Here is a 115,343-nt window from a genome sequence, read left to right as displayed (position 1 = left end):
TGACCACTGGTCAGCCTCTTAGATTGTAGACAAAGTCGATTTCTGACTTTGTCTACATTTTTTTTAGGACTTATTAATAATAGATGAATCTCACAGACTGTCTTGAAAACGCTTGTCAGACTAGGCGTGCAGTCAAGTGAAGACCCGAATAGAACATTTGGTTCATGAGGGGACGAACGAGACAAACAACGACGTATGCATGCGTTTGTCAACAGTCTGAGAGCTGACCATAGGTCAGCCTCTTAGATTATAACAAGCATTTTCTAAACGTTGTCGATCGTTCAACTTAGGTAGACGAATCATTATTTCCTTGATGTTCTTCTTGTTGGGGGAGTGGATCAATTTCAATCGAATCCTTTGCTGGAAGTGCAATTCTTAAAACATATACGAAAATTAGGCCGGCTAATAATAAAGTACCAATAAACCCTATTGTGATTATCCAAAGCGATGCCATGAAAACTCCTCCTTTAAAAATAGTAAGTACCCTTCTTTCATCGTATGAAGAGAACGCTCAAAGTTTGTCTATTATCGAAATTTAAAGGAAGTTTTTTAATCATGACGAAATAGTAAAATAACAAAAATACTTGATGAAGATAGAAAGGGATGACAGGAATGGATTGGAAGACTGTAGACTTATGTGATGAGTTTAGTGAGCAACTTCAAGTAAATGAGTTGGAATGGAATTCTTATGGAGCATTAGGAAAATTTCATGGACAGATACATACAGTTAAAGTTTTAGAAGACAATGTCCTTGTGTTGAAATTATTAGAAGAAATCCCTGAGCATACTGTACTAGTTGTCGATGGGGAAGGGTCTAGAAGATGTGCGTTATTAGGGGATCGACTCGCAAAGATTGCAGAAACAAGAAGGTTAGCTGGAATCATCATCAACGGTTGTGTTCGTGATTCAGCAGAGCTTGCATCAGTCAATATTGGAATTTTCGCACAAGGTACAAACCCTTTAAAAAGTAAAAAAGAGGGCAATGGCGAGATAGGTGCTACTCTGCAGTTCGGTGGAGTTACTTGGGAACAAGGTGATTACATCTATGCAGATGAAGATGGAATCATAATTAGTAAAACAAAAATACACTCAAAATAAAGAAGAAAAAGGTTCAGGTCTAAATGTCCTGAACCTTACAGACTGTTGACAAACGCTCGCATACGTCGTTGTTTGCCTCACTCGTCCCCTCATGAACCGTGTGTTCTATTCGGGTCTTCATTCGACCGCACGTCTAGTCTGACAAGCGTTTTCAAGACATTCTGAGGGTTTCTCTTATTATCAAAAAGTACTACGAAAAAAATGTAGACAAAGTCTAAATCGACTTTGTCTACAATCTCAAAGGTTCAGGTCTAAATGTCCTGAAGCTTATATACTGATCAAAATCGCTATTCGTCGTTGATTTTCTCTTGTGAACAAGCTGTTCTATTTGGGGTTGCACTAAAATGTACTGCTTCGTGTAAAAAGAGTAAGTCAATTTCAGTTTTAATTCTTTAAGCTTAATGAGTATGAACTTCTTCATACTGCTCTTTCGAGGCTCTTGGAACTGCTTTTGGTTCATAGTCTACTTCCTCAGAGGAGAAGACACGAATGACTAATTGACCTGGGAGCACATGGGAGCGGATGAGAATTGGATGGCCGTAATGATTGAAAAATGTAAAATCAGGACCATACCAACTAACCGTAGCATCTCTTCCTGGTGGAACATAGGGTACTTGCTTGCTATGAGAATAACGCTCCAGAATTTTTACTCCTGCACGATCCACCGCATTATACAATGTTGATGAAACTTGACAGATCCCTCCACCGATATCTACAGAAAGTTCACCTCGGACGATAACCGGTGCTTTTAAGTACCCTTTTTCTTTTGTCCGCTTTCCAACAGTTTGATTAAAGGAAAATGTTTCTCCAGGAAAAACTACGGTATTATTAACTGCATCAGAGGCAAGGGTTATATTTTTCGTACGAGATTGGTTTCTATGATTGAAGTAAGTAATATAATAGCCAATTTGTTTTTCTTTTATTTGGTAAATCAATTGTTCATCAACTCTTGGGTGAGTAGTGAGCATCGGTAATTCTGTTTGTAAAGGAGATTTAGAAAATAAGTATTCCAAAAATAGACGGGAAAAGGCCTCTTTATGGAGCTTCTTTCCTGTCTTTTCTTTTATAATCTTCCCGTATCGATCAATGTAAGCGTTTTGTGGTTGCTCTGTTGTCATTTCTTCCATTGTGCTTAGTAATTCGTTGTATTTCAGTTGATTTAAATAGGGGGACCCTAAAGGTTCAATGAAATATTCATCACGGTGTACCTCTTTAAGCACTTTAGTATTATACATAAGCGTCAAGTTCTCACTCTCATTAGAAGTAGGGGAACTCAATAATAAAAGCGCTATTAAATATCGCATCATTCCTTCTATCACCTCAACCTTAGTATGAGCGGACAAGACTATTTTCATTACTGTATTAAGCATTCATTTAGTGCACTACATATTGGGAAGGATGGATTCGTACATCTTAGGTCTTAGAAGAAAATCAAGCTTGAGCTCGTTATGAGAAGAAAGAGAAAAAGGTAAGATGATATCAAGAAAGGAGGAAGGTACGATATGAATAAATTTTGGTTGATTTTAGCGGGTGGTTTAGCTGCTCTCATTTTACTAGCGAATATTGGACCACTTATTGGTTTAGCAATTAGCATAGCGATTTTATATTTGGTGTTTAAGCAATTTATGAAATCGACTTCCACAGGAGAAAAGGTTGCTTGGGGAATCCTAGGAGCAATTGTTCTAATGATGTCCATTGCAAACTTACCAGCGATTATCGGTATCGTTGCTGCATACGTATTATATTTAGTCTATAAAAAGTGGAATGACAAAGAATCTGTGATTATCGAGAAAAAAGAGAGCGACCCTTTTAAAAATTTTGAAAAACAATGGTCAGAATTAAATAAATAAATTATTCAAGGAGGACGTATGACAATGACAAATGTATTTACACGGATGAAGAACACAATTGTAGCAGACTTGAATGAGGTTTTAGATCGCAAGGAAAAGAAGAATCCAATTGCTATGTTAAATCAATATTTGCGTGAGTGTGAGAATGAGGTTGAAAAGGTAAAGAAATTGTTAGAAAGACAACATCAGCTTGTTGAGGAATTTTCGAAGGAGCTTGCAAATGCTAGTGATATGTCATCGAAGAGAAAGAGACAGGCAGATATTGCAAAAGAAGCAGGGGAAGAGGAACTGTATCGATTTGCATTAATGGAATACACGCAATATGAGGATCGTGCTACACGAATCAGCGGTTTAAAAGAAGAAGCCTATACACAGTTAAAGCAGTTAGAAAGAAAGCATGAAGAAATGAAACATAAACTGAAGGATATGTACATCAAACGTATGGAATTAATGGGGAAAGAAAATGTCTCACGAGCACAATTTGAGATGGAAAAAGTACTAAATGAAAAGGATACTTCTTACTCAAACAATCGTTTCGCAGAGGTTGAGTCGTATATCAACCATATTGAACACGAAGTAGAAACAGCATATATGCGCAATACGATTGATTTTAAGATTGCACAATTAGAAAAAGAGATGAAAAAAAACGAACCTAACGGCTAACGGTGGAAAAATATGATATTCTATAGAGGTTCCGGTAATTTAGCCGGAGCCCAATTTTACGAATAAACGACCAATGACTGTATGAAGAGAAAGGAGGGCTATTCGATATGGAACAAGTTAAAAAAGACTATTTAAGCTGGATGATCATCATTGGGATTCTTGTTCTATTTTTAGAATTTACATTTTTTAATCGAGGGCTAATTTTTTCTCTTTTAGTACAGGGTGGTATGATCTATTTTGGTCGAAAAAAATATGATCGCACATATGGAAAAGTGTTGTTTTGGGCAGGGATTGCTTTTATCATTATAAGCATTTTAAGTATGCTAACATTCCGCTTTCTCTTGTTGGCGATGGTCGTCCATTTTTTAATTCAATTTGCACAAACGAAGAAAAGCCCCAAAATTATTAAGCCTGAAATTATTGAGCCAGTTGAAAAGCCGAAAGAAGAAACGATCTGTAGAACACCTTTATTAAAAAACCTATTTTTTGGTGAACAAAGAACAAAAGAAGCCGTTTATGAATGGGATGATATCAACATTCAATCGGGCTTTGGAGATTCGAATATTGATTTTAGCTACACAGTATTACCTAAAGGTGAAACGATTGTTTATATTAGGCACTTAATCGGGAATATTCAAATTCATGTTCCTTACGATATTGAAGTGAAATTGAACCATTCGTCTTGGGCTGGTTCTGTAGATTTCTTAGAGCAAAACTATAGTAAAGTAATCAATCAAAATGTAATTACCCAAACGGAACAATATGACGATGCAACTCAAAAGGTTAAGATCATCTCTTCAGTAGTAGCTGGAAATATTGAGGTGAAACGAGTATGAGTATGGTCGCTCGTCAAGTGCTATGGGGCATGCTTTTGTCTTTAATTGTTTTTTTAATCCTATTTGCTTCTTTCTTTACCCTGTATCCTACAAGTTTACGGGATTTATGGGATACAGAAATTCTTGATATTCCATTCATTCTGTTTGGTCCTACAGTAAGTATGGCAATTGGCATTCTATTTGGAATCATTGCAGGATATAGTTGGAAAAAACAAACTAGTCAATTAGATAATCTTCTTCGAGAAATGGAGGAAGGTCGTTATATCGAACTACAGAATGAACATGCTATCCCTGAAATACAATCAAGTATCGAGCGTATAGGACGAATTCAACATAAAATTACTGAACAAGCAAAGCTTTCGCAAAAGCTTGCAACTGAGAAGGCTGAAGATACAGAGTCAAGAATCCAGAAAATTGTCTCAGAAGAACGAAATCGCCTAGCAAGGGAACTGCATGACTCTGTGAGTCAACAGCTTTTCGCTGCATCGATGATGATGTCTGCAATTACTGAAACGAAAGAAGAAAATCATGAAATGCAGCAGTTGCGCTTGGTGGAATCGATGATCCATCAATCACAATTGGAAATGAGAGCTTTGCTTTTACATCTTCGCCCAGTGGCACTAAAAGGGAAGTCGTTAAAAGAAGGTATCGATGAGTTATTAGTTGAATTAATGCAAAAAGTATCAATGGATATTAAATGGAAGGTAGAAGAATTCACGTTAGATAAAGGAATAGAGGATCACCTCTTTAGAATTCTTCAAGAATCTGTTTCAAATACATTAAGACATTCAAAGGCAAATACACTGGATGTGCTCCTCATCCAGCGCGATGATTATGCGATTTTAAGAGTCGTTGATGATGGTGTCGGATTTGATATAGAAAATGCCAAAGCCGGCTCTTATGGAATGCAAAACATGTATGAAAGAGCGATTGAAATTGGTGGCAACCTTAAGGTGGTCAGTTTAAAAAATAAAGGGACTCGTTTAGAAGTGAAGGTCCCTGTTCGAAGTGAATGAAAGCAAATGAGGTGATTTGATGATTAAGGTATTGTTTGTAGATGATCATGAAATGGTGAGAATTGGTGTATCTTCTTATCTAACTGCTCAGCCCGATATTGAAGTGATAGGTGAAGCAGACAATGGCAAAGTAGGTGTGGAAAAAGCCCTGCAGCTCCGTCCTGATATCATTTTGATGGATCTTGTAATGGATGAAATGGATGGGATTGAAGCTACTCAAAAGATCATTGAACAATGGCCGGAAGCAAAAATCATCATTGTCACTAGCTTTCTAGATGATGAAAAGGTATATCCTGCATTAGAGGCAGGTGCTACAAGTTATATGCTGAAAACATCCAAAGCAAGTGAAATTGCTGAAGCTGTTCGCCAAACTTTTAAAGGGCAGTCTGTTTTAGAGCCTGAAGTCACTGGAAAAATGATGGTGAAGATGCGTCAGAAGAAAGAACTGCTTCCACATGAAGAATTGACAGGGAGAGAAATGGAAATTTTATTGCTAATGACTGAAGGAAAGAGCAATCAAGAAATCGCGGACCAGTTATTTATTGCATTAAAAACTGTTAAAACACATGTAAGCAATATCTTAAGCAAGCTACAAGTACAGGATCGGACCCAGGCTGTTATATATGCATTTAAGCATCATTTGGCGAAATAGATAACGAGTTTCACTGCTGATCCTTTTCAAAAATAAATTTTAATAGATATTCTTATGACTTGTCTCATACCTTTATAAAAGAGCAAAGAGAGCAAAGCTTTTATAAAGGATGAGGAGCGACAGGATGAAAACATTTTTAAAAGGTACGCTTTTATTAGCGATTGCAGCTTTTTTAGGTGAATGTATTGAATTTATCGTCAATATTTTACTAGCAAGAGAATTAGGAGAACATGGTTTAGGATTATACATGTCGATCCTTCCAACGATCTTTTTAATTGTGTTATTAGCAAGCTTTGAATTACCTGTTTCGATTTCTAAGTTTATTGCTGAGCATAATCGGCAGCATCACCAGGGAATGTTGAATTACGTATTAAAGTGGACAGCAATTTTCACGATGATCATGCTGCCGCTAGTCATCGTCATCGTACCTTTTATTTCTGCTTTTGATGCATATCATCCATTACTAAGATGGGTCATCCTAGCATTTATTCCACTGGTCTCATTCACATCGATTGCACGTGGCTTCTTCATGGGCAGCCAACAGATGGGTAAGATCGCTACTGCTAATTTTCTACGTAAATTTGTTCAGCTCATTTTATTAGCAAGTCTCTATTCATTCTTTCAATTTCAAATAGAAATGGCTGTATTTATTGCCTTTTGTACGTTAATTGGGAGTGAAGCAATTGTTTTTTTCTATTTGTTTTATTCCTTTATGATGCAGTATCAGCAAATGAAACGAGGCGACAATCAAGCGCTCGCTAAACCGTATGTTCGGAATCAACTTCTGTCGGTTTCGCTTCCAACTACAGGGCTGAGAGTTTTTCATGCATTGTCACATGCGATACAGCCCTTTTTAATCCAAGCGGCATTGATTTATGCTGGGGTATCAACAGAGGTAGCGACAGAGCATTTTGGTATGGTTGCGGGTATTGCAATGGCGATTGGTTTCTTCCCTGCCTTTATTGCTCATTCTTTTATGATCATGCTTATTCCTACAGTATCCAAGGCATATGCAGAGGAGAAATACGCTCGGTTGATTGAGCTGTTGCAAAAAGTATTTTTGATTACATTCATATATGGAACCCCAGCCATTCTCTTCTTTTATATATTTGCGGAAAAATTGACAACATCATTTTTTCATTCACAGGATGCCTCGATTTATTTGCAAATGTTATGGCCATTCTTTTTGCTTCATTTGTTCATTATTCCAATGCAAGCGTTTCTTATTGGGCTTGGTTTAATGAAGGACGCATTCTATCATTCAATTTGGTCAACGATCGTATCATTTACTGCGATGTTTGTTTTTGGATCGATGGAGTCGTTGCAGATGGGTGGAATCATGATTGGAATGAATGTAGGTGCAGTTTTGCTTATGATGATGCATTATTTAACAATTTGTAAAAAGATTGGGGTTAGCTTAACACTTTCAAGGTCAAATAGAGTTCATTATTAAATTTAAGAAAGTAATGTAGGGGTGAGGATCCCCGTTTACGTTTATATAGTAGGTAGTTTTTGAGAGGAGAAATACAATCAAATGGAAACAATGATAAACAATAAAGTTGATGGATCATTGTTTGAAAATGCTATAATGGAACATGGCAACAATCTTTTCAGATATATTCTTTCACTTGTTAAACAGAAGGAAGTGGCAGAAGATATTTATCAGGAAACACTTCTGTCAGCATTTCTTGCTTTTCCAAAAGTGGACTTCGATAAAGTAAAGAGCTGGCTATATACGATTGCGGTAAATAAGTGTCGTGATTTTTGGAGGAAAGAGAAATGTCGGAGAAGGTATTGGGAGGAAAATTCACATTTATATATGGAAGATTACTCTACAATCAATCCAGAAGAGGAGACGCTACAAAGATATGAGGAAGATGAAATGCTGGTCTCATTAGAAGAGCTTCCTGAAATTTATCGTGAACCACTATATCAGTTTTATTTTAATGATCAAAGTCTAGTTCAAATCAGTAAGCGTGAACAGCTTCCGTTGTCTACAGTGAAAACAAGAATTCGTAGAGGAAAAGATCGTTTAAGGCCGAAAATTGAACAAAAGTTGGAGAAACTAAGTTCATAAACCTAAAACTTACAAACATTGGAGCATTAATCACATGAATTGGAAGAATATCTTAAAGGGAACAGCGATGGGGACGGTTGAGACTGTACCTGGCGTGAGTAGTAGTACAATTGCGATGCTTCTTGGAATTTATGAGAAGCTCATTGAATCCATCAGCGCACTAACAACTAAAAATTGGAAAAAAGGCATTCTGTTTCTTATTCCAGTTGTCATTGGAATCGGAATAGGCTTCCTTCTTTCAATAAGAATAGTTGATTACTTTTTGACCGTTTATACGCAACAAACACATTTCTTTTTTATGGGATTAATCATCGGAATGATTCCTTTCATATGGAAAGAAGGGTTAGCGGGATTATCCACTAAAACGTATCAACCAAGACATATAATTATCATGACATTCTCGTTTATACTCGTGGCAAGCTTAAACTTTCTCCCTTCAAATGAAGGGATTATGACAAACTTAACGATGTTCGATTATGGATTTTTGTTCATTTCAGGGTGGATTGCAAGCACTGCACTAGTATTGCCAGGCATAAGTGGGGCAATGATTTTAATGATATTGGGTGCATACCAAACGGCTACGAATGCCATTATTACGCTTAATATTCCAGTCGTTCTAGTTATAGGGTTTGGTGTATTATTTGGGATTTTATTTACAGGTAAGCTTGTCCGTTATATGCTGCATGCTCATCATGAAACAACGTATTCAATTATGATTGGTCTCATATCGGGATCGTTAATTGTGTTGTATCCTGGATTCCCAATGAACTTTATGAACATCACTGTTTGTTTACTTTTACTATTTGTTGGGGTGTTATTATCTACCTTTGTGAGTAAAAGATGATAAGTGTTACAAGATCTAACTTGCATGTAAAGTCGAAGAACCTGACTTTGCTTGCAAGTTTTTTTATGCAATAGTATAACTCAATGATTACTCTTCAAGGCGAATGCTTTTAAGAGGTTCGGAATCTCTAATGGCATATAGCTTACACTCTAATTCGTTCACTTATACACCGTGCAAAAAATGTAAAAAGCGTGAGCATAAAATGCTCACGCTCTATCAAGTTATTTTCCTTTTTGTTGTTCATTTTCATTGAAGTACTGGATTGAATAAAGAGAACCTTCACTAACCATTGTGTTGTCACCTATATCAGTTGGTTCAGGATTAGAAATTGAGTTTTTTTCTTTTCGGTTGAAAAAGGATTGATTTAATTTGTTTTTACATTTTAATGTGAGCGCTTGTAGCCTACTTCTGTTTTCCTTTTTTAATAATAGGATGCTTGTGATACCAGCACCTGCGAGAATAGCACCTTTTACGGGACGGGTATTCATTTGTAACGCCTCCTAAATTTGTTTGCTTAATGTATTCCCCATTGATAAATTCTTAAACATTTTCAACCTTGGATACAATATATATAATAAGACCGAAGACAATAGCGAAGGAGGGAATAACGATGACAGAGAAAAAACGATGTAAAGATTCGTTTGTTGTAAAGACGAGCATTGTTCAACCGCCTGATACAAATAGTTACGGCACTTTATTTGGTGGGAAATTAATGGCTTATATCGATGATATTGCTGGCATCGCAGCTATGAGACATGCGAGAAAACAAGTGGTAACTGCGTCAACAGACTCAGTTGATTTTTTATTTCCAATTCAACAAGGGAATTCTGTTTGTCTAGAAGCATTTGTTACATATACAGGACGATCCTCAATGGAGATCTTTGTAAAAGTGGTAGCGGAAAATTTAATTACTGGGGAGAGAAATGTGTGCGCAATCTCCTTTTTAACGATGGTAGCAATTGATGAGAATGGGAGACCAACAGAGGTCCCAGAGGTTATCCCCGAATCTGAAGAGGAAAAGAGCCTATTCGAAACTGCTAAATCACGAGCAGAAGTTCGAAAAGTAAGAAGAAAAGATAGTGCACTAAGAGCTCAAAAGTATGGAGCGAATATTCCGTGGGTGTAATATTTATATGAGTGCATTTTCTTATTAATTGTGAAAGCTGGCTCACAAATCACTAATGTTGCAGGAATTTGTCGAAAAAGGTTGAATCATATATATAAGCGAAATAGAGTATTGGTTTCGCAGGTAAGATAGAGGAGGAACAATATGTCTGTATTAAATGAATTAAATGTATTAGTTGAAAAAATGAATGCAAACCCTGAGCATATTCAAGGTGAAAAAGATCGAGTATTTCAAGTTGAATTAAAGGAAAGTGGCAATTGGCAGCTGATTCTAAAGGATGGAAAAGTTTCAGTTGAAGAAGGAGTTGCTTCAGACCCAGCAGTGACATTAAAACTGAGCGATGAAAACTTCTCTAAACTTCTAAAAGACGACCTCAACACAACGATGGCATTTATGACTGGCGGATTAAAAGTAGAAGGCAGTATTGGCTTAGCCTTAAAGCTTCAAGAAATTGTAAAGAAATATCAATAATTTAAAGATAGCTCAGGACTATTGTAGTTTGTGAATGTAGACAAAGTCGATTTCCGACTTTGTCTACATGTTTTTTAGGAGTTTTTGTGGCCGCTCAAATTCTCATAAAAACAAAACCATATGATCTTCGTTATAGTAGGTATCCTGAATTTTTAACGCGTGTTTTTCATGACCATAAACGTTAAATCCGAAAGAAGTATAAAGCATTTTGGCTTGACTGTTTTCAGACATAACTGTTAATAAAAGTTGTTCTACACCTTCCATCATTTCTGCCGTTTCAATCGCTTGCTGTAGTAATTTTTTTGCAATACCTAATCCACGCATATCTTTTGTAATATACATTGCGACAATGAGCGCTTTATGTCTCATCTTTTGCTTTGTCTCTTGAACAACCGTGACGCTTCCAATGAGTTGTTCTTTATGAAGCACACCAATCGTTTGGCTCTGCTTAGAAGATAGCCGTTGTTCAAATTGTGTAATGCTAAGTTGATTTTCCTCTTCATAGCTAGAGGCAAATACCTCAGGGTGTTCTTTTAATGCCTCTAACCGTAGTTCTCTATATGCTGCTGCATCTTGTGAGAGCAGTCTGCGATACGAAATATTCTCTTTCAAGATTTTAAGCCTCCAAGATCGTTTTACGTTATTTTACCTAAAAAAAATGAAACTTCAAAGCTTATATCGGTCTCTAGGAGGACAAAAACTCCAACTATATGAGTTGGCTCAGATGTAGATTGTAGATTATACTTGTTATTAGTAAATTATAAATTTTCAAAAAAGGAAGGTGTAAAAATGTTAGCTCCTGCACTGATAGAAGAAATAATAAATACTGCCCTAGAAACAGGTGGTGACTTCGCAGAAGTTTTTGTCGAGGATCGATACGCTAATACGATGACCTTGCAGCAAAATAAAGTCGACAGTATCTTGTCGGGGAGAGATTTTGGAATTGGGATTCGTGTTTTTCATGGATTTAAAAGTACATATGCTTATACGACAAACCACACGAAGGAAGGTTTACTAAAAGCCGCAAAAAACGCTGCATTAGGAATTTCTGGTGATGCAACCATCATGCCAGCTACACTGCAGAAAAAGGTGATTACTCCTAACCATCTGATTGCTTTAAATCCATTAGATATTGAGAAACAGCGCAAAGTAGATGTAATGAAAAAAGCCTATCAAATCGCTAAAAGCTATCATTCTAGTATTCAACAAGTATTAGTACGATATTTGGATGAGGTTCAACATGTATTAATTGCAAATTCCGAAGGGACCTTTGTTGAAGATGAGCGTGTCCGCAGCAGAATGGTCATTCAATCAATTGCATCAGATGGAAAAAAATATGAACCAGGCTATTATGGGCCAGGAGCGTATCAAGGCTTTGAGTTTATGGAGAACCTTGATCTCGAACATTACGCAAATGAAGCGTCACGTATTGCCGTTACAATGCTAGATGCAGACCTATGTCCAAGCGGTAAATTCCCAGTGGTCATTGACAACGAGTTTGGTGGCGTCATTTTTCATGAAGCGTGTGGACACGGATTAGAGGCAACAGCAGTTGCAAAAGGGAAATCAGTATTTGCAGATAGAATAGGAGAACAAGTTGCCTCAGAGCTTGTAACTTACATTGATGATGCCACGTTAAAGAATGAATGGGGTTCAATCAATATTGATGATGAAGGTGAGAAAGGTAGAAGGAATGTTTTAATTGAAAAAGGGGTTTTAAAAGGTTACTTGATTGATAAATTAAACAGTAGAAGAATGGGGATGGAAGCGACTGGGTCAGGTAGACGTCAATCTTATCGTTTTGCTCCGACATCAAGAATGACAAATACTTTTATCGCGAATGGACAATCCTCTCCAGAAGATATTATTTCCAATACCGAGAGTGGAATTTATGCTAAATACATGGGGGGAGGACAAGTAAACCCTGCAACTGGAGATTATAATTTTGCTGTCCTTGAAGCTTATAAAATTGAAAACGGGCAACTTACTAGGCCACTTAAAGGTGCAACATTAGTTGGAAATGGTGCAGAGACTTTAATGAAAGTCGACATGGTAGGCAATAACTTAGCGCACGGAGCTGGAATGTGTGGATCATTAAGTGGAAGTATCCCAGTGAATGTTGGGCAGCCGATGGTAAGAGTGAGTGAAATGACTGTTGGTGGTAGAAAGGAGGAAGCGTAAGATGAACATTGATGCATTTAAAGAAATATTGTTTAAATACGGGGAAGAGCAAGGCTTTTCCGAAATGGAAATCTATTATGAAAGAAATGAGAATGTCACAATAACGATTGATCAAGATGAGATTGACTCTACTACAACATCCGAGGTTGCTGGCATTTCATTTCGTGGGACATACAACGAAAAAGTTGGTTACAGCTTTACGGAAAAAGTCGATGAGGATTCGGTTCGGTTTTTAGTAGAGAATGCAAAAGAAAGTGCGGATTTGAACGAAGAGGAGGAGCAGGAAGCAATTTTTGCTGGGAGCCCTTTTTATGATCAACAAAATTTCTACTCGGAGGAGTTAGCGGATGTAAATAAAGAAGAATACGTGAAGAAGCTTTTAAATATTTCTTCTCTAATCTCTGGCTATGATGAAAGAGTGGCTGGAACAAGTTATTTTATTTTTAAATATGCTGAGTCTGAAAGAATATTAAGTAATTCTAAAGGACTCTCATTAAAGGACGCGGACAATTATGCAGGGTTGTATGTATCTGTCATTGTAAAAGAAAACAATGAGATTAAAACTGGAACATATAAGCATTTCTCACAAGATTTCTTATTATTATCGGATGAGGCAATTGCTAAAGCGGCTGTTGAGGAGGCATTACAGCATTTAGGTGGCAAGGAGATTGAAAGTAGGAACTACCAAGTGCTTTTAAGAAACAATGCAGCTGCAGATTTCCTAAGTGCTTTTGCTGATCTTTTTTCTGCAGAAACGGTTCAAAAAGTAATGCCAACTTTGAAAGAGAAGCTAGGAACAAAAATGGCGTCAGAGAACATCACTATCATCGATCATCCTTATCATAAGGATGGATATGTAAAGCAAACATTTGATGCAGAGGGCGTTGCAACAAAATCAACAGAAGTGATTAAAAATGGAATTCTGAACACCTTCTTACACAATGAAAAAACGGCAAAAATAGATGGAGTTGAATCGACAGGCAATGCATCAAAAAGTTCATATAAAAGTGTAATATCTGTTGCTCCTACAAATCTATACATTCATCCGCAGAATAATAAAGTCGAAGAAATTGTAAGTAAGATCCATGAAGGTGTGCTAATTACAGGGCTATCAGGCTTGCATTCTGGTGTAAATGAAGTGTCTGGAGACTTTTCAGTTGAAGCAACTGGGCTTTACATTGAAAATGGGAAGGTCAAACAGGCAGTTAAACAGATGACGATAGCAGGGAACTTCTACGAGCTTATGCAATCTGTTACCGATGTAGGCGATGATTTGTATTTTTCGCTTCCAGGCATGATAAGCGGTGCAGTAGGTTCACCTTCCTTACACATTCAAAGCCTAGCTGTTACTGTCTAATGCTTATTGTCCAAGAGTGTTTTGTTATGAACATTCTTGGGCTTTTTGCTTGGCAAATATATATGTTGATCTTAACTTGCACGATTGTGATCTCAAATGTAATTTTATAAACTCATACGAGTTGAATGTGATCTCAAATGTGATTTAAATGTGTCACGGAGAATAAAGATGAACAACAATGATAATCGAATGATTAGAATTCTAGCTAGTATGTCATGTATAATGAGGGCACAATGAACTAGAGGTGACATATGACTGTAGCGATTCTTTTGGTTGTCATTATTTTAATTGCTTCCATTGTATTTACGCTGGCACTTGCAGGGAAAAGTGATGACAATTACCGTGGCAAAACGAAGAAAAATACATTAAATTTATCGATCATTTATGCGGTTGTCATATTTCTTTCGATCGCAGCTGTCGTATATTATATTTATTTTCTAGCATAAGTGGGTGAATCGATGAAAACGAAGCAAAATATTAGAGAGGAAGTTTGGGCACGACTAGAGGATGAGAAGCTTGGTGGATTTCCATTTCCCCTTAAAAATCGAATTCCTAATTTCAAAGGGGCAGAAAAAGCTGCTAAGCTTATTACAACATTGCAATGCTACCAAGAAGCTAAAGTGGTAAAAGTAAATCCTGATGCGCCACAGCTTCCAATTCGTGCTCAAGTTATCCGTGATGGAAAAACGCTCCTTATTCCCACACCTCGCCTCAAGGCAGGGTTTTTAATGATCAAGCCTGAATGGGTTGAAAAAGGCAAGGAAAGAAGAGCCGTAAGTATCTCTCATATGAAGGAGTATGGCAAGGAAGTATCACTTCTTGAAATCCCACAAATTGATGTATTCTTTGCTGGTTCAGTTGCTCTCCACCGGGATGGAAGAAGAGTTGGTAAAGGGGAAGGTTATGCAGATCGTGAATATGCGATTTTAAGAGAGCTTGGACATCCAGAGATGCCTGTAATCGGAACAATTCATAGTAGACAGCTTGTAGAAGAAGAGGTTCCGCGTGATCGTTTTGATTTAACTGTAGATTGGATTGCAACAGAATCGAATCTGTTTAAAACAAATTCACCATATAATAAGCCAGAAGGCATTGCATGGGAGCTTGTGACTGAGAAGGAAATGGAAGAAATGCCGGTCATTAAAGAGATTTGGAAAATTAAAAGAATGAAAAAATAAGGAGGCTGTTTGAAACATTGCCATACCGTCAACGATACTATGTAATGAATCGAATTGTATCTTGGAATTGTCAAACGACAACAGAAGAAGAAAAACTATTAATCATTGATGAAGAGAAGATTATTTCTGAATGTAATGTATTTCGAATCGAAGACGTCTGGGATGTCTCCTGTAAAACAATGAAGATGGGTTCTGGATGTACCCTCTATTTACACACAAATAAAGGGGTTTTTCCTTATCAATTAAAGGAATATCCAGAGACATTCATCAATGAATATGAACTAATAAAAAACAAACAAATCTAGGGAGCCTAACGCTGTTTCAGCTTGTTGAAAAAGCTAGCACATTTGTTATTAGGGACTTTAGTCCCCAAAAAACAACGATATTCAATGCCGCACGACCTCAAGACATTTACATGTAGACAAAGTCTGATAACTGACTTTGTCTACATTCACTAGCTTTATTTGTTTTCTTTTTGAAGTAAATCGCGAATTTCCTTAAGTAGTTCTTCCTTTTGGTCAACTTTAGGCTCTTCTTTTTTAGGCTCCTCTTTCTTACGGAACTGATTATTAATGATGCGAATAAAAAGGAAAATCGAAAAGGCGATAATAAAAAAGTCTAAGATGTTTTGCAAGAAAACCCCATACTGTAATTGTACCTCACCAATCGTTACCGTCTGAGACGTTAAATCGATCCCTCCGAGCAGAATTCCAATTAGCGGCATAATGATGTCATCTACGAGTGATGAAACGATCTTACCAAATGCTGCTCCAATGATTACTCCAACTGCTAGATCTAATACATTCCCTTTTAGTGCAAATTCTTTAAATTCCTTAATCAATGCGATCGCCACCTCTTATCTGGAAAATTATCGTTATTATACTAGAGTCTTTAAGAAATTGCGAATGTTGCAGAGTGATATCCAAATGATGGGTTTGTGAAATTGTAATGTATTTGTTACACTTAGACTTGGAAATTTTATTAATATTTATTTTAAAAATTTCATAAACGACCCATACTTATTTAGTAAATTATTTTGGGAGAATGCGTACGTTTATGGATATTCTAGATTAATAGAGAAGCAAGTGAATTTAGTATGAATTCGATTCAACTAAGGAGATACTAATGAAATATTTATATATAATTACTGCATTCCTATTTTTAAGCGGATGTACGTATGAAACAACAGCCTCTATTTTTTCTGAGGTGTACAGTGAAAAAGAAAAACAGAACGATGATATGATCCTAGATATTGGAATTGAAATAGCGCAATTAAAGAATGAGGCTATTTATCAGTTTGAGGTAGAAGAAGAAGAGGAAGATTTTTATGTATTTGTATACTCTGATCGTACTGTAAAGGAGCAATCGTCCTTTTCAGGGACCTATGATTTTTATATCGCAAAGCAAGAAGATGAGATTGCCTTTAAACAGAACGTCTTAAGTGGAGCTGTGACAACTTTCTCAAGTGGACAAGAGCAAATTTATCCGATTCTTCTTAATGGTAAAATCTTCTTTGTTGTAACGCAAAACGATAATAGCGATCATTATAAAAAGCGATTGTATACAATTAAGGACGGGAAAATCGTACAAGTTCAAGGAGAGCAGGGAAGGTTTTTCACGACAATTGCTAAAATGAAGCTAAAAAGTATTCATAATCGCTTTTTGCAATCAGCACAAGTCGATCAAGGGACTAACGAAGTAATGTATTCGACGTGGAAGTTTAATGAAGGCGAATTCAAGATGGAGTTAGTCGATCAGACAATCGTTCCAAATACAGAAGAGAATGAAATCAGGTATGAGCATTGGATTGAAAATGAATCCTTTTATTTCCCATACAAAAATTTAGAGCTAGATGATGATTTTTTACAAAGGGCTAAGCAAGGAATCTCACTAGGAAGCACTTATCCGATTGGTACAAATATTGCAGAAGTAAAGAAGGGCACTACCCATTATATTGAAGAAAGCCTTGATCTTGTTTCTCCTTATTTGATGTATCCAGAAATGACTTATATTTATCATGAAGTGACAGAAAACATTACAAATATTTTAATTCCCGGAACACGGTTTAAAACGACTGTAACAGACCTGAAAAACTCTGAAACTACACCTGATAAGGTGGAAGAAAACTTATTTGATGGACTAACTTTATCCTATGTTTCAGGAAACTATATTGTTGAAGCGATTGGAAACGAGGCTGGAGACATTATAGCGGTTCTATTAAAAGGACGAGAGTAGAAAAGATATTAAAAAGAATCGAGCATCATTGCTCGATTCTTTTTTTGACCTCTGCCAAATGTGCGTATATGCTGTTGTTAATTAAAATGCCCAGTCGCCTTTACGGAAGATAGGTTCTATTGTGCCATCCTCTTTAATGCCGTCAATGTCCATTTCACCTGATCCAATCATGAAGTCAACATGGGTAATACTTTCGTTTAATCCATGCTCAGCAAGCTCTTCGCTAGACATTTTCTTTCCACCTTCTAAGCAGAATGCGTAAGCACTACCGATTGCAAGGTGATTCGAAGCATTCTCATCAAACAATGTGTTGTAGAAGAGAATATTTGATTGTGAAATTGGTGATTGATGTGGCACAAGTGCAACCTCACCTAAGTAATGAGAGCCTTCATCCATCTCTACTAATTTCTTTAAGATTTCTTCGCCTTCTGCAGCTTTCACATCAACAATACGGCCATTTTCAAATGTGATTGTAAAATTGTCGATAATGTTCCCACCGTAGCTAAGTGGCTTTGTGCTTGATACCGTACCATTTACACCATCTTTATGTGGGACTGTGAATACTTCCTCAGTCGGCATATTTGCCATAAAAGCATCACCATTCTCGTTAATGCTTCCTGCGCCACACCATAAATGCTTATTAGGTAGTTCAATTGTTAAATCAGTTCCCGGTGCTCTGTAGTGTAGTTTTTTGTATTTCTTGTCGTTTAAGTAATCGACTTTGTTATGAAGAGTGTTATCATGTTGTTTCCACTCTTCCACAGGGTTATCTGTTGTTGTTCTTGTAGCTTTAAAGATTGCATCCCATAATAATGATACACGCTCTTCTTCAGCTGCATCAGCAAATACCATGTCTGCCCAAGCTTGAGAAGGTACAGCAACGACAGTCCAACTCACTTTGTCAGATTGAATTGCTTTTCTAAAAGTTGATAATGCTTGGCCAGCTGCTTTTTGGAATGAGCTAATCTTCTCAGATTTCACACCTTTTAATAGGCCAGGGCTAGAAGAAACAACTGACATGAAAGCTGCGCCTTCTTCAGCTAGTGACTCCATTTCTTTTGCACGCCATTTTGGATAATGCTCGAATGTTTCATCAGGAGCTAAGTCGTACTTTGTTCTAGAAATTATATCGTCGCTCCAGTTAACGATTACATCTTTAGCGCCAGCCTCGAATGCAAGTTTTGCAACAGCTCGAACAAATTCAGCTGCATCTAAAGTAGCAGTGACTACAAGCTTTTGCCCTTCTTGAATATTCACGCCGACTTTAACAGCAAGCTCCGCGTATTTTTGTAAATTCTCTTGAAAATTTGTCATTTATGTAAGTCTCCTTTATCAGAATCTTATCTTTTATTGTAGCGTTTCTATACAAAAAAGGAAACAAAATAAGCATGAAGTTTGAGTTCCTTCATGCTTATCTTTCTACTCTTTTTCTTTCATTGCAGCCTTTAATAAATCGCCGAGGCTATTTCCAAAGCTTTCTTCTGTTTGTGTGTATTTCTGTATTAGTTTTCTTTCTTCTCTTTTGTTTACCTTTTTCTTTTGTTCTTCTGCTTTTTCTACAACATTACAAGGACGGCATTGGAAGTAAGTTCCTGCTTTTCCGTTGTGAATTTCCATCTTTTTGCGACATTGTGGACAGCGCTTATTCGATAGCTTTGGATCCTTTCGTTTTCGATAAGAACAATCAAGACCTGAACAAACAAGGATTTTTCCATCTTTTGTGTTACGTTCCTTTAAGAAGGAGCCACATTCAGGACATTTGGACCCTGTTAAATTATGGGCACGATAGGATTGATTACTTTTCTTAATTTCACTAACAAGGCTTTCTGTTTGTTTACGGATGTTCTGGAGGAATGCTTTTGCATCTGCCTTCCCGTGTGCAATTAATTCTAGTTCTTTTTCCCATTTTGCAGTTAGCTCAGGTGATTTTAATTCAGGATTTACTAGTTCAATCAATTGCTTTCCTTTTTTGGTCGCAATCAACTTCCCGTTTTGTCGATCTATGACTTCTGTTGATAATAAGCGCTCAATGATTTCAGCTCTTGTAGCTGGTGTACCTAATCCGAACTTCTCCATCTGTGATAATAAATCAGCTTCCGTATAGCGAGAAGGTGGTTCTGTTTGCTTTTCCTCTGATTTTATTTCGCCTAAGAGAGTGGATGCACCTTCCTTTAAGCTGGACATGGAAGGAAGTACATCATCATCCTGTCCTGTGATTTGTTTGAAACCAACATCTTTTACAACTTTTTCACTTGCAGTAAAGGACTCACCATTCACTTGCCAAACTGCATGCACGGATTCAAACTTATGAGCAGGATAGAAGAGTGTTAAAAATCTCTTCGCAATCAAATCAAATAGCTTCCGTTCATCGGTATCTAAATCTTGTAGAAAAACGGTTTGTTCGGTTGGAATAATTGCATGGTGATCTGTTACCTTTTGATTATTAAATACTTTCTTAGCATAGATTTTACCTTTTTGTTGCATGATTGGCTTGATCTCATCTTTATATGCATTTGCAATCGCCTCAACACGTTCAATCATTGTCGCTTCCATATCAGATGTTAAGTAACGTGAATCTGTACGAGGATATGTTACAATTTTATGTTGTTCATAGAGCTTCTGTAAGACATTCGATGTCTTTTTAGCGGAAAAGCCAAAACGTTTATTGGCATCACGTTGCAATTCGGTTAAATCATAAGGGAGCGGTTGAGCTTCGACTTTTTCCTTTCGAGAAATTGAAGTTAGCTTCGCTTGTTTTCCAGTTGTTTTTTCAACGAGTGAGGAAGCTTTTTCTCTATTAAATATTCGCTTCTCTCCGTTATGCTCCCACTTTGCATGAAACGTTCCAATCTGCGCAGAAATCGTCCAGTACGGCTGCGGTTTAAACGATTGGATTTTCTGGTCGCGCTCTAATATGATCGACAGTGTAGGTGTTTGGACCCTGCCGGCCGATAATGGATCTTGGTACTTTGTTGTCAATGCTCTTGTCACATTTAATCCAATCAACCAATCAGCTTCAGCACGACAAACAGCAGATGCATAAAGGTTTTCAAACTGCTTCCCAGGCTTTAATTGTTTGAATCCATCACGGATGGCTTTGTCTGTTACAGATGAAATCCATAATCTTTGCACTGGCTTGTTCCAACGTAGTCGCTCAAGAATCCACCTTGCGACTAGTTCCCCTTCGCGGCCTGCATCTGTAGCGATGATGAACTCTTTAATATCCTTTCGTTTGGAAATCTGCTCAATTGCACGGAATTGATGAGAGGTTTGTTTAATTGGTTTAAGTCCCATCTGTTTAGGAATGATTGGTAAATCCTCTAATGTCCAATTTTTATATTTTGTATCGTAGTGCTCTGGCATTTTTAGTTCAATTAAATGACCTAAAGCCCAAGTAACGATGTATTTATCACCTTCTATTGCATGCTTTGATGTCTTTTTTAAACCAAGAACACGTGCAATTTCTCTAGCGACACTTGGTTTTTCTGCTAATACTAATGATTTCATAATAACTCCTTTCAAACTGTAACCTGACTTTAAGTATAACGAAAAACTGGTGGAAATGTAATGGAGCTGCTTTACTGTGATAATGTAATAACTTGTTAAAATTAGGATATATTTTATTGACTTCCTGTCTAGGGAAGATAAAATGAAAGAAAAGGAGAAGCGAGTGATTGCTTATGGACCGTATCAATCATTTTTATATTAGACGATTAAAAAGGATGTGAACCAACTATAGTTGAGTCGCAGCCTTTTTTCTTTATTCTGCTAATGTGATAAGGGGGAAAAGAGTATATGGTGATTTTGAGTGGGGCACATTTAACTTTAGAGGATGTTAAGAAGGTAGTATGGGAGAAGGAAGAAGTAATAATTGATTCTAATAGTGTAATGGCAGTGCAGAAGAGCTATGATGCTGTTCGGAAAATTGTCGCCGATGAGAAAGTAATCTATGGGATTAATACGGGATTTGGCAAGTTTAGTGATGTGCTGATTGATGCTTGTAATGTGAAGGAATTGCAATTGAACTTAATTCGCTCGCATGCCTGTGGTGTAGGGGAGCCATTTAGCGAAGACATATCAAGAACAATGCTTCTCTTGCGTGCAAATGCACTGTTAAAGGGAGTATCTGGAGTGCGTACTGCTTTGATTGAATCATTAATTGGAATGATTAATCATCATATACACCCAGTTATTCCTCAGCAAGGTTCGCTCGGTGCAAGTGGTGATTTAGCACCTCTTTCTCATCTTGCGTTAGCGGTAATCGGAGAAGGGGAGGTTTATTATCAGGGAAAGGTAGTTGAGTCTAGTGTTGCTTTAGCGGATGCTGGCTTACTTCCATTACAGCTGGAGGCTAAGGAGGGGTTAGCTCTCATTAATGGCACTCAAGCGATGACAGCTGTTGGTGCGCTTGCCTATCTAGAGGCAGAGCAACTTGCATTTTTAGCTGAGGTCATTGCTTCGATGACGTTGGAGGGATTAAACGGTGTGATTGATGCGTTTGACGAATCGATTCATCTTGCTAGAGGTTACAAGCAACAAATTGATACAGCATCACGCATTCGTACTTTTTTGTCAGATAGCCAGCTTACAACGAAGCAAGGAGAAATACGTGTTCAAGATGCATATTCGATTCGATGTATTCCACAGGTACATGGAGCATCTTGGCAGGCACTTGATTATGTAAAAGAGAAATTAGAAATTGAAATGAATGCGGCAACGGATAATCCGTTGATCTTTGATGAAGGTAATAAAGTTATTTCGGGTGGGAACTTTCACGGTCAACCTATTGCTTTTGCAATGGATTTTATGAAAATTGCTGTCGCAGAGTTAGCGAATATATCCGAGAGAAGAATCGAACGTCTAGTTAATCCACAGTTAAATGATCTACCTCCATTTTTAAGCGCGGAGCCAGGTTTGCAATCTGGTGCTATGATCTTGCAGTATAGCGCGGCTTCACTAGTATCAGAGAATAAGACGTTGGCTCATCCAGCAAGCGTAGATTCAATCCCTTCATCAGCAAATCAGGAGGATCATGTGAGCATGGGAACAATTGGGGCGAGACATGCTTATCAGATCGTGAAAAACGTGAATCGTGTATTAGCGATAGAATGTATTTGTGCAATGCAGGCTGTTGAATATCGAGGGATAGATAAAATGAGTAGCGTAACACGACGCTTCTATAATGAAGGACGAGAAATTGTGCCATCAATCACTAAAGACAGAGTTTTTTCAATAGATGTTGAAAAATGTGCGGAATGGATAAAAACAGTACATCTTGAATCAATAAAAGCTGTTTAACCCGCTTTTAGAATGTAGACAAAGTCAATTTTCAACTTTGTCTACAGGTTTTCCAATGGCATTTTTCCTACGGGGAAAATGCCTTTTGAGTATCTTAGCTTCTTTAAACTTTGTCAGTTTCTACTCGGTTTTTGAAAGCTTCTTGAACAACTAAAAACTCCTCATCCTCCTGTGCTTCCGTTGCTTTTGGTTTGACACCATTATCTTCAGGAAACTTTCCAGGATGCTGCTTGTTTTTATGATTAAAATGTTCACCTCTTGCCACGAAAACATCCTCCTTTTTAGAATTACTTCCTTTTTAGATTTTCCTAGAGGACAGACAATATGTATTCGAAATGTCTTCAAACTGTGAATACCTTTTCTAAACTAAATATTTCTCAAATGATAAAACCAGGTCTTTTTACTTATTTTATTTAAATAGTAATGTGGTATGAAATAGCTAATAAAAAGTGCATAGAGTACTGATATTATCATGTTTTCCTCATTTGTTTGTTACTTCCCCCTTTTGACTCTTTAGTCAACCTTTCACTACTGTGATTCTGACATAAATAAAGATATCAATCAAATAGCCTAAAACATGGGCTTTATCGGTCGAAATAAGAAATATATAGGCTACCTTAGCCAGTTGGTAGTAGACGTAGAGAAAATATAGGAATAGGTGTGGCGCAGATGGATAAAACAACAATTATAGGTTTAATACTTGGTTTTATAGCTATAGGGGTGGGAATGGTCTTAAAAGGTGTTGGATTAGGTGCATTAGTCAATCCTCCTGCTATATTAATCATTCTTCTGGGTACAGTTGCGGCCGTTGTCATAGCATTCCCAACGAGCGAAGTTAAACGTGTACCAAAGTTGTTTGGAGTTCTTTTCAAGGAAGAAAAACAGTTTGATCATACTGAGCTAATTCGAATGTTTTCTGAATGGGCTCAATTGGCAAGGAAAGAAGGCTTGCTTGCATTAGAATCAAAAACAAATGAGGTTGAAGATCCGTTTTTGAAAAATGGCCTTTCGTTAGCTGTTGATGGACAGAGTGCAGATTATATTCGCGACGTACTGAGCGAAGAAATCGAAGCAATGGAGGAAAGACATCAGGCTGGATCACTAATTTTTTCACAAGCTGGAACTTATGCACCAACTTTAGGTGTTCTTGGTGCAGTAATTGGGTTAATTGCTGCTCTGGCAGATATGAGCAATCAGGATTCTTTAGGTGCTGCGATTAGTGCTGCCTTTGTTGCCACACTGCTAGGAATTTTTACTGGTTATGTATTATGGCATCCGTTTGCTAATAAATTAAAGAGAAAATCAAGTCAAGAAGCGAAACAAAAATACATGATGATTGAAGGTATTTTATCAATTCTTGAAGGAGAAGCACCACGAGTGATCGAGCAAAAGCTTGCTTCTTATCTCCCGGCAGGTGAAAGAAAGGTGTTTCTTGAAGAAAGTAGTGTGAGAACAGATGCCTAAGAGAAGGAAAAGAAAAAAGCATCATGACGAACATATTGATGAATCTTGGCTGCTTCCTTACGCTGATTTATTAACATTATTGGTTGCTTTATTCATTGTTCTTTTTGCAATGAGTTCTGTTGATGCAGGGAAGTTCGAAAAGTTATCACAAGCCTTTAATGCGGCATTTTCGGGTGGCTTCGGGATACTAGATTTCCCAAGTTCAGCTCCTGATGGTGATGCAGAAAAAACAGATGGAAGTGAAACGAGAAATCCTGCTACAATTGATGCGGCTTCTGCTATTAAACGAATCGAAAATCATGAGCTACAAATGATCTTAGATCAAGAGGAATTAAAAGGGATACAAGAGAAGGTGGATTCTTACATAACTGAAAATGACCTTGATGATCAGCTTGAAACATTCCTTACAACCGAAGGGCTGTTAGTATCCATTCGAGATAGCGTATTATTCGCTTCAGGAAGTGCATCTGTTCGCTCAAGCGATCATCAATTGGCAAATGAAATTGCTGAATTGCTTGTGATGGATCCACCAAGAAACATCATCATTAGTGGTCATACAGACAATGTGCCGATCCGAAATGCCCAGTTTGAATCCAATTGGGAACTAAGTGTTATGCGTGCGGTTAACTTTATGAAGTTAGTAATACAGCACGATGGGCTTGAGCATGAATGGTTTAGTGCAAAAGGATTCGGTGAATTCCAACCTGTTGCTACGAACGATACCGAAGAAGGAAGAGAACAAAATAGGCGAGTAGAAATCTTAATCCTTCCTAAACAAGGGAATGAATTATAAATAGAAATCTAAGGTTTTACTTAAATATAAAAACTCTTTTAGAACATGTAGACAAAGTCGATTTTGACTTTGTCTGCATGTTTTTTAGATGAATTTTCCCCACAGCTTTTATAATAATTATTAATTGTTTTCCATCTCATCTGTTTGGGTTTTCTTCGGCTTACACATATGATCTACAACAAACCCAATAACGATCATTGAAACAATCGGAATGGCAAAATTAATAATACTAGCAATGATCAACATTTTCACCCCAAATATCGATGTAATCTTATACATAGTATATTTTAATATTCACAGTTTAGACAATATTTTTCCACATAAAGGATATGGAAGCTTGCTTCTATAATTGAAGCAAGCTCAGACTGTTGACAAACGCTCGCATACGTCGTTGTTTGTCTCACTCGTCCCCTCATGAACCGCGTGTTCTATTCGGGTCTTCATTCGACCGCACGCCTAGTCTGACAAGCGTTTTCAAGACATTCTGGGGGTTTCTCTTATTATCAAAAAGTACTACGGAAAAAATGTAGACAAAGTCGATTTCGACTTTGTCTACAATCTCGAAGCAAGCTTTCATATTAACTAGATTCAACTTGTCTTGTACCGTTCGAATGGCGACCATGTAAGAAATAGTAAAGAACAAAAGCTACGATGATTATCCCTGTTAATAAGAAAAACATCGAGCTGAATCCAGTATAGATCGCAATGATTCCTAACGCATATGAGCCAAACCCGATACCAGAATCGAAAAAAGTGAAATAGGTGGATGTAGCAAGTCCTCGTTTCTTGGGCCCCCCTTTTTGAATAGCAATTGTTTGTAGGGATGGAGACAATGTACCAAACCCTAATCCTATTAATCCAGCAGAGAGAAGAAATGTAAAGGTCGTTGTAGCTTGACTTAAGACAAGCATCCCGATGATGTATAGAGTAAGTGCTGGATAGATGACGGTATTTTCACCATAAAGGTCGAAGAAACGGCCTGTAAATGGGCGAGAAACAATCGTAAAGATGGCATACACAACAAAGAAATAGCTAGCCGCTGTTAGTAAGCCAAGCTCACTTGCATAAACAGAAATGAAAGATAAAATGCCTGCATAGGTGAACGCCAATGTACCGCCTACAATTGCAACTGGGATGGAGTTTTTCTCGAAAAAACTAGCAATAGAAAAGTGTTGATTCTTTTGAACAGATGGATTTGATATTTCTGATACAGGAATGATGATTGATAAAATCATCGCAATAGTGGCAAATACTATAGACACAATAAATAGTGTGTAGAAATTGAAATGCTGCGCAATCATTAATCCTGTAAATGGGCCGATGACCATGGCGATGTTCATGAACAATGCATAGTAGCCAAGCCCTTCTCCTTTTCGTTCATTAGGGATAATTTCTGCAGCAATTGCCCCAGCAGCCGTTGTTGCCATCCCAAAGCTAATGCCGTGCAGAAATCGAAGAACTAAAAGTAAGTTTAGGGATGTTGTCCATAAATACAGAACAGTTGATAGAAAAAAAACAAGAACTGAGCCAATCAATACTCGCTTTCTTCCTAATACATCAAGCCATTTTCCTGTAAATGGGCGACATAATACAGCTGCTAATAGGAAGACACCCGTAATCAATCCGACCTGTGATTCAGTTCCATTTAAATCATTTAACACATAAAGCGGCAGAGCCGTTAACAATATATAAAATACGGTAAAAACAAAAAGACTCGTAAACGAAATCATTATAAAGTTTTTTGTCCAGACAGGTTGCTTCACATTTACTCCTTCTTTCTAGTTGCTCTTATTAATTAATTTTCTCTATATTTTTTAGCATTTTTTCAATGGTATTGAGAGTAATCTTTCGATCTGCTCCATTTATTCCTTCTAAAAGCTTGTTTTCTGTTTGCCTAACGGCATGAATCCAAGTAGGATATTGTTCAATTGCTTTTTGAGTAAGACTGATTTTTTTTTCGCGTTTATCTGAGCCAACTTCACGTTGAATCCAACCGGATTTCTCCATTCGAGAAAGTGTTCGGGTCATTGTAGGTGCTTCAACACCAAAATACGTAGAGATTTCTTTTTGAGTAGAGGAACCGAATTCTTGTAAATAATAGATTATGCTCCATTGTGCAGCGTATAGGCCGTGTGGTACAAGCTGTTCATTTAAGCTTTTGGCAAAATGGCGAGAGAATTGGTTTATTGAATGAAAAAAATGTGATTGTTCCATATAGTAAAAACTCCTTCGGAAAATAATTACCTAGCTAACTATAAATAAAAATTCATTATTTGTCCACAATTTAAATACAAATATGTCGATCTTAACACTTGTTTTATCTGTTAACAAAAGTTTATAATATAGACAAAAGTTTTATGAGGAGGTGTTTTTCATTGAATGAAAAAGAGTTGCTTATCTTAAAGCTAGTAAAAGAAGACCCCTTTGTAAGTCAAAATGAATTAGCTGATAAGACAGGCCTATCGCGTTCGGCAGTAGCAGGATACATTTCTACGTTAACGAAAGAAGGAAAGATCCTAGGAAGAGCTTATGTCTTACCAGAAAACCGCAAAGTGATTTGCATTGGAGGGTCAAATATTGACCGGAAAATGCAGGTTATCGAGGACATTCAGTATGGTACTTCGAATCCTGCAGCTACAACACAATCATGTGGAGGAGTTGCTCGAAATATAGCTGAGAATCTAGGTAGGTTGTCTGTAGATGTTTCTCTACTAACTGTCGTAGGAGATGATCATGAAGGAGAGTGGCTCTTCGAGAGTACAAGCCCTTATGTTGAAATTGCCCCTTCCCAATCTTTACCTGATTATTCTACAGGAACTTATACAGCTGTTCTCGATCAAGATGGCGAAATGGCACTTGCGCTTGCAGACATGTCAATTTATGACCAAGTAGACCTTGAATTTATCGATAAAAGATGGGGCTATATTAGCAATGCAGAAATGGTCGTTTTAGATACGAACTTTCCTGCAGACATTTTGAAGTTTCTAGTGGAGCGCTGTCATGAAGATAAAATCCCGCTTTGTATTACGCCGGTTTCCTCACCAAAGATTAAGAAGTTACCAAGTAATCTTCAAGGGGTAACATGGATGATTTGCAATCAAGATGAAGCAGAGGCATTGTCCCAAAGGAAGATTAATGATGAAGGTGATTTCTTTAAAGCAGCAGAAATGATTATGAATAAGGGTGTGGAGAGAGTCGTAATCTCTAGAGGCGATAAAGGCTTAATCTTTTATACGAATAAAGGTGAAGCTGGTGTGATTCTACCTCCAAAAACGAAGGTTATGGATGTAACAGGAGCTGGAGATTCACTTGTTGCGGGGATTATGTATGGACATCTTAAAGGGTTGAGCACAGAGAATGCATGTAAAATAGGCATTTCGTGTTCTACGATTACGTTAGAGTCACATGAAACGGTAAGTCCGAATTTGAATACGACAAAATTACAAAAGACATTCCAAACAAATTTTAACTAAGGAGACGATAATATGTTAGCATCTTATTTAGAGTATTCAGTAGAGGTAGAAGAAGCTATAAAAATGAACAAACCCGTTGTTGCACTTGAATCAACGATTATTTCACACGGGATGCCATATCCACAAAATGTTGAAACTGCAAAAGAAGTTGAAAACATTATTCGCAAAAATGGAGCTGTACCCGCAACAATTGCTATTTTAAATGGGAAAATTAAAATTGGTTTATCTGACGAAGAGTTAGAGTTCCTTGGAACAAATAAAGAAATCGTCAAAGCGAGCCGACGTGATCTCCCATACTTAATTTCTCAAAAAAAGCACGGTGCTACAACCGTTGCATCTACGATGATTTGTGCAGAGCTTGCAGGCATTGAAGTATTCGTAACAGGTGGAATTGGTGGCGTTCACCGAGGTGCAGAGACAACTATGGATATTTCTGCAGATCTTCAAGAATTAGCACAAACGAAAGTAGCTGTCATCTGTGCGGGAGCAAAATCGATCCTAGATCTTGGTTTAACATTAGAATACCTAGAAACAAATGGTGTACCAGTTGTAGGGTTTGGAACAGACGCACTGCCTGCATTCTTTACACGTACAAGCCCATTTGGCGTTGATTTTCGCATCGATGATGAAGAAAGCACAGCTGACTTAATCCGAACAAAATGGGAACTTGGCTTAAAGGGTGGCGTAGTGATCGCAAACCCAATTCCAGAAGAGCATGCAATGGAAGAAAGCTTCATCACAAACATCATTGAAACAGCTTTAAATGAGGCGAAGGAAAATAATATTTCCGGTAAGAAAGTAACACCATTCCTTCTTGGGAAAGTTAAAGAACTTACAGAAGGCAAAAGCCTTGAAGCTAATATTGAATTAGTGAAAAACAACGCTGAAGTTGGTTCGAAAATTGCAGTAAAGCTTCATAAATAAGATACGTATTAGTAGAGGCACTCAATATGAGTGCCTCTCAGTCGTTGTTTGGCATCTAAGTCCCCTCATGAACCGTCGTCTGTTCAATTCAGTCTTTATTCAACTGCACGCCTAGTCTGACAAGCGTTTTCAAGACAGTCTGATGGTTTATCTAATTTTAAAAATCACCTTGTCTACATTCTCAGAGGCACTCAATATGAGTGCCTCTTTTTTACGAGTTTAAAATTGTACAAAACACTTCATTCTTCAATTAGTGTATCAGGAGACGAACCAAATGGGGAAAACGATGATTAATAGTTTCTAGTAAAAATAACACTATTCATTATAACGAACGCATTAATCGCTATAAAATTCAAAAAATTAGAAAATAAGAGATAATCAAAGATATTTGAAGAAATCTGTTCGTTATAACGTAGAGATGATGAATTTACTAGTTTTGCTTTCCTAGAACATTCGCATATACTGAGAGTATTAATTCTTTATAAAGAACAATTTAGTTCTTTTCATAAACCTGAGCTTAATGGGAGGAATTATGATTCGTAAGAAAAGTACAAGAACACATTGTTCACATACTAGAGCAGTCATAGTCGCAACCAACTTACTTCTAGGCTGCTATTTAGCCTTTGGTATAGTCCCTGCTATGTTTGGAAACACAAACGCATCCTACAATGATGTAAAAATGGTTACAGGAACATTGAAAGCTACGGAATATTTTCATAGTGAATTTACATTGAATGTAGATGTTGACGCTCAATCGGTATCTGTAGAGGTAATGAACAAGGGACAAGCCATGGAACAGGGTGGCGTAGTTGAATTGAGTCAAGTTAGTGATGAGTATCAGCCATTAATGACAGCATTTGAACCGTTGAATCATGGAAACTCTTCTTGGATTCACTTCACTCTAGAGAATTCGGGTATTTATACAGTACTAGTTTATGAAGTTGGAAAAGAAGAGTTAGCAAAGGGAATACAAGTAACGGTTGAAATGGATCATTCTAATAAGGAAATTGAGCTACCTGAAGAAGAAGGTACTACAGAGGAAGACAAAGTAGAACAAGAAGAAACCTTTAGAGAAGATGATGATTCATCTGAAAACACGCAAGGTGAAGGCGTGGACGATTCTACTGAACGCGAGGCAGAATCTACTATAAATGAAGAAGGGAGAGACGAATGAAAAAAGCCTATAAGATGCTAAGTGGGATGATTACATTTGTTTTGTTTATCAATGTTGTTGTGCTTGCCTTCCTTGTCATTTCAACAAAAGCTTCTGGTGGTGAGCCTCAGTTATTTGGCTATCAATTGAAAACCGTTTTATCTGGATCAATGGAGCCAACATTTAAAACTGGTTCAATTATTGGGGTATTACCGGTAGAGAGTGTCTCTGTCATTGAAGTCAATGACATTATTTCTTTCCTTCTACCTGATGGATCATTGGCAACACATAGAGTTATTGATACAGCTGGAAGTGGAGAGAGTAAGATGTTCTATACAAAAGGGGATAACAACGAGCATCCTGATCAGCAACCGGTCATTGCTGATAATGTTGTAGCGAAATTCACAGGATTCACATTGCCATTAGCAGGTTATTTCATTGACTTTGCTAAATCAAGTAAAGGTACATCTTTGCTACTTATCACCCCTGGTGTTTTATTAATGATTTATTCAACAATTACAATTTATCAAGCAATCCAGCAAATTGATCGTAAAATAAAGCAGCCAGAATCAACACTGGTACAAGAATCACAGGAGAACCATTAAACACTTTAGCACAAAGGAATCAATAGATAAAGGGTTGAAGAGGAGGAGCAATAAGTGAGCATTAAGAAGAAACTTGGCTTGGGGATTTCCTCAGGAATACTCGGCATCTCATTATTAGGTGGAGGAACATGGGCAGCCTTTAATGATGTTCAAATTGAACAAGGTACATACCAGTCCGGAGTCTTAAAGTTGGAAACAGGACATGCAGCAGGGGTGCCATTAAATCTATCTAATTTAAAACCTGGTGAATCATTTAGCCATACGATTTCATTGGAGAACATCGGCTCATTAGCTATCGAGAATGTGCGATTCGATTTAGTCGGTGAGGATAATAGAGACGGAGAGTTTTTAAAACAATTTAAAGTGACAATAAAGGATAGTCAAGGAAGCACACTCTATGGTGAGGATGGGTCAACGATTAGTGACTTAATTGCATTGACTGCCGATAAGACTAGGAGAATTGATGTCATTCCTGAAAGTGGATTAAATGGTTCTAGAAGCCATGCTGGTGGGGATTCCATTACCGTTACTTTCAATTTCGAATTCATTAATAACAATACTGAGTATAAAGATGATGGAAGGACATTTGCTCAGAATGTATTTCAAAATGCATCAGCATGGCTAACCTTGTACTTCGAGGCGACTCAATATGAAAGTGGAGAAGTTATTAATACGGATGAAGACGGCCATATCTCAGATAATGAAGCGTCTCGCCATAAAGGTCCAGGTGGTAGTGAAGAACCAGAGCAACAAGTGGATCCAGAACCTGATTTAGAAGTAAGCAACTTCACATTAGTGGGGAAAGTTAATCGAAGTTACGATATTAGTAAGCTAGCTTGGATCATTACAGCAGAAGGTGAATTTGAATTTAATGACAGAACAACAAAAACAGTAAAAGGGTCAAAAGAAGTGAAGCAATTTTTAGCACCAAAAAGCGCAAACATTACTTTTACTGTTCAGAAAGATGGAAAGTCCTTTAGTGAAACTCGTACGGTACAGGTCAATTAATCTACATGTACCAAAAGTTCAAGGTATGGATGAAAATGGAATAAAGAGGTGCCAATATGTACCAAAAACATTGCGTTCGCTGTTTGCGACCATCTTTCAGTAGCAGTGAGGTCGGGGAGTGGCTATGTCCGATCTGTGGAAATGATTTAACGAATTATCCGCTTTTTGATGCAATGACATTAGAACGAATTCAAACGAAATTTAAATTAAGAACAGTAGAAAAAAGCAAGGAAGAAGTTTGTCATAACATGTATAAAAAAGGCGATTGGTTTACGTAAATTTGTCCAAATTTTGACAGACTTTATAAATTTTTTTTAGTAGGATAGGGTTATTACAATTAAAGAACAGAGGACATATTTTGAATTGATTTATGATGGGGGAAGGGATTAAATGGGGAAGGTTGTTGAATTAGACAAAGAATGGATTCAGCTAATTAAAGAAGCTAAAGAACTAGGACTGAACTATGAAGAGGTACGTGCGTTTTTGATAGAGAAAGAGCACAAAGAACTCGTATAAGAAGACGGTGTATTTCTTAAAAGTTCACTTTTGAGAAATACTTTTATTTTTTTAGGAAAAATAAGCAGCGCCTGTCCCTTTACAAGCGCTTAATGATGCTTTCATTTTCCACCTTGGTCGATCTTCCAGCGATTGAATTCGAGATATTCTCGAAATTGATCTTTTGATACACCTGACTCCATGGCTTCTTGAACGATTTTAAGCCATTCTGAATCGAGGTCTTCTTTATTCGGCTGTTCAAGAATCAGTTGATCTACTGGCACATTTAGAACATTAGCAATCTTTTCAATAAATTGAATCGATGGGTTTGTCTGTAAATTGCGTTCAAGAGAGCTTAAATAGGATTTTGCAACCCCTGCTAACTCCGCAAGCTCAGACAAAGACATTTTTTTTTCTTTTCGCAGTTCTTTTACGCGACTCCCGATCATTTAAGCTCACACACCTTAAAAAATTGTTGTTATCATCATTTTACTTGAAAGAGTATGAAAAGTTCCATATGTAGAACGGAAATGTTCATTAAATTTAATCATATTCTATCATATTTGTTCCAATCGACAAATACGATAATATTCACAATTTATTTAATACAAAACGAAAGGTTTTTTCTAATATCAATGACATTTAGTAAAGATATCCTGGGATTATTTCCGTCTATTTGTAGTAACTATAATTCCCAAAATTATTGATTACAAACGAAAATAATAACATAATAGCAACCTCTCTTAATTGAAATTTTTACTGGAGACATCTGTTTTTTATGATCGAAAGAGAAGATGTGGACAGGTTTCATTTTCCAATGATGTGGGAATACACACACTACAGCTATTTCACTTTTATGTATCGGTTAGAATGAAACTCTTTATAGAAAAAACAGCCATCTACAATGGCTGTTTGTAAAATTATTTATTTTTGCGTAATGATCCAAGCTCTTCTGCAATAGCTTGCATTTCATTTGGGCTGAACGAGTTTTTTTTCATTACAAGGGAATAAATATCATGAAGTTCTTCATACATTTCTTCATCGAAATGAGAAGGCTTAATTGCACCTATGTTTAATACCTTCAGTTTTTCTTTGATTTTTTCAATCATATATTCTACGTTTTCAGTAGATTTTTCTGATAAATTCATCCTGACATCCTTTCAAAAAAAGCGATTGTATTTTCATCTTTCCATTGTTATGCGAAAATGTCAATATACAATCAGCTAACACTTGCATGTTTAGGGAAGAATAGCTGAAAATGGTACAGTAGAAAAAATCAATGTATGTATAAAGGAGTCGTGATGAATAATGGGAAAATCATTGTTTTGGAAAGGTGTTTTATATGGAGCAATTGCAGGTGGTGCCTTAAGTATGCTCGATAGATCTACAAGAGAAGCAACAACTGAATGTTGTAAAAAAGCTGCAAGTAAAGTTACGTATTATGTAAAGCACCCTAGTGAAGCAGTACATACTGTTCAAGAATATTCTCAGCGAGTAAAAATAGCCATCGACCAAGTAAGCGAAGATGTTGCTTTCATTCAAAATACAGTTGAGGATTTAAAGGATTCTACTCCACAAGTTGCCCATTTAGTACAAAATACGAAGAAAGCTTTTAATTTTGAGGATCAGGAGAAAAGCGGGGTGAATGAATGGGACGAGCCAGTCGTTCGTTCGTAATAAATTTATGGAAAAAAATCCAAGAAGATGATGTGTTTGCAATAGCAGCTCAATTAGCCTATTTTTTTCTTCTTTCTATTTTTCCATTATTGCTAGTGCTCGTAACGCTCATCCCTTATTTACCAATTACTCAAAATGATATTTGGGCTGTCATTGAGGATTATGCACCTGGTGAAACGATGAATTTAATTCAGACAACCTTAAATGAAATTTCGACAGGCAATACAACGCTCTTATCTTTTGGGATTCTTGCCACCTTATGGTCAGCATCCAACGGGATTAACGCCATTGTAAAATCTTTTAATAAAGCGTATGAAGTAGAAGAAACAAGATCATTTATCTTTATAAGAGGAACAGCTATTTTATTAACGATCGCAATGATCTTCCTGTTTGTATTAGCCTTGATCTTGCCAGTCTTTGGACAGCAAATTGGCTTGGTTTTATTTAATATATTTGGTTTATCTGATGAGTTTTTACAGCTTTGGAATATGGTGAGATGGCTGATTAGTCCAATGGTTATTTTCATCGTACTTTATGCATTATTCCGATTTGCACCTAGTAAGAAGTTAAGCTGGAAGGATGTAATCCCAGGAGCTTTATTTGCAGCAATTGGCTGGATTTTAGCTTCGTTAGCATTTTCCTACTATGTCAGCAACTTTGCTAATTACTCAGCAGCTTACGGTAGCATTGGAGCAATTATAATACTGATGCTTTGGTTCTACATGTCAGGTGTCATCATTATGATTGGTGGGGAACTAAATGCAGTTCTTAAGCTAAGGAAACAAGCAACCTAATTTTACCATGATAATAAACCTTTGAGCGTAGAACAATAAGTTCAAGGGGGATTGATGAATATGTCAAAGAAAGCTAAAAAAGATGGCGGTACTAAACAGAATAGCAAACATAAACCGAAACATAAAACATCCGGTTCTGCAAACGGACAGAACGGATATCATTAAATTAAGAAGACCTGTACAAAAAATGTACAGGTCTTCTTATTGGCATTTATCCATTCGCAAGTTGTTCTTGTTTTTTTCCAAACATCGTAATAACAAAGAATAAGGCGAACATCATAAATGCGATAATATGAAAGAAGCTAAGTTGAGGAAAGTATTGTATAAACATTCCACCTGCATATGGACCAATCAAACTTCCCATACTAAAGGCCACACCACATAGAAGATTACCAGTTGGAAGCAGTTGCCGAGGCATTAAGTCTGTCATATAACTGATACCTAATGAGAAGGTGGACCCGACAGCCATTCCTGCTATAAACAAGCACGTAATTAATCCAACTGTTGTTGACTCTAAAAGGCTAGCTACTCCGAAGGATAGAAAACCGACAAAGAGGATACCCATTAAAATATTCCTTCTACCGAAACGATCAGATAGAATCCCTAGTGGCAATTGAAACACAATCGCACCAATGGCAAATGAGGTCAACATGTATGAAATGTTTTGAACCTCAAGACCGATTCTTAGACCATAAACTGGGAAGCTTCCATTTAAAGAGGCCTCTAAGAACCCGTATCCAAGTGGTGGTAAAAAGGCGATCCACCCATATTTTGTAGCTTTGCCAAAGCGCATAAATGTTTGTCGTAAAGAATGAACCTCGATTCCCATCTCAGGGAAATCATTTTTCAATAAAAAGACAAATACCCATGCAATGAAGCAAAGAATCGATGAAACAATAAATGGCAGTGCTTCGTTAATATTAACAAGTGGTGTCATTAATGGTCCTACTGCAAACCCAATTCCGAAGAACAAGCCGTATAAGGAGATATTCCTTCCTCTACGGTGTTCTGGCGAAGTGGATGTAATCCATGTTTGCGTTGAAAAGTGCAAAGCATGATCACCAATCCCTATTGCTAAACGTAAAAAGAACCAAAACCAAAACGATTTCCATAATGGAAATAGCATAAGTGATACAATGACGAGCAATCCGCCAATAATTATGACGGGTTTGTATCCATACTTTCTTAAAGGGTATTCCATAAATGGTGAAATAAGAAGAATACCAATATATAATCCCATTGCGTTCAAGCCGTTAAGACTTGCAGAAATGCCTTCATTTTCAAAAATAACTGCGATTAGAGGCAAGAGCATTCCTTGACTAAATCCAGATATTGCTACAATGCTTACTAAAATCCAAAACCTCTTTTGTTCCTTTGCCATTGCTGTACCTCATATGTAGTAGAGTTCACTTCCTAAATGATGGTAAAGGAAAGTTTGTAGAATGGCAAGAGTAATTTCATAAATAAATAAAAGCGGCTCAATATTGAGCCACTATAAGTAATCATATGACTATTATGTGAATTAGGATTGCAAATCTACTCGCTTTTAGGCATTGATCACCAACTTTCGTTAGGATGAAAAACCTGACTACTCATGAATTCATTCATTTGCTTGCGAATGGATCGGCCCTCCTTTTTTAAAAGTAAATTTATTATAAAATATAATTATATAATTGTAAATATTCTGATAAAAATACTTCTTTACATTTTGATTACATAAAGAAGAAAAGGTATGTAAAAAATAATAGTATTGAATTATGGATGAGGTGGAAAGGAGCACACATCATGAAAAAAATTGTAGCATTAAGCTTCATCTTAAGTGTCCTTGCATTTAGTACAGTTATTCCATCGGCTTTTTCAGAAAAGAAGGAGTCTGATAAGAAAGTAGAAGAAAAGCAAGGGGTACAAATACCAAACTCGGTATTGAAAATTTCAAAAGAAAATACTTATCCAAACGCTGAACAAGATACACCTAAGCTTCAGCCAAGTGAGCAAACACAAAGCTTACTAGATAGTTCAAAAATCAAAATTGAGAACCCAGATCTTATTCGCATGTTAAATGAAACGACTATTAATAGTACACCTTTTGCAATTGGTTATCGAGCAATTGTGTATCTAGGTCAATGGCCATTAAATTATGAATCAACAGAAACTTCCCCGAATTGGGAGTACCAAAAGGTGAATACTAATTACTTTGATAACCGTGGTGGGACGGCTGCGCATCAAATGCACTATGTTCAAGAGATGCAAAAAGTTGTTAATGGTGGATTAACTGCAAAGATACCGAATGCGGAAGATGTGAAGCAAATGATGCTTGTAAAGGCGACAGAAAAATCAGGGCTTCCATTGGCATTTGAAACTGTCATAGGTGCTGGAACAAAAAAAGACCATATTTATCATATTCCGGCTAGAAGGCTTGGCTATTTGTATGGATACGCACCTGCCATTAATGAAAAAGGGAAAGTTACTTATGGAGAAGTTTATTTAATGCTAAAAGGCAGCAAGAAAATGATTGTAGTGAAAAACGTTACATCACAAGGAATTGGTGCTTGGATTCCGATTCAAGACCATATGTCATATGGTTTTATTGTTTCGGAAAGACCAAGATAAGAGGAGAAAGGGACTACCCATTAGCTGGATAGTCCCTTCTGTATTATTTGAATACAAAATTCGATGTTCGATCAGTGAAGTCTTCATCTTGGTAATAGCTATTCTTTACTAATACATTTGGACCTAAGCAACGAACTGCAGAACAATGGCAGTTTAACGATTTTGCTAACTTTGTGTCCATCCATTGGGTATAGATTGACGGCAGATCATCTCGTGTTACATTTCCTAATGGAGGGGTATCGCCAAAATCAGTGACGATGACATCGCCAGTGAATATATTTACGTTTAGTCGAGAGCGCCCATCAGGATCATTACGGACAGTAACATTTTTAGCTTCGTATAAACGTTTTAGAACATCTAAATCTTCTTTACTTGTACTACAAGCATAGAATGGCAATGTACCAAAAAGCATCCAAGTATCTTCATTACGTATATCCAAAAGATGATGAACAGCAGTGCGCATTTCTGATAAAGATAATGTTTCCATCGTAGAAGCAAAGTCTGAAGGGTACATAGGGTGCACTTCATGACGTTGACACTTCATTTCCGCTGTAATCTGCTTATGAATATTTGCAAGATGAGGAAGCGTACGTTTGTTCAGCATCGTTTCCGCTGATACCATTACACCAGCTTTTACAAGCTCACGACTATTCTCAATCATTCTGTAAAAAAGTGCTTGACGCTGTGGAATGGATGGTTTTCGTTCCATCATCGCAAATCCACCTTCGATGAAATCTTCTTCTGTACCCCAGTTATGTGAGATATGTAATACATCTAGATAAGGAATGATTGCATCATATTTTCCGCGATCAAGAGTTAAATTTGAATTGATTTGAGTGCGTACTCCACGCTCATGAGCGTATTTCAACAGTGGCACTACATAGTTTTCGACAGACTTCTTAGACAGCATCGGTTCTCCACCAGTAATCGATATTGTACGTAAGTGAGGGATTTCCTCTAATCGACTTAGTAGTAATTCGATTGGTAATCCGTCTGGATCCTTAGGCTGCAAAGTATAACCAACAGCGCAATGCTCACAACGCATATTACAGAGCACAGTCGTTGTAAATTCGACATTTGAGAGAAGCATCTTTCCATGCTCATCAACATCCATATAGGCTTCCCACGGATCATACAGTGGGGTAATCGGTTTAAGACTCATAAAAAAACTCCTTCATTAATACTGTAGTCATTATTCTCCTTTCAAGCCTATTTGTCAATGAGCATTCCTATGAAATGTTTATAAATTTTTTAGTAAAATTCCCCGTCCCTAATGGATAAATGATATAAGTTTTCTAAGATGGTAGCGCGTAGTTCAACTAAGTCTTCATATTGATAGAAGAAACTGAGTTTTTTGTATTTCATTTCATCATTTTCTTCAATAGATGAACTTTTTAGAAAGACAAAGTTCGTAAACGTATCTGCGATGTCTTCCATAGGGTTTGTTCCTTGATAAGAGCGGAAAAAGTAATCCTCATATGTAAAGAAGAATTCTTTGTAACCTGTCTCATCTTCCCAGTTGATTGTGTAGTAGTCAGATTCAAGCTCTTTCCAATATTGCTCATAATACGGAATGACGTAGCTATCTTTATGAAAGCATTGGTTATGAAACAAGTATGTAGGGCACACTTGTTCATTTTTGCTCCAGCCGGTTGTTTCATAATTCTCTATTTTTACATACTGATCACTTGTTAAAGTTAAATAGTGGGCAAACTCATGAATAATCGTATTTTTATGCATTTTAAAATAAACGGGACTAACATGAGAAACCAATAAGTAAAAATCGTCAGTCTCACCTTCCTCTCTTCCTATTCCAAAAACATACGTTTCATCAGTATCAGTCCAATAAATGCGGTTGATCATTGGACGTGCTTCTGCAGGGATTAGATTTGAGAAAACATACCAAAAGTCATACAATCTTCTTTCCCCTCGTTCGTAATGGGAAGTGATACCAGCTTCATATTCCATCCATGGGTCTTGATATTGTTCGTAATGTTCAGTTGGAACCATTTCTTCAATCTTGTCATCGTCGTTAAATGTAAAGCTAAAGATATTTTTCCAAGAATTTTGTGTGTCATAAAATGGATAGTAGAATTGCTCTTTTTCAGTACGAATGTCAAGCATTAAATAATAATCATGAAGCACTTGAAAACAATCCCCTCGTTCTACAGCCTCCTGAATTTCTTTGCATAATGCGCCTTCTTCTTCATACTGTGGAATTCGATTCAGTCGATCAGTGTCAGAAAGAACGGCATAATCATCTGGTAAAGTATTCGGAAGAGTGGCAATTGTTACTTCTTCAATTTTCTCATTTAGTAGGGATTCTTTGGAGTTTAATTCTTCGATATCTGGTCTTAAGAATAAAATAGCAGTAGCAATTACGATCATCGTTAGAATTGCCAGCAAGGTTATTTTAGATTTCATGATGATTAGCTCCTTTCTAAATTATTTGAATATTAGTATAATTTTATCCTGAAAGAAATGCATATGGAATAAAATTCTATATTTCTTTTTATATTAAAGGTTACATTAAAAGAAATGAACGTTGCATGAAGTCGTCATTTCATGTAGGATGGTATCGAAACTGAAAGGGGAGTCATCGATTGGGAAATCAGATTCAAGAAAAGGGCAAGCAAGTAGAATTTTTAAAACAACGATTAAATATGTTTATGGATGTTCTTGAAGCTATTGAGCCAGAGCATGCTGAACTTGAAGATATTGATCGTTTAATCGAGATGATTGACGATTTAGAATCAAAATGCCGAGAATTTAATCATCGTGAAGACTAAGAACCGTTTTGGTTTTTTTAGAATGTAGTCAAAGTCCCTTTTAGACTTTGTCTACACATTTTTATGGGAGTTTTTATATACCTCATATTTTCTTGAAAACGCTTGGCAGACTAGGCATGCATTTGAGTGGAATAAATGGTTTATGAGGAACAAGTGAGACAAAATACGACGTATGCATAGAGTCAACAGTATGTAAGAACCGTTCTGGTTCTTTTTTTAATGCCCTTTTCCAAGATTGTAGGGGTGACTAAAAATGTAGTTAGGCGTATAATAGTAGTCGATTATTATGTAAATTTTCATAAAATAGAACGAAGGTTTTGGGGAGCAATTGGAGAGGGGATTTGTTTAGAGATGAATATTGAAAAGTTTCAAGAAAGCATGTATGAATTGATTGTTGAAACGTCTACAAACTTACCAAAAGATGTGCGCCGTGCGATTAAGCTTGCAAAAGAAAATGAAAGCGCAGGCACGCGCTCTGCAATGAGCTTAGCTACTATAACGAATAATATTAAAATGGCGGATGATAATGTTTCACCTATCTGTCAGGATACAGGACTTCCTACATTTAAAATTAAAACACCAATTGGTGCAAATCAATTAGTAATGAAGGAAGCAATTAAAAACGCGATTGCACTGGCAACGAAAAATGGCAAGCTTCGTCCAAACTCGGTTGATTCATTGACTGGAGATAATAGTGGGGATAATTTAGGCGGAGGTACGCCTGTTATTAAGTTTGAGCAATGGGAAAAAGATCACATTGATGCTCGCTTGATTTTAAAAGGTGGCGGCTGTGAAAACAAAAACATTCAGTACAGCTTGCCATGCGAATTAGATGGACTAGGCCGTGCTGGTCGTGACCTTGATGGTATTCGCAAATGTATCATGCACTCAGTTTATCAAGCGCAAGGACAAGGATGTAGTGCAGGATTTATTGGTGTAGGAATCGGTGGAGACCGCTCTGCTGGCTATGATTTAGCAAAGGAGCAGCTGTTCCGTTCCGTAGACGATGTAAATGAAAACGAGGATTTACGTAAATTAGAAGAGTATGTTATGGGAAATGCAAATGAACTTGGTATCGGTACAATGGGCTTCGGTGGAGAAACAACGTTACTTGGATGCAAAGTAGGCGTGATGAACCGTATCCCAGCAAGCTTCTTTGTTTCTGTTGCATACAACTGCTGGGCTTTTCGGCGATTAGGTGTGGCGATTGATTCTGAAACTGGTGCAATCAATGAATGGATGTATCAAGAAGGGGAAAAAATCAATTTTGCTCAAGATGAAGCGGCTGCTACGGAAGAAGAAGGTAGCGTAAACATTGTAAAGCTTCAAGCACCTATTTCTGAAGAGAAAATTCGTTCACTAAAAGTAGGCGACGTCGTTCAAATCGACGGGATGATGTACACAGGGCGTGATGCCATTCACCATTATTTGATGGAGAACGATTCACCAGTTGATTTAAATGGACAAGTCATTTATCATTGCGGACCAGTAATGTTAAAGGATGAAGAAGGCAAATGGCATGTAAAAGCAGCAGGACCAACAACAAGTATTCGTGAGGAGCCTTACCAAGGAGATATCATGAAGAAGTTTGGTATTCGAGCTGTTATTGGAAAAGGCGGAATGGGCCCGAAAACGTTAGCTGCTTTAGAAGAGCATGGTGGTGTATACTTAAACGCAATTGGTGGAGCGGCTCAGTATTATGCAGATTGTATTAAGTCAGTTGAAGGTGTTGACCTCATGAATTTCGGTATTCCAGAAGCGATGTGGCATCTAAAGGTTGAAGGCTTCACAGCTGTTGTAACAATGGATTCACATGGAAACAGCCTGCACAAAGATGTAGACAAGTCCTCTTTAGAAAAACTTGCTCTTTTTAAAGAACGTGTCTTTTGATGAAAACCTGGCCAAAGTGCCAGGTTTTTCTTTTGTATGAGTTGTTGAAAAAGTAGGAAAAGTTGTTGATAACGCATCATAATTGTTGAAAAAGTAGGAAAGTTGTTGATAACGCATCATAGTTGTTGAAAAAGTAGGGAAAGTTGTAGATAACGCATCATCGTTGTTGAAAAAGTAGGAAAGTTGTTGATAACGCATCATAGTTGTTGAAAAAGTAGGAAAGTTTGTTGATATCTCATTATAGTTGTTAAAAAAGTAAGAAAAGTTGTTGATATCGCTAGAGTTGTTGAAAAAAAGCAAGCCCTTTTTCAAAATAATGATTAACTCGTGACTTTGCTAGATATATTCGAAATTCTGCTAGATAAAACGGCGTTCTTGCTAGATAAATCCGAATTCTCGCTAGATAAACCAAGATTCTTGCTAGATAAAACCCATTTTCATCAACAATGCCCCTTCAATCATGTCGCAAATTTTTCCTCGAATGTTTTTATTATGTGCACAAACACTAAAAGAAAAACAAAAGGAGAATAGCGATGAAAAAGCTGTTGTGTATCGTGACAATTTTTCTTACGTTCACATCTGTTCAAGATGTTTCTGCTGAACATGCCAATTCACCGCTTCATTGGGGCTTTATGAAGGGGAAAAATGAAGAGCAAGCACAGGCAGGCAAATCTTTGGACGATTTATTAATAAAGCATGGTGCTTATTATAAAGGAAACGCTGTCGTAAAGGACATCTATCTAACTTTTGATAATGGGTATGAGAATGGCTATACAGCAAAGGTTCTTGATGTATTAAAGAAAGAAAAAGTACCCGGTGCTTTTTTTGTGACTGGTCATTATTTAAACACTGCACCAGATTTAGTAAAACGTATGGTAAAAGAAGGTCATATTGTTGGCAATCATTCATGGCATCACCCTGACATGACACAGATAAGTAATCAACGCTTTAAGGAAGAGTTAGAAAAAGTGAAGGTTGAAACAGAAAAATTAACTGGCGTTCAAACGATGAGCTATTTGCGCCCGCCACGGGGAATATTTAGTGAAAGAACTTTAGCACTTGCAAATGAACAAGGTTATACTCATGTTTTCTGGTCTCTAGCTTATAAAGATTGGAATACCGATCAGCAAAAAGGTTGGAAGTATGCATATGACAACATCATGAAACAAATCCATCCAGGATGTATCTTACTTATTCACACTGTTTCTAAAGACAATGCTGATGCACTCGAAAAAACGATTAAGGATTTAAAGGCTAGAGGCTATACGTTTAAAAGCTTAGATGATTTTATGTGGGATCAAACAATCGACAATCGTATGTTATACTAGAGAAGGGTCCGAAGTATTTCGGACTTTTTCTTTTTACTGTTATGCTATAATCGTGAAAAGCATGTAAAGGATGGGGAAGAATGTGGGCATGATACATATAAAGCCACCTTATAACTTTGACCTCGTGTTAAATCGATTAAGAAACGATCCTCTCAATGTCGTACATATTGAGGAGCGTTGGGTTAAGGTACCACTGACAATAAATGGAGGGCGCTATGTTGCAAAAGTGAAAGCACTAGGGACAACAATGAAGCCCGTGTTTGAAGTGACAGGTGTGGATTCAGAAGGAATCGACATCATCACACATCTATTTCAATGGAATGTTCCACTTGATCCTATAACTGATCATTTTCAACAGTCAAAGCTCTCGGGTATTTTCAAAGATCATTACGGAACTCCTCTTATTCTTGAATTTGATCGCTTTGCGTGCATCATGAAAACAATTATTCACCAGCAATTAAATGTGGCGTTTGCACATACTTTGACAAAGCGATTTGTCGAGAAGTATGGGACAAAGGTAGAGGATGTTTACTTTTATCCAGACGCAGTAACAGTATCCGGATTGACAGTTGAAGAACTACGAGAATTGCAATTTAGTGGTCGAAAGGCTGAATATGTAATCGGTGTTGCAAAAGCAGTAGTAGCTGGAAAGGTGGACTTTTCTACAATCGATCAACTGACCAACGACGAAATTTATGACAGATTGATTTCATTAAAAGGTGTAGGCCCTTGGACTGTCCAAAACTTCCTTTTATTTGGATTAGGTCGACAAGATTTATTCCCAACTGCTGACATTGGTATTCAAAAGGCGATTCAAAAGATATATGGATTAGAAAAGAAACCAACTATAGATGAAATGATGGAATATGCTAAGGGCTGGAGTCCTTACTTAAGCTATGCAACTCTCTATTTGTGGAGGAGCATTGAATAAATTTGGAGTGAAGGTAAATGAGTCAAGAAGTAAAAATTAAATTAAAACAGACTTTTCCATTAACTATTAAACGACTCGGAATCAATGGAGAAGGAGTAGGTTACTTTAAAAGACAAGTGGTCTTTGTACCAGGTGCGTTGCCTGGGGAAGAAGTTGTTGTGGAAGCGACGAATGTACAACCGAAGTTTTCTGAAGCGAGAATTAAAAAAATTAGAAAGAGTTCAGAACATCGTGTGAAGCCACCGTGTCCATTATTCGGCGATTGTGGTGGATGTCAGCTACAACATCTAAGCTATTCTCAACAACTAGTAGAAAAACGTGATATCGTCATTCAATCGATGGAACGTCATACAAAGCTAAAACCAGATCAATTAAATATTAAAGAAACGATTGGAATGGAGGACCCTTGGGCTTATCGCAATAAAAGCCAATTTCAAGTTGGTCTTCGAGAGGGAAGGGTGATCGCAGGCCTTTACGGATTGAATTCTCATCGCTTAATCAATATTGATCATTGTATGGTACAGCATCCAGCAACGAATAAAGCTGTTCAAGAAATTAAATCAATCTTACAAGATTTGAAAGTTCCCATTTATAATGAGAAAACTCGTAAAGGTATTGTTCGTACAATCGTTGTTCGTATTGGAGTAGAAACGGGGGAACTGCAGGTTGTATTGATTACATCTAAAAAGGATCTTCCGAAAAAAGAATTGATTGTTGCAGAGATTAATAAGCGCTTGCCGCAAACAAAATCAATTATGCAAAATATCAATGGGCTAAAAACTTCGCTTATTTTTGGCGAGGATACAATCAATTTACATGGAGAACAGTTTATTCAAGAAATGTTAGGGGATTTAGAATTTGAACTTTCTGCTCGAACATTTTTTCAATTAAATCCAACTCAAACCGTAAAGCTTTATCATGAAGTAAAAAAAGCAGCGGCATTAACAGGTAAGGAAAAAATCGCAGATGCCTATTGTGGTGTAGGTACAATTGGCTTATGGTTAGCAGATGGAGCAGCAGAAGTGCGCGGTATGGACATCATTCCTGAATCAATCGCAGATGCAAAAAAGAACGCAAAACGCCATGGTGTGAAACATGCGAAATACGTAACAGGTAAAGCGGAGGAATGGTTGCCTAAATGGGTCAAAGAAGGCTGGCGACCAGATATCATTGTTGTCGATCCGCCAAGAACTGGCTTAGATCAAAAGCTGCTTGATGCGATACTAAAAGTAAAACCTAAAAAAGTCATTTACGTATCATGCAATCCATCTACACTTGCAAAAGACATCAGCGTTCTAAGTAAAAATTACAACGTAGAGATGATGCAACCAGTTGACATGTTCCCGCAAACGGCACATGTGGAAGTTGTAGTTAAGCTTATCTTAAAAAGTAATTAACCAATCGTTTTACAAATCATATTACTACAACTAGTGACATGGTAAGAGAAGCTTTTCTTTTTTTGGAAAGGCTTTTCTTTTTTTATAAGAACTCTTTTTTTAAATTGCGAGAATCGTTAAGTCTCGTTTTTAAATATTTAAAAGGGTAAACCTATACAATAAAAGTTCTTAATCAAGAACAAAATTTGATATTATTATTTTATTTTTCAGAATTTTCATGTATAATTTGATAGAAATGAAATGAATTTACAGTCATTTCATTATTATTTGGCCTATCCATTCTTTATTAAGAACGAAGTGGTTAGGTAGAAGTAGAATAGCCAAAATACTACCAAAGGAGGGCGCAGCATTTTTATTCGGATTATCTATTCACTGAATTAAAAGGCCAGCAATGGAAAACGCTAAACTGCATACTAACTTGAGAGGATATATACATCTTAGTACTTTTGATAGGTGTGTAGATTCATTAAATCATAGTGAGTAGGGGAGGAAAGTAAATTGAGAAAAAGAAAGTTTACAAGACTTTTTAGTAGTTTTCTAGCTTTTTTAATGGTAGTTTCAATTGTCTTGCCAGTATCAGCAACATCTCAAAGCACAGTACTTAATGAATTAAAACAACAGCAGCAAAGTGAAAAAAATCTGCAGTTAAAAGCCGCAGTTGCTGAGCAGCTTGAGGCTAGAGAAGGTTTAGCGAAGCTTCACAAAGATTTACAAGATGTATCTGGCAATAAAGAAGTGCCAGTAATCATCCACTTATCCGAAAATCCAGTAGCTTTAGAGCAAGGGATTGGTAAATTAACAGGCAAACCTCTTTCAAATGCTAAAATCTCAGAAATTCGCTCGAAGGTGAATAGACAACAAGCAACAGTAGATCGAGAAATGAGAATTAAAGGCATTAGTTTTGAAAAGGGCTTTTCATACAATACCGTACTCAACGGTTTTGCGGCAAAAGTAAAGGCTTCAGATTTGAAGAAGCTCCTTGATATTACAGGCGTGACATTAGTTGAACCAGATGCAATTGTTCATGCGTTAAATGATCAAAAGCCAGTTGATGCCTCTTCAGATTTAGAAAAAATAGTTGATTATGATGCGGCAATGAACACAAGTATCCCTTTCTTAGGAATTGAGCAGATTTGGGAAGAGGGTTACAAAGGTCAAGGAATTAAAGTAGCTGTCCTTGATACTGGAATTGATCCAGATCACCCAGAATTTGAAGGAATCTATAAAGGTGGGAAGAACTTTATTCCACATAGCTCAACGTATGCACGTGAACGTGCTGCTGATGATGCTAGAGAAACATCACCGAAAGACCGTCCAGCGAACCAACCAGAATTTAATGCTAACGGAAGAGCATTTTATACGGATCACGGTACACATGTTGCAGGAACAATTGCAGCAATTGGTGCAAATGAATACGGAGTGAAAGGAATTGCACCGGAAATTGACCTATACGCATACCGTGTACTTGGTGCATATGGAAGCGGTTCTACTTCCGGAATTGTTTCTGCAATTGAGCATGCAGTAAACGAGGAAATGGATGTAATAAACCTTTCACTTGGTGGTGGTTCAAACACTGAGACAGATGCAGGCTCATATGCGATTAACAATGCAACGATGGCAGGTGTCATTTCTGTACTTGCTACAGGGAACTCAGGACCGAATCGAGGTACAATGGGAACACCGGCTACAGCTCGCCTTGGAATTGCAGTTGGAAATACGACAAATCCTGAAATTATTCACAGCGGTGAAGTAACGGTTCGTGTTGGTGAAGACTACCATTATTCGAATGTATTAAAGTTTATGGGTACAACATTTGGACAAGATTTAGACAATCAATTAGCCGGCGAATTTGAAATTATTGCCGTTCCGGGTGTTGGAAACTTAGCCGACTATAATGGAATTAATGTTGAAGGAAAGGTAGCTCTTATCGCTCGTGGAGAAATTGCGTTCGTTGATAAAATTGCCAATGCAAAGGCAAATGGTGCAGTTGCAGCGATCATTCATAACTTCTCAGGTGGTTCGAATGCCCCTGGGGTATCTGATGTATTTTTAAGTGATTCATTCTCTTTTATCCCTACAATTGATATGTCCGTAACAGATGGAACGGCTATTCGTAATGCACTAAGAACTGGAACTGGTACAGTTACATTCCAAAGCTTTACTTCAACTACAACTGAAGGTGATGAGGTTAATAGTTCAAGTTCGCGCGGGCCTTCAACTCCAAACTTTGACATTAAACCAGATGTAACAGCACCAGGAACGAATATTATGTCTTCAATTCCTGCATATAAATGGGATTTCCCAGATGCTAGTTTTGAAGAATCATATGATCGTGCTACTGGAACATCAATGGCAACACCACATATCGCAGGAATTGCTGCACTTGTCAAACAAGCAAATCCAGAATGGGATGCATTTGATGTAAAAGTCGCGCTTTCTAATACGGCAAAAATTCTTGATACAACTAAGTATGATGTGTTTTCACAAGGTGCTGGACGTGTAGATGCATATGCAGCAGTATTTCCAAACGTACTTGCATATGCCCTCGATGAAGCCGTACTTGATGAAAGCGGTGAGGTTGTACCGAACTTGAAAGGTACCGTTACTTTTGGTCCGCAAAAGCTCGATCAAAATATATCTGTCTCTAAGCAAATCCTGGTCAAGGATTTGAAAGGAGCAGGTGGCAATTTCAATGTGAGTGTAAATGCTACAAAGACATTTGCAGATGCACAACTAACCGTAGACAAGTCTTCCTTTACATTAGCACCAAATGGTGAAGAACTCGTAACAGTAACTTTAACAGCATCAAGAAACACTGGGACAAAAGCTGGCGATGAATTTTTAGGCTATATCAATATAAACGGTGGTCAGAATCATGTTTCCTTGCCATTTGCAGCAGACTTCAGTAATGTAGTTGGAACACAAATTAGAGATATGAGGATTACTGAAACAGATCTATCGTTTAATGGTGACGGTGTGAAGGATGAAGCGATGCTTTACTTTACATTAACAGGGAATGTCTTAACAAATTACCTTGAAATTTGGGATATTGAAAATCCAGATGGTGGAGAGTATGGAGATGGCTATATCGGTTATTTACATGCAGGAGCTTCTCTTGGTGCAGGATCCTATCAATTAAGAATTGCTGGTCAGTATACACCATGGGGAGGTAGCGGCCTTGCCCAAATTCCTGATGGACTATACACGATTGACTATACTGCACAGACAACCACTGGCGTGATCGGTGATTATGTTGGTCCTATTGTTGTTAAATCAACTAGTCCTGCAATTGCAGGTGATGTTACAGCAGGTAAACTGACAGGTCAGGTAACAGATAAATATATTGATTATAATGATGTCCTAGCGGGCTATGGACTAGATTATGAACTAAACTCAAAGCTTAGCGCATCTTATGTGATCACTAGCAATGGAAACGCGGGTAGTCCAGTACCATTCACATTAGATCAAGATGGCTCATTTGAGATTGATTTGACACAAGAGGCAGATTCAGTGAAAGTTATCGTAAATGATGCTGCTGGAAACAAAGGTGAGACTGTATTTGAAGTGGAAAGAGAAGTAGAAGTTAGTTTATCTGTAGACCAATCAGAATTAACAATTGAAGAAGGTCAATCTGCAACTGTAGTAGTCACGCAAACAACGAAGAATGGTGATCAAATTATTGAAGAGGATGTAACGGAAGATGCAACATATACAGTAGCTGATGAAGCAATTGCATCTGCGCAAGCTGGTGTAATCACAGCTAAATCTGTAGGTGAGACGACTGTTACGATTTCTTACGGTGATCATTCTGTAACAGTAGCGGTGAATGTAGTAGAAGGAGAAGATCAGGATAAAGTTGTTAGCTTAAAGGCTGATAATGAGCAACTCCTTATTAGAGAGGGTGCTACTGAGAGTGTGAAAATTTTAGAAGTAACAACAATTGGTGGAAATACAACAGTAGAAGATGTGACGGCTAATGCAACTTATCATGTAGCCAATGAAGAGATTGCATCAGTAACAGAGGGAGTAATCTTAGGGAAGAAAGCCGGAATTACAGTAGTGACTGCTACTTACGGTGAAAACTCTGTACAAATCACGATTGCAATTTCTAAAAATGATGATACTAGACCACCTAGAGGTGTACCTACTCGTTAAATAAACAGGATGAAGAAGAGTTCGCATGAAGTTGCTAACTCTTCTTCATGTTTCAAAATAATAAGCATGTAAGATCTATAATTGTTCTTGATAGAGAATTGTTGTTTTTTTTCTGTTATACATAATTAATAATTTATTTAAAGATACGTAATTTGAAGAAAAATAGAGATATTACTAGTAAACATTCTATTATATCTAGTTTTTATAATATTTTGATACTTCCTAATCTAGTAAATATGAATTATAATTGAATTAATTAGTTCGTTAAAAAGAACGGAATGTGTTGTGAATATGTGGAGGAGGATTCGAAAATTGAAAAAATTAGGTAGAATGATCAGTCATTTTATTACCGCTGTTTTATTTATGATTTTAATTCTCTCGGCAGCTTTAGTGATCTCCTCAAAAGCTGCTGGTGGTGAACCTCAAGTTTTGGGATATAAATTAATGAGTGTTTTGTCAGGTTCAATGGAACCAACGTTTCTTACAGGATCGATGATCATGGTCAAGCCTGTTGATGAGGTGGGCACAAAAAATTTGAAAGTAGGAGATGTGATCACTTTTGTCGACAGCCAACAAAAAATCATTACCCACAGAATTGTCGAAACAAAAATGAGTGGGGAACATGTGATGTACGAAACAAAAGGTGACAACAATAATAGTCCGGACAAGGATCTTGTTTTTTCAGAGAATGTTAGAGCAGTTTACTCAGGCTTTACAGTCCCATACATAGGGTATTTTATCACCTTTGCTCAATCAAAAGAAGGAAGCGCACTACTTCTCATCGTACCTGGTGTACTCCTACTTATATATGGAAGTGTTATGGCTATGCAGGTACTAAGAGAAATTGACCAAAAAACAAAAGATGAAAATGTTAAAGAAAAGATAGTTTAATTTATTTATAGGCATCCTCCAATTCTTCAATGAGGACATACACTGTTATTCAAAAAGGTAGCTAATCTTGTTTGGTCTCCTTGTTATACAAGGATCAAAATAAAATAATTACATACCCAAAAAGGGTAAGGGAGGGAAAAGAAATGAGTCTTAAGAAGAAAGCAGGAATGGGAATTGCGTCAGTAGCTTTAGGGTTGGCGTTAGTAGGTGGAGGAACTTATGCATATTTTAGTGACACAGAAGTAGCAAATGCAACATTTGCAGCAGGAACATTGGATTTGGCTATTAATCCATCCGTTATTTTGGATGTAGCTAATATCAAGCCAGGGGATAGAATGTTTAATGAATTCACATTGGCGAACAATGGTACTTTAGATATTTCTAAAATCGATTTAACGACAGAATACAGCGTAATTGATGTCAAAGGAGATAATACAGAAGATTTTGGTAAGCATATTAAAGTATTATTCCTTGAGAATGTCGATAAGACAGGCGATGGTTGGTTAATTGATGATTACAATGATATTATTGCTGAAACAACTTTATACGATCTTCAGCATATGACTCCTGATGCTGTTGAGAATGTACAGCATTGGATTACATGGTTCTTTGATATGAATGGAGAGGAAAGTGGCTTAAAAGCAGGTACTAGTGATGAAATGTATGTTGCTTTTGAGTTTGTTGATAACGGTGAGGATCAAAATGAATTTCAAGGAGATACTCTTGAACTGAAATGGACATTTACTGCATATCAAACAGATGGTGAAGATTTGTAATAATGATTGATTTATAAAAAAACTGCCTCAAAAGGACATGAAAGTAGCTCCTTTTGAGGCTATTTTTTGTTCACACATACACGCTATCACATGTTCCAGGTTGAGGCTCGTAGAAACAGTGATTTTTGAATTGACCAGTAAAAGGTTGACCATACCATGTTGGAGGGCATGGGGCATATGGATTGAAATACCAAAGAGCATATTTGCTTGGATGTTCTCGCCAATATTTAAGATTCTTTTCTGCTAGTGTCTTTTCAGCAGTTCTTGCACGGTTATAAAATAAGTTTCCTTTTTGGACGGCTTCAAAGGAATAATTTCCTCCTTGAACTTGATAAAGTACTTGTGGAATTGTCCTTACATCATTGAAGTCTAGGCAATCTGCTATAGCTCGATTTACAATGACATTGCCAACAAATAGCATGCCCATTTTACCTTCTCCCTCAGCTTCAGCTCGCATCATCCGCGCCATTAGGTCAACGTCTGAACTTCGATAATTGATCCTTGCCATCATAACCACCTCTTTATCATTGTATGAATGTGAATGGCATTCATGTTTACTATTCCATTTCACAAGAGCTTTAAATGAAATTCGTTTTAGAAATCTTCTGCAAAATTAAGGAAACAAATGATAAAATAAAGAAAATAACTACATAAAGAAGTGGAAAAAGTGGGGAGTTCGTATGATTCTAGAAAAAGTTAAGCCGGTTGCACTGGTGGCCGTGAGAGAAAAAGGAATCGTGCCAATTATCGATTGGTTTGATCTACATAAGAATGTCTTTTATACGCTTGGTCGTGTTTATATTTCAAGTGAGAGCCAATTAGAAGAGGCATTCTATGAAACGATTTTAAAAGTGTATAATGAGTTACCAAGATTTAAACACGATCAACCGTTTCATACATGGGTAACGTCTCTATATTTAAAAAATTGTAAAGAATTAATGGTGAACCATGCGGAACAGCCTATTCATTCGTCTAATCCAATCATAGAAACGATTCATACTTTGCCTCTACAGTTAAAAGAAGCTATTGTTTTTACATATGTAATGGAGTTCTCACGTAAAGAGATTTCAGAACTTCTAAACGTTCCGAACATTGAAGTAAAGGAGCGTATCTTTAAAGGGATAGAGTCCCTTAGAAAAGAATTAAGCGGTGGATCAAATTTTAGTGGCTGCAAAGAATATCATCAGCATTATGTAGATTACCTACATAAGAAGATGAATCGCGCGGACAAAATTGAATTCGAAAAGCATCTTTATCATTGCCGTTCCTGTCAGGAGGATCTAGAAACATTTCAGCAGGTTATGCTTCAGTTAACGCGCCTATCGAAGGAACTAGAAGAACACTCTAATTTGAAAAGTATTTTTGCTTCCATTAGAGATAAGCTTATTACTATCGAAAAACAAAAGCAGCAGAGAAATAAAAAAAGACTTCGAATAGGAGCTGGAATTGCGAGTGTTCTAACACTGTTTATAGGAATTGGACTCGTAACAGGGGTGTTTTCTAATCTCTTTTATACATGGATTGAGGAAGATCCAGAGCTAGCAGCTTATTATAAGCATCAGTTTGCAGAACAATTAAATCTAGTAGCAGAAGATGATGGAGTGAAAGTAACAATAAAAAGTGTCGTAGCCGATGAAACTCAAACGCTAGTATTTTACGAAATTGAAGATATAAGTGGAGACAATCAATATATGTTAAATGGTGATGGGAATGGGATATGGATTGAGAATTCATCAGAATTCATGAATCCTTATTATTATCGACATACATATCCACAATATGAATCAGCTTCTACTAAAGACGAATCAAATATATTTCATGGGAAAATTAGTCTTGAGCCGATAGTAAAGGATCAAACAACTTTAGATCTAAGGATTAATCAAGTAGATAAAATTTCAGGTGGGATAAATAGTGTGGGCACTTTTGTAAATTATAATCAATTAGAGGTAAAGCGTGGAAGTTGGAATTTTGAAATCCCTGTATATAAACATCCAAGAAACGAATTTGTGCTAGATACAGAATTTGAAATGGACAATACTGCAATCCACTTTGAGAAGCTGATCACAACTCCTACAGCAACATTTTTGACTTATACAATTGATACTGGAACTGAAATGAATCGAATGGATACGCTTTTGTTTAGTAAAATGGAAGTGAATAATGAAACATTGAAGGCAGACTGGTATGGTGGAGCTTATTTGGGTAATATCGGTAATAGTCATCAAGCAGCCTTTACTCCCATATTAGGACAGGTATCGAAGAATATAGAAGTGCAGTTAGCGTTTGCAAATTATTTCATTGAGGATACATTTATCATAGACTTAAAGAGTATTGATCAGTATCCAACTGTGTTTGAGTATGCTGACAGTCATTTGACATTAGACAAAGTAATAGATGGGGAATCTTTACATCTCAAACTTAGTAATGATGGTACAACTAATCGTGCTTTTGATTCGCTCGCCATCGATTATAACCGTCTAGATATTGGCTATACTGGATTATCAAGTTCAGAAGAAGGAATATTCATCGATCGAGATGGGAATGAAGATGTGAATTTTGCATATACACCAAATATGGAAGTGATGGATTTTCCGAGATACGTATTTACAGAAATGGACCTGTGGATTGAAGGGGACGGAGAGGTCGAAACTGAACTAGGTGAACTTATTATTAGAGGCTACTCTTCAACAATATTCCTAGATGATGTTATAAAGTTAAAGGTTTTGAACGATTAGCCTTAAGATAGAGAAGCTTGTATAAATTTAATCGTATTCATAATTCTAGGGCAGATAATGATTCACTGCCTTTTTTTGTTGAGTTTAACAAAGACTATAAGTGTAAATAACTGAATTCATTGAAACAATGTTTTAAACCGACGAAGTTGAGCAGGAAAAGTAGGGAAAAAGTCGTTTTATCCTGATACTCTAATGTGAGAAAGGAGTGGTTGGATATGATCAATGGGATGAATGATGCTTTAAACTATATTGAAGAAAATTTAAGTGGTTCAATTGATTTTAAAGAGGTTGCAAGGCGAGCTTATTGTTCTGAGTTTCATTTTAAGAGGCTTTTTACCATTTTAGCGGGAATGCCTATTTCAGATTATATTCGTAGGAGGCGTTTAAGCTTGGCTGCTACGGAACTGTTGAATCCAAGTGCAAAGGTAATTGATGTAGCGCTAAAATTCGGATATCATTCCCCTGATTCTTTTTCAAGAGCTTTTCAAAACTATCATGGTGTTATGCCTTCGCATGTAAGGAAAAGCGATCAGAGTTTGAAATCATATCCGAGATTATCCTTTCAACTCACAATTAAAGGAGGAACAGAGATGAAATATCGCATGATTAAAAAAGGTGAATTCAAAGTGATCGGAGTAAGGTATCATGTAGAAATGGTCGATGAAATTCTTTTTCCCACATATGAAGATATGATCGAGAATATAAGTGAAACAATGATGAAGGATTTAGAATTACTTTCGAACGAAGAGCCTTCTGGTATCATCCATGCTTCAACTAATTATGTGGAGAATAAGGATGGAAAAGCAACGTTTGATCAATATATTGGAGCTATTACAACAAAGGAAGAAATAAAGGGCACTTCTACTCTACAAGTCCCACCTTTAACTTGGGCGATTTTCGAAGTAATAGGGGATTGGGAAAAGGTCGAAGAACAGTGGCAGAGAATTTATACGGAATGGTTGCCATCCTCTTCGTATGAACTTGAAGAAGGTCCAGAAATCTTGGCAAGTGCTAGTCAAATTAGTGAGATATGGATACCGATTAAGATAATAAAGGATTAAATTAGAGTATAGACAAAGTTGAATATCGACTTTGTTTACATGTTTTTTAGATGCTTTTAATCACATCACATCCCCCTCATAATGGATTGAAAACGTTTATCTGACTTGATATGCAGCCTTAGTGAAGCTCTGAGTAAAACTTTTAGATCATGAGAGAACTTCTGCGCGGAACAACGACGTAATGCGAGCATGTGTCAACATTCTGAGCTAAATATTTGTATATTTAATTTTTTTCACAACGTAAATGATAAAATAGAATATATTTCAAATTTTTTAAGAAAGTTTCGCAAAAAGTGGGGATTTTTATATGTTTCAAGAGAGAATTGAGCCGTTTTCACTCATTGCAGTGGGGCAGAATGAGATTAGGCAAATTATCGATTGGTTCGAAGTGCATAAGCAATCATTATATGTAATTGGGCGTGTTTATCTACAAGATGATGAGCAGCTTGAAGAAGTTTTTTATAAGGCGATCCTAAATGTACACAAGGAGCGGAGACTGTATAAGAGTGAGGAATCGTTTATAGTTTGGATAGTAGCCGCTTTTATTAAGACTTGCAAGGAAGTGTTAGCACAAGGTGAGATAAAGAGAAAGATAGAAACTACTGGCCCATCTTTCGGTTTAGAGGCAGCGATGAACAACTTGCCGTTGCTAGAGAAGGAAGTTTTGGTCTTAACCTATGCATTAAAGCTTTCAGATGAGGAAGTTGCACAGATTCTAAATCTTACAGTAGAGAAGGTAAAAGAAGGATTGTTTACTGGGATTCAATCTCTTCGTAATGATGAATCATTTTCTGGTTGTATAGAGTTTCATCCTCTTTATATCGATTTTCTAAATCGTACAATGTTTCGCTCAGAGAAAATAGCGTTTGAAACGCATGTATATCATTGTCTTGCCTGTCAAGCTGATTTGAGTTCTTTTCAGGAGGCTGTCTCATCATTCCTTACACTTACTGATTTAACGAATGATGATAACAGCTCAGTTCGAGTCATGGAAAATGTAAGAGATCGATTAGATGAATTAGAGCGGCACAAGTTACGTAAGAAAAAGAAGCGAATAAAAATCGCTGGAAGCATAACGGCGGGATTCGTTGCCTTACTTACGATTGGTTTTGTAACTGGTTTCTTTCACGATCTTTATTATTCTCTAACTGAGCCGGATGAAGAACTTGTTGTTTATCAAAAGCAAGGAGTAGCAGAGCGACTAAACTTAGTTGCGGAGAGTGAAGGAATAAAAATCACGATTAAGAGTGTTATTGCCGATGACCTGCAAACACTTCTCTTTTATGAAATTGAAGACACAAATGAAGACAACCAATATCACCTTGATGAAGTGAATGTCCGTAATTACTATGATGTCATGTTTGATTATTATCAGCATATTTACAGTCCTCCTAACTATGAATTAGCTGCTAATCAAGAAAATGATAACGTTTTTCACGGACAAATTAGGCTTCTTCCAATAAAAGTAGAAGAAGGTGTGATTGAACTATCGATTACAAAGTTGGAGCAATGGGACAATTATCTTTTGGATAACGGAGAATTGAATCCAAACTTCGAAGTAAACTATAAACTCGGAGAGTGGAATTTTGAAATTCCTGTTATAAAAGAACCTTCTCTAGAATATGCAGTAGATCAGTCCATTCAGATTGAAGGAGTTAGCCTTCAATTTGAACAGCTAATAGCTGCACCGACAGGGACTGTTTTAGCTTATCGAGTAACGGATAACGAAATAAATAAAGGATTAACTTCTGTTTTATTTGACTCCGTAAAGGTGAACGGTTTAACTTATGAAATTGATCGATACAATGATTATTATGGAGACAGGTTTTCATTTGGGGATGCTAATCGCTTTAGTATAATATTTGCGCCATTATTTGATGAAGTGCCAGAACAGGTTGATGCACATTTAACACATGCTCACTTTACAGTTATGGAAGATATGAGCTATATCATTGATGATTCAATGGGTTTTCCACAAACGTTCGAATATGCTGGAAGTGAACAAAAGATTGATAAAATAAAAAGGAATGGGAGCATTGAATACATTTTTAGCAATGAAGATTATCTGAATCGTGGGTACGATTCATTTTATCTCAGTCTATTAAATGAAGATGGTTCGCATCCGAATCACCAAGGGTATTCTATTGAAGATGTAATCGTTGACAGCGATGGAAACATTTTCGAACGAGAACAATTTGATTTTGATCAAAATATGAATAAATATTTTAAGACTATGATGAAATCAATCACACTTTTTCTTGTAGAAGGCGATGATACCTTAAAACAAATTAGCGCTTCAAACTACGAATATTCAATATTCTTAGATGAACTAATAAGATTGGATATAAAACAACAATAGAGAATGTAATAGTACGCTCACATATCTTAAGGTTCTATACAATTGTTTGATAAGCGTTTCCAGACATTTTTAAGGATTTTGGTATAATTAAAAACTGGAAGACAAAGTCATCAACTTTGTCTTCTTTCTTTATTCCGTTGCAGGAATGTTTAATAATTCTGGTACGGTTACGAATTGATAGCCTTGTTGTTGGAGTGCCGGGATAAGTAATTTTAGTGCTTCTACTGTGTTTGTACGGTCTCCACCTTGATTCCAGTCTGTCCCATCATGCATAAGGATTATCGAGCCAGGTTCAGTTGCGTTGATGACTCTAGACGAAATGACAGTAGGTGCTTCCTCCTGCCAATCCATAGAATCGACTGACCAACCAATAATGTCATAGTTCATGTTGATAATTTTTTCAGTTACTTCTTCATTTAAAAATCCATATGGCGGTCGGAATAGTCGTGGCTGAATGCCAATGATATTTTGTATGGCTTGCTCTGTAACCGTAATTTCATTCTCAACTGCTTGCATGTCAGATTGAACAAGGTTTGGGTGCGTATATGTATGATTTCCGATTACATGACCTTCAGTATACATACGTTGTACAACATCAGGGTATGTATTTGCCCTTGAACCTAGTAAAAAGAACGTTGCTCGTATGTTGTAATCACTAAGTACATCTAAAATTTGATTCGAGTAGATTGGATCTGGTCCATCATCAAATGTTAACGCAATTCTTCGCTCATTTGTTGTTCCTTCGTTAAAGAATGAATTAGGGAACATTTGTTGCAATGTATTTAAATCGACAGGCTGCTGTCTCGTATCATGATTTTCTTTCTTCTTCCAAAAATTACTCCATGACCAAGTTATTTCACCTTCTGCATACACTGAAAGTTCTCCGATTTGATGAAAGGAGAACAGTAAAACGAAAAAGCAGGCTATACTAAACAGTAATTTATTCATACATTTCACTCCTTAATTTAATGCATTCCTTTTAGTGTTCTTAAAATCTTCCAGTTTATACGAATGAAAGAGGGAGAAAAGCTTTTATTGAGCATATTTAACTTCCTATATTCGACCATTTTTTTGATTTGTGTTTAGGTCGATTCAACTTAGGGTATAAGCATTGATTAGGTGAGAGATGATTTGGAAAAAGGGGTTTTTACAATGGAAGCAGCAAAACAATGGATGGCACTGCCAGAGGATTTACGAAAACGTATTGTGCAGCATGTTTTTTGTGCAGTATGTGTTGGCGAAGTTAAGATGAAGCAGTATACAATTACGCCTGGGGAATCTGGGGTGGTCTTGGAAGGTTTTTGCAAGGAGTGCAATTCAAAAGTAGCAAGAGTTGTAGATTGATTCATTACATAATGTAAGAGAATATGCTAAATGGGAAGAACGGTAGCCCCTCTGTGTAGGGGTTTTTCCTGTTGTATAAATGAACCTATCAACTCGTAGAGCAGACCACTTCTTATACCGAATTATAGGAATATATTCCAATATAATGAAAGTGGAGTTACAATTAGATGGAATGAATTAATAGAATAGGAGATAAAAATGAATACATTTAATCTAGTACCTATACTAGAAAGCACCATTGGTTGGGCAATCATTCTTTTCTTAGCAAGAGGAATTTATTTAAAAGATGGTGTGAAGATAAAGATATGGAAAGTCTTAATCGTATTATTTATAGGATTATTTTCTTTTTCAATCAATTGGCAAATCGCCGATGGACTTTTTCAATTAGCTATATTACCTCTTGGAGTATGGTTGTTGGCTCTCATTTTGAAACGAAAGAATAGACGTTGGGAGAGGTTTCGAAAGTATGCATGGTTAGGTTTTGTAGGCAATTATATCTTTTTAGTAGTTAAGATACTACTATTCGTAATCTTTTACTTTATTTATCCAACGGATGAAGCTGGAACATTTGTAGCTGATGTAGAAGGTGCATACATAATTAAGCTAATACAAAATGTAGAAGATATTGATTTTGATAAGCAATTACTTATGCAGCAAATAAATGATGCGAAAAAAGAAGAGATTATAAACGATCATTGGCATAGAGAAGCTTTTTCGTATCAAGATTCTGATGAGAGTAGAGAACGCTTTCCATATTTATTAGCGAATACTCAGCCTAAATGGGGAAGCGGAATTAACCAGAACATTTATATAGAGAGAGACGGAAAGGGACTCTTAATCAATACAGAAAAAAGGTCGTATTACTTTAAGGTTGAAGAATCTATATTGAACGAGGTACGGACGATTGAATAAAAAAATGATAGCATACACTGGAATTGTTTTAATGATCATTAGTGCCGTTATTCTTTTCTTGAAAAATCCGGAGCCATCTGAATTTCCTTCTGAGGAAAAACGAATAGAACTCATTTATGAAATATTTCCGGAAGTATCGGTAGATAAAATACTAGATGCTATTTATATAGATGAGCGGAATGTGTTTGTACCTTTTATCTCAGAGTCAGATCATTATGGATTAAGTTATTGGATATGGAAAGATTCGGAATGGAAAGTAGGTGCAATTGATACTTCAGTCTATCCAAAACTGTGGATGGTAGATCCGAAAGATCCTACATCTTATCATTTCGTTTGGAACTTTCACCCGAAAGATAGCATTTCAACATTTGATTTATATATGATTATTGAAAGAAATTATCGTGTAACAGGAAATGATGAATATTATCAGCCTGCCGCGCAACAATTCATACATCAAACCTTGAAGCAAAGCACATATGGTGTAGCAGTTTTGCCGAGCTCCTGGACTGCTATTATGAATAGTGTAGAGAATATTGCTTCTAAGTCTTGGATGGAGCCATTTTCATTTAGTCATAGCATTATATTTTTTGGTGAAAGAATGGACGATGGCAAAGGAAATCGTCCAATTTTAGAAAACTCGATCAATAATCGCTTTTCATCCAATCGAGAAAATCTAAAATTCGATTACATCAGTACAGTTACGGATGATACATTAGATAGAACAAAATAATGGTTGTGCAACAGCCCCTTTGTAAAGGGGTTTTTTAGACTGCCCGACAAACAGAGGCATACGTAGATGGCATCAAAGTCAGCTCATGAACAGTGTGTTCTATTCGGGTCTTCAATTGACTGTACGCCTAGTCTGACGAGCGTTTTCATGGCAGTCTGTGGGTTTCTCGTCCTCTTAAAAACATGTAGAAAAAGTTAGAAATTGACTTTATCTAAAGTCTCAAAGCCCCACAGTCCCAAAGTCCCTTTGTGAAGTAGTTTTTCTGTGCTAAGCATTAGAGATTAATGCTCTTTTTCTTGTAATTGATAGGTAGAATCTTAATCACGGTCAGACTATATCGTAGAATTATTTCTTCATGTTTATGTCGAGCTTCTCGAGGTCGTAGTTTAAGATTCAATCATTAAAATTTTCATAGCATGACAAGAGTTGTTCTTTATTGCTAGCGATGATGTCACACACATGATCATTGCATAAATGGATTTTCTTCATTGTTTTAAGTGAAGAGAAGTGTTTAGAAAAGGGTGAGAGGGTATAGTGATACTAACATACAACTGAATGTGGAGCATTGCAATTTATCCTGAAGGGAGAATAAATCGATGAATATTATAAAAGAAGATAGACGACATGTGATTTATGATGATAATAAAGAAATGATTGCTGAGGTTACATTTGTTCCGACAGAAGAAAATCGTGTCGTGATCGATCACACATATGTTCATGAATCATTGAGAGAGAAGAATATTGCCAGTACGCTTGTAAGATCTGTAGTCGAAGATATGAGAAAGCAAGGGAAAAAAATAGTCCCACTCTGTCCATTCGTCAAAGCAGAATTTGAACGCAATAATGATTATAAAGACATGCTCTAAAGCTTTTTACCGAAGGTAGAAAATGAGGAACTTCTGAATAAAGTACAAACTAATTTGATTGGTGCAAGTGACAAGAACTCCTTAAAAATGCTCTGTATTTTCTGCGTGCGATACATTGTAACAGAGGTATTCCTTGTCCTCCCGGGAAAGCGTGGCAGGTGAGACTGAAGCATCGCGATAGTGACGATACGGCTCATGCCATGCCCGGGGAAAAGCTTCACCTTAGGAGAGATAATCAGTTTCATTCATTTAAACAAAAATGACCGTAGGCAAACAAGTTTTAATTGTTTCTCTACAGCGTAAGCTGTTCATCATTGAACAGCTTTTTATGTGCGATTTACTTGGATAATAGCAATTAATTGTTTGGCCATATAGTCGCTACTATACTTATAATCGCCATGTACCCACTCAATAATTAACCCGTATATTGCATAGGCGTGATAACTAGCTATCAGCTCAGGGTCGATATGGTCTAGTGGGAAATAGCCAGTTAAGTCTTGTAATACAAGCTTTTTCACAATCGAGCAGAATTTTTGTTGAAATCCAATTAATACATTTGTTGAAACAATAAGCGAATAAAAGATTGAAAACTTTTCTACATGATTGAAAATCAAGACAGCTTGGGATGTAAGCTGTTCAATTTTAAATGGCTGTTTATTTATATAAGGTTCACGATATGAGCTAATTAAATCAACAATTACATCATCTATGATTTCTTCGAGAATGTCTTCTTTGTATTGATAATGCTTATAAAATGTGCCCCGATTTAAATCTGCTGCTTCAACGAGCTCTTTAACCGTAATTGCTTTAAACTCCCTTTCCTGCATTAACAAGAGTAAGGATTCTTTTAATGCCCGTTTAGACTTTGAGACTCTACGATCGTTCGTTAGATTTTTAGTCAACATAAATCCCCTCATTTGTATAATTTCTATTTGAAATTCAATGAAGCATTGATGGATGTACGTTATTGAACATCTACCAAAAAAATGTCGATTGAATGCCTGCTTAATAATCCTTATTATACTGTATAGAGAGTAAGATAATAAACATTTGTTCATTAAAAATGTATCTAGGGGGATAAATAGTGGAGATACGCGATAAAGTTATAGTCGTCACTGGTGCAGGTGGAGGTATTGGTCGTGAGCTTGTATTAACCCTTTTAAACAAAGGTGCAAGGGGAGTTGCTGCAGTTGATATCAATCAGGCAGCATTAGAAGCGACTGTACAGGCTGCTGGAGAAAACAAAGATAAAATCTCCATTCACGCAGTTAATTTAACCGATCGTGAAGCTGTTGAAGCACTTCCAGAGGACGTCATTGAATTCCATGGTGCTGTTGATGGAATCATTAATAACGCTGGAATTATTCAACCGTTCGTTAAAGTTAACGAGCTAGATTATGAGAAGATAAAATTAGTGATGGACATTAACTTCTATGGAACGTTATTTATGGTTAAATCATTCTTGCCGCATTTATTGTTAAGACCAATTGGACATATCACGAATATTTCAAGCATGGGTGGATTCTTACCAGTTCCTGGACAGTCGATCTATGGAGCCTCAAAAGCCGCAGTAAAATTATTAACAGAGGGATTACATTCTGAGTTGAAAGATACAAATGTGAAAGTGACCGTTGTTTTTCCTGGTGGAGTTGGCACAGATATTACGAAAAATTCTGGTGCTGAAAGAGGAGCAAAGAAAGAAGCAAGTGCTGAAGATATGAAGAAGCTATTAACACCAAAAGCCGCAGCAGAAATCATTATCGATGGCATGGAAAATGATGAATACCGCGTATTGGCTGGTAAAGATTCAAAGCTACTTGATAAGCTGTATCGTCTAAATCCTAAGAAGGCAGCAAGCATTATTGCCGATAAAATGAAAAACTAAAGAAGGAGGCAGGGGAGATTTTTATCCTGCCTTCTTTTATTACAATGTTAAGAGTAGAAGATTGTTTTAAATTCTTAGACTTTTAAGTAAAATCCGATTCATCTCTTCAATAGACTGTTTGTATTGTTGATCGTTCCATTCGATTATGATACCTAATATGGCATTTGCTTGATACGCTACTTCAAAATCTGTTGTTTCATAAGGGGGATCAATTTTCATCATAGAATCTTGAACAATTGTCTTAATTCTAGAATAGAACATATCATAATATGCAAAAACAGAGGCTTTATTAAATATGAAACGATAAAACTCCTTGTGATTGTGGACATGTGTGAATAAACGAATTAATGTTGGTTCCAAAGCTTCCACTGAATGTAATCGAAAACGTTTTGACTCCTTTAATGACGTTTCTAAATCAAGTAGTAATTCTTCTATAAATGTTTCAAAAAAATCAGCTATGCTTTCATAGTGTAAATAAAACGTTCTCCTTGTAATCTCGGACGTTCGGCACAGTTCTGATATTGAGATTTTCTCCAATGGTTTATCCCCAAGTAAGGTTAATAAGGCATTGTGCAAGCTTTGCTTAGTCCGTATGACTCGCAAGTCTTGTTCATTCATAGGCCGCTCCTCCATCATTGTTTAATGAAATATAATGACATTTTTATTATACAACTGTATAATAAAAATACCTTATTTATTCTGAATATTCAATTTACTAGTTAAACACATACATTATCATAACACGAAAAAATGAATGCTCCCATCATGATGAACGCTTTGTGTATGTGTGCTTTGGTACTGAGATAAATAAGGAGAGATTATACATGATGATGGAGGGGTTATGATGAGTTGGAAAGAAGAATATGATGTGGTCGTTGTCGGGAGCGGTGCAGGTGGTCTAGTGGCCGCAATAACTGCTGCAAATCAAGGTTTAAACACCTTGATTATCGAAAAGGGTGAGAGTTGGGGTGGTTCTTCTGCACTTTCAGGTGGTGGGCTATGGATCCCGAATAATCATATCTCAAAAGAAGCTGGCTTAGAAGATAGTGAAGAAGAAGCACTGACATATATGAGAGATGTTATAGAAGATAAAGGTCCTTCTTCAACAGATGAAAGAAAAGTTGCATATGTCAAAAATGGACATAAAATGGTGAAATACTTATCTGATTTAGGAATGGAATGGGTCGCTGGTATAAAATATCCAGATTATTATCCTGAACGACCAGGAGGAAAGGTTGGCCGTTCCATCGAAGGAGAAATCTTTGATGCGCGTTTATTAGGGGAATTAGAAAAGTCACTTCGTGTTGGAGAAATTGAGGCGCCAATTCCATTATATTCAGGGAAAGTAGCATCATTGCCTAAAGCATTTACAAATGCTAAGGATTTTAACACAGTTGTGGGGATGTTTTTAAACGGCTTTAAATATAAGATGAAAGGTGCTCACGCGATTTCAATCGGAGCTGGCCTAGTTGGACGATTATTGAAGATCGCAGTGGATGAAGGTGCAAAATTGAAGTTATCGACTTCATTAACGGATCTCGTGTTTGAAGAGGAACGTGTTGTAGGCATTGAAGTTGAGAGTAATGGATCAACCTATTCCATTAAAAGCAAGGCTGTCATCCTTGCAATGGGGGGGTTTGAGAGAAATGAAGAATTAAGATTGAAATACCACAATGTCGGTACTTCATGGACAGCAGGAAATCCTGATAACACAGGCGATTTAATGCCAATTGCAGAGAAGTATAGTCTTGATACTGCATTGCTAGATGATGCATGGTGGGGGCCGACAGCAATTGATTGGAATGGGGCAAGAAAGTTCCTAGTGCACGAGCGTTCGATGCCTCACAGTATCATAGTAGATCAAACCGGAGAAAGGTATTTCAATGAGTCTCAATCCTATACAGATGCTGGTCATGCGATATTAGAAAGGCAAGAAAAGAATGGGAAAGCGATTCATTCATGGATGATTATGGAGAGTAGACATCGAAATAAATATTTATTTGGGAGTATGTTGCCAAGAATGACGCCGAAGGAAGCAATTGAAAGCGGTTTCCTAATAAAAGCAGACACACTTATAGAATTAGCAGATAAATGTTGGATACCTCAAAAAGGTTTCATAGAACAGATTGAGAGATTTAACCTTTATGCGGAAAAAGGGGTAGATGTGGATTTTAGACGTGGTGACTCTGTGTATGATAATTATTATGGAGATCCAACTTATAACAATCCAAACCTAGGTAAAATAGAAAAAGGACCTTTCTACGCTTGTAAGATTTATCCTGGTGACTTAGGAACAAAGGGTGGCATTGTGGCAAATGAATACGGTCAAGCACTTCAAAATGGAAAACCAGTAATAGGCTTATACGCGACAGGCAATTGTTCAGCATCAGTCATGGGGCGAGTATATCCAGGACCAGGATCAACATTAGGCCCAACAACGGTCTTTGGCTATATCGCAGCAAATCATGTAATGGAAAATATTGAAGACATTACTAAACCTCAAACGCTTGACCTCGTATAATAAGAAACATTTCAATCATGTGGATGCGCATCGTTCGGAAGTTGGGAAGTAAACACGTACCTAGATGAAGACCACTCCTTCTAGAGGCATTGTTGATCTCTATGAAGGAGTGGTTTATTTGACGAGGTAAGAAAGTATAACTTTTTAAAGTTAGAGAATTGTCTAGTCTCCAGGCGCCATCGGCTCGAGGTCACAAGCCAAAGCCCGCAAGATACAGGATTTCCTTCGGTCTTTGTCTTGTGCTTGAGGCTCATACGACGTGAGTCAGACGTGAGTTGCCACATGGATGTGGCGCTCTTAGTCGGTGTTCCTTTAAAAGGCGGGCGCCCTAATGTATTGATTCAAAGAATGATAAGTAGAATAATTGAACAAGATTCTTCAAAATCTCTTTGACGATTTTACTTTATACAATAATTCAGTTCTATTACCCGTGCCAAGTTTTCTATATAAATTTTGTAAATGCTTTTTTACAGTATTTTCACTAACATATAGTTCTTTAGCAATTTCTCGATTTTTTAGTCCTTTTTCAAGGTAATGGAGTAGTTCACACTCGCGTTTTGTTAAGTTGGTTTGTGTTCGATCATTATTTTTAATGAATATAAGTTGTTTTATGAAACCGCTTTCAATTTGTTTTACAAGAATGTTAAGTTTTATACTATCCTTTGGTGAAAATCTCTCTTCTTTTAAAGAACGTAATAGTCCAATTACACCAACTATCTCTTCGTTAAATTTTAAATAGATTGCCATCTCGTCACCAACATTATATTTTTTCATAAAGGAGAGGTAGTAGGTGGATAGAATAAATTGTGAAAAAGGGACGACGTCATTTATTCTTTGAACCTGCTTACTCAATAGTAGATTACGTGGATGAAGAAAATCATCCTTTTGATAATTTTGAAGGTATTCCTGAAGCGAGTCAGCTTCGATATTATAAGCAATTGGATCTTTAAGAGCGTTATTCTGATCTGCGATCCAAAATAAAGACATATGATATCCTAAAAAGTTTAAAACTTGGAGGACTTCTTTTCGGTAATCTTCTATTCCAATTTTTAATTGTTTTTTTGCTAATTCTTCGATGGCATTAAGTACATCGTTATACTCTACTTTAGATAGTTGCACTTAAATCCCCCTAGAAAAAGATTTTCTACCTATAAGAATATTATCCTTATGGGTAATAGAAAAAACGATATTTAACTTTACAATAGAAGAAAAGAGGAGGAATATCAATGAAAATATCTGAATTTTCTAATTTAGACGGATTGGCACTCGCGGAATTAGTTAAAAAGAAAGAGGTGAAACCAGAGGAACTTGTTCGGCTGTCTATCGATGCAATGAATTCATTGAATCCTGATCTGAATTCTATTGTTCAAATATTAGAAGAAGAGGCATTAAGTGAAATTAATGCAGGGTTACATGACGGACCATTTCAAGGAGTACCTTTCTTAATAAAAGAACTTGTCCTCCACGCTAAGAATGTTCCTTCTAGCATGGGAAGTAGATTGTCAAAAGATGCTGTTTTTCCCATAGATAGTGAATTAATGGCTAGGTTTAGAAAGGCAGGATTTGTAACAGTCGGAACTACAACAACGCCTGAATTTGGTTACAATGCAGCAACAGAAGCACTTTTATATGGACCGACACGAAACCCCTGGAACCTACAGCATAGCCCAGGTGGTTCAAGTGGTGGATCAGCAGCATCTATTGCGGCGGGAATTGTTCCTGTAGCTCATGCTAATGATGGAGGAGGGTCAATAAGAATCCCCGCATCTTGTAGTGGGCTAGTAGGATTAAAGCCAACTAGAGGTAGAATACCAGCAGGACCATTTAATAGCGAGCCGCTAAACGGGATCGCAGTCGAATTTGCTTTGACGAAAACAGTTCGAGACACTGCATTTCTACTTGACGTAGTGAGTGGTCAAGACGTTGGGTGTTACGGATCGCCTGAGTCTCCAAAAGAAGAGTATAATCGATTAATTGAAAAACAGACTAAACCATTAAAAATAGCTTGGACACACGTACCAGCATCGGGAGTACCTGTTGATCATGAATGCATAAAAGCATTGCATGAAACGGTACAGCTTTGTAAGGATCTTGGGCATACAGTGATTGAAGATGCACCAAAATATGATGTTGAGCCGTTCAGTTTGGCTACATTACGAATATGGACAGCAAATATTTACAAAATGATAAATGGAGCGGCGCAATTGACTGGGAGAGTTCCATCCGAAGAAAATGTAGAAGCAGCAATTTGGCAGTGTTACTTATATGGACAACAAATGAAGGCTTCTGAATTGTTAGATGCAATTGAAACAAATGGGTCAGTCTCTAGACAAGTTGGGCATTTCTTTACAGAATATGATGTCCTGTTAACCCCTACTCTCGCGTCATTGCCAGCAAAGATTGGGTTTTTAAATGCAAATAATCCTACAATTGATGCAAAACAGTGGACGGAGCAAATATTTACATATGCTCCATTTACAAATTTATTTAATGCAACTGGTCAACCGTCGATCTCATTGCCATTAAAAATGAGTAAAAGCGGGCTACCGATAGGAATGCAATTTACGGGGAGATTTGCTGATGAAGGGACATTGCTCCAATTAGCAGTACAATTAGAAGGGGCATTGCCGTGGAAAGATCGAAAACCAACTATTCATGCATCAAATCTTATAAAAAAATAGAATAAAGATCAAATTAAAAAGGCAAATACCTGTCAATTAAGACGAGTATTTGCCTTTTTACATTAGATAAAAAAATGCCTAAGAAATCAATTGTCTTTCTTGTTTTTCTCACCAGTAATCCCATAAAAGAACAGCTTTGTTAACTCTTCTGTATATGGGAGCAAAGTAGGAGCGATTTCTGGCTTTTTCATAAACTCACTAAACATTTGTAAATAAAGTAAGATCGATTCATTAGAAAGGGTAGGGTCGATTTGCCCTTGTCTTTTTCCTTCTTCAAACAGCTCCATTAGAAGTGGAAGCCCTTCTTCAATATAAATCTTTTCTACATAACTTTTTCCAGAAGAATAGTCGAGCATAAACTCTTCAAAAAAAGCATTGCTCATTTTTTGAGCATACGAATTTTTATCGAATGTAAGCTGATAGAGTTTTTCCTTGAATGGAATGTCCCGTTTAAGAAGCTCCCTTTGTTCATCCCATATCGAGTTTACATAATATTGAAAAACGGTTTTGGTTAGATTGTCTTTGCTTTCAAAATAATTATAGATTGTTACTTGAGAAACATTAGCTTCCTTCGCAATTTCTGCAATGGACACCTTTTGAGTACCATATGTCATGAATAGCTTTAAGGCTGCTTCAATAATATTAATTTTTTTAAGTTCTTTTCTTCGTTCAAAGCCGTTCATATTGGTTCACCTCATTCTATAGTTTAATGAAAAAAAAGCAGGACCACAATCGGAAAATGGTCTTTTAGACTAGAATATTGACGAAATTTATGTATAATATGAAATATAAGTATAAATAAATTTCATAAATTTAAAGGGAGATGATGAAATGAAGACAGTTGAGATAAAGAACCTTTCAAAAAGATTTGGGAAGAATACAGTCTTAAATGATATGAATTTAGAGCTAGGTCATGGGGAGGTCTTTGGATTTATTGGCCCTAACGGTGCTGGTAAATCAACTACGATTCGCATCTTGCTTGGACTTTTAAAAGCATCATCGGGAGAGACAAGGATTTTTGGCAAAGATGCTTGGAAAGCATCGGTTGATATTCATAAAAAGCTCTCGTATGTGCCCGGTGACGTTCATTTATGGCCAAATTTGACTGGGGGAGAAGTCATTGATCTTTTCCTAAAGCTTAAAGAGGGAGGAAATAATCGCAAGAGAGAAGAACTAATACAACGATTTTCGTTCGATCCGACCAAGAAGTGTCGTACGTATTCAAAAGGAAACCGTCAAAAAGTTGCATTGATCTCTGCCTTTGCTTCAGATGTAGACTTGTTCATTTTAGATGAACCGACTTCTGGACTAGATCCTCTAATGGAACAGGTTTTTCAAGAGTGTGTGCAAGAGGTAAAAGATCAGGGGAAAACAGTGCTTTTGTCGAGTCATATTTTATCTGAAGTAGAAAAGCTATGTGATCGTGTCTCCATCATTCGTCAAGGGGAAATCATCGAAACGGGTTCGCTTAGGGATCTTAGACATTTGACTAGAAATAAACTAACCGTCCAAACGGAAAAACCAATTGTTACTCTTCAAAGTTTAGAAGGTGTTTATGATGTGGAAGAGTTGGATGGTAACTATACCATGCAAGTTGATCAGAAACATTTAGGAGATGTGTTGAAATACATCAGTAATTTTGAAGTGAATCATATTGAGACACAGAGTGCGACGCTAGAAGATTTATTTATGAACTACTATAAATCCCCGGAAATTGGGAGGGGGGAGTAATGTCTGTCTTTCATGGTACGTCCCAATTAAGCAAATTTATATTTAGGCAGCATCGGTTCAAGCTGTTTAGTTGGCTACTAGCACTTATTTTGATTACTGTCTCAGTTGCATATAGTTATCCCGCTATTTATCCGGATGAAGAAGCAATGCTTGCTTTTCTATACACAATGGAAAACCCAGCAATGAAGGCAATGCTTGGAGGTGGGTACGAAGTTTCACCAGAAACGTCCTTTGGAATTGGGCCAATATTTGCTCATGATATGTTGCTATTTTCTGCGATTGCAGTAGCTATTATGAACATTCTCTTCATCGTTCAGTTTACGAAAAAAGACGAAGAGCTAGGAAGAACGGAGTTAATCGGTTCATTGCCAGTAGGGAGAGGAGCATATATTGCAGCAGGTGTAATTGTAATGCTGATCTCTAATCTCATTCTGATTATTGGAATTAGTTTTGGTCTAGCAGCAGTAGGAATAGAGGGAATGGAATTTATGTCTTCCTTCTTATATGCACTATTACTAGGGGGAACAGGCATGGCCTTTGGTGCCTTAACACTTCTTGGGTCACAGCTCTTTCAAACATCGCGTGGAGCATTGGGGTTTTCATTTTTTTGTTTAATTGGAAGCTACCTGATTCGAGCAATTGGGGCTGTCAGTGTTGAAGTACTTTCCTATTTTTCACCATTAGGATGGACAGTAGCATCTTCCGTTTTTATGGATAATCACTGGTGGCCAGTTCTATTTTTTATTCTTTTCATTATATGTATTGGCTGTATTGCTTTTACCATTCATTTGAGGAGAGATTTAGGTGCAGGAATATTTTCAGAGAGAGAAGGCAAAGCCAGTGCATCACCTTTTTTGAAAACACAAATAGGTTTTAGTTACAATCAACAAAAAACACAAATCTTGTCGTGGGGAATCGCATTGTTTTTACTTAGTGTGACATTCGGTTCAATTTTAGGAGAATTGGATTCTTATCTTAGTGAGCTAGAGGTCATGCAAGCATTTATACAAGAAGACAGTGGAGTTGTAGAGGCATTTATCGCACTCATGATTGAGATTATGATTTTAATTGCGGCTATTCCAGTTATAATCATTGCCTTTGGGTTAAAAGGTGAAGAACAAAACAACCGTACTGAACTTATGTTTAGTCGATCTATTTCTCGTTATCGCTTTCTAGGAGGGTACACGATTCTTGCTTTACTTAGTAGCGTATTCTTCTTAATCTGTATTACTGTCGGCATTTGGGCGACAGGAAAGCCAATTATAGAAGAATCGATGTCTTTCCTAAAACTTGTAGAAGCTACATTTGTGTATATGCCAGCCATTGCACTTGTCATTGGGGCAGCAATCCTCATTTTTGGGTTGCAACCAAACTTGAGCATTGTCGTGTGGGGATATCTAGTATTTTGCTTTATCATTCTATATTTAGGTCCAATTTTAGAATTTCCAAATTGGTTTAATATACTATCTATTTTTGCACATATACCACAAGTTCCAATCGATGAAATATCTTATTCTATGTTAGGCTTCATTGTTTTCCTTGCTGCTGTATTAATGATTTCTGGTTTTCTTTTGTTTCGAAAAAGGGATCTATTAGGGTAATTGTTTTAGAGACTAGTAGTTTAAAAGCACCTAAGCCTTTTTAAAAAGATAAGGAAGACAAGAATTTTTACATCTAAGAAATTGAAGATTTACATTACTTTTCATTGTCTAGCTTAAGGGACTATCGGTTCTTTGATCTAGCAAAAGCCCGCGAGATACAATAGATCTTGCGGGCTTTTGCTATAGCTTTTAGACTCACAGGTTGTGAAATGCAACGATGTGAGTTGTTGGCACGTCGATATGCAGGTACTTACGTTTTTCTTATCTCTATACTATGCTGACTTGATTTTGAAATGGTATGATAAATTTGTATGATATAGGATGGGAAAGGTGATTCGTAATGAAATGGACGATAGAGGAAGCACTTAGCTTTGATAAAACGGATGAGCTAGCAAGGTATCGACAAGAGTTTTATCTTCACGAAGAGCAAATTTATTTGGATGGTAATTCGTTAGGCTTGTTATCTAAACGTGCAGAAGAATCGTTACTCAAGGTGCTTGATTCATGGAAGCAATTTGGGATTGATGGTTGGACTAATGGTGAGCATCCATGGTTTTATTTGGCGGAATCCCTAAGTGAACAGATGGCACCTCTTGTTGGTGCAAAAAATGAGGAAATTATTGTGACAGGGTCAACAACTGTGAACTTGCATCAACTTGTTGCATCTTTTTACCATCCGCAAGGTAATAAAGTTAAAATCATTGCGGACGAGTTGAATTTTCCAAGTGATATATATGCACTACAAAGCCAGATGCAATTAAAAGGAATTGATCCAGCTGAACATCTCATTCGTGTGAAAAGCAAGGATGGTCACACGTTGAAGGAAGAGGATTTAATTGCGGAGATGGCAGAGGATGTCGCTTTGATCGTTCTGCCGAGCGTGCTCTATAGAAGCGGTCAAATATTAAATATGAAAACCTTAACGGCTGAAGCACATAAACTAGGAATCTTAATAGGGTTTGATTTATGCCATTCCGTAGGGGCTATTCCACATAGATTAAGTGAGTGGGATGTTGATTTTGCGTTTTGGTGCAATTATAAGCATGTAAATGGTGGGCCAGGTAGTACTGGAGGGCTTTTTGTTAATAGCCGACACTTTGGCAATATTCCAGGAATTACAGGTTGGTTCAGTTCTGATAAGCAGAAACAATTCGACATGGAGCATACATTGACACCAGCGAATCATGCAGGTGCATATCAAATAGGGACTCCGAATATATTAAGCATGGCCCCATTAATTGGAGCGCTTTCTTTATTTGAAGAAATAGGGATTGAGAAGATTCGTCAAAAATCTTTAAAGTTAACAAACTACTTGATGGAACTAATCGAGCATGAGCTGAGTGCGCATGGCTTTACAATTCGTAATCCTAGGGAAGAGGAGAAGCGTGGTGGCCATGTTTATCTAGAACATAAAGAAGCGGCAAGAATTTGCCAAGCACTAAAAGCAGAAAATGTCATTCCTGATTATAGAACGCCAAATGGAATTAGGTTGGCACCGGTAGCTTTATATAACTCGTATGAGGATGTATGGCAAGCTGTGCAAAGAATGAAGAAAATTATGGAAAATGAGTTGTATAAGAAATACGAAAACAAACGAGGAGTGGTCGCTTAAGATGGGCAATGGAAAATGGATCGATATTTCACAGCCTTTAACAAATGAGATTGCCCATTGGCCAGGAGATACGCCGTTTCATTATGTAACTGCGTTTTCTAAAGCACAAACTGGATCTGTAAATATAGGAAAAATAACAACAAGCCTTCATACAGGTACACATGTCGATGCTCCATTTCACTTTGATGATGATGGGAAGAGGATTCTAGATTTAGAGATTGATCGGTTTATTGGGACTGCTTTGGTGATCGATGTTACAAACGAGGCTGTTATTACAAAAGAAGTACTTAGCTCTTTACACTTAGCAAAAACCGAAAGGCTATTAATAAAAACAAGTACAAATAGAGACGTAAACAAGTTTCCACAAGCTATTCCAATTTTAACAGTGGAAGCAGTTACCTATTTGCATGAATTAGGCGTTACATTAATCGGCGTCGATGTGCCTTCAGTGGATGCACTTGATAGCAAGGACTTACCGATTCATCATGCCTTATTTAAGTCTAATATCTGTATATTAGAAAACATTGTCCTTGATGGAGTGGAGGAAGGCGAGTATGAATTGATTGCCCTTCCGCTGCCAATAAAAGAGGGAGACGGAAGTCCGGTGCGTGCAGTCATCCGTAAATTAGAAGGGGGAGATCATGATGAATGACAACAAAGATATGAGAAATGCAACAACAGATGAGAAAAACATCCATACGGATTTTGTAAACAACATGACCTATGGGGAATATTTGCAATTGGATCATATCCTTTCAGCACAAAAGAGGCTCTCAGGCCATCATGATGAAATGCTTTTTATCATCATTCATCAAGTAAGTGAGCTGTGGATGAAACTGATCTTACATGAATTACGTGCTGCGATTGACTGTATTAATCGAGATGATTTATCTTCTGCCCAAAAACGTTTAGCGAGGGTTTCAAAAACACAATCACAAATCATACAAGCCTGGGATGTACTAGCAACGATGACTCCTTCAGAGTATATTGAATTCCGTGATTCATTGGGTCAAGCTTCTGGATTTCAATCGTATCAATATCGAATGATTGAATTTGCTTTAGGCTATAAGACGGCTCATGTGTTGAAAATTTATGAAAAAGATGAAGCACTTCATCAAGAGCTGGAAAAAGCATATAAAGAGCCAGGTCTATACGATGTGGCTATTGCAGCCCTTCAAAGAGCAGGTATTGAAATAGATCAAGCTGTCTTAAACCGAGATGTGACAAAAACATATATAAGCAGTGAGTCTGTTAAAGCTGCTTGGCTAGAAGTTTATCGTAATACCGATCAATATTGGGAGCTTTATGAACTTGCAGAAAAGTTGATTGATATTGAGGATTGGTTACAGCAGTGGCGATTCCGTCATATGAAAACAGTTGAAAGGATTATTGGGATGAAATCGGGCACAGGTGGGTCTTCAGGTGTGCACTATTTAAAGAAAGTGTTAGACCAACAATTCTTCCCAGAACTTTGGACCATTCGTACAGAGCTATAAAATCGAGTAAGGGTGAACTTTCAAGTTCACCCTTACGTACTTAATTTTCCGTTGATTTTTCTAGAAATGAATCAATTGAAAATGCGGCAACACCAATTGCAGCTGAATATGTTTTTAATTCCGAGAAGGTTACTTCTAATTCAGGATGGAAAAATGACATGGTTTGGGTTTGTATACTTTCAGCTATTTGTTTTTCGATCAAGGATTTTGCTTGTACCATTCGATTTCCGATAATCACCTGTTGAGGATTGAAAATTTTAATTAAATTTGTAATCCCTATACCAATATAAGAAGCATTTTTTTGAAAAAGATCTATTGCGTGTTTATTCCCTTGCTCAGCAAGTGAAATTAATTCTTCCAAGGAGGCAGTAGGTAGTCCCAGCTGTTTGCTTTCCTTTAGTAACGCCATTTCAGAAGCATATGCCTCCCAGCAGCCCTTATTGCCACATTGGCAATCTTTTCCGAATGCATCGATGGTCATATGGCCACTTTCACCAGCATACCCTTTGATTCCTCGATGTAAGAGGTTATTGATAATAATGCCAGAACCAATTCCGATCCCTAGGCTTACGTATAAGATCGAATCATGATTTCTACCGGCTCCAAATCTTTTTTCACCTAAAGCCCCCGCGTTTGACTCGTTTTCAATGAAAATATCATAATCGAATTTAGCCTCAAGTGAGGATTTTAAATCAACGTTTGTCCACTTCAAATTGGGTGCGGTTAAGACTATCCCCTCAGAACTGACAACCCCAGGTACTCCAACACCAATACCTACAATACCATTCTTGCTTTGTGGTGTATCGTGGATTAAGGCATGAATCATCTGAACAACACGGTGAAAAACTTGATCATACTCAGTGTTGTCTATGAATTCTTTCTTCTCAAGAACGACTTCCCCATACAGGTCAGTTACAATCCCTAGTAAGTAGTTGACACCGATATCAATGCCAATAGCGAAGCCTGCCTTTTCATTAAATAGGAGCATGACGGGCCTTCTGCCCCCGCTAGATTCCCCTGGGCCTAATTCCAATAGAAGTTCATCTTCCACTAAATCGTTTACGAGAGAAGATACCGTAGCTTTATTTAATCCTAGTCTCTGAGCAATGTCAGCTCTAGAAATAGGAGAATACTGATAAATTTCGTTTAAGACCATTTCTTTGTTTTTCATTTTTACGACTTGGTGATTCCAAGTAGTTGACTTACTCATAAACTCCCTCTTTCCTGACCTAGTATTTAGAATAATTATACAATAAAACTTAGTTTATTATCTAGACAAACTAAGTTTATGATGATAAACTCTTTTTTGAAGGAATAATTTGAAAATTCAAAAGGGGGTAATTCATTTGAAGAAATGTAAGGGCTTTCTTAAAGTAGTTTTGATTGGTTTATTTGTTCTTATTCTAGCTGCTTGCGGGCAAGATTCAAGCGATGGGGCAAGTTCAGAAGGAAGTGAAGAAAAATTAAGAATTGGTTTGTCTGTATCAGATTTAACACTTGAGCGTTGGCAGCATGATCGAGATTTTTTTGTTGCTAAAGCAGAAGAGTTAGGTGCAGAGGTAATTGTTCAGTCTGCTAATGGAGACGAAGCAAGCCAAGTATCACAAATTCAAAATATGTTGTCTCAAAACATTGATGTGCTTGTCATTATTGCAATTAACTCTGATGCACTATCAACAGTTGTTGATCAAGCAAAATCAGAAGGAGTACCTGTACTTGCATATGACCGATTAATTAATGGATCAGATGTTGATGCGTATGTATCTTTTGATAATGTCCGTGTAGGGGAGATGCAGGCGGAATTTTTAGTCGAGCAAGTTCCTTCCGGGAAGTACTTCTTAATGGGAGGATCTCCAACAGATAATAATGCAAAGATGTTTAGGGAAGGACAAATGAATATCATCCAGCCATTAATTGATAGCGGTTCCATAGAAATCGTTGGAGATCAGTGGGCAAGAAACTGGGATGCAAATGAAGCATTAAAAATTATGGAGAATGCATTGACTGCAACGAGAAATGAAATTGATGCTGTAGTCGCATCAAACGATAATACAGCTGGAGGAGCAATTCAAGCTTTGGAAGCACAAGGGTTAGCTGGTAAGGTTGTGATTTCTGGACAGGATGCGGATTTAGCCGGAGTACAGAGAATTGCTGAAGGGTTACAAACAATGACGGTTTATAAGCCAATTCAAGCCATTGCTGAAAAAAGCGCAGAGGTAGCAGTTGCATTAGGAAAAGAAGAATCGATTGGTACAGAGGATACTGTGAATAACGGAAAAGTTGACGTCCCGTTTATCAAGCTTGATCCTATTAAAGTTGGCAAGGACAATTTATTAGATACAGTTATTGCCGACGGGTTCCATTCTTATGACGATGTATATCGAAATGTGCCTGAAGGTGAAAGACCGTCTAAGCCATAAAATATGATTGACAGGCAGGAAGCACTTGCTTCCTGCTGTTTAGAAAAAACGAGTGAGAAGTGTCTTATGCTTGTCGGGTCTAAACAGTCGTCTTGCACTTTTCGAATTGTCTAGTTTCAGACGACTAGCCCCTCGAGGTCATAAGCCAAAGCCCTACAGAAATCAGGATTTCCTACGGTCTTCGTCTTATGCTTGTCGGGTCTAAACAGTCGTCTTGCACTTTTCGAATTGTCTAGTTTCAGACGACTAGCCCCTCGAGGTCATAAGCCAAAGCCCTACAGAAATCAGGATTTCCTACGGTCTTCGTCTTATGCTTGTCGGGTCTAAACAGTCGTCTTGCACTTTTCGAATTGTCTAGTTTCAGACGACTAGCCCCTCGAGGTCATAAGCCAAAGCCCTACAGAAATCAGGATTTCCTACGGTCTTCGTCTTATGCTTGTCGGGTCTAAACAGTCGTCTTGCACTTTTCTAATAAGGTGGTGGGTATGTGAATGAGTGAGTATGCATTGCAAATGTCAGGTATTACAAAGAAGTTTCCAGGTGTTTTAGCTTTGGATCAGGTGACTTTTTCTGTGAAGAAGGGAGAGATTCATGCTCTTTGTGGAGAAAATGGTGCTGGTAAGTCAACGTTGATGAAAATTTTAAGTGGTGTTTACCCAGCTGGAACATTTGAAGGTGAAATTTATATTGACGGGAAATCCGCTCAATTCAAAACAATCAAAGAGTCTCAGGATGCAGGTGTTGGCATTATTTATCAAGAGCTTGCCTTAGTAGAAGAGATGAGTATCGCTGAAAATCTGTTTTTAGGTCATGATCTCATGCGTGCGAAGGTGATTAATTGGAATGAAATATATGTTCAAGCACAGAAGATGCTAGAACAAGTTGGTTTACTAATCGATCCACAAATAAAAGTAAAAGAGTTAACGGTCGGAAAGCAACAGTTAATTGAAATTGCAAAAGCGTTGACAAAGAAAACCGACATTTTGATTTTAGATGAGCCAACAGCTGCATTAACTGAGAGTGATGTTGATGTATTAATTGGTTTATTAAACGAATTACGAAGAAGAGGTGTTACATGCATTTATATATCACATAAGCTAGGTGAAGTGATTGAACTAGCGGATACTGTGACCGTTCTACGTGATGGGAAGACAATTAGTACTGATTCAATACATGAGTTGGATGAACAATCAATTATTTCAAAAATGGTAGGAAGAGAGTTAACCGAGCTTTTTCCATATGAGAAACATCCGATTAGCGATGAGAAAATACTCGAGGTTGAAAATTACAATGTTGCGGATGAACGTGGCAACGATGTAATCGGTAATGCATCCTTTTATTTAAGAAAAGGAGAAATACTAGGGGTGTCTGGCTTAATGGGAGCTGGCAGAACTGAATTGTTTGTCAGCTTATTTGGCGGATCAACTGGAAAAAAACAAGGCTCAGTTATGATTGATGGCAAAAAAGTGTCTATTCAATCTCCTTATGAAGCGATTAAGGCAGGACTTGCCTATGTCTCTGAGGATCGCAAGCGATATGGCCTTGTATTAGGAATGAATATTACGCAGAATTCTACATTAGCTGCATTGAATAAAGTAATGAAATTAAAAGTGATCGATGATGCACTAGAGTTTCAAAAAGCTGATGAATTAGCTAAGAAGATGAAGCTTAAGGCACCGAATTTAGAAGCTCTCGTAGGTAAGCTTAGTGGTGGGAACCAACAAAAGGTCGTTTTAAGCAAATGGCTATTAACGAATCCAAAAATATTAATCTTGGACGAACCAACAAGAGGAATTGATGTTGGTGCAAAGTATGAAATATATAAAATTATGAATGAACTTGTCAAAGAAGGAGTAGGAATCATTCTAATCTCCTCCGAATTGCCTGAAGTAATGGGAATGTCCGATCGAATTCTAGTTATGGCAGAAGGGGAAATTACAGGGGAATTCTTAAGAGAAGAGGCAACACAAGAGAAAATTATGATGTGTGCAACGGGAGGGAAGGTTCATGAATAAGCAGTTTTCGGCCGAAGATGACGAGAAAGCGAAAAATCGAAAACTCACCTTTAAACTGGATTTACAAGCCTACACTTTAATCATTGCCTTAATATTGATTGCAGTGATCTTCACTGTGTTTACGGGAGGAGAATTTATTTCCTCTAGGAACCTATCAAACTTATTTACACAAATGTCTGTTATTGCAGTATTGGCAATTGGAATGACTTTAATCATTGTCGCAGGACATATTGATCTATCTGTTGGATCGCTCGTAGGGTTAACTGGTGGAGTAGCGGCAATATTACAAGTGTGGCACGGATGGAGCACGTTTTCAGTTGTTATTGTGGCCATTGCTGTCGGAATGCTGCTTGGTTTATGGCAAGGCTGGTGGGTTGCTTATCGAGCCGTACCGGCATTTATTGTCACATTAGGTGGGATGCTCATCTTTAGAGGAATATTGATTGGGCTCAGTAACGGGCAAACCGTTGCGCCAATGGATGATCAATTTAAGCAAATTGGGAATAGCTATTTGCCGTATATTCCAGGCTACAGTCTTGCGATCATTAGCATTGTATTATTGATTGGCTGGACGATTTACAACAGGAAAAATAGGAAGAACCTTGGACTTATGCTAGTATCACCAGTGATTGATTATAGTAAAGTTGGTTTATATGCTTTCTTTATCTTGCTATTCACATATATGTTAAATCGTTACATGGGGATTCCAGTACCAATTTTAATCGTAGTTTTTCTTGCAGGAATCTTTATTTTTATCTCGAATAAAACAGCTTTTGGTCGGTCTGTTTATGCTTTAGGTGGCAATCACGAAGCTGCGGCATTATCGGGAATTAATATTAAGAAGAATACGCTATGGGTATTCATCACAATGGGCGGCTTGGCTGGTGTTGCTGGCGTGCTATTAACAAGTAGATTAAACGCAGCAACAGTGAACGCGGGAAATATGTATGAATTAGATGCAATCGCAGCCTGTGTAATCGGCGGTACAAGCCTCGCAGGTGGACGAGGGAAAATCGTTGGTGCACTAATAGGTGCCTTAATTATGGCAAGTATAGACAATGGAATGAGCATGATGAATATTGAAGCTTTTTGGCAATATATCGTAAAGGGATTAATTTTAATTTTTGCAGTTTGGATTGACATAGCTAACAAAAAATAAAACATCTGGGGGATGGAAACGATGGCGTATTTTACAAATATAAATCAAATTCAATATGAAGGTTCACAGTCGACAAACCCATTTTCTTTTAAATATTACAACCCTAATGAAATCATAAACGGAAAAACGATGGAAGAACAATTGCGTTTTGCCATCGCATATTGGCATACGTTTACGATGGATGGAGGAGATCCTTTTGGAAGCTCAACTATGCAGCGCCCATGGGACCGCCTATCTGGTTTGGATTTAGCAAAGGCAAGAGTAGAAGCATCATTCGAATTTTATGAAAAAATCAACGCTCCTTATTTCTGCTTTCATGATGTGGATGTTGCACCAGAAGGAAATACATTAGCAGAAACGTTTAACAACTTAGATGTGATTACTGAGATGATTAAAGATTATATGAAAACGAGTCGTACTAAGCTGTTATGGAATACAGCCAATATGTTTAACCATCAGCGCTTCCAACATGGAGCAGCGACTGCGGCTAACGCTGATGTCTTTGCTCATGCTGCTGCAAAGGTGAAAAAAGGGTTGGAAATTGCGAAGGATTTAGGCGCAGAAAACTATGTATTCTGGGGTGGCAGAGAAGGCTATGAAACGTTATTAAATACAGATATGAAGCTAGAACAAGACAATTTAGCTAGATTCTTTCATATGGCCGTTGCGTATGCAAAAGAAATTGGTTATGACGGACAATTCTTAATCGAGCCGAAGCCGAAGGAGCCAACAAAGCATCAATATGATTTTGATGTAGCAACTAGCATGGCTTTCTTACAAAAATACAACTTACAAGATTCATTCAAGTTCAATATTGAAGCGAATCATGCAACATTAGCAGGTCATACATTTGAACATGAATTAAGAGTTGCAAGAATTAATGGCATGCTTGGATCAGTGGATGCTAACCAAGGTGATCCGTTATTAGGGTGGGACACAGATGAATTCCCAACAGATTTATATTCAACTACTCTAGCAATGTATGAAATTCTAAAGAATGGTGGATTAGGTAAAGGCGGATTAAACTTTGACGCAAAGGTGAGAAGAACATCCTTTGACACCGATGATCTTTTCTATGCTCATATTGCAGGAATGGATGCATTCGCAATTGGATTCAAAGTTGCGCAGAAGCTTATTGATGATGGGGTGTTAGATCAATTCATCGCAGAACGCTATAGCAGCTTTGATACAGGTATAGGAAAAGAAATTGTTGACGGAGTAGCAGACTTTCATTCACTTGAAAAATACGCATTAAATCAATCAACGATTGAAGTGGCTTCTGGTAGAACAGAGCTGTTGAGAGCAAAAATAAATCAATATTTATTAACGACAATCACGAAGTAAAACGTAAAAAGGATATACCAATGTTTTTTTGTGGTATATCCTTTTTCTACAAGAAGAGGTGGATAAGATGGAATATGTAGTTGGAATTGATTTAGGCACAAGCGCTGTTAAGGTTCTATTGATGAGTCAGCAAGGAGAGGTCGTTGGCGAAGTATCAAAAGAGTATCCATTGTATCAAGAAAGGTCAGGGTATAGTGAACAAAATCCACAAGATTGGGTGGAAAAAACGACAGAAGCGTTAAACGAGCTTGTTCGACGGTTTCAGGGAGAAGCCTCACAAATCAAAGGAATAAGTTTTTCAGGTCAAATGCATGGACTTGTTTTACTAGATGAAAATCAAGAAGTCTTGCGTAGAGCGATTCTTTGGAATGATACAAGAACTTCCAAGCAATGTGAAGACATATATTCAAAGGTCGGAAAAGAAAACTTGCTCAGAATTGCGAAAAATCCTGCATTAGAAGGGTTCACTCTGCCAAAAATTTTGTGGGTTAAGGAAAACGAACCTTCCATCTTCGAAAGAGCGGCAACGTTTTTATTGCCAAAGGATTATGTGCGTTTCAAAATTTGTGGTCATGTAGGCATGGATTACTCAGATGCTGCCGGAACGCTGCTACTTGATATGGCTGAAGAGAGATGGAGCACGGAGATTTGTGACCTTGTTGGTGTGAAGAGCACATTATGTCCACCTCTTGTTCAATCACATCAAGATTGTGGAGCGATCAGTGAGAGCTTCTCGTTGGAAACAGGGTTAGCAATTGAAACGAGAGTATTTGCTGGTGGAGCAGACAATGCTTGTGGAGCTATCGGAGCTGGCGTGATCAAGGAAGGCACTTCTTTATGCAGTATTGGTACTTCAGGCGTTGTTCTTTCTTATGAAGAAAGTAAAGACCTAGACTTTGAAGGGAAGGTGCATTACTTTAATCATGGAAAGGAAGCTGCTTATTACACTATGGGTGTCACGTTAGCAGCAGGCTACAGTCTTACGTGGTTCAAGAATACTTTTGCAAACGAACAATCTTTTGATGAGCTTTTAGCAGGATTAGAGGGCGTACCTATTGGGTCAAGAGGATTGCTGTTTGCACCATACCTTGTAGGTGAGCGAACTCCGTATGCGGACGCAACAATCCGTGGTAGCTTCATTGGAATGGATTCTTCCCACACTATACAAGAATTTGTTCGGGCGACAATTGAAGGAATTACGTTTTCTCTAAATGACTCGATCCATATTTTCAGAGAAAACGGGAAGCAAATTGATTCAATCGTCTCCATCGGTGGAGGAGCGAAAAATGAAACATGGTTGCAAATTCAGGCAGATGTATTTAATGCGAATATCATTCAATTGAATAGTGAGCAAGGGCCTGGTGTAGGAGCAGCGATGATTGCCGCAGTTGGAGTTGGCTGGTTTGAAACGTTTGATGAGTGTGCTGCTGTTTTTGTTTCTGAGAAAAAAGTGTATAAACCAATTGAAGAAAATGTGAAGAAATATGCGCATCTCTTCAACTTGTATCAACAAGTTTATGTACAAACGAAAGACTTGAGTAAAGAGCTGCAAGTATTTCGAGACATGAGTAGATAGAGGGAGGAATAGTGATGAGAAAGTTGAAATGGGGGATTATGAGTACGGCAAATATTGCTCAGACGGAGCTCATTCCTGCAATCAGAAGATCACAAGTCGGAGAGGTTCATGCGATTGCAAGCAGAGGGCCGAAAGTACATGATGTGGCAAAGCTTCATCAAATTCCAACAGCGTATGAAACCTATGAAGAGTTATTAGATGATCAAGAGATTGATGCGGTTTACATTCCACTTCCGAATCATATGCACTATGAGTGGGTAGAGAAGGCAGCTATGAAGGGAAAGCATGTTTTATGTGAAAAGCCGGCTGCAATTACTGCAACAGAAACAGAGAAGATGATTCAAATTTGCGAGAAGCATCAGGTGCATTTTATGGAAGCATTTATGTATCAATTTCACCCACAGCATGACAGAGTGCGTGAAATCATCCAATCTGGTGAAATAGGTGAGGTAAAATTATTTAAATCTAGTCATTCTTTTCTTTTTACCGACCGTGCTGGCGATATTCGAATGAACAAAGAGATGGGGGGAGGAGCGATTTATGATGTTGGCTGCTATTCCATACATGCATTAAGAACAGTATTGCAAAAAGAACCAACGTCAGTTCTTGCTCACTCGATAAATGATGAGGCATCAGGAGTTGATACATCTTCTATTATTCATTTAGAAATGCCAGATGGTATAGAAGCCATCATTGATTGCAGTTTTGATAGAATCGATCGAAATGAGTACGAGATAGTCGGTACAAAAGGTGTGATAAAAGTTCCATATGCTTTCCGCCCAGACCGGAATGGTGGGGTTGGCGAAGTTATTCTACAAACGAATAGAACGACTAGAAATGAAAAGCTGTTAGGGGATATTTATAGATTAGAAGTCGACCACTTCGCTAAAATGGTTATTCAGCATGAGCGCCCTATTTATCCAGGATCCTCTGCAACGCTTAATATGAAAGTCATCGAAGCTTGCTACGAGTCTACTGAAACATCGCAGCGTGTCTTGTTAAGTTAGGCGTGTGAAAAGATGAAAGTGCAAAAGAAGGAATTTGGTTGGCTATACAATGAACTAGTTTATCAATACAAAATTGAAAATGAAAATGGGGTAAGTTTTTCTTGTTTGAGCTATGGTTGTATTATTACGGAAATCATCACCCCGGATCGATCTGGTCATTTAGAAAACATTGTACTAGGCTTTGATTCATTAGAAGAGTACTTCTATAATAATTCGTTTGTAGGAGCAACAATAGGTAGACATGCCGGGAGGATTCGTAATGGTGTAATCAAGCTTGAAGGAAAGACGCACCAATTGGATCAAAATGAAGGTAGGCATCATCTCCATGGTGGCAAGAAAGGGTTTCATAATGCAGTATGGAGAGGAAGTGTCATAGAAAAGGAGAAGGAAGCATCTGTTCAATTTACACGATTAAGTATAGATGGTGAACAAGGATTCCCAGGAAATTTGATCATGCAAGTGACATTCACTTTAAATGAACAAAATAAATTGGCAATTGAATATAGTGCGAGCACTGATCAGCCTACATTGTTAAATGTGACGAACCATAGTTATTTCAATTTGTCAGGGAATGCAAAAGAGTCCATTTTAAATCATTCACTTACAATTCCAAGTGAAACATTCCTCGTTTTAGACGAAGAGTATTTGCCAACTGGTGAAGAAAGATCTGTCGATGGAACAGTATTTGATTTTAGAAGTGGTCGAAAGATAAATGAGGGCGTTTTTTCTAGTGATGAACAGAACCTTCTCGTTCATAATGGCTATGATCATCCTCTTGTATTGTGCCAAGAAAAGTCCGTCATCCTATTAGAAGATGATAAAAGTGGTAGAAGGATGCGAGTGACAACGAGCGATCCTTGTGTCATTGTATACAGCGGCAATAAGCTAGCCGGTGAATACAAGTTTAAAGAGAAGAAAGCTGAAAACTACTTAGGGGTTTGCTTAGAAACACAAGGATTTCCAGACTCATCAAATCATCCCCATTTTGCTTCGCCAATATTAGAAAAAGAAGACATCTATTCAAAAATAGTCGAGTATCAATTTGAGACATATGGATAATAAATAGCCAAGGTCCTTTATGACTTTGGCTATTTGGTTTTTATGGAAGATTTTCTAACGTTAAAAAGACCTATTCCGTAAGAGAGAATCTATTTCCTTAGCACTGTTTTGATAGTGATAAAGAATCACTTCTACTCAGTCCCATTGTGTTCCAATTTTGTTAATGATACCTTTTGTATGAATATTATGAATTTTTGTACAAATAAAGGGGGACAAGTATGAAAAATCGACGGCTTTCATCGATGTTTTTAATTGTTTTGCTCGTCATATCAACATTTACACCACATTTAGCATCTGCACAAGAAGGATACCCACCACTTGAAATGCCTCCATTAGAAGAACAATTACAACTCGAAAAGGAGCTAGAACGAAGTAATGCATTAAATGAGCACGAAAAAGAGTGGCAATCGAAAGCTAAAGATGGTTTGCCAAGGCTTGACGATGATTTAAATGACAACATAAACAATCATGAAGCAGAAGAAAAGGAACAACCTGGTTTTATAGAGAAATCGGATGAAAGAATTGTAGCTGAGTTAGAAAAGAATCAAAAAGTGGATGTTATCATTCATATGAAAAACGTGACAACAAAAGAAAGGGAACAAGTCATTCAGAACGCTTCGACCATTCAGGATCGATCAGAGCGTATTGAAGCTGTTCAAAATGAATTGAAATCAATTTCAAAACAATCACAGGAAAAAATAGTAGGCGAGCTTCAAATGATGCAGCATCAAGGACAAGTCGAGCGAATTGAATCATTATGGATCATTAATGGTATCGCAACAACCGTCACAAAAGACGCTTACAGTAAATTACAGGAACGTGAAGATATTGAAAAAATTGTAATGGATGAAATATATAATTTACCGGAATATGACTTAAATGAATCTAAACCAAGATTACCTGAGTGGGGACTTGAAAAGATCTATGCTCCAAATGTATGGGGCACCTATGGATTGAATGGAAACGGTATTGTTGTTGGAATTATGGATACTGGGGTAGAGGCAAGTCATGATGCATTAAAGCATAACTATCGCGGAAGAGATGGAAATCATACATACTCTTGGGCAGATTTCTCTTCCAATCGGTACGCTACACCGCGTGATGGAAATGGACATGGAACACACGTAGCAGGTACAGCAGTTGGGGGAGGTTCTGGTGAACCAATAGGAGTAGCTCCAGGTGCAGAATGGATTGCAGCGAAAATATTTAATGATCAAGGGTCTGCTACAACTTCTGGAATTCATCAAGCCTTTCAATGGTTCATGGCACCTGGAGGAGATCCGAGTAAGGCCCCACATGTTGTTAACAATTCGTGGGGAAATTCAAACACGTATAACACTGATTTCTTAGAAGGAGTAGAAGCATGGGCTGCGGCTGGGATTTTTCCTTTGTTTGCAGCTGGGAATGATGGTCCTGGTGCGTCGACAATCGGTTCACCTGGGAGTTTTCCACAGTCGTTTACGATTGGTGCAACGACAAATGCTGATCAAATCGCTAGCTTTTCAAGTAGGGGGCCCGTCATTTGGGATGGTGTCCGTTTGCTTAAGCCGGACGTTTCAGCACCAGGGCAATCTATTTATTCTGCTTGGCCAGGAAATCGTTATCATACGATCAGTGGTACATCAATGGCAACACCACATGTAGCTGGTGCCATTGCACTTTTACTAGAAGCAAATCCTACTTTAACAATTGAAGAGATTAAGGAATTCCTAAAAAGCACGACTAGAGTTGAAGGACATATGGGGGTTCTACCAAATGACTTATATGGTAATGGGATTGTTAACATTTATCAGGCTGTAACGGAGGCCGCATATGCAGGAGAGGTGACAGGAAGAGTCGTCGATAAAGAAGGAAATCCAATCGTCTCCACAATAGAAATAAAAAGAGAGAATATAGAGCTTACCACTAATGAGAACGGAGAATTCTCGTTTAAGGTTCGAGAGGGTACACATGACCTAAGTATTGACTCGTTTGGTTATGAAGAAATGACTGAGAAGATTACAATCATCAAGGGAGACTCTATCGAAATTAATAGGTCACTTGTAAAAGCTCAATCTCATAATCTATCAGGTGTTGTAACCATGGACGGTGAACCGATACCTCATTTACATGTGACGTTACAAGACACCCCGCTGTCTATTTTACGAACAGATCGTAATGGTACCTTTACGATAAAAGGGATACCAGAAGGAAAGTACTCTCTTTCGGTAACCGGATCGGCAATCAATCGCAAGGTTGTAGAGATTATAGTAGACCGTGATCAAGACTTACAGATTGCTGTTGAACAAACGAATCGAAAGTCGCAAGAGGGCTGGCATACTGCTAATAATCAAAAGACTAGAAATGCTCTATCGAATGAGGATATTTCAGTCGTTCATCTTCTACAAAAGAGCCAGATTGACGTTAGAGGGAATATTTTATTTTCCTCACCAGTAGTAGGAGATAATACAATTGTCGTAACAACAGATACAGGAAGAGTCCATGCGTTTGATATACAGAATGGAGAAGAAAAATGGACGTTCTCCACTGGGGCAATGAATCGCTCTACTCCAACGATTGCAGGTGGAGTCGTCTTTGTTGCAGGCGGTAGTGATCAGCGTTTGTATGCATTGGATCTAGATACAGGCAATATTCTTTGGCAAAAGGCATTAAATCAAGCCGTTGTTTATGAGGCACCTTTATATGATAACGGTATTGTATATGTAAGTTCAAATGTTACAAACACAACCGCTATCATTGCTCTTGAAGCAGAGTCAGGAAATGAGTTATGGAGAAAAACAATAGCTGGAGCAACTTACTTTGGTGCAAGCAGTAATGAGGACAGTTTATTCATTGGCAATATGGAAGAACGAACGCTCTATGCTCTTTCAAAGGATGATGGAAGCGAGCAATGGTCGTTTACTGTGCCGCATACTGGACAAGGGTTTGCTTCTTTTCCTGTTATCGTTGATGATATCGTTTATGCATTTACAACAGACTTTTCCCAAACAGGTTATCTTTGGGCAATTCAAGCGAATACTGGGGAGGAAATTTGGCATAAAGGCGGTATAGGAGACACACAAGCTGCTGCCCCTGTCGTTTATGATGATATTCTAGTCACTCCATCGTCTTCAACTTCCGCATTAAAAGGGTTTAACCGCCATACGGGTGAATTGATTTGGGAAAATAAACAGGTGAGTACTTCCGTTAATAATGGTGCTGTTTCTAGCAATGGAGTGTATTTTATTGGAGATAGCACAGCGACCTTAAAAGCAGTTGATCTTTTCACAGGGGAAATCTTACGCCAATGGTCGTTGCCAAGCTCATCATCTAGTGTTCCAGCAATTCTAGCCGGGCAGGTAGTAGTTGCATCGCAATCGGCGATTAGTCTTTTTTCTGCACCGGGTGTGCTGAACGGATTAGTAAAGAGTCAGGTTGATGACATTTTAGAAGGATATGTAAGAATAATAGAAAATGAAGAATCGATTCAAGCGGATGAAATGGGTAAGTTTGCAGTCACTTTACAGCCTGGTAAGTACAATCTGAGGATTGGAAGCTATGGCTATAGTCAAATAGAGAAACCATATCATTTCGTTTCAGGAATTTCAGTTGAGGAGACGTTTGTTTTAGAGCCAGTGGGGATGGGAGAATTTATTGGACAAATCATTGATGCAAGAAGTGGGGAAGCCGTGGAGAATGCTGAAGTAACGGTAGTAGATTCTCCTCTGAAAACCTCAACAAATACAGAAGGACGGTTTGCTTTTACGGACATTCATGCTGGTAAATACGAGGTTGTAATTACTGCCGCGGGATATGTTAGCAATACAACAACGATTCATGTTCGTGAAGGAGAAAAAACGGAATGGATTGCTAAGCTTCAGCCAATTGATGTTGCTGTCCTAAATGATTACGAGGGAACATTGACAAAGGTTTTAGAGCAAAATGGAATACGAGCAGAAGAAAGACAATGGGAAGGTATTCTAGACGTACTTGAAAAATATCAGGTTGTTTATTTGAATGGAGCGTATTTATCTGGTGGATGGAAACCATCTAAGGAAGAAGTACAAGCGTTACTAGATAAGGCTAAAGAGCATGAAGTGAGTCTATTTTTTGCAGATACATGGGGTCCGAACTATGGATCGATAAAAGATTTGGTGTCACATTTCAATAACCCTAGCTCTTATTGGGGAAATAATCGCAACACGAATTTGACCGCACAAGTTGTGAGTGAACATCCAATATTAGAAGGTTTTAATAGAGGAGATCGAATTCCGTTAGTATCAAATGGAGCAGCATCTGCTTTTCAAGGATACTCAGGTAGAATTCTTACGACTGTAACAAGTCAGCATTCTGGTGAGATAGGAAGTGGGTTGGCGTATAAAGCTGTAACGCCTAATAGTGCTCATATTCTTCTCTCAACAGGTACGACTTCATCATGGAACAACCCCACTCAAAACTGGTTACAAGGTCAAATCAATCTTATTAAGAACAGTTTGAATTATTTAATGGATGACTTAACGTTCGGAGAACTAAGTGGAACAGTAACTGATTCAAGTGGTGAAGCTTTAGAGGTGCAAATGTCGATAGTAGAAACTGGAGTTTCCGTTCTTACGAAAGATGGAAAGTTTGGATTTTTTCATGATGAAGGATTATACACAGCTGAATTCAGAAAGAATGGGTATGAAACAATCCGTCAAGAAGTGGAATTCGTATATGGAGAGCCAATTTCCTTGGACTTAGTCATGGGTTCAGCAAATGACGGCATGATTTCCGGTAGAGTTACAAATGCACTAACAGGGCAACCAATTGAAGGAGTAAATGTTCAATTATTTACTGCTGAAAGCGAGCTTGTAACTGAAGTTGAGACAACAATGAATGGAGGATACGAGTTTACGAGTTTAGACTCAGCAGCCTATACTTTGATTTTTGACCATAGTGAGTATGTATCCAATCAAACTTCCATTGAGCTTACAGGAGAGTCGCAAATTTATCATCAAGCGCTTCATCCTACACCGAATGTAGCAATAATCGGTGATCGCACGACTGGAAATGACAAACTAAGAGATCTTTTCGGAGCGAGAAATATTCATGCAGAAAATTATCCAACAACAGCAGCATTTTTGGAAGATAGTGAAAGGTACGATGTTGTCTTCTTTAACTCACAATCGAGCCTATCAGAATCCGACTTCATAGACTTTGTAAAAGCAACGGATGAACACGAAGTCAGTGTCATCTACGGAGATTTGTTTTTCAATACAGGTGGTGTACATTATTTAAATCAATACCGTAGCGATCCTGAAACTCGTGAACGCTTAAACACTCGTACAAGTGCAGCTCAATATATTGTAAAAGAGGAACATCCGCTCTTTGCCAACAGGCAGGTTGGTGATGTAATTGAGATTTTATCACCGAATGGAAGTAGAGTTTCGACTTTCGATGGATATAGTGGATTTCCATTAGCAGATGTACAGCACGCCGAATCACCTAAACCACACGGATTAGGAGTTGCATATAAGCCTCGCACGGCAGGTAGCTTAGAGCTGTTAATGAGCGGACACGCAGTTGGTTTAGAGCATTATGGGAGTGACTATACAGAGGACGGGGTTGATTTATTTATTGAGGCGCTCCTTTGGTCTGCTTATGAAGAATTTCCTCTAGTAGAGGGAATTGTTACTGATGAATATGGGCAGCCAATTGAAGCGGATGTAGAGGTGAGAATCAATGATTCAATCGTCTCAACCTTTACGAATAAAGAAGATGGCTCATTTAGTTTAGCGGCGATTGAGGGTGAAGCCACTCTAGCTGTTCGCGCATTTGGATATGCGGAGGTATCAAACCAAATTGAAATCGAAGATGGAATGGAATCGTTCACAATTGAGCTAGCGGAAAAAGACAATGTTGGTGCAATTGAAGGAAGTGTCAATAATAAGCTTTCCATAGACTCTGTTGAAGGAGTTTCTGTTGAATTAAGTGGTTATCCTCGGGAAGTTATGACAAATGCCCAAGGGAACTATCGTCTAGAAGTTATTGAGCCAGGTAATTATGAATTGAAGTTTATGAAAGAAGACTATTTAGTAGAAACGCGGACTGTGACAGTAGAAGCAAACGGAATTGTGAGATTGAATCTTGATATGAGATCATCGCCTACAGTCGGTATTATCGTAGATTCACAAGTAAGCAATTCAACGACTCTAGCAACCTACTTAGAGTCATTGGGCTTTTATACTCGATCGATTTTCTATGATGATTTGGAGGCACTTGCAGAGGTCGATGTCGTATATGCGAATTCAGACTATAATAATAGCTTAATTCCAGATGAAGCAACCTTTAATGCTTTTATTACAGCGTTAGATGAGACGAAAACCTCGGTCATTTGGACAGGGCAGCATGGTGGACGGGGTAGCATTCGTTATATGGTTGATTATAAGAATAATCCAGAAATTGAATATCGAGGTACTGGGGATCGAACGTCTACGATCGAAACAATCGTAGAGCACCCAGTTTTTGAAGGAATCGATGAAACTTTTGAGATCACTCATGCATCCGGATATTATTACGGATTTGCTGGTTACAATGGTACGACACTTGCGATGATGTCAAATTCAGCATTAGACGAAGATATTCCTGTAATTGCCTCGAAAGGAAGAACGACGGATAGTGTTGAATTGTTATTAGGAAATATGACGATAGGTCATAACTTCCATCCAACTCATCAAAACTTTGATGAGAATCGAAAGCAGTTGTTGAGGAATTCGCTTTTATGGGCGATCGATCATGAGGAGAGCTATGCTGGTGAGATTTATGGCCAATTAAAAAATCAAAACGATCATTCAGTTCAAGGTACGGTAACCGTTGTAGAAACTGGTGATATCGTCCGTACGGATGAAAACGGTCGATTCTTTTTAGGGCTGCCAGGTGGGACGTATCAGCTCCAGATTGATGCATTTGGTCATACGAATGTGAATCAAACGATAGAAGTTGTGAATGGTCAAATTGATGACATGATGTTTGTGATGCAATCTGAGCAAATAGGTATTGTAAATGGAGAAATCCGAGCTGACGGAACTGGCGACTTAGTTGCAGGAGCAGTTATTGAAGCGATCGGTACAGGCAATAGAGTGACGACAAATGAGAATGGCGCATTTGAGCTTGTTTTACCAGAAGGAAATTATTCACTACGAATCACAGCAACAGGATACAAGCCAGAAGTAGTGCAAGTTGAAGTGAGCGAAAATGATACGTCCACGGTACAAGTTCATCTACTGCCATCACAAGAAATTGCGTTAGTTGCAACAACCGCCAATCAAAATCGACTCATTCCGTTTTTAGAAGAGAATGGGTTTGAGGTGACTGGATTTGAGCGAAATCAACAAGAGGCGTTGAAAGAAAGGATGAATGAATTTGGTGTAATTCTTTTGAATGATTCCTTTTCAAACAACAATCGAACACAATATGAAGAGTTTCTTGCTGCAGCGGATGAAGCGAAAGTGAGCATAGTATTTACTAGTCAACTCGGTACTGGACCAATCACAGAATTACGCGATTATGTCGGAAATCCAGCAACAGTGTCTACGGGTTATGTCCCAAGAACAATTGCTTATGAAGTGAAGGAGAACCATCCAATATTCAACGGATATGAGCAAGGAGAATCCATTTCTGTCTTAACGAATGGAACGGGCAATCAGCAATACAGTACTTTCGAGCAATATAGCGGTACAACGATTGCTGACTTAGTTCATGATGAAAGAGGAAGAATTGGTTCTGGGTTAGCATTTGATTTCCGCTCAAGTGCCCATGTCCACGTGTTATTAAGTTCCTTTGCTGTTGGAACTTATGGAAGCCCCGAAACTCGTTGGACGGAAGATGGAAAACAAATTTATGTAAACACACTTGATTGGGCATTAACTGCATCTCAAGGAGAAATATACGGGTCGGTAACGAATGAAGCAGGTGAACCGATTCAAGGAGCAATCGTTTCTATTGATGATCTGCAAGTCAGAACGAATGATCAAGGAAGATATGTATTAGGCATAGGAGTCGGTGTGTATAACATTACAGTTGATGCGATAGGATATGAGTCGACAGAACGAGAAATAGAAGTGTCAGATGTCGGTGAAGCTGTTGAAGCAAATTTCGAGTTAACGGCATTAGAGAATATGACCCTATACGGGCAGGTGATTGAACAAGGATCTTCGGCAGGACTACTAGAGGTGGACGTATCGGTTGTGAATCTTGAACACAATTTTGTGAGAACGACTACAACAGATAATGCTGGTTCCTATGAATTGAACGATTTAATCGCCGGTCCATACGAAGTGACTTTTACGAAAGATGGTTATCAACCTATTACGAGGGAAGTCGTAATTGTAGCAGGAGAACATCAGCAATTGAACATTAATATGACAACCTACAATATTGCTGTACTTGGTGACTTTAATGAAGAAATAAGCAATCTCCTTAATGAATCAGAGTTGGCAGCAGAGCAGGTTGATTGGAGTATACTCGATCATATCGACTTGTATGAAGTGATTATTGTAAACGATGGGAAAGGCACAGTAGAAAATATGGAACAATTAATTACTCGGAGTGACGAGCATGAAATCAGCCTAGTGTTTTTAGATACTTGGGGAGCAGAAAGTGGCTCGATACCATTGTTAGGAAAAGCAACAGGGCAAGTAAGTCGTGATCAGCAAAGCTATGGGGAAGGCTCGGTTGAATTAATAATAAACGACTCCTCTCATCCAATTTTCACTGGTTTTGAAGAAGATGCAATTACGATTCTAGCTGAACAAAGCCCGTATGCAACATTCAAAGATTATGATGGAATGGAAGTTGGTTCGTTACAAGTGGATGGTGAAGAAAAAGGAACATCAATCGGCTTTGAATTTAGAAGCGAAAATCATGTTCATCTCCTTCTATCCGCTTTCTCTGTTAATAATATGGTCGGTCCAAGCAGGGGGTGGACGGAAGAAGGAAAAAGAGTCTTTGTTCAATCTGTTGAATGGGCGAAGGAAGCAATTGGTGTATTACCAAACGAACCTGTCTGGAAAGATAAATCATTAAAGATTCTAGAAGGTGAGGTAGAGGTATCAGGCTATACCAGCGCTGATACTGAGGTGAGCATTATTAAAGGAGAAGAAACAATCGGAGAAGCGATCTCTGATGAATACGGAGTCTTCACAGTCACTCTGGAGCTTCCGGTTGGTCGCTATCAGTTACATGCCGAGGCGAAAAACAGCGTAGGGACAACGAGAACTAGATTCCCATTAAGTATAGAAGTATTGCCAAAATCACAGAATCCTGGTGTGCCACCAGTCAACCCAGGAATCCCAATATCATCGTAAGTTGGATTTGACGACATAATTTTAGAGGGAATTTAAAAACCAACAGAAGTTCTTTATAATGCTTGCCAGATTAGGTGTGCAGTCGAATGAAGATTCGAAAATAACACACTGTTCATGAATAACGAACAAAAAACTAAAACATATTTCATTCAATTCAGCCTCTCACTTTAATAGTGGGAGGCTATTTCTCTGTCTTTGAACATGATAAAATGGTAAGAAAATGAAGCTTTGATTGATCAAACGTTTTAAGGTAAAGGGTGCACGCTAATGTTGAAAACAAGAAAAGACGTTGAGGATATGATCTATCATTCGTATCTACAAGCGATAGAACATGTAACAGAAGTGAAGGATGAGAAGGTGAAAAAGCCTGATCTTACTTATGACCTTTTCAAGAAATTGAATCATCCTGATAAAGGACAAAGGACGATTCTTGTTACAGGAAGCAAAGGTAAGGGATCAACTGCACGCTTTTTATCTTCACTCTTAAGCTATCATGGCTTGAAGGTCGGGTTGTTCACCTCCCCACATCTCGTCGATTACAATGAGCGCATCCGTGTGAATGGAAAAGCGATTTCAGATGAAGCATTCATTCGATTAGGCAATGAGATTGAATCAGCTGTCAATGGGATTGAGGAAACGTTAGCAACTCACGAATACCAAGGGCCAATTGGCATTGCATTAGCGATTGCGATGATGCACTTTTCTGAGCAAAAAACAGACTATAATGTAATTGAATGTGGTCGTGGTGGATTGTATGACGACACGAATATTTTGCAAAACGAAATAGCTGTCATTACACCGATTATGGAAGAGCACAAAAAGGAGCTCGGCCCGAGTATTAAAGAAATTATTACACATAAACTTGGCATAATAAAAGACTCAACAAAAGTTGTTGTCCTCGGTTCACAAGGCAATCGACTTCCATACATAAAAGAGAAGCTACGAGAGCATGCTGATATTCGAACATTTGGTGAAGAGTTTAATGTGTGTAATGAAATAATCAGTACAGAAGGATCAACATTTGATTTGGTCATTGGAGCTGATCACTATGATCATGTGCACATTCCACTTCTCGGTTCTTTCCAAGCAGACAATGTTGCAACTGCACTTGCTGCATGTGAGTCAATTATTGGAAAGAAACTCTTGAGAGAAGAGCGCTGGAAGCAGCCATTAGCATCTCTTCGTTGGCCGGGAAGATGTGAATTCATCGAACATTCTCCTCCTATCATTGTCGATGGTGCAATTAATTCCGAAACAGCAGTTCAAACAAAGCATGTTATTGACCGCTTACAGTGCAAAAACATCATTTCAATTGTCGGGGTACCTAAGGATAGGGATTATGAAGGTGTATTGCGTGTGATTGGTTCATTTTCTAAGCAAATCATTGTAACGAAGCCTGATATTAGTCATCTCGCTTTCCCTGATGATGCGAAAGAAAAAGCAGCTGTCTTTCATCACAACATTATTGAAATCGATCAATTACAAGAAGCTTTAAGAACGGCGAAAGCTAGTGAAGTCGATTTAATTTTGATTATCGGAACACAAACACTTGTTGCAAATGCGATGCGATTGCTGAAACGATCTTTAATAGACATTGGTATATAGCAGGGAGAATCTTATGAAATCATATATAAACGAAGCAGCAATAAATCAAGGCTGGTCGATAGACAAAATCAGATTAGAGGGCGAATATTTAACGAAATTTCAAAAAGGCGAACTTTTTTTCTACAATTATGGCATTTCGACAATACCTGTAAATACTCAAAATGAACGAATCGCAACAAATAAAGTACTCACTAGCAGTATTCTAGAAAAGGAAGGAATCTCTATTCTTCCAGCGATCGAAATTGATTTTAGTAATCAGATGCAATGGAAGGATGCATATCATTTCTTATCGATGCATACGAATGGAAAGGTCGTAATCAAACCGATCTATGGAAATAAAAGCAGAGGTGTGCAAGGAATTCATAGCTTTGATCAATTACATAAAACAATCGCTGAATTACCGACAATCGAGCCATATTGTCTAACACCGTATTTTGACCATCACTGTGAGTTAAGAATGGTTGTATTTAACGGACAGGTTCGCTTTCACTACATGAAACCGAATAATCAAGAAAATGTGCTACGACCTTTTGTTTACGAAGAAATGGTTATTCCGAGTGAAAGGATAGAACAGTTAGCTAGAATAGCACAAAAGACGGCAGCGATTCTTGGATTTACTTATCTTGCAGTGGATTTTTTGATCGGCGAACTAGAAGATGTCATAATTGAAGTGAATTTAAATCCTAATCTTTATGCTCTTTGTCGAAAACAACCTAATTATTATTCAGACTGTGTGAAATTGTTTGAAGACATGTTCATGCTAAAAGAGGAAAGAATAAAAGACATCGTTTAAGGATAAGCGAAACATAGAAGTTATCCTAGAGTCCTAAATGGGAATCTAAACTAAAAGGAAGGAGTGGCGATAGATGACAATGGATAGAGAACTTGGTTGGAATTTCGACAATACGTACAAGCAATTACCGAAATCGTTTTATTCGCTACAAAGTCCTCAACCTGTGCAATCACCACGATTGGCTGTATTAAACGAAGCCTTTGCGAAGGAGTTAAACCTAGATACTGACGCGTTACGAGAAAAGGCGACGTCCATTTTTTCTGGAAACGAGATTCCGAGTGGAGCAATTCCTTTAGCGCAAGCGTATGCAGGTCATCAATTTGGGCATTTTACAATGCTTGGAGATGGAAGGGCGAATCTTCTAGGAGAGCATGTTTTAAAAGATGGAACACGATTAGACATTCAATTAAAAGGGGCTGGCCGTACTTCATTTTCTCGTGGAGGAGATGGAAGAGCAGCAGTCGGACCAATGCTACGGGAATATTTAATCAGTGAAGCAATGCATCATCTTGGAATACCGACGACCCGAAGTCTTGCGGTTGTGACAACAGGTGAGGAGGTAATTCGTGAACGACGTTTACCTGGTGCGGTGTTAACAAGAGTAGCAAAGAGTCATATTCGTGTAGGAACTTTTGAGTATGCAAGTCGATTTTGCTCAAAGGATGAATTAAAACAGCTTGCAGACTATACAATCCAAAGACATTACAATCATATCAAGACTGAGAAAAATCCTTATCGCTCCTTACTAATGACCGTTATGAAGAAGCAGGCGTCCCTCATTGCGCAGTGGCAGCTTGTAGGGTTTGTTCATGGTGTTATGAATACAGACAATATGTCTATTTTAGGTGAGACAATTGACTATGGACCGTGTGCTTTTCTTGACCAGTATGACCGTAGCACAGTCTTTAGCTCAATTGATAGCGGAGGTCGTTATGCGTTTGGCAACCAACCGTATATGGCTGTATGGAACCTAGCGCGATTTGCAGAATCTTTGTTGTCCCTTCTTGATGAAGAGGAAGATAAAGCAATTGAGGTAGCTCAAGAGGTTCTCTCCAAGTTCGGTCCATTCTATGAGGAGATTTGGTTAGATGGAATGAGAAAGAAGCTTGGAATGTTAGCCAAAGAAAACGAAGATGAAGGGCTTATAAAGGAGTTTCTTTCTCTCATGGAAGAGGAGAAGGCCGACTTTACTCAGTCATTTGTGAGGTTGATGAATGGGAAGTTAGAAGAAGAGCGCTTTGGTCCTTGGCTAGAAAAATGGAAAGTTCGAATAGAAAAGGAGCATGATGGATTGGATGAAGCAGTTGTTGTCATGAAGAAGGTGAATCCATTTATCATCCCACGAAACCATCTCGTTGAAGAGGCGTTGGTAAAAGCTGAAGATGGAGATTACACATTATTTAATGAATTATTAACTGTTCTACAAAAACCATTTGAGATAAACGGAGTGCAAGAAAAATATACGAAACCACCTGAAGATGACAAACCATTTGTCACTTACTGTGGAACATAAAAATCACTTTTTTATAAATTGCTAACGGAAAAATGAAACTTTTATGGAAGAAAGTCAGTATATAGTAGTAATTAAAAAGCGACTTTCTTTTTTTAGAGGTCAATCTATAAGAGGAGGAATTTCTAAATATGAGTATGATAGCGAGATTTAAAGATATTATGGCTAGTAACATTCACGCATTACTGGATAAGGCGGAAAACCCTGAAAAGATGATTGATCAATATTTAAGAAATTTAAATTCAGATTTAGGCAAAGTAAAGGCAGAAACTGCATCTGTAATGGCTGAAGAGCAGCGTTCAAAGCGCGCACTTTCTGAAGCACATGATGAAATCGAAAAAATGGAGCGTTATGCGATGATGGCTCTTGAGTCAGGCGACGAAAGCGATGCGCGCAAGTTTTTAGAGAGAAAAGGGCAATTAACGGCAAATCTAGAATCTTTACAAAGTGCTTATCAGCTGGCTTCAACGAATGCACAGCAAATGAAACAGATGCATGATAAATTAGTGGAAGATATAAAAGGATTGGAAGCGAGACGTAGCACATTAAAAGCGCAATGGAAAATGGCAAAGACGCAGGAGAGAATCAACAAACTTGGAGCTTCAGCTGATCAAGCTGGCCGTTCAGTCTCAGCGTTTGGGCGTATGGAAGAACGCGTAACGAGAGCATTGGATGAGGCAAATGCCATGGCAGAATTAAACGCTGGCTCAAAGGATGATATCGCTGACTTAACGAAAAAGTATGATTCAAATGGCGGAGGAAGCTCAGCAGTTGATTTAGAGCTTGAAAAGCTTAAAGCAAGAATGAATCAAGGCGAATAAACATCTACTAAAGCTGTAGCCAAGTTGCTGCAGCTTTAGATTCTTTCATTTTGAATTTTCCAGAGGTGATTCTATGATTCTCCATTATAAATGTCAGAGCTGTGGGAGTGATATGAAGTTTGATCCACAGTCAGGTACATTGAGATGTATGAGCTGTCAACGGCAAGAAAAAATCGAAAATTATCCAGAAGAACTCATTACGGCAACTTTTGAAGAAAATGAGGTTGTCGAGTATCATTGTGACAACTGTGGAGCGGATATTATGACCGAAGCAGACACAGCCGCAACGAAATGTAGCTTTTGTGGGGCTGGTGTTGTTTTAGCAGATCGAGTTTCTGGAGAACTTGCTCCGGCAAAAGTAATCCCTTTCACTATTACGAAAGAGCAGGCTGGTGAGGCATTTAAAAAATGGTGCAGAAATGGGCGTCTCACACCAAAGGATTTTATGACATCTGATCGGATTAAGAGCATTACAGGTATTTACGTTCCTTTTTGGTTATATGATTTAAATAGCCGTGCAAAGGTAAATGCTGTAGCAACGAAGGTTCGTACGTATACGATGGGTGATTATATTTATACAGAAACGAAGTATTATGATGCATATCGTGATATTAATTTAGATTATATAAAAATACCAGTAGATGCTTCTGCGAAAATGAATGATGAATTAATGGATAAACTAGAACCTTACCATTATGATGATTTCAAACCTTTTAAAACACCTTATTTAGCCGGCTACTTAGCAGAGAAATACAACTTTACTGAAGGTGAACTACTTCCTCGAGCGAAAGATAAAATAGGTCCTTATATTGATTCATATATAAAATCGACGATCAATGGTTACAATTCGGTAAGGTATACAAGTAAAGATATAAATACGAAGAGCACAAATCACTATTATGTTCTTTTGCCAGTATGGATGGTAAGCTATGATTATAACCAAAAAGAATATATGTTTGCGATGAATGGTCAAACGGGAAAAGTTGTTGGAAAGCCTCCAATTAGTGCTGGAAAATCATTGCTTTGGTTTAGTGGCATTGCTTCGGCTACCTTTTTAGTTATGAAAACATTCTCCTTCTTTTCTGGGGGTGGATTCTGGTGAGAAAATGGATTGTATGTATATTAGTCGCACTTTTCTTACTACCTAGTACATTAGTATTTGGAGAATCTACGCTTATATTAGATCGTGCAGATTTATTAACTGCTGAAGAGGTAGAGCAACTAGATTTGTTGGCAAAGGAAAAAGGGACGATTCATGAAACGGATTTTATGGTTATTACTTTGAATACAACAAATGGAAAAGATATCGTAGAATATGTGCAAGATTTTTATGATAAAGAAGCACCTGGATATAATCAACCACATGGAAATACAGTTATTCTGATTATGGATATGCAAGAAAGAGATCTATATTTAGCTGGATTTAAAAAAGGTGAGGAGCTATTACCGGATACACGATTGGATCGAGTTCGTGATGCCATCACCCCTGATCTCTCAAATGCAGACTATTACGATGCATTCTATACCTTTATAACAATGTCCTCAGAATTGATGGAAACACCACCAAGTGAAAACGATTCAACAAATTATGTGTATGACCGCCCAAGTGCAGCTTCAGAAGTTCCAATATGGACAGAGACTTGGTTTCAAGCGGTTATTTCCATTATTGTTGGAGGTGGTGTTGTAGGAGCGATGCTGTTTACAACAGGTGGAAGAGTAACAGTAAATGGAAGAACCTATATGAATTCAGGGACATCAAGAGTTTTGGATAAGCATGATCGCTACGTTCGAAAAACGGTAACAAAAACGAAAAAGCCGTCTTCGAATAATTCCGGTGGCAGTGGCGGTGGAATTACTGGCGGTGGACACTCACATAGTGGAAGCAGAGGGAAGTTTTAGAGCAATGAAAGGAGTGCATGAGGATGTCTTTTTTTAGAAATCAATTTGCCAATGTTGTAGAATGGGAAGAATTCAGGGAAGATATGATTTTTTACAAATGGCGTAATAATGAAATCAAACGAGGAAGTAAACTTATTATTCGTCCAGGTCAAGATGCAATCTTCTTTAATAACGGCCGTATTGAAGGAATCTTTGAAGACGAAGGGGATTATGATGTTGAATCACAAATCATTCCTTTTCTATCTACATTAAAAGGTTTCCGTTTTGGATTTAATAGTGGAATGCGTGTTGAAGTGTTATTCGTCAATACGAAAGAGTTCACTGTAAAATGGGGAACGAGAAATGCGATTAATATCCCAGCACCTGGCTTTCCAGGTGGAATTCCTATCCGTGCAAATGGAACGTTTAACTTTAAAGTGAATGACTACGTCATGTTAATTGATAAAATCGCAGGTGTACGAAATCAGTATTTAGTAGAGGATGTTCGTTTGCGGATTATTGCGGTATTGGATCAGCTATTAATGAAATGGATCACACGTGAAGGCAAGGACATGTTTAATTTACAATCGAATGCGTTTGACATAGCAAAAGGGATTCGCGAAGATTTAGATATGAACATTATTGATGATGGTTTTTCTATTACTGGCTTCAACATTATGAGTTTCAATTATCCGAAAGAAGTACAAGATATGATAACGAAAAATGCTTCTCATGGTATGATTGGAAATGTTGATCGCTTTCAACAAATCTCGATGACTGAAGGCATGGCTTCAGGAAAGATGGGGAGCGGTGGAGCTGCCTCAGATATGGCTGGGATGATGATGGGAATGAATTTTGCGAATCAGATGATGAATCAGCAAAATCAAAGCAACCAACAACAGAACAATCAACAACAAGAAAATGTTCAACCAGTGAAGCAAAATACATCAGAAAATAGCCAACGACCAAACTTCTGTCCAAACTGTGGAACAAAAACAGGAGATGGAAACTTCTGTTCAAATTGTGGTCATAAATTGAATTGATAAAAGGAGCGTAGCAAACTTGCAATCGACGAGTGCTGCGCTTTTTTGTTATACTAAAAACGGTTATATATACAGAATTTTCACTAAATTAATTTATAATTAGAGAAAATGAGGGGGAAAAGTATAGATGATATATACTCGTTTATTAGAAATTTTAAGAGACGAATCAAGGGTCTCAAAAAATCCTTCTATATTAGAACAGCATAGCAAAGGATTAACGTATCACGCAGCTTCAACTCCGGAGGTCGTTGCTTACCCAGTGACAACACAAGAAGTGAGTGAGCTTGTTGCATTTGCGAATGAACAGAATGTAGCAGTTACCCCATTTGGCGCTGGAAGTGGTTTAGAAGGACATATGATTCCCATCAAAGGTGGAATTTCACTAAATTTGATGGAAATGTACAAAATTGTTGAAGTTCGCCCTGAGGATTTTATCGTGAAGGTTCAACCTGGAGTAACGAGAGAAGCACTAAATAAACAATTAAAGCAATATGGTCTCTTTTTCCCTGTGGATCCAGGTGCTAATGCTTCAATAGGCGGAATGGTCGCAACGAATGCGAGTGGTACGAATAGCGTTAAGTACGGAACCATGAAGGATCAAGTGCTTAACCTTGAAGTGGTCCTCGCTGATGGCAAAGTAATTCATACTGGATCGTTGGCCTCGAAGTCATCTGCTGGATATAATCTAACGGCGCTTTTCACAGGTTCCGAAGGGACATTAGGTGTTATTACAGAAATCACACTGAAGCTATTTGGAATACCTGAAACAACTGCGGCAGGTATTGCGACTTTCTCCACAATTAAAGATGCTAGTGCAGCTGCATCGATGATTTTAAGTGCAGGGGTAGAAATAGGGAAGCTTGAACTCGTGGATGAATTTACGATAAAAGCTGTAAATGATTACAACAAAACAGCGTACTTTGAAAAGCCGACTCTATTTCTAGAGATTTCTGGTAGTAAAGAATTGGTAGATAGTGAGTTTGCAATTGTAAAAGAAATAGCTGAAGAGTATGGCTGCGACCTATTTCAGTATGAAAAGGATACATTAGCACGTGCGAAACTTTGGGAAGCAAGACATGGGGTTGCATATGCTATTATGGCTGCGAACCCAGGAAAAGGGATCGTTTCCACGGATGTATGTGTTCCATTATCCGAACTATCTGGCGCAATTGTCTTTGCAAGAACATTAATCGATCAGTATCAATTTAAAGCAGGTGTTTTCGGTCATGTTGGAGATGGAAATTTTCATGCAATCATGGCTATTGATCAGCATGATCAAGCGCAGGTGGAAATGTTAGAGGAGATTAATGCACAAATTGTTCATTATGCATTAGAACGTGGGGGAACATGTACAGGAGAGCATGGTGTCGGGTTAGGAAAGAAAAAATACTTAATACAGGAAAAGCCAGGTGCTGTTGAAGTGATGAAATTAATAAAATCAACGTTAGATCCAAAAGGGATTATGAATCCTGGAAAAATACTATGAATCGTATAAAGGGGAAGTAGAATGCCAGATTGGTCTTATCACGGAATCTTTAAGCCAGTTCTGAAACATTTGCCTCCAACTGTATCAAGAGAATTTATTCATCGTAGCATGAATGCAATCGCTTCGTTGCCCTTCGGTATGGGGGGACGTATTATAAATTTCCTTGGCAGAGAAGAGTGCTCACCAACTCTACTAAAGAGGATAGACTTAATTGATTATCGAAACCCTATTGGACTAAGTGGAAAAGTGGACCCTATGCTAACAGGAGTAAAGGCATTTACGAATTTAGGTTTCGGTTTTTTAGAGATAGGCCCAGTGACGATAGATAAACAAGTCTTGCTACCTCCAAATGTAAATTGGAAGAAGAGAGAAATAGCGTTTCCCAAAAGCCCGCAATCCATTGGAATTGAAGAGACCATAGTGAAATTAAAGAAGCTTAATAAAAAGCAGCCAATACTGGCAAGAATCGTTGGTACGAAAGAGGAATTGGATGTAATAGGTCAGCGGCTTGCCCCGTTTGTAGATGGGTTTATCGTTGAAGATGTCTTATGTTTTTCTAACCCTTCAAATAAACCAACCTATCAATTGGTTGCTTCTCAATATGAGTCAGTTGATAAAAAAGGGTCCGGCATTGTCCTTGATCTAGAGAGTGATGTACAACAGATAACAAACAGAGTTAAGGAGATACGGAGAAGTGGATATGATCGAACGATTATCGTATCGGGAGGAGTTTTTGAACCAAGGGATGCCCTGCAGCTTCTTAATGAGGGAACTGATCTCGTATTACTAGAAGAAGGATATGTTTTTTCTGGACCAGGGTTGACCAAGAGAATTAATGAATCACTTCTGAAACAAGAGGAATTGCCTCATAATGTTCAGAATGGTTGGTTGTCGTACTTTCTTTTTGGAATAATGATTATGTTCGGAGGAGTGCTCGCCCTTATATTTAGTCTTACGTCGGTCATCCTTCCATATGATGAATCGTTCTTAGAAATGAGTCGAGAGCAAATACAATTATTTAATGAGCAAATTCTACTCTTTATGGCACATGATCGAATGACACTTGCTGGTACGATGATTTCCGGGGGAATTGTCTATATGATGCTTGCCTATCATGGAGTAAAGAAGGGGCTTAAATGGGCAAAGCAAGCGATTGACTTAGCGGCTATAATTGGCTTTTTAGGAATCTTTACCTTCATTGGATTTGGGTACTTTGATTGGCTTCATCTGTTGTTTTGGATCATTTTACTTCCGGTTTATGCTCATGGAGTTATAAAAACAAGAAAGATTTCTGGCGTCCCTTCTTCTCAAAACCTTCGAAATGACCGAACGTGGAAAATGGGAATCTTTGGACAGCTTTTCTTAGTGCTATTGGGTTTTGCTTTTGTTCTAGGTGGGTTTGTGATTACATATGTTGGGATCACGAGTGTTTTTGTCACAACAGACTTAGCTTTTTTATGCATTACACCAGCTGCACTAGAGTCCTTTAATGATAACTTAATCCCAGTCATTGCCCATGACAGAGCCGGATTTGGTTCAGCACTTTTAAGTGTAGGCTTACTAGTGTTAACGGTGTCACTATGGGGGTATCAGCAAGGAAACCGTTGGGTATGGTGGACATTCCTGATAGGAGGAATTCCTGCATTTTTCTCAGGTATCTACATTCATTTTGCCATTGGCTATACTTCCTTCATCCATTTACTGCCGGCTTATTTTGCGCTCGCCCTGTATGTTTTAGGGCTTATATGGTCTTATCGATTTCTCTACAAAAAAAAGTGAAAGACTGCCTTCAAGATTCTTAAGGGAATCGTTGAAAGCAGTCTTTTTTACATTAGGTTAAAAAAGTATCGCAAATATTAAAAAAGTACTATATGTTAGCGCTTACATAATAGCGATGAAATCATATAATTTGGTTGTACAATCCATTTTAGAAAGGGGTATTCAAATGAGAAGTCGATTAAAGTCTTTGTCCATTTTACTATTAATGATTTTACTCGTTTCTTTTTTAGCAGCTTGCAGTAGCACTAGTAGTTCGAGTAATCAGGTCAGTGTGGGAATTGTTTTACCAACAAAAGATGAGCCTAGGTGGGTCCAAGATGAGCAAAGGTTTAAAGATGCCTTGGCAGATTCAAAATATACAACAGAAATATTATTTAGCCAGGGATCTTCTGCAAAAGAGAAGGAAAATGTTGAAACGCTTCTTAATAAAAACATCGATGTTCTAATCATTTGCCCGCATGATGGAGATGCTGCTGCAGCGGCAGTTGAGGCTGCAAAAAAAGATGGAGTAAAGGTAATTGCGTATGATCGATTAATCACAAATACAGATGCAGTAGATTACTATGTTACATTTGATAGCTTTGCTGTTGGGGAAGCACAGGGACAGTACTTATTGGATCAATCATCAGGTTCAAATGTACCGCTGTATTTATATGCAGGAGCTGCATCAGATAATAATGCATTTATTTTCTTTGAGGGAGCATGGAGTGTGCTGCAACCGAAAATTGCAGATGGCACATTAAAGATTGCTAACTCGAGTGAAGCAGTTGCACTAAAAGATGTAAACAAACTTTCTCGTGACCAATTAAGCAAAATTCTCGGTCAAGTCACAACGAACTGGGATCCAAATGATGCAAAAAATAAGGCGCAAACACATTTAACTGCTGCAAGTAATGATTTAAAAGGAGAGGTATTGATTCTTGCTCCAAATGATGGAACTGCCCGCTCAATTGCAGATGTATTTGCTGCTGATGGAGATATTGAATCTTACACAGTAACAGGTCAAGACGCAGAAAAAGCTTCTATCCAATATATTATTGATGAGAAACAATCAATGACCGTATTTAAGGATGTGCGTACATTAGTCGAGGATGCAATGGGAATGGCTATTACAATATTAGATGGAAATACGCCAGAAACTACAGGTTCATATAATAATGGCTCAATTGATGTAAAAGCAAAACAAACACCTGTCATCATTGTTGAAAACGAAAATGTGAAGCAGGAATTGATTGACTCAGGTTACTATGAAGCGAGCGAGTTTACTGGATTGTAGAAATGGAGGGGAAAATAGTGATAGTTTCTCTATCACTATTTTTCAATTAAAAAGCAAGAAAGCATTCACTTCTTGAAGATTAGGCCCAATAACCTAATTCCTTCGATTAGAGAATTGTCTAGACTCCAGGAGCCATCGGCTCGGTGTCTTAAGGTTTTTTCGGTCTTCGTCTTATGCTCGGGACTCACGCGATGTGAGCCATGCCACGTACTTAGTGGACTTTTATATAGGCGAGCCTTGCACTTTTCTTAAAAGCACTCCTTAGGAGATGAAAAAATGAGTCACATTCTTTTAGAAATGAAAAACATTACAAAAGATTTTAATGGTTTAGTTGCTTTAAGCAATGTTGATTTTAAAGTGGAACAAGGAGAAATTCATTGTTTAATAGGTGAAAATGGAGCTGGGAAATCTACATTAATGAAAATCTTAAGTGGCGTTTATCCATCTGGAACATATGGAGGAGAAATCATATTTGAAGGTCAGGTACAACACTACCAAAAAATAAATGATAGTGTTCGTGCGGGAATCTCCATCATTTATCAGGAGCTTGCCTTGTTCCCAGATTTGCCTGTGTATGAGAATTTGTTTGTAGGAAATGAGATGTCTAACCAAGGGTTTATCAATTGGAATGAAACGATTATACAAGCCCAAAAGGTGTTAGAAAAGGTCAAATTAAATGTTAATCCTGCAATACTTGTAAAGGAGCTCGGAGTAGGAAAAAGGCAATTGATTGAAATTGCTAAAGCATTAAATAAGGATGTTAAGTTGCTCATTCTAGATGAACCAACCGCTGCTTTAAACGAAAATGATAGTGAAAATTTGCTGAATCTATTAAAAGAATTAAAGAAACAAGGAATGACTTGTATATTGATTTCACATAAGTTGAATGAGGTTATTTCTGTTGCGGACAAAGCAACTATTCTAAGGGATGGAGAAACCGTTTGTACGCTCGATACGAAAAAAGGAAAATTAATTGAACGTGAAATCATCCGGTATATGGTTGGGAGAGAGCTGCATGATATCTATCCTAAAAGATCGTTCGGTGTAAGAGCGTTAAAAGTGATTGAACTCTCAAATTGGAGCGCGAAAGATGTAGTTACAGGAAAAGATGTGTTAAAAAACATAAACCTTCATATAAAGGAAGGTGAAATTGTAGGAATTGCAGGATTAATGGGGTCAGGACGTACAGAATTAGCATTGAGTATATTTGGAAATGCCAAATCGTATAAGCTTGAAGGCGACTTAATCGTTCAAGAGACGTTAACCTTCCTCAAACATCCTAAAGAAGCCATTGAAGCTGGAATAGCTTACGTAACAGAGGACAGAAAAGGAGACGGCTTGTTTTTAGGCATGGATATTAAGAATAATATTACTTCATCAAATATGAGTAAAGTAGCCGAGAAGGGATTTATTCACCATAATGAGGAAATTAAAATTTCTACAGAATATAAACACTCTCTTTCCATTAAGGCAGCTTCTCTAGAACAACTGGTTGGAAATTTGAGTGGGGGGAATCAGCAAAAAGTATCACTTGGGAAATGGTTATTCGTATCACCAAAACTTTTAATATTAGATGAGCCAACAAGAGGAATTGATGTTGGAGCAAAATTTGAAATTTATTCAGTCATGAATAAGCTTATCGAGCAAGGAATGAGCATTTTAATGATCTCATCTGAGCTCAGCGAAATTTTAGGAATGAGCGATCGCATTTATGTTATGGCTAAAGGTGAAATAAAAGGTGAACTAAACAAAGCTAATGCTAGCCAAGAAGCCATTATGCAACTTGCTACACTATAGGAGGTTTGAAAGGTGGAGACGATTAAGGAGGTCCGAAAAGTAGTTTCAGAAAACATTCGAGATTATGGAATGTATATTGCATTATTCGCTATCATCCTGACTTTCACATTCTTAACAGATGGTTTATTTTTGTCATCAAGAAATATTAGTAATCTTTTGGATTCTGCTGGCTATATTGCAGTTCTTGCGGTTGGAATGACCTTGGTGATTGTCATACGTCACATCGACTTATCAGTTGGTTATGCAGCTGGATTTCTTGGTGCTGTCGCAGCAATCTTTCTCACTCAAATGGGGATGTCTGTTTACTTAGTTATTCCAATTATCTTAATACTAGGAATATTGGTCGGAACACTCAATGGATTATTAATAGCACAAATTGGTATTCCGTCTTTTGTTGCGACTTTAGCAGGAATGCTAATATTTAGAGGAGCATTGCTACAAGTCACTGAGAAAACAGGGACGATCATTATCCAAGATCCTGTTTTTAATAAAATCGGAAACGGCTTTATCCCATCCATTGTTGAAGTTAATGGACTTCACTTATTAACTTTATTAGTCGGGTTAATAGGGGTTTTACTTTTTATCAATAATGACATTCGGACAAGAAAGAATAAGCAAAAGTATGGATTTGAAGTTAGTTCAATGCCCATTTTTATTCTTAAAATCTTGTTTATATCTATAGTAATTGGTTATATTACTTGGATTTTAGCCGGCTATAATGGTTTTTCTTGGACTGTGATAATTGTTTTATTCGTTGTTGTGATTTATCACATACTCACAACTAAAACAGTATTAGGTAGACAAATCTATGCAGTTGGTAGTAATCCAGAAGCAGCTCACTTAAGTGGAATTAACGTTAAAAAGATGACTTTAATCGTATTTGGTTCGATGGGGATGCTTTCAGCCTTATCAGGAATACTGTTTACATCTAGACTCCAATCTGCAACAACAACTGCCGGAACACTTTTTGAATTAGATGCTATCGCCGCAGCTTATGTCGGTGGAGTTTCATCAGCAGGTGGTGTTGGAAAGGTAACAGGGGCAATCATAGGGGCTATAGTCATGGCTTCATTAACAAATGGAATGAACCTATTAGGTGTTGGAATCTCTTATCAATATATGATAAGAGGTGGGGTTTTGGCAGGAGCAGTAATTTTTGATGTAATGACAAGAAAAAAACGGGTGTAGGGACCATGTAAAATGGTCTGAGATTGTAGACAAAGTCGATTTCGACTTTGTCTACATTTTTTCCTTAGTACTTTTTGATAATAAGAGAACCCCCAAAAAATGTCTTGAAAACGCTTGTCAGACTAGGCGTGCGGTCGAATGAAGACCTGAATAGAACACACGGTTCATGAGGGGACTTTGATGCCAAACAACGACGTATGCGAGCGTTTGTCAACAGTCTGGGACCATGTAAAATGGTCTCTCTTTTTACTAAGAGGGAAAATCAAAGTTCTTAATGTCTTTTTCTTATGCTTAAGGCTCAGATGATGTGATGCACTTAGTCGGCCTTCAGACAAAATGAGCGCCTTACGTCTTTCTTAATAAAATTAATTGGCATTGTTTCTTCTTTCCATTAAAATAATAATCAGAAAATACAAAATATTATGCAAGGGTTGATGCTTTTGCGAAAAATATTGATTGCTATTGCTTGCTGTTTCATTCTAACATTTGCATTTTTAGCTTATTCATCTGCAGTAATCGTGTTTCAATCAAGTGTAGAAAAACCAAAAACAAAAAAACTAAATGAAAGCGATTACAGAGTGGTGCTGATTACGCAAGAGCTTGATACACCATTTTGGGATGAAGTGGCAAATGGAGCGATTGATCAGGCACTTCAAGAAGACATTCTATTAGAAATATGGGGGAGTTATGGGAACCAGGAAGATGATTTTTTAAAAGATCTTGAAATGGCGATCCACTCTAAAGTTGATGGTATTCTCATACAAGGCTTAAATTCCGATGAATTTAAATCACTTGCAAAGATTAAAGCTTCGTTTTATGGCATCCCAATTATTACAGTTGTTCATGATGTTCCAATGAATGAAAGTCTCAGAAGAACGTATGTAGGGTCAAATCATTATAATGCGGGGCAAATGGTTGCAGAAGAACTTGTTAAAGAAATGGGAGAAGAAGGAAATGTGATTGTCTTATATGACCATGACGAAGCACTGTATCAAAAAGAGAGAATCGACGGGATGTACGAAGTCTTAAACATGTTTGAGAATATAGAGCTAATCTTCGCAGAGACAAATGGAACAAGAGAAGAAATAATCTCCACAACAAGGAGGATCATTAATCAAACACCAGATTATGATGCGATTGTGGCGATAAATGCGCATTTTATCGGCCCGATGGTATATGAAATCGAGATGCGTTCAAAAATTGGTCCAAAACTGATCTATACTTTTGACGAGAATGCTGAATCGATAAAATTATTAAAAGAAGGGAAGATTGATGGTGTAATCAAGCAGTCCCCAAGAAAAATAGGGGAGAAAAGTGTGCAACTATTAATGGAATGGATTAGAGGTGAAACGATTCCATTAGATATAAATGGTTATCACACAGAATTACAATTCATGAAAAAGAAGGACATACAATGAATAGTATACAAAAAAAGATTAACCTTTTTATTACACTAGTTTTACTATGTATGTCAACAATCTGGTTCTCATTAAATTATTATCATAATAAAACACAAAATCAATACAACGATATATTGCAACGCTATTTATTACTAAATGAAGTAACTAGTGCAAGTCAATCTATTATTGGGTATGCAAATCAATTTATCGTTACACCAAATGTAGAGAGTACCGAAACATTAGAGGAGAAAATTAACGATATTCAGTTACTAAGAGAAGAAATCCTACAACTATATCATGAGGAAAATCAGTTTGCACTAACAAATTACTATCACCTAACAGATAGTTTAATTGAAACTGTTGAGCGCATCATTTTATTTTCTAGTCAGAATGATCATGAAACGGTTACGAAGGAATTTTCTGAAGTTACAAGAATATCAAATCATATTTCTGAAGTGAAATTAACATTATTAGATTCAGAGCTTGGGACATATAATCGATTTTATCGTGAGATTATTCAGCAGTCAGAACATTTTATTCGATTGGGCATATGGACAATCCTCTTTATTACTCTAGCATTACTATTGTTTACCTATTATTTCTCATTAAGTATTACTAAACCGATTGAACAATTGACTAAAGCTGCAAATGAACTATCGAAAGGAAAATTTGAAAATCCGATTGAGGTGAAAGCAGGTGGAGAATTTGCTTTTTTGGCAAGGACATTTAATCGAATGCGTATTAATCTTAATCGATTAATTGAGGAAATGAAACAAAAAGCACAATTAGAAAAAGAGCTTCAAGATCAAAAACTACTCATCCAAATGATTCAATTTAGAAGCCTTCAAAGTCAGATTAATCCACATTTTTTATTTAATACATTGAATACAATATCAAAGCAAGCTCTTTTAGAAGGGGCTGAACAAACAAGTGATTTGTTAGTAAATGTTGCGACTTTATTAAGATACAATTTAAAAAGAATTGAGAGATCAGTCTCTCTAAGAGAAGAGGTACATGTATTGAATCAATACATGGCAATTCAAAAGGCTAGGTTTACTGATCGATTAACATTTCATTTGGAAATTGAGGAACAGTGGCTAGAGATCAAAATTCCAGCTTTAACTTTACAACCGATTGTTGAAAATGCCGTCATTCATGCAATTGAACCACGAATAGAGGGGGGAGTTATATTTGTTCGGATCTATGAGAAAGAGTCTTTGCTTTCTATAGAAATCGAAGATGATGGGTATGGAATGCCACAGGAAAAGGTGAAGCAAATATTATCAGAATCTTTAATAGAAACGGAAGGTCATTCTACTGGCATTGGTTTTGATAATGTGATAAAAAGACTCAGATTATTTTATGGCGAAAATGTATTTATTTCCATAAAAAGCGATGAGGGAAGTGGAACAAAAGTTTCTATCCAAATGAAGTTGGAGGGGAGAGTAAATGACTACAGTCCTTCTTGTTGATGACGAACAACTTGAGAGAGAGGGCATGAAGGCAATTATATCTAAGCAATTTCCTCAAATGACAATCATTCAAGCTAGGAACGGCAAGGAAGCGATCCAAATAGCAATGAAAGCAGAAATTGATATTGTATTTATGGATATAAAAATGCCTGGGATCTCGGGACTAGAAGCTATTAAAGAAATAAAGAATTATCGAGATACAATTAAATTTGTTATGGTAACAGCCTATGATACGTTTGATTTTTTAAGAAGTGCAATTAAACTTGGCGTACATGACTACGTCATGAAGCCAAGTAAGGCAAGCGAAATCATTAGTCTTACAGAGGGATTACTAACACAAATTAAATTGGAAACGGAAAGGAATCAATGGAAGATAGATTCAACTCAATCGACATTGAATGTGATAGAAACAGATGTTGTGACTCAGTTATTGTTTGACCATGTCCATGATGTTCATGTTGATCTGTTAATTGAGATGTTACATAATCCTCGATCCACTACGTTTTTTGTCATGAATATGTATATACCAAACGGAACGAAAGATATATATATAAAGATTAAGCGCGTCCTAAATTCTAAAAAGTGTGCATGGCTAGGTGTACTATACAATAACGTTTTGCCAATAATTGTTTTTCGTGATCAGAGTAAATCATTCCGATCACAAGCGATTGGGTTGGCAAATCGGCTCTTATCATTGAATGAGGGTGCGAATTGGATTATAGGAATTGGAAAAGAATATCACAGCTTTGATGATGCGAGAATTTCGTATCAACAGGCATTAGATACATTTATTGATTCGAGCTTACAAACAAAATACCGTTTTTATCAAGAAGGAGAAAATATTGAAGGCTCCGTAATAGAGAAAATGGGTCAATATGTGAATACAAAATTAGAAAATCATTTGCGATTTGCAAAATGGTCATTAATTGAAACTGTAATGACCATTTACTTGAATGGATGTGAGCAAGAAGAAGTAAGTTTAATAACGGTTCAACGAAAATTGATGGAAATGACTTGGGTAATGACAAGAGTATTAAAAGAAATGGGAATTGGATCTGTCGATTTAGGATTGCGACAACAACATTTAGAATACCGCATTTTAGCAAGCGAGTTAAAGGCTATAGTAAGGGAGGTCGAGAACTATTACGAAAAGTGGCGTACTCAATCAGAATTTGATCTATTCCACAAACTCAAGAAGTACATCATCACGCACTCTCATGAGAATATTTCATTGGAAATTTTAAGTGATCAAGTAGATTTAAGCCCGATTTATATAAGTAAGATGTTCAAGGAGAGAATTGGTAAAAATTATATTGAATTTTTGACAGAATGCCGAATGGAAAAAGCAATTAAATTAATAATTGAGTCGAAGAAAAGTATAAAAGAAATCTCCTATGAGGTTGGTTATCATGAACCGAATTATTTTAGTAAAGTGTTCAAGAAAACCTATCGAATGACCCCGAATGATTATAGAAAATTGCAACTAGGCATACACCATACAAAACATACAATTGAGTAGGTGTGGGAAGGATGAAGAAGACACAGATTCTTATTTTTTGTTTAATGCTTCTTATGTGTGTATCTTGTGAGCAACCCGTTGAGAATACATCTTCAAATCATGAGACGGACCGTTCCTTTATTCCGAAAGAAGCAGACGAAATAACAATTGGATTTTCAATGGATACACTAGCTGAAGAGCGCTGGATAAAGGATAGGGATCTCTTTAAAAAAGCTGTTGAGAGTTTAGATGCAAAGATTATCATAAAACAAGCAGGAGGAGATGAAATCTTACAAATCGCACAGGCGGAAGAATTGATCAGTGA

The 115,343-nt window shown here is 37.5% G+C and carries 101 protein-coding genes (2 of these 101 cut by a window edge); 78 read left to right on the top strand and 23 right to left on the bottom strand.

The features are described 5' to 3' along the window. On the top strand, window positions 1-3 hold the end of the coding sequence (locus AC6F34_RS11140; protein WP_500772058.1) for a trans-sulfuration enzyme family protein. 1,134 nt of this gene lie to the left of the window's left edge; only the last 3 of its 1,137 coding nucleotides appear in the window; the start codon falls outside the window, past its left edge; it ends in the stop codon at window positions 1-3. Between the two features lie 283 nt (window positions 4-286). Here the strand turns inward: AC6F34_RS11140 and AC6F34_RS11135 are convergent, their stop codons facing one another. Then, window positions 287-454 (bottom strand): hypothetical protein, encoded by a 168-nt coding sequence (locus AC6F34_RS11135; protein WP_500772056.1) that lies wholly within the window; start codon window positions 452-454, stop codon window positions 287-289. A 158-nt stretch (window positions 455-612) separates the two neighbouring features. Between AC6F34_RS11135 and rraA the strand changes: the two genes are divergently transcribed. Beyond that, complete coding sequence (gene rraA, locus AC6F34_RS11130) at window positions 613-1,098, top strand: ribonuclease E activity regulator RraA (protein ID WP_500772054.1); 486 nt, start codon at window positions 613-615, stop codon at window positions 1,096-1,098. Between the two features lie 398 nt (window positions 1,099-1,496). Here rraA and AC6F34_RS11125 read toward each other — a convergent pair whose 3' ends face one another. Continuing rightward, window positions 1,497-2,405 (bottom strand): VanW family protein, encoded by a 909-nt coding sequence (locus AC6F34_RS11125; protein WP_500772052.1) that lies wholly within the window; start codon window positions 2,403-2,405, stop codon window positions 1,497-1,499. Window positions 2,406-2,600: 195 nt separating this feature from the next. On the opposite strand from AC6F34_RS11125, the gene AC6F34_RS11120 reads away from it, so the two are divergent. From AC6F34_RS11120 to AC6F34_RS11085, 8 genes are all read left to right on the top strand, one after another. Then, on the top strand, window positions 2,601-2,948 hold the full coding sequence (locus AC6F34_RS11120) for a lmo0954 family membrane protein (protein WP_500772050.1): 348 nt from the start codon (window positions 2,601-2,603) through the stop codon (window positions 2,946-2,948). Between the two features lie 24 nt (window positions 2,949-2,972). Then, window positions 2,973-3,611 carry a PspA/IM30 family protein gene (locus AC6F34_RS11115; RefSeq protein ID WP_500772048.1) on the top strand — a complete coding sequence of 213 codons (639 nt, stop codon included), beginning with the start codon at window positions 2,973-2,975 and terminating at the stop codon, window positions 3,609-3,611. 107 nt (window positions 3,612-3,718) lie between these two features. Continuing rightward, window positions 3,719-4,447 carry a cell wall-active antibiotics response protein LiaF gene (gene liaF / locus AC6F34_RS11110; RefSeq protein WP_500772046.1) on the top strand — a complete coding sequence of 243 codons (729 nt, stop codon included), beginning with the start codon at window positions 3,719-3,721 and terminating at the stop codon, window positions 4,445-4,447. Next, window positions 4,444-5,463, top strand: coding sequence for a sensor histidine kinase (locus AC6F34_RS11105; RefSeq protein ID WP_500772044.1), 1,020 nt, complete (start codon window positions 4,444-4,446; stop codon window positions 5,461-5,463). The genes liaF and AC6F34_RS11105 overlap by 4 nt, the downstream gene beginning before the upstream one ends. 19 nt (window positions 5,464-5,482) lie before the next feature. Continuing rightward, window positions 5,483-6,115, top strand: coding sequence for a response regulator transcription factor (locus tag AC6F34_RS11100; RefSeq protein ID WP_500772042.1), 633 nt, complete (start codon window positions 5,483-5,485; stop codon window positions 6,113-6,115). 124 nt (window positions 6,116-6,239) lie between these two features. Beyond that, complete coding sequence (locus tag AC6F34_RS11095; protein ID WP_500772040.1) at window positions 6,240-7,568, top strand: oligosaccharide flippase family protein; 1,329 nt, start codon at window positions 6,240-6,242, stop codon at window positions 7,566-7,568. 81 nt (window positions 7,569-7,649) lie between these two features. Continuing rightward, a complete protein-coding gene (locus tag AC6F34_RS11090) occupies window positions 7,650-8,192 on the top strand; it encodes an RNA polymerase sigma factor (protein ID WP_500772038.1) in 543 nt (180 codons plus the stop codon). A 34-nt stretch (window positions 8,193-8,226) separates the two neighbouring features. Then, window positions 8,227-9,036, top strand: a complete 810-nt coding sequence (locus AC6F34_RS11085) for a DUF368 domain-containing protein (RefSeq protein ID WP_500772036.1) — start codon at window positions 8,227-8,229, stop codon at window positions 9,034-9,036. Between the two features lie 221 nt (window positions 9,037-9,257). Here AC6F34_RS11085 and AC6F34_RS11080 read toward each other — a convergent pair whose 3' ends face one another. Continuing rightward, window positions 9,258-9,524 carry a YbyB family protein gene (locus AC6F34_RS11080; protein ID WP_500772034.1) on the bottom strand — a complete coding sequence of 89 codons (267 nt, stop codon included), beginning with the start codon at window positions 9,522-9,524 and terminating at the stop codon, window positions 9,258-9,260. Window positions 9,525-9,646: 122 nt separating this feature from the next. Between AC6F34_RS11080 and AC6F34_RS11075 the strand changes: the two genes are divergently transcribed. Beyond that, on the top strand, window positions 9,647-10,162 hold the full coding sequence (locus AC6F34_RS11075) for an acyl-CoA thioesterase (RefSeq protein WP_500772032.1): 516 nt from the start codon (window positions 9,647-9,649) through the stop codon (window positions 10,160-10,162). 144 nt (window positions 10,163-10,306) lie between these two features. After that, window positions 10,307-10,633, top strand: coding sequence for an SCP2 sterol-binding domain-containing protein (locus AC6F34_RS11070; RefSeq protein ID WP_500772030.1), 327 nt, complete (start codon window positions 10,307-10,309; stop codon window positions 10,631-10,633). A 102-nt stretch (window positions 10,634-10,735) separates the two neighbouring features. Here the strand turns inward: AC6F34_RS11070 and AC6F34_RS11065 are convergent, their stop codons facing one another. Then, entirely contained in the window at window positions 10,736-11,245 is a 510-nt protein-coding gene (locus tag AC6F34_RS11065; protein ID WP_500772028.1) for a GNAT family N-acetyltransferase, read from the bottom strand. Between the two features lie 177 nt (window positions 11,246-11,422). Between AC6F34_RS11065 and AC6F34_RS11060 the strand changes: the two genes are divergently transcribed. The 5 genes from AC6F34_RS11060 to AC6F34_RS11040 all read left to right on the top strand — a co-directional run bounded on the left by AC6F34_RS11060 (window position 11,423) and on the right by AC6F34_RS11040 (window position 15,654). Beyond that, the gene (locus AC6F34_RS11060; RefSeq protein ID WP_500772026.1) at window positions 11,423-12,814 is read left to right on the top strand and encodes a TldD/PmbA family protein; all 1,392 of its coding nucleotides are present in this window, start codon (window positions 11,423-11,425) and stop codon (window positions 12,812-12,814) included. A 1-nt stretch (window position 12,815) separates the two neighbouring features. Beyond that, on the top strand, window positions 12,816-14,171 hold the full coding sequence (locus AC6F34_RS11055) for a TldD/PmbA family protein (protein ID WP_500772024.1): 1,356 nt from the start codon (window positions 12,816-12,818) through the stop codon (window positions 14,169-14,171). Window positions 14,172-14,422: 251 nt separating this feature from the next. Continuing rightward, the gene (locus AC6F34_RS11050; protein ID WP_500772021.1) at window positions 14,423-14,617 is read left to right on the top strand and encodes a hypothetical protein; all 195 of its coding nucleotides are present in this window, start codon (window positions 14,423-14,425) and stop codon (window positions 14,615-14,617) included. Window positions 14,618-14,629: 12 nt separating this feature from the next. Beyond that, on the top strand, window positions 14,630-15,349 hold the full coding sequence (locus AC6F34_RS11045; RefSeq protein ID WP_500772020.1) for a 5-formyltetrahydrofolate cyclo-ligase: 720 nt from the start codon (window positions 14,630-14,632) through the stop codon (window positions 15,347-15,349). Between the two features lie 17 nt (window positions 15,350-15,366). Further along, a complete protein-coding gene (locus tag AC6F34_RS11040) occupies window positions 15,367-15,654 on the top strand; it encodes a hypothetical protein (protein WP_500772018.1) in 288 nt (95 codons plus the stop codon). A 155-nt stretch (window positions 15,655-15,809) separates the two neighbouring features. On the opposite strand, the gene mscL is transcribed toward AC6F34_RS11040, so the two are convergent. Beyond that, window positions 15,810-16,190: a large-conductance mechanosensitive channel protein MscL gene (gene mscL, locus AC6F34_RS11035; RefSeq protein ID WP_500772016.1), complete on the bottom strand. Its 381-nt coding sequence runs from the start codon at window positions 16,188-16,190 to the stop codon at window positions 15,810-15,812. A 284-nt stretch (window positions 16,191-16,474) separates the two neighbouring features. Between mscL and AC6F34_RS11030 the strand changes: the two genes are divergently transcribed. Continuing rightward, complete coding sequence (locus tag AC6F34_RS11030) at window positions 16,475-17,584, top strand: hypothetical protein (RefSeq protein ID WP_500772014.1); 1,110 nt, start codon at window positions 16,475-16,477, stop codon at window positions 17,582-17,584. Window positions 17,585-17,665: 81 nt separating this feature from the next. On the opposite strand, the gene AC6F34_RS11025 is transcribed toward AC6F34_RS11030, so the two are convergent. Next, a complete protein-coding gene (locus AC6F34_RS11025; protein ID WP_500772012.1) occupies window positions 17,666-18,898 on the bottom strand; it encodes an aminopeptidase in 1,233 nt (410 codons plus the stop codon). Window positions 18,899-19,003: 105 nt separating this feature from the next. Continuing rightward, a complete protein-coding gene (locus AC6F34_RS11020) occupies window positions 19,004-21,091 on the bottom strand; it encodes a DNA topoisomerase III (RefSeq protein ID WP_500772010.1) in 2,088 nt (695 codons plus the stop codon). 288 nt (window positions 21,092-21,379) lie between these two features. On the opposite strand from AC6F34_RS11020, the gene hutH reads away from it, so the two are divergent. Further along, a complete protein-coding gene (hutH, locus tag AC6F34_RS11015) occupies window positions 21,380-22,882 on the top strand; it encodes a histidine ammonia-lyase (protein WP_500772008.1) in 1,503 nt (500 codons plus the stop codon). A 103-nt stretch (window positions 22,883-22,985) separates the two neighbouring features. Here hutH and AC6F34_RS11010 read toward each other — a convergent pair whose 3' ends face one another. Further along, the gene (locus tag AC6F34_RS11010) at window positions 22,986-23,147 is read right to left on the bottom strand and encodes a hypothetical protein (protein WP_500772006.1); all 162 of its coding nucleotides are present in this window, start codon (window positions 23,145-23,147) and stop codon (window positions 22,986-22,988) included. A gap of 404 nt (window positions 23,148-23,551) precedes the next feature. Here AC6F34_RS11010 and motA point away from each other — a divergent pair, with 404 nt between their 5' ends. Together motA and motB are read left to right on the top strand one after the other, a co-directional pair. Then, window positions 23,552-24,346: a flagellar motor stator protein MotA gene (gene motA, locus AC6F34_RS11005; RefSeq protein WP_500772004.1), complete on the top strand. Its 795-nt coding sequence runs from the start codon at window positions 23,552-23,554 to the stop codon at window positions 24,344-24,346. Beyond that, window positions 24,339-25,139, top strand: a complete 801-nt coding sequence (gene motB, locus AC6F34_RS11000; protein ID WP_500772002.1) for a flagellar motor protein MotB — start codon at window positions 24,339-24,341, stop codon at window positions 25,137-25,139. Before motA ends, motB begins: the two co-directional genes overlap by 8 nt. A gap of 120 nt (window positions 25,140-25,259) precedes the next feature. Here the strand turns inward: motB and AC6F34_RS10995 are convergent, their stop codons facing one another. The 3 genes from AC6F34_RS10995 to AC6F34_RS10985 all read right to left on the bottom strand — a co-directional run bounded on the left by AC6F34_RS10995 (window position 25,260) and on the right by AC6F34_RS10985 (window position 27,353). Beyond that, window positions 25,260-25,382: a hypothetical protein gene (locus AC6F34_RS10995; RefSeq protein ID WP_500772000.1), complete on the bottom strand. Its 123-nt coding sequence runs from the start codon at window positions 25,380-25,382 to the stop codon at window positions 25,260-25,262. A 335-nt stretch (window positions 25,383-25,717) separates the two neighbouring features. Next, a complete protein-coding gene (locus AC6F34_RS10990) occupies window positions 25,718-26,869 on the bottom strand; it encodes an MFS transporter (RefSeq protein ID WP_500772439.1) in 1,152 nt (383 codons plus the stop codon). Window positions 26,870-26,930: 61 nt separating this feature from the next. After that, a complete protein-coding gene (locus AC6F34_RS10985; RefSeq protein ID WP_500771999.1) occupies window positions 26,931-27,353 on the bottom strand; it encodes a MarR family winged helix-turn-helix transcriptional regulator in 423 nt (140 codons plus the stop codon). 161 nt (window positions 27,354-27,514) lie between these two features. On the opposite strand from AC6F34_RS10985, the gene AC6F34_RS10980 reads away from it, so the two are divergent. From AC6F34_RS10980 to AC6F34_RS10950, 7 genes are all read left to right on the top strand, one after another. Then, a complete protein-coding gene (locus AC6F34_RS10980; RefSeq protein ID WP_500771997.1) occupies window positions 27,515-28,612 on the top strand; it encodes a carbohydrate kinase in 1,098 nt (365 codons plus the stop codon). Window positions 28,613-28,624: 12 nt separating this feature from the next. After that, window positions 28,625-29,536 carry a pseudouridine-5'-phosphate glycosidase gene (locus AC6F34_RS10975; protein WP_500771995.1) on the top strand — a complete coding sequence of 304 codons (912 nt, stop codon included), beginning with the start codon at window positions 28,625-28,627 and terminating at the stop codon, window positions 29,534-29,536. 532 nt (window positions 29,537-30,068) lie between these two features. Next, complete coding sequence (locus AC6F34_RS10970; RefSeq protein ID WP_500771993.1) at window positions 30,069-30,710, top strand: hypothetical protein; 642 nt, start codon at window positions 30,069-30,071, stop codon at window positions 30,708-30,710. Next, window positions 30,707-31,294, top strand: a complete 588-nt coding sequence (gene sipW, locus AC6F34_RS10965; protein WP_500771991.1) for a signal peptidase I SipW — start codon at window positions 30,707-30,709, stop codon at window positions 31,292-31,294. Before AC6F34_RS10970 ends, sipW (AC6F34_RS10965) begins: the two co-directional genes overlap by 4 nt. Window positions 31,295-31,348: 54 nt before the next feature. Continuing rightward, entirely contained in the window at window positions 31,349-32,302 is a 954-nt protein-coding gene (locus tag AC6F34_RS10960) for a TasA family protein (RefSeq protein ID WP_500771989.1), read from the top strand. Window positions 32,303-32,358: 56 nt separating this feature from the next. Next, complete coding sequence (locus AC6F34_RS10955) at window positions 32,359-32,580, top strand: hypothetical protein (protein ID WP_500771987.1); 222 nt, start codon at window positions 32,359-32,361, stop codon at window positions 32,578-32,580. 112 nt (window positions 32,581-32,692) lie between these two features. After that, window positions 32,693-32,818 (top strand): anti-repressor SinI family protein, encoded by a 126-nt coding sequence (locus AC6F34_RS10950; RefSeq protein ID WP_500771985.1) that lies wholly within the window; start codon window positions 32,693-32,695, stop codon window positions 32,816-32,818. 101 nt (window positions 32,819-32,919) lie between these two features. Here the strand turns inward: AC6F34_RS10950 and AC6F34_RS10945 are convergent, their stop codons facing one another. Both AC6F34_RS10945 and AC6F34_RS10940 read right to left on the bottom strand, forming a co-directional pair. Further along, window positions 32,920-33,246 carry a helix-turn-helix domain-containing protein gene (locus AC6F34_RS10945; protein ID WP_500771983.1) on the bottom strand — a complete coding sequence of 109 codons (327 nt, stop codon included), beginning with the start codon at window positions 33,244-33,246 and terminating at the stop codon, window positions 32,920-32,922. 471 nt (window positions 33,247-33,717) lie between these two features. Beyond that, complete coding sequence (locus AC6F34_RS10940; RefSeq protein ID WP_500771981.1) at window positions 33,718-33,945, bottom strand: DUF1128 domain-containing protein; 228 nt, start codon at window positions 33,943-33,945, stop codon at window positions 33,718-33,720. A 160-nt stretch (window positions 33,946-34,105) separates the two neighbouring features. On the opposite strand from AC6F34_RS10940, the gene AC6F34_RS10935 reads away from it, so the two are divergent. Together AC6F34_RS10935 and AC6F34_RS10930 are read left to right on the top strand one after the other, a co-directional pair. Continuing rightward, on the top strand, window positions 34,106-34,474 hold the full coding sequence (locus AC6F34_RS10935; protein ID WP_500771979.1) for a YtxH domain-containing protein: 369 nt from the start codon (window positions 34,106-34,108) through the stop codon (window positions 34,472-34,474). Then, entirely contained in the window at window positions 34,447-35,268 is an 822-nt protein-coding gene (locus AC6F34_RS10930; RefSeq protein WP_500771977.1) for a YihY/virulence factor BrkB family protein, read from the top strand. The genes AC6F34_RS10935 and AC6F34_RS10930 overlap by 28 nt, the downstream gene beginning before the upstream one ends. A gap of 211 nt (window positions 35,269-35,479) precedes the next feature. On the opposite strand, the gene AC6F34_RS10925 is transcribed toward AC6F34_RS10930, so the two are convergent. Next, complete coding sequence (locus AC6F34_RS10925; protein ID WP_500771975.1) at window positions 35,480-36,649, bottom strand: MFS transporter; 1,170 nt, start codon at window positions 36,647-36,649, stop codon at window positions 35,480-35,482. A 404-nt stretch (window positions 36,650-37,053) separates the two neighbouring features. On the opposite strand from AC6F34_RS10925, the gene AC6F34_RS10920 reads away from it, so the two are divergent. Next, the gene (locus tag AC6F34_RS10920; protein ID WP_500771973.1) at window positions 37,054-37,878 is read left to right on the top strand and encodes a YfkD family protein; all 825 of its coding nucleotides are present in this window, start codon (window positions 37,054-37,056) and stop codon (window positions 37,876-37,878) included. Between the two features lie 43 nt (window positions 37,879-37,921). On the opposite strand, the gene yfkAB is transcribed toward AC6F34_RS10920, so the two are convergent. Then, window positions 37,922-39,040, bottom strand: a complete 1,119-nt coding sequence (gene yfkAB / locus AC6F34_RS10915; RefSeq protein WP_500771971.1) for a radical SAM/CxCxxxxC motif protein YfkAB — start codon at window positions 39,038-39,040, stop codon at window positions 37,922-37,924. An 89-nt stretch (window positions 39,041-39,129) separates the two neighbouring features. Beyond that, complete coding sequence (locus AC6F34_RS10910) at window positions 39,130-40,302, bottom strand: hypothetical protein (RefSeq protein WP_500771969.1); 1,173 nt, start codon at window positions 40,300-40,302, stop codon at window positions 39,130-39,132. A 179-nt stretch (window positions 40,303-40,481) separates the two neighbouring features. Here AC6F34_RS10910 and AC6F34_RS10905 point away from each other — a divergent pair, with 179 nt between their 5' ends. From AC6F34_RS10905 to AC6F34_RS10870, 8 genes are all read left to right on the top strand, one after another. After that, complete coding sequence (locus AC6F34_RS10905; protein WP_500771967.1) at window positions 40,482-40,667, top strand: SE1561 family protein; 186 nt, start codon at window positions 40,482-40,484, stop codon at window positions 40,665-40,667. 351 nt (window positions 40,668-41,018) lie between these two features. Next, window positions 41,019-42,557, top strand: a complete 1,539-nt coding sequence (locus tag AC6F34_RS10900) for a fumarate hydratase (protein ID WP_500771965.1) — start codon at window positions 41,019-41,021, stop codon at window positions 42,555-42,557. Window positions 42,558-43,090: 533 nt separating this feature from the next. After that, entirely contained in the window at window positions 43,091-43,885 is a 795-nt protein-coding gene (gene pdaA, locus AC6F34_RS10895) for a delta-lactam-biosynthetic de-N-acetylase (RefSeq protein WP_500771963.1), read from the top strand. 88 nt (window positions 43,886-43,973) lie between these two features. After that, window positions 43,974-44,816 (top strand): DNA-3-methyladenine glycosylase family protein, encoded by an 843-nt coding sequence (locus tag AC6F34_RS10890; protein ID WP_500772437.1) that lies wholly within the window; start codon window positions 43,974-43,976, stop codon window positions 44,814-44,816. Window positions 44,817-44,833: 17 nt separating this feature from the next. After that, window positions 44,834-46,213 (top strand): 23S rRNA (uracil(1939)-C(5))-methyltransferase RlmD, encoded by a 1,380-nt coding sequence (gene rlmD / locus AC6F34_RS10885; RefSeq protein ID WP_500771961.1) that lies wholly within the window; start codon window positions 44,834-44,836, stop codon window positions 46,211-46,213. A gap of 498 nt (window positions 46,214-46,711) precedes the next feature. After that, the gene (locus AC6F34_RS10880) at window positions 46,712-50,368 is read left to right on the top strand and encodes a S8 family serine peptidase (RefSeq protein WP_500771959.1); all 3,657 of its coding nucleotides are present in this window, start codon (window positions 46,712-46,714) and stop codon (window positions 50,366-50,368) included. A gap of 312 nt (window positions 50,369-50,680) precedes the next feature. After that, window positions 50,681-51,259, top strand: a complete 579-nt coding sequence (sipW, locus tag AC6F34_RS10875; protein ID WP_500771958.1) for a signal peptidase I SipW — start codon at window positions 50,681-50,683, stop codon at window positions 51,257-51,259. A 143-nt stretch (window positions 51,260-51,402) separates the two neighbouring features. After that, a complete protein-coding gene (locus tag AC6F34_RS10870; RefSeq protein ID WP_500771956.1) occupies window positions 51,403-52,035 on the top strand; it encodes a TasA family protein in 633 nt (210 codons plus the stop codon). A 70-nt stretch (window positions 52,036-52,105) separates the two neighbouring features. On the opposite strand, the gene AC6F34_RS10865 is transcribed toward AC6F34_RS10870, so the two are convergent. Continuing rightward, entirely contained in the window at window positions 52,106-52,543 is a 438-nt protein-coding gene (locus tag AC6F34_RS10865) for a cell wall hydrolase (protein WP_500771954.1), read from the bottom strand. 172 nt (window positions 52,544-52,715) lie between these two features. Here AC6F34_RS10865 and AC6F34_RS10860 point away from each other — a divergent pair, with 172 nt between their 5' ends. The 3 genes from AC6F34_RS10860 to AC6F34_RS10850 all read left to right on the top strand — a co-directional run bounded on the left by AC6F34_RS10860 (window position 52,716) and on the right by AC6F34_RS10850 (window position 58,190). Then, the gene (locus AC6F34_RS10860; protein WP_500771952.1) at window positions 52,716-54,770 is read left to right on the top strand and encodes a DUF4179 domain-containing protein; all 2,055 of its coding nucleotides are present in this window, start codon (window positions 52,716-52,718) and stop codon (window positions 54,768-54,770) included. A 209-nt stretch (window positions 54,771-54,979) separates the two neighbouring features. Next, a complete protein-coding gene (locus tag AC6F34_RS10855; RefSeq protein WP_500771950.1) occupies window positions 54,980-55,831 on the top strand; it encodes an AraC family transcriptional regulator in 852 nt (283 codons plus the stop codon). A gap of 307 nt (window positions 55,832-56,138) precedes the next feature. Then, on the top strand, window positions 56,139-58,190 hold the full coding sequence (locus AC6F34_RS10850) for a DUF4179 domain-containing protein (RefSeq protein WP_500771948.1): 2,052 nt from the start codon (window positions 56,139-56,141) through the stop codon (window positions 58,188-58,190). A gap of 129 nt (window positions 58,191-58,319) precedes the next feature. Here the strand turns inward: AC6F34_RS10850 and AC6F34_RS10845 are convergent, their stop codons facing one another. Beyond that, window positions 58,320-59,138, bottom strand: coding sequence for a polysaccharide deacetylase family protein (locus AC6F34_RS10845; protein ID WP_500771946.1), 819 nt, complete (start codon window positions 59,136-59,138; stop codon window positions 58,320-58,322). A gap of 183 nt (window positions 59,139-59,321) precedes the next feature. Between AC6F34_RS10845 and AC6F34_RS10840 the strand changes: the two genes are divergently transcribed. The 4 genes from AC6F34_RS10840 to AC6F34_RS10825 all read left to right on the top strand — a co-directional run bounded on the left by AC6F34_RS10840 (window position 59,322) and on the right by AC6F34_RS10825 (window position 62,042). Then, complete coding sequence (locus AC6F34_RS10840; RefSeq protein ID WP_500771944.1) at window positions 59,322-59,534, top strand: hypothetical protein; 213 nt, start codon at window positions 59,322-59,324, stop codon at window positions 59,532-59,534. Between the two features lie 198 nt (window positions 59,535-59,732). Further along, entirely contained in the window at window positions 59,733-60,446 is a 714-nt protein-coding gene (locus AC6F34_RS10835) for a hypothetical protein (RefSeq protein ID WP_500771942.1), read from the top strand. Further along, entirely contained in the window at window positions 60,439-61,176 is a 738-nt protein-coding gene (locus AC6F34_RS10830) for a hypothetical protein (protein WP_500771940.1), read from the top strand. The genes AC6F34_RS10835 and AC6F34_RS10830 overlap by 8 nt, the downstream gene beginning before the upstream one ends. Before the next feature lie 596 nt (window positions 61,177-61,772). Beyond that, entirely contained in the window at window positions 61,773-62,042 is a 270-nt protein-coding gene (locus AC6F34_RS10825; RefSeq protein WP_500771938.1) for a GNAT family N-acetyltransferase, read from the top strand. A gap of 326 nt (window positions 62,043-62,368) precedes the next feature. Here AC6F34_RS10825 and AC6F34_RS10820 read toward each other — a convergent pair whose 3' ends face one another. Continuing rightward, complete coding sequence (locus AC6F34_RS10820) at window positions 62,369-62,944, bottom strand: TetR/AcrR family transcriptional regulator (RefSeq protein ID WP_500771936.1); 576 nt, start codon at window positions 62,942-62,944, stop codon at window positions 62,369-62,371. Between the two features lie 182 nt (window positions 62,945-63,126). Between AC6F34_RS10820 and AC6F34_RS10815 the strand changes: the two genes are divergently transcribed. Continuing rightward, window positions 63,127-63,927, top strand: coding sequence for an SDR family NAD(P)-dependent oxidoreductase (locus AC6F34_RS10815; RefSeq protein ID WP_500771934.1), 801 nt, complete (start codon window positions 63,127-63,129; stop codon window positions 63,925-63,927). A gap of 66 nt (window positions 63,928-63,993) precedes the next feature. Here the strand turns inward: AC6F34_RS10815 and AC6F34_RS10810 are convergent, their stop codons facing one another. Continuing rightward, complete coding sequence (locus tag AC6F34_RS10810) at window positions 63,994-64,545, bottom strand: TetR/AcrR family transcriptional regulator (RefSeq protein ID WP_500771932.1); 552 nt, start codon at window positions 64,543-64,545, stop codon at window positions 63,994-63,996. Between the two features lie 226 nt (window positions 64,546-64,771). On the opposite strand from AC6F34_RS10810, the gene AC6F34_RS10805 reads away from it, so the two are divergent. After that, window positions 64,772-66,448, top strand: coding sequence for an FAD-dependent oxidoreductase (locus tag AC6F34_RS10805; RefSeq protein ID WP_500771930.1), 1,677 nt, complete (start codon window positions 64,772-64,774; stop codon window positions 66,446-66,448). A gap of 378 nt (window positions 66,449-66,826) precedes the next feature. Here AC6F34_RS10805 and AC6F34_RS10800 read toward each other — a convergent pair whose 3' ends face one another. Then, window positions 66,827-67,567, bottom strand: a complete 741-nt coding sequence (locus tag AC6F34_RS10800) for a response regulator transcription factor (RefSeq protein ID WP_500771928.1) — start codon at window positions 67,565-67,567, stop codon at window positions 66,827-66,829. A 107-nt stretch (window positions 67,568-67,674) separates the two neighbouring features. Between AC6F34_RS10800 and AC6F34_RS10795 the strand changes: the two genes are divergently transcribed. Next, window positions 67,675-69,129, top strand: a complete 1,455-nt coding sequence (locus tag AC6F34_RS10795; protein ID WP_500771926.1) for an amidase — start codon at window positions 67,675-67,677, stop codon at window positions 69,127-69,129. Window positions 69,130-69,215: 86 nt separating this feature from the next. Here AC6F34_RS10795 and AC6F34_RS10790 read toward each other — a convergent pair whose 3' ends face one another. Further along, window positions 69,216-69,812: a TetR/AcrR family transcriptional regulator gene (locus AC6F34_RS10790; protein WP_500771924.1), complete on the bottom strand. Its 597-nt coding sequence runs from the start codon at window positions 69,810-69,812 to the stop codon at window positions 69,216-69,218. Window positions 69,813-69,960: 148 nt separating this feature from the next. Between AC6F34_RS10790 and AC6F34_RS10785 the strand changes: the two genes are divergently transcribed. The 5 genes from AC6F34_RS10785 (at window position 69,961) to kynA (ending at window position 75,569) form a co-directional block, all read left to right on the top strand. Beyond that, window positions 69,961-70,860 (top strand): ABC transporter ATP-binding protein, encoded by a 900-nt coding sequence (locus AC6F34_RS10785; RefSeq protein ID WP_500771922.1) that lies wholly within the window; start codon window positions 69,961-69,963, stop codon window positions 70,858-70,860. Then, complete coding sequence (locus AC6F34_RS10780) at window positions 70,860-72,461, top strand: ABC transporter permease (protein WP_500771920.1); 1,602 nt, start codon at window positions 70,860-70,862, stop codon at window positions 72,459-72,461. Before AC6F34_RS10785 ends, AC6F34_RS10780 begins: the two co-directional genes overlap by 1 nt. Before the next feature lie 340 nt (window positions 72,462-72,801). Beyond that, the gene (gene kynU / locus AC6F34_RS10775; protein ID WP_500771918.1) at window positions 72,802-74,073 is read left to right on the top strand and encodes a kynureninase; all 1,272 of its coding nucleotides are present in this window, start codon (window positions 72,802-72,804) and stop codon (window positions 74,071-74,073) included. Window position 74,074: 1 nt separating this feature from the next. Beyond that, the gene (gene kynB / locus AC6F34_RS10770) at window positions 74,075-74,725 is read left to right on the top strand and encodes an arylformamidase (RefSeq protein WP_500771916.1); all 651 of its coding nucleotides are present in this window, start codon (window positions 74,075-74,077) and stop codon (window positions 74,723-74,725) included. Continuing rightward, a complete protein-coding gene (gene kynA / locus AC6F34_RS10765; RefSeq protein WP_500771914.1) occupies window positions 74,718-75,569 on the top strand; it encodes a tryptophan 2,3-dioxygenase in 852 nt (283 codons plus the stop codon). Before kynB ends, kynA begins: the two co-directional genes overlap by 8 nt. A 40-nt stretch (window positions 75,570-75,609) precedes the next feature. Here kynA and AC6F34_RS10760 read toward each other — a convergent pair whose 3' ends face one another. Then, entirely contained in the window at window positions 75,610-76,779 is a 1,170-nt protein-coding gene (locus tag AC6F34_RS10760; RefSeq protein WP_500771912.1) for an ROK family protein, read from the bottom strand. Window positions 76,780-76,915: 136 nt separating this feature from the next. Here AC6F34_RS10760 and xylF point away from each other — a divergent pair, with 136 nt between their 5' ends. The 24 genes from xylF to AC6F34_RS10640 all read left to right on the top strand — a co-directional run. Further along, entirely contained in the window at window positions 76,916-77,989 is a 1,074-nt protein-coding gene (gene xylF, locus AC6F34_RS10755; RefSeq protein WP_500771910.1) for a D-xylose ABC transporter substrate-binding protein, read from the top strand. Window positions 77,990-78,480: 491 nt separating this feature from the next. Beyond that, the gene (locus AC6F34_RS10750; RefSeq protein WP_500771908.1) at window positions 78,481-80,004 is read left to right on the top strand and encodes a xylose ABC transporter ATP-binding protein; all 1,524 of its coding nucleotides are present in this window, start codon (window positions 78,481-78,483) and stop codon (window positions 80,002-80,004) included. Next, window positions 79,997-81,163: a sugar ABC transporter permease gene (locus AC6F34_RS10745; RefSeq protein WP_500771906.1), complete on the top strand. Its 1,167-nt coding sequence runs from the start codon at window positions 79,997-79,999 to the stop codon at window positions 81,161-81,163. Before AC6F34_RS10750 ends, AC6F34_RS10745 begins: the two co-directional genes overlap by 8 nt. 21 nt (window positions 81,164-81,184) lie before the next feature. Next, entirely contained in the window at window positions 81,185-82,507 is a 1,323-nt protein-coding gene (gene xylA / locus AC6F34_RS10740; RefSeq protein WP_500771904.1) for a xylose isomerase, read from the top strand. Window positions 82,508-82,574: 67 nt separating this feature from the next. Next, window positions 82,575-84,083 (top strand): xylulokinase, encoded by a 1,509-nt coding sequence (xylB, locus tag AC6F34_RS10735; RefSeq protein WP_500771902.1) that lies wholly within the window; start codon window positions 82,575-82,577, stop codon window positions 84,081-84,083. Window positions 84,084-84,097: 14 nt separating this feature from the next. Further along, window positions 84,098-85,090: a Gfo/Idh/MocA family protein gene (locus AC6F34_RS10730; protein ID WP_500771900.1), complete on the top strand. Its 993-nt coding sequence runs from the start codon at window positions 84,098-84,100 to the stop codon at window positions 85,088-85,090. 12 nt (window positions 85,091-85,102) lie between these two features. Next, on the top strand, window positions 85,103-86,149 hold the full coding sequence (locus tag AC6F34_RS10725; protein ID WP_500771898.1) for an aldose epimerase family protein: 1,047 nt from the start codon (window positions 85,103-85,105) through the stop codon (window positions 86,147-86,149). A 218-nt stretch (window positions 86,150-86,367) separates the two neighbouring features. Next, on the top strand, window positions 86,368-95,472 hold the full coding sequence (locus AC6F34_RS10720; protein WP_500771896.1) for a carboxypeptidase regulatory-like domain-containing protein: 9,105 nt from the start codon (window positions 86,368-86,370) through the stop codon (window positions 95,470-95,472). 267 nt (window positions 95,473-95,739) lie between these two features. Continuing rightward, window positions 95,740-97,077, top strand: coding sequence for a bifunctional folylpolyglutamate synthase/dihydrofolate synthase (locus AC6F34_RS10715; protein ID WP_500771894.1), 1,338 nt, complete (start codon window positions 95,740-95,742; stop codon window positions 97,075-97,077). Window positions 97,078-97,090: 13 nt separating this feature from the next. Then, window positions 97,091-97,870 (top strand): ATP-grasp domain-containing protein, encoded by a 780-nt coding sequence (locus AC6F34_RS10710; RefSeq protein WP_500771892.1) that lies wholly within the window; start codon window positions 97,091-97,093, stop codon window positions 97,868-97,870. Window positions 97,871-97,943: 73 nt separating this feature from the next. Beyond that, window positions 97,944-99,383 carry a protein adenylyltransferase SelO gene (locus AC6F34_RS10705; RefSeq protein ID WP_500771890.1) on the top strand — a complete coding sequence of 480 codons (1,440 nt, stop codon included), beginning with the start codon at window positions 97,944-97,946 and terminating at the stop codon, window positions 99,381-99,383. Between the two features lie 128 nt (window positions 99,384-99,511). Continuing rightward, window positions 99,512-100,201 (top strand): PspA/IM30 family protein, encoded by a 690-nt coding sequence (locus tag AC6F34_RS10700; protein WP_500771888.1) that lies wholly within the window; start codon window positions 99,512-99,514, stop codon window positions 100,199-100,201. Between the two features lie 73 nt (window positions 100,202-100,274). Continuing rightward, window positions 100,275-101,303: a TFIIB-type zinc ribbon-containing protein gene (locus tag AC6F34_RS10695; protein ID WP_500771886.1), complete on the top strand. Its 1,029-nt coding sequence runs from the start codon at window positions 100,275-100,277 to the stop codon at window positions 101,301-101,303. Beyond that, window positions 101,300-102,100: a TPM domain-containing protein gene (locus AC6F34_RS10690; RefSeq protein WP_500771884.1), complete on the top strand. Its 801-nt coding sequence runs from the start codon at window positions 101,300-101,302 to the stop codon at window positions 102,098-102,100. The genes AC6F34_RS10695 and AC6F34_RS10690 overlap by 4 nt, the downstream gene beginning before the upstream one ends. Window positions 102,101-102,123: 23 nt before the next feature. Further along, complete coding sequence (locus AC6F34_RS10685) at window positions 102,124-103,122, top strand: SPFH domain-containing protein (RefSeq protein ID WP_500771882.1); 999 nt, start codon at window positions 102,124-102,126, stop codon at window positions 103,120-103,122. A gap of 127 nt (window positions 103,123-103,249) precedes the next feature. Next, window positions 103,250-104,608, top strand: a complete 1,359-nt coding sequence (locus AC6F34_RS10680) for an FAD-binding oxidoreductase (RefSeq protein ID WP_500771880.1) — start codon at window positions 103,250-103,252, stop codon at window positions 104,606-104,608. A gap of 21 nt (window positions 104,609-104,629) precedes the next feature. After that, a complete protein-coding gene (locus AC6F34_RS10675; protein WP_500771878.1) occupies window positions 104,630-106,387 on the top strand; it encodes a dihydroorotate dehydrogenase in 1,758 nt (585 codons plus the stop codon). A 166-nt stretch (window positions 106,388-106,553) separates the two neighbouring features. After that, entirely contained in the window at window positions 106,554-107,663 is a 1,110-nt protein-coding gene (locus AC6F34_RS10670; RefSeq protein ID WP_500771876.1) for a sugar ABC transporter substrate-binding protein, read from the top strand. A gap of 276 nt (window positions 107,664-107,939) precedes the next feature. Further along, complete coding sequence (locus AC6F34_RS10665; RefSeq protein ID WP_500771874.1) at window positions 107,940-109,460, top strand: ATP-binding cassette domain-containing protein; 1,521 nt, start codon at window positions 107,940-107,942, stop codon at window positions 109,458-109,460. 69 nt (window positions 109,461-109,529) lie between these two features. Continuing rightward, window positions 109,530-110,648, top strand: a complete 1,119-nt coding sequence (locus AC6F34_RS10660) for a sugar ABC transporter permease (protein ID WP_500772435.1) — start codon at window positions 109,530-109,532, stop codon at window positions 110,646-110,648. Between the two features lie 434 nt (window positions 110,649-111,082). Next, window positions 111,083-112,066, top strand: coding sequence for a sugar ABC transporter substrate-binding protein (locus AC6F34_RS10655; protein WP_500771872.1), 984 nt, complete (start codon window positions 111,083-111,085; stop codon window positions 112,064-112,066). Continuing rightward, window positions 112,063-113,520, top strand: a complete 1,458-nt coding sequence (locus AC6F34_RS10650) for a sensor histidine kinase (RefSeq protein ID WP_500771870.1) — start codon at window positions 112,063-112,065, stop codon at window positions 113,518-113,520. Before AC6F34_RS10655 ends, AC6F34_RS10650 begins: the two co-directional genes overlap by 4 nt. Beyond that, window positions 113,498-115,039, top strand: a complete 1,542-nt coding sequence (locus AC6F34_RS10645; RefSeq protein ID WP_500771868.1) for a response regulator — start codon at window positions 113,498-113,500, stop codon at window positions 115,037-115,039. The genes AC6F34_RS10650 and AC6F34_RS10645 overlap by 23 nt, the downstream gene beginning before the upstream one ends. A gap of 11 nt (window positions 115,040-115,050) precedes the next feature. Next, on the top strand, window positions 115,051-115,343 hold the 5' portion of the coding sequence (locus AC6F34_RS10640) for a sugar ABC transporter substrate-binding protein (RefSeq protein WP_500771866.1). 760 nt of this gene lie beyond the right edge of the window; 293 of the gene's 1,053 nt are visible here — the first part of the coding sequence; it begins with the start codon at window positions 115,051-115,053; the stop codon falls past the right edge of the window.

This window comes from Niallia sp. CD-39 (assembly GCF_059874745.1).
This window is presented reverse-complemented; position numbering and strand designations above follow the sequence as displayed.

Coding starts and splice junctions, on each gene's coding strand:
- AC6F34_RS10985 (WP_500771999.1), bottom strand. CDS start 27,353: ATGGAACAATCACATTTTTTTCATTCAATAAACCAATTCTCTCGCCAT.
- AC6F34_RS10710 (WP_500771892.1), top strand. CDS start 97,091: ATGAAATCATATATAAACGAAGCAGCAATAAATCAAGGCTGGTCGATA.
- AC6F34_RS11125 (WP_500772052.1), bottom strand. CDS start 2,405: ATGATGCGATATTTAATAGCGCTTTTATTATTGAGTTCCCCTACTTCT.
- AC6F34_RS10660 (WP_500772435.1), top strand. CDS start 109,530: ATGTATATTGCATTATTCGCTATCATCCTGACTTTCACATTCTTAACA.
- AC6F34_RS10925 (WP_500771975.1), bottom strand. CDS start 36,649: ATGGCAAAGGAACAAAAGAGGTTTTGGATTTTAGTAAGCATTGTAGCA.
- AC6F34_RS10780 (WP_500771920.1), top strand. CDS start 70,860: ATGTCTGTCTTTCATGGTACGTCCCAATTAAGCAAATTTATATTTAGG.
- kynU (WP_500771918.1), top strand. CDS start 72,802: ATGAAATGGACGATAGAGGAAGCACTTAGCTTTGATAAAACGGATGAG.
- AC6F34_RS10970 (WP_500771993.1), top strand. CDS start 30,069: ATGATTCGTAAGAAAAGTACAAGAACACATTGTTCACATACTAGAGCA.
- xylB (WP_500771902.1), top strand. CDS start 82,575: ATGGAATATGTAGTTGGAATTGATTTAGGCACAAGCGCTGTTAAGGTT.
- AC6F34_RS11085 (WP_500772036.1), top strand. CDS start 8,227: ATGAATTGGAAGAATATCTTAAAGGGAACAGCGATGGGGACGGTTGAG.
- AC6F34_RS10685 (WP_500771882.1), top strand. CDS start 102,124: ATGTCTTTTTTTAGAAATCAATTTGCCAATGTTGTAGAATGGGAAGAA.
- AC6F34_RS11055 (WP_500772024.1), top strand. CDS start 12,816: ATGAACATTGATGCATTTAAAGAAATATTGTTTAAATACGGGGAAGAG.
- AC6F34_RS10935 (WP_500771979.1), top strand. CDS start 34,106: ATGGGAAAATCATTGTTTTGGAAAGGTGTTTTATATGGAGCAATTGCA.
- pdaA (WP_500771963.1), top strand. CDS start 43,091: ATGAAAAAGCTGTTGTGTATCGTGACAATTTTTCTTACGTTCACATCT.
- AC6F34_RS10655 (WP_500771872.1), top strand. CDS start 111,083: ATGCTTTTGCGAAAAATATTGATTGCTATTGCTTGCTGTTTCATTCTA.
- AC6F34_RS10675 (WP_500771878.1), top strand. CDS start 104,630: ATGCCAGATTGGTCTTATCACGGAATCTTTAAGCCAGTTCTGAAACAT.
- AC6F34_RS10890 (WP_500772437.1), top strand. CDS start 43,974: ATGATACATATAAAGCCACCTTATAACTTTGACCTCGTGTTAAATCGA.
- AC6F34_RS10900 (WP_500771965.1), top strand. CDS start 41,019: ATGAATATTGAAAAGTTTCAAGAAAGCATGTATGAATTGATTGTTGAA.
- AC6F34_RS10910 (WP_500771969.1), bottom strand. CDS start 40,302: ATGAAATCTAAAATAACCTTGCTGGCAATTCTAACGATGATCGTAATT.
- AC6F34_RS10705 (WP_500771890.1), top strand. CDS start 97,944: ATGACAATGGATAGAGAACTTGGTTGGAATTTCGACAATACGTACAAG.
- AC6F34_RS11080 (WP_500772034.1), bottom strand. CDS start 9,524: ATGAATACCCGTCCCGTAAAAGGTGCTATTCTCGCAGGTGCTGGTATC.
- AC6F34_RS11060 (WP_500772026.1), top strand. CDS start 11,423: ATGTTAGCTCCTGCACTGATAGAAGAAATAATAAATACTGCCCTAGAA.
- kynB (WP_500771916.1), top strand. CDS start 74,075: ATGGGCAATGGAAAATGGATCGATATTTCACAGCCTTTAACAAATGAG.
- AC6F34_RS10955 (WP_500771987.1), top strand. CDS start 32,359: ATGTACCAAAAACATTGCGTTCGCTGTTTGCGACCATCTTTCAGTAGC.
- AC6F34_RS10760 (WP_500771912.1), bottom strand. CDS start 76,779: ATGAGTAAGTCAACTACTTGGAATCACCAAGTCGTAAAAATGAAAAAC.
- AC6F34_RS11075 (WP_500772032.1), top strand. CDS start 9,647: ATGACAGAGAAAAAACGATGTAAAGATTCGTTTGTTGTAAAGACGAGC.
- AC6F34_RS10805 (WP_500771930.1), top strand. CDS start 64,772: ATGAGTTGGAAAGAAGAATATGATGTGGTCGTTGTCGGGAGCGGTGCA.
- kynA (WP_500771914.1), top strand. CDS start 74,718: ATGAATGACAACAAAGATATGAGAAATGCAACAACAGATGAGAAAAAC.
- AC6F34_RS10680 (WP_500771880.1), top strand. CDS start 103,250: ATGATATATACTCGTTTATTAGAAATTTTAAGAGACGAATCAAGGGTC.
- AC6F34_RS10930 (WP_500771977.1), top strand. CDS start 34,447: ATGGGACGAGCCAGTCGTTCGTTCGTAATAAATTTATGGAAAAAAATC.
- AC6F34_RS11100 (WP_500772042.1), top strand. CDS start 5,483: ATGATTAAGGTATTGTTTGTAGATGATCATGAAATGGTGAGAATTGGT.
- AC6F34_RS10860 (WP_500771952.1), top strand. CDS start 52,716: ATGATTCTAGAAAAAGTTAAGCCGGTTGCACTGGTGGCCGTGAGAGAA.
- AC6F34_RS10715 (WP_500771894.1), top strand. CDS start 95,740: ATGTTGAAAACAAGAAAAGACGTTGAGGATATGATCTATCATTCGTAT.
- AC6F34_RS10645 (WP_500771868.1), top strand. CDS start 113,498: ATGACTACAGTCCTTCTTGTTGATGACGAACAACTTGAGAGAGAGGGC.
- AC6F34_RS10695 (WP_500771886.1), top strand. CDS start 100,275: ATGATTCTCCATTATAAATGTCAGAGCTGTGGGAGTGATATGAAGTTT.
- motA (WP_500772004.1), top strand. CDS start 23,552: ATGGATAAAACAACAATTATAGGTTTAATACTTGGTTTTATAGCTATA.
- AC6F34_RS11030 (WP_500772014.1), top strand. CDS start 16,475: ATGAAATATTTATATATAATTACTGCATTCCTATTTTTAAGCGGATGT.
- AC6F34_RS10920 (WP_500771973.1), top strand. CDS start 37,054: ATGAAAAAAATTGTAGCATTAAGCTTCATCTTAAGTGTCCTTGCATTT.
- AC6F34_RS11095 (WP_500772040.1), top strand. CDS start 6,240: ATGAAAACATTTTTAAAAGGTACGCTTTTATTAGCGATTGCAGCTTTT.
- AC6F34_RS10730 (WP_500771900.1), top strand. CDS start 84,098: ATGAGAAAGTTGAAATGGGGGATTATGAGTACGGCAAATATTGCTCAG.
- AC6F34_RS10835 (WP_500771942.1), top strand. CDS start 59,733: ATGAATACATTTAATCTAGTACCTATACTAGAAAGCACCATTGGTTGG.
- AC6F34_RS11120 (WP_500772050.1), top strand. CDS start 2,601: ATGAATAAATTTTGGTTGATTTTAGCGGGTGGTTTAGCTGCTCTCATT.
- AC6F34_RS11020 (WP_500772010.1), bottom strand. CDS start 21,091: ATGAAATCATTAGTATTAGCAGAAAAACCAAGTGTCGCTAGAGAAATT.
- AC6F34_RS10700 (WP_500771888.1), top strand. CDS start 99,512: ATGAGTATGATAGCGAGATTTAAAGATATTATGGCTAGTAACATTCAC.
- liaF (WP_500772046.1), top strand. CDS start 3,719: ATGGAACAAGTTAAAAAAGACTATTTAAGCTGGATGATCATCATTGGG.
- AC6F34_RS10725 (WP_500771898.1), top strand. CDS start 85,103: ATGAAAGTGCAAAAGAAGGAATTTGGTTGGCTATACAATGAACTAGTT.
- AC6F34_RS10940 (WP_500771981.1), bottom strand. CDS start 33,945: ATGAATTTATCAGAAAAATCTACTGAAAACGTAGAATATATGATTGAA.
- AC6F34_RS10790 (WP_500771924.1), bottom strand. CDS start 69,812: ATGAACGGCTTTGAACGAAGAAAAGAACTTAAAAAAATTAATATTATT.
- AC6F34_RS11090 (WP_500772038.1), top strand. CDS start 7,650: ATGGAAACAATGATAAACAATAAAGTTGATGGATCATTGTTTGAAAAT.
- AC6F34_RS10795 (WP_500771926.1), top strand. CDS start 67,675: ATGAAAATATCTGAATTTTCTAATTTAGACGGATTGGCACTCGCGGAA.
- AC6F34_RS10745 (WP_500771906.1), top strand. CDS start 79,997: ATGAATAAGCAGTTTTCGGCCGAAGATGACGAGAAAGCGAAAAATCGA.
- sipW (WP_500771991.1), top strand. CDS start 30,707: ATGAAAAAAGCCTATAAGATGCTAAGTGGGATGATTACATTTGTTTTG.
- AC6F34_RS10650 (WP_500771870.1), top strand. CDS start 112,063: ATGAATAGTATACAAAAAAAGATTAACCTTTTTATTACACTAGTTTTA.
- rraA (WP_500772054.1), top strand. CDS start 613: ATGGATTGGAAGACTGTAGACTTATGTGATGAGTTTAGTGAGCAACTT.
- AC6F34_RS11050 (WP_500772021.1), top strand. CDS start 14,423: ATGACTGTAGCGATTCTTTTGGTTGTCATTATTTTAATTGCTTCCATT.
- AC6F34_RS10810 (WP_500771932.1), bottom strand. CDS start 64,545: ATGAATGAACAAGACTTGCGAGTCATACGGACTAAGCAAAGCTTGCAC.
- AC6F34_RS11135 (WP_500772056.1), bottom strand. CDS start 454: ATGGCATCGCTTTGGATAATCACAATAGGGTTTATTGGTACTTTATTA.
- AC6F34_RS10670 (WP_500771876.1), top strand. CDS start 106,554: ATGAGAAGTCGATTAAAGTCTTTGTCCATTTTACTATTAATGATTTTA.
- rlmD (WP_500771961.1), top strand. CDS start 44,834: ATGAGTCAAGAAGTAAAAATTAAATTAAAACAGACTTTTCCATTAACT.
- AC6F34_RS10850 (WP_500771948.1), top strand. CDS start 56,139: ATGTTTCAAGAGAGAATTGAGCCGTTTTCACTCATTGCAGTGGGGCAG.
- AC6F34_RS11070 (WP_500772030.1), top strand. CDS start 10,307: ATGTCTGTATTAAATGAATTAAATGTATTAGTTGAAAAAATGAATGCA.
- AC6F34_RS11105 (WP_500772044.1), top strand. CDS start 4,444: ATGAGTATGGTCGCTCGTCAAGTGCTATGGGGCATGCTTTTGTCTTTA.
- AC6F34_RS10665 (WP_500771874.1), top strand. CDS start 107,940: ATGAGTCACATTCTTTTAGAAATGAAAAACATTACAAAAGATTTTAAT.
- AC6F34_RS10950 (WP_500771985.1), top strand. CDS start 32,693: ATGGGGAAGGTTGTTGAATTAGACAAAGAATGGATTCAGCTAATTAAA.
- AC6F34_RS10750 (WP_500771908.1), top strand. CDS start 78,481: ATGAGTGAGTATGCATTGCAAATGTCAGGTATTACAAAGAAGTTTCCA.
- AC6F34_RS10870 (WP_500771956.1), top strand. CDS start 51,403: ATGAGTCTTAAGAAGAAAGCAGGAATGGGAATTGCGTCAGTAGCTTTA.
- AC6F34_RS10865 (WP_500771954.1), bottom strand. CDS start 52,543: ATGGCAAGGATCAATTATCGAAGTTCAGACGTTGACCTAATGGCGCGG.
- yfkAB (WP_500771971.1), bottom strand. CDS start 39,040: ATGAGTCTTAAACCGATTACCCCACTGTATGATCCGTGGGAAGCCTAT.
- AC6F34_RS10975 (WP_500771995.1), top strand. CDS start 28,625: ATGTTAGCATCTTATTTAGAGTATTCAGTAGAGGTAGAAGAAGCTATA.
- xylA (WP_500771904.1), top strand. CDS start 81,185: ATGGCGTATTTTACAAATATAAATCAAATTCAATATGAAGGTTCACAG.
- AC6F34_RS10785 (WP_500771922.1), top strand. CDS start 69,961: ATGAAGACAGTTGAGATAAAGAACCTTTCAAAAAGATTTGGGAAGAAT.
- AC6F34_RS11025 (WP_500772012.1), bottom strand. CDS start 18,898: ATGACAAATTTTCAAGAGAATTTACAAAAATACGCGGAGCTTGCTGTT.
- AC6F34_RS10720 (WP_500771896.1), top strand. CDS start 86,368: ATGAAAAATCGACGGCTTTCATCGATGTTTTTAATTGTTTTGCTCGTC.
- hutH (WP_500772008.1), top strand. CDS start 21,380: ATGGTGATTTTGAGTGGGGCACATTTAACTTTAGAGGATGTTAAGAAG.
- AC6F34_RS10845 (WP_500771946.1), bottom strand. CDS start 59,138: ATGAATAAATTACTGTTTAGTATAGCCTGCTTTTTCGTTTTACTGTTC.
- AC6F34_RS11045 (WP_500772020.1), top strand. CDS start 14,630: ATGAAAACGAAGCAAAATATTAGAGAGGAAGTTTGGGCACGACTAGAG.
- AC6F34_RS11115 (WP_500772048.1), top strand. CDS start 2,973: ATGACAAATGTATTTACACGGATGAAGAACACAATTGTAGCAGACTTG.
- AC6F34_RS10945 (WP_500771983.1), bottom strand. CDS start 33,246: ATGATCGGGAGTCGCGTAAAAGAACTGCGAAAAGAAAAAAAAATGTCT.
- AC6F34_RS10825 (WP_500771938.1), top strand. CDS start 61,773: ATGAATATTATAAAAGAAGATAGACGACATGTGATTTATGATGATAAT.
- motB (WP_500772002.1), top strand. CDS start 24,339: ATGCCTAAGAGAAGGAAAAGAAAAAAGCATCATGACGAACATATTGAT.
- AC6F34_RS10990 (WP_500772439.1), bottom strand. CDS start 26,869: ATGATTTCGTTTACGAGTCTTTTTGTTTTTACCGTATTTTATATATTG.